The organism is Campylobacter sp. CNRCH_2014_0184h (genome assembly GCF_025772985.1).
GTDB lineage: Bacteria > Campylobacterota > Campylobacteria > Campylobacterales > Campylobacteraceae > Campylobacter_D.
In genome coordinates this window covers 1-115,343 of record NZ_JAKMTB010000002.1, presented here as the reverse complement: position 1 = coordinate 115,343, position 115,343 = coordinate 1, and the positions used below count along the sequence as shown (strand labels likewise).

107 protein-coding genes, 2 tRNA genes, 1 other RNA gene and 2 pseudogenes (1 of these 112 running past the window's edge) are annotated in these 115,343 nt (G+C 29.7%); 55 read left to right on the top strand and 57 right to left on the bottom strand.

Features of this window, described 5'->3' with window-relative positions:
* Positions 1-2,016, top strand: partial view of an efflux RND transporter permease subunit gene (locus L8X36_RS02600; protein ID WP_263682390.1) — the 3' portion only. The gene continues 450 nt to the left of window position 1, outside the view; the window shows 2,016 of its 2,466 coding nt (coding positions 451-2,466); the start codon falls outside the window, past its left edge; it ends in the stop codon at positions 2,014-2,016.
* A gap of 24 nt (positions 2,017-2,040) precedes the next feature.
* On the opposite strand, the gene L8X36_RS02595 is transcribed toward L8X36_RS02600, so the two are convergent.
* Positions 2,041-2,658 (bottom strand): non-canonical purine NTP pyrophosphatase, encoded by a 618-nt coding sequence (locus L8X36_RS02595; RefSeq protein ID WP_263682389.1) that lies wholly within the window; start codon positions 2,656-2,658, stop codon positions 2,041-2,043.
* A gap of 76 nt (positions 2,659-2,734) precedes the next feature.
* On the opposite strand from L8X36_RS02595, the gene L8X36_RS02590 reads away from it, so the two are divergent.
* A complete protein-coding gene (locus tag L8X36_RS02590) occupies positions 2,735-4,036 on the top strand; it encodes an MFS transporter (RefSeq protein ID WP_263675125.1) in 1,302 nt (433 codons plus the stop codon).
* Positions 4,037-4,042: 6 nt separating this feature from the next.
* Here L8X36_RS02590 and L8X36_RS02585 read toward each other — a convergent pair whose 3' ends face one another.
* Positions 4,043-5,086 carry an AI-2E family transporter gene (locus L8X36_RS02585; protein WP_263682388.1) on the bottom strand — a complete coding sequence of 348 codons (1,044 nt, stop codon included), beginning with the start codon at positions 5,084-5,086 and terminating at the stop codon, positions 4,043-4,045.
* Positions 5,076-6,086 (bottom strand): Holliday junction branch migration DNA helicase RuvB, encoded by a 1,011-nt coding sequence (gene ruvB, locus L8X36_RS02580; protein ID WP_263682387.1) that lies wholly within the window; start codon positions 6,084-6,086, stop codon positions 5,076-5,078. Before ruvB ends, L8X36_RS02585 begins: the two co-directional genes overlap by 11 nt.
* Positions 6,087-6,173: 87 nt before the next feature.
* Here ruvB and L8X36_RS02575 point away from each other — a divergent pair, with 87 nt between their 5' ends.
* Together L8X36_RS02575 and ssrA are read left to right on the top strand one after the other, a co-directional pair.
* A complete protein-coding gene (locus tag L8X36_RS02575) occupies positions 6,174-6,584 on the top strand; it encodes a hypothetical protein (protein ID WP_039619086.1) in 411 nt (136 codons plus the stop codon).
* A 1-nt stretch (position 6,585) separates the two neighbouring features.
* Positions 6,586-6,944, top strand: a transfer-messenger RNA (tmRNA) gene (ssrA, locus tag L8X36_RS02570).
* A 5-nt stretch (positions 6,945-6,949) separates the two neighbouring features.
* Here ssrA and L8X36_RS02565 read toward each other — a convergent pair.
* The 3 genes from L8X36_RS02565 to L8X36_RS02555 all read right to left on the bottom strand — a co-directional run bounded on the left by L8X36_RS02565 (position 6,950) and on the right by L8X36_RS02555 (position 8,690).
* Positions 6,950-7,171 (bottom strand): hypothetical protein, encoded by a 222-nt coding sequence (locus L8X36_RS02565; protein WP_263682386.1) that lies wholly within the window; start codon positions 7,169-7,171, stop codon positions 6,950-6,952.
* Between the two features lie 120 nt (positions 7,172-7,291).
* A complete protein-coding gene (locus L8X36_RS02560; protein ID WP_039619082.1) occupies positions 7,292-8,221 on the bottom strand; it encodes a ribose-phosphate pyrophosphokinase in 930 nt (309 codons plus the stop codon).
* A 64-nt stretch (positions 8,222-8,285) separates the two neighbouring features.
* Entirely contained in the window at positions 8,286-8,690 is a 405-nt protein-coding gene (locus L8X36_RS02555) for an acyl-CoA thioesterase (RefSeq protein WP_012661971.1), read from the bottom strand.
* 64 nt (positions 8,691-8,754) lie between these two features.
* Between L8X36_RS02555 and ciaB the strand changes: the two genes are divergently transcribed.
* A complete protein-coding gene (gene ciaB, locus L8X36_RS02550; RefSeq protein ID WP_263682385.1) occupies positions 8,755-10,590 on the top strand; it encodes an invasion protein CiaB in 1,836 nt (611 codons plus the stop codon).
* Positions 10,591-10,608: 18 nt separating this feature from the next.
* Here ciaB and L8X36_RS02545 read toward each other — a convergent pair whose 3' ends face one another.
* The 20 genes from L8X36_RS02545 to L8X36_RS02450 all read right to left on the bottom strand — a co-directional run bounded on the left by L8X36_RS02545 (position 10,609) and on the right by L8X36_RS02450 (position 30,745).
* The gene (locus L8X36_RS02545) at positions 10,609-10,803 is read right to left on the bottom strand and encodes a hypothetical protein (RefSeq protein ID WP_263682384.1); all 195 of its coding nucleotides are present in this window, start codon (positions 10,801-10,803) and stop codon (positions 10,609-10,611) included.
* Positions 10,796-12,265: a DNA methylase gene (locus tag L8X36_RS02540; protein WP_263682383.1), complete on the bottom strand. Its 1,470-nt coding sequence runs from the start codon at positions 12,263-12,265 to the stop codon at positions 10,796-10,798. Before L8X36_RS02540 ends, L8X36_RS02545 begins: the two co-directional genes overlap by 8 nt.
* A gap of 97 nt (positions 12,266-12,362) precedes the next feature.
* Positions 12,363-12,452, bottom strand: a tRNA-Ser gene (locus tag L8X36_RS02535).
* Between the two features lie 49 nt (positions 12,453-12,501).
* Positions 12,502-13,056, bottom strand: a complete 555-nt coding sequence (locus tag L8X36_RS02530) for a PepSY-associated TM helix domain-containing protein (protein WP_263682382.1) — start codon at positions 13,054-13,056, stop codon at positions 12,502-12,504.
* A 63-nt stretch (positions 13,057-13,119) separates the two neighbouring features.
* Positions 13,120-13,830 (bottom strand): CDP-diacylglycerol--serine O-phosphatidyltransferase, encoded by a 711-nt coding sequence (gene pssA / locus L8X36_RS02525; protein ID WP_257399294.1) that lies wholly within the window; start codon positions 13,828-13,830, stop codon positions 13,120-13,122.
* Positions 13,827-14,444, bottom strand: coding sequence for a phosphatidylserine decarboxylase (locus tag L8X36_RS02520; RefSeq protein ID WP_263682381.1), 618 nt, complete (start codon positions 14,442-14,444; stop codon positions 13,827-13,829). Before L8X36_RS02520 ends, pssA begins: the two co-directional genes overlap by 4 nt.
* The gene (ftsH, locus tag L8X36_RS02515; protein ID WP_263682380.1) at positions 14,444-16,366 is read right to left on the bottom strand and encodes an ATP-dependent zinc metalloprotease FtsH; all 1,923 of its coding nucleotides are present in this window, start codon (positions 16,364-16,366) and stop codon (positions 14,444-14,446) included. The genes L8X36_RS02520 and ftsH overlap by 1 nt, the downstream gene beginning before the upstream one ends.
* A complete protein-coding gene (locus L8X36_RS02510) occupies positions 16,366-17,202 on the bottom strand; it encodes a 50S ribosomal protein L11 methyltransferase (RefSeq protein ID WP_263682379.1) in 837 nt (278 codons plus the stop codon). The genes ftsH and L8X36_RS02510 overlap by 1 nt, the downstream gene beginning before the upstream one ends.
* A 12-nt stretch (positions 17,203-17,214) precedes the next feature.
* Positions 17,215-17,592 carry a chemotaxis response regulator CheY gene (locus L8X36_RS02505; RefSeq protein WP_039619063.1) on the bottom strand — a complete coding sequence of 126 codons (378 nt, stop codon included), beginning with the start codon at positions 17,590-17,592 and terminating at the stop codon, positions 17,215-17,217.
* Between the two features lie 113 nt (positions 17,593-17,705).
* A complete protein-coding gene (gene pglF / locus L8X36_RS02500) occupies positions 17,706-19,469 on the bottom strand; it encodes a UDP-N-acetylglucosamine 4,6-dehydratase (configuration-retaining) (RefSeq protein ID WP_214125766.1) in 1,764 nt (587 codons plus the stop codon).
* A gap of 1 nt (position 19,470) precedes the next feature.
* On the bottom strand, positions 19,471-20,631 hold the full coding sequence (gene pglE / locus L8X36_RS02495) for a UDP-N-acetylbacillosamine transaminase (RefSeq protein ID WP_087699233.1): 1,161 nt from the start codon (positions 20,629-20,631) through the stop codon (positions 19,471-19,473).
* Positions 20,628-21,224 carry a UDP-N-acetylbacillosamine N-acetyltransferase gene (pglD, locus tag L8X36_RS02490; protein WP_263682378.1) on the bottom strand — a complete coding sequence of 199 codons (597 nt, stop codon included), beginning with the start codon at positions 21,222-21,224 and terminating at the stop codon, positions 20,628-20,630. The genes pglE and pglD overlap by 4 nt, the downstream gene beginning before the upstream one ends.
* Complete coding sequence (gene pglC / locus L8X36_RS02485) at positions 21,211-21,813, bottom strand: undecaprenyl phosphate N,N'-diacetylbacillosamine 1-phosphate transferase (RefSeq protein WP_263682377.1); 603 nt, start codon at positions 21,811-21,813, stop codon at positions 21,211-21,213. Before pglC ends, pglD begins: the two co-directional genes overlap by 14 nt.
* Positions 21,806-22,933, bottom strand: a complete 1,128-nt coding sequence (pglA, locus tag L8X36_RS02480; protein WP_263682376.1) for a N,N'-diacetylbacillosaminyl-diphospho-undecaprenol alpha-1,3-N-acetylgalactosaminyltransferase — start codon at positions 22,931-22,933, stop codon at positions 21,806-21,808. Before pglA ends, pglC begins: the two co-directional genes overlap by 8 nt.
* Entirely contained in the window at positions 22,930-25,068 is a 2,139-nt protein-coding gene (locus tag L8X36_RS02475; protein ID WP_263682375.1) for an STT3 domain-containing protein, read from the bottom strand. The genes pglA and L8X36_RS02475 overlap by 4 nt, the downstream gene beginning before the upstream one ends.
* Before the next feature lies 1 nt (position 25,069).
* A complete protein-coding gene (locus L8X36_RS02470; protein ID WP_263682374.1) occupies positions 25,070-26,170 on the bottom strand; it encodes a glycosyltransferase in 1,101 nt (366 codons plus the stop codon).
* 1 nt (position 26,171) lies between these two features.
* Positions 26,172-27,236 (bottom strand): glycosyltransferase, encoded by a 1,065-nt coding sequence (locus L8X36_RS02465; protein WP_263682373.1) that lies wholly within the window; start codon positions 27,234-27,236, stop codon positions 26,172-26,174.
* Complete coding sequence (locus L8X36_RS02460) at positions 27,233-28,927, bottom strand: ABC transporter ATP-binding protein (protein WP_263682372.1); 1,695 nt, start codon at positions 28,925-28,927, stop codon at positions 27,233-27,235. The genes L8X36_RS02465 and L8X36_RS02460 overlap by 4 nt, the downstream gene beginning before the upstream one ends.
* Positions 28,921-29,907 (bottom strand): UDP-glucose 4-epimerase GalE, encoded by a 987-nt coding sequence (gene galE, locus L8X36_RS02455; protein ID WP_039626879.1) that lies wholly within the window; start codon positions 29,905-29,907, stop codon positions 28,921-28,923. The genes L8X36_RS02460 and galE overlap by 7 nt, the downstream gene beginning before the upstream one ends.
* A gap of 58 nt (positions 29,908-29,965) precedes the next feature.
* A complete protein-coding gene (locus tag L8X36_RS02450) occupies positions 29,966-30,745 on the bottom strand; it encodes a 3'-5' exonuclease (protein ID WP_263682371.1) in 780 nt (259 codons plus the stop codon).
* A gap of 66 nt (positions 30,746-30,811) precedes the next feature.
* Here L8X36_RS02450 and waaC point away from each other — a divergent pair, with 66 nt between their 5' ends.
* From waaC to L8X36_RS02430, 4 genes are read left to right on the top strand one after another with little or no spacing between them, the layout of a single operon-like run.
* Complete coding sequence (gene waaC / locus L8X36_RS02445) at positions 30,812-31,831, top strand: lipopolysaccharide heptosyltransferase I (protein WP_263682370.1); 1,020 nt, start codon at positions 30,812-30,814, stop codon at positions 31,829-31,831.
* On the top strand, positions 31,828-32,700 hold the full coding sequence (locus tag L8X36_RS02440; protein WP_263682369.1) for a lipid A biosynthesis lauroyl acyltransferase: 873 nt from the start codon (positions 31,828-31,830) through the stop codon (positions 32,698-32,700). Before waaC ends, L8X36_RS02440 begins: the two co-directional genes overlap by 4 nt.
* Before the next feature lie 8 nt (positions 32,701-32,708).
* Complete coding sequence (locus L8X36_RS02435; protein WP_263682368.1) at positions 32,709-34,256, top strand: glycosyltransferase family 2 protein; 1,548 nt, start codon at positions 32,709-32,711, stop codon at positions 34,254-34,256.
* Positions 34,253-35,308 carry a glycosyltransferase family 4 protein gene (locus L8X36_RS02430; protein ID WP_263682367.1) on the top strand — a complete coding sequence of 352 codons (1,056 nt, stop codon included), beginning with the start codon at positions 34,253-34,255 and terminating at the stop codon, positions 35,306-35,308. The genes L8X36_RS02435 and L8X36_RS02430 overlap by 4 nt, the downstream gene beginning before the upstream one ends.
* On the opposite strand, the gene L8X36_RS02425 is transcribed toward L8X36_RS02430, so the two are convergent.
* From L8X36_RS02425 to L8X36_RS02405, 5 genes are all read right to left on the bottom strand, one after another.
* A complete protein-coding gene (locus L8X36_RS02425; RefSeq protein WP_263682366.1) occupies positions 35,297-36,502 on the bottom strand; it encodes a glycosyltransferase family 8 protein in 1,206 nt (401 codons plus the stop codon). The genes L8X36_RS02430 and L8X36_RS02425 overlap by 12 nt on opposite strands.
* Before the next feature lie 565 nt (positions 36,503-37,067).
* Positions 37,068-37,697, bottom strand: a complete 630-nt coding sequence (locus L8X36_RS02420; protein WP_263682365.1) for a hypothetical protein — start codon at positions 37,695-37,697, stop codon at positions 37,068-37,070.
* A 5-nt stretch (positions 37,698-37,702) separates the two neighbouring features.
* Positions 37,703-38,011: a glycosyltransferase family 2 protein gene (locus L8X36_RS02415; protein ID WP_263682364.1), complete on the bottom strand. Its 309-nt coding sequence runs from the start codon at positions 38,009-38,011 to the stop codon at positions 37,703-37,705.
* Entirely contained in the window at positions 38,008-39,126 is a 1,119-nt protein-coding gene (gene wecB, locus L8X36_RS02410) for a non-hydrolyzing UDP-N-acetylglucosamine 2-epimerase (RefSeq protein WP_263682363.1), read from the bottom strand. The genes L8X36_RS02415 and wecB overlap by 4 nt, the downstream gene beginning before the upstream one ends.
* A 189-nt stretch (positions 39,127-39,315) precedes the next feature.
* Entirely contained in the window at positions 39,316-40,131 is an 816-nt protein-coding gene (locus L8X36_RS02405) for a glycosyltransferase family 2 protein (protein ID WP_263682362.1), read from the bottom strand.
* A gap of 52 nt (positions 40,132-40,183) precedes the next feature.
* Between L8X36_RS02405 and waaF the strand changes: the two genes are divergently transcribed.
* The 4 genes from waaF (at position 40,184) to L8X36_RS02385 (ending at position 43,890) form a co-directional block, all read left to right on the top strand.
* The gene (waaF, locus tag L8X36_RS02400) at positions 40,184-41,098 is read left to right on the top strand and encodes a lipopolysaccharide heptosyltransferase II (RefSeq protein ID WP_263682361.1); all 915 of its coding nucleotides are present in this window, start codon (positions 40,184-40,186) and stop codon (positions 41,096-41,098) included.
* Between the two features lie 92 nt (positions 41,099-41,190).
* A complete protein-coding gene (locus L8X36_RS02395; protein ID WP_039619003.1) occupies positions 41,191-41,493 on the top strand; it encodes an HU family DNA-binding protein in 303 nt (100 codons plus the stop codon).
* A 96-nt stretch (positions 41,494-41,589) separates the two neighbouring features.
* Positions 41,590-42,492, top strand: a complete 903-nt coding sequence (gene cysK / locus L8X36_RS02390) for a cysteine synthase A (RefSeq protein WP_263663448.1) — start codon at positions 41,590-41,592, stop codon at positions 42,490-42,492.
* A 12-nt stretch (positions 42,493-42,504) separates the two neighbouring features.
* Entirely contained in the window at positions 42,505-43,890 is a 1,386-nt protein-coding gene (locus L8X36_RS02385) for a replicative DNA helicase (protein ID WP_039618998.1), read from the top strand.
* Here L8X36_RS02385 and tpx read toward each other — a convergent pair.
* The 3 genes from tpx to L8X36_RS02370 are packed head-to-tail and all read right to left on the bottom strand — an operon-like array spanning position 43,887 to position 46,920.
* Positions 43,887-44,405, bottom strand: a complete 519-nt coding sequence (gene tpx, locus L8X36_RS02380) for a thiol peroxidase (RefSeq protein WP_263663449.1) — start codon at positions 44,403-44,405, stop codon at positions 43,887-43,889. The two genes, L8X36_RS02385 and tpx, sit on opposite strands and share 4 nt — an antisense overlap.
* A 12-nt stretch (positions 44,406-44,417) precedes the next feature.
* Positions 44,418-45,761 carry a magnesium transporter gene (gene mgtE / locus L8X36_RS02375; protein WP_263663450.1) on the bottom strand — a complete coding sequence of 448 codons (1,344 nt, stop codon included), beginning with the start codon at positions 45,759-45,761 and terminating at the stop codon, positions 44,418-44,420.
* A 1-nt stretch (position 45,762) separates the two neighbouring features.
* The gene (locus tag L8X36_RS02370) at positions 45,763-46,920 is read right to left on the bottom strand and encodes a peptidoglycan DD-metalloendopeptidase family protein (RefSeq protein ID WP_263663451.1); all 1,158 of its coding nucleotides are present in this window, start codon (positions 46,918-46,920) and stop codon (positions 45,763-45,765) included.
* 126 nt (positions 46,921-47,046) lie between these two features.
* Here L8X36_RS02370 and L8X36_RS02365 point away from each other — a divergent pair, with 126 nt between their 5' ends.
* From L8X36_RS02365 to L8X36_RS02355, 3 genes are read left to right on the top strand one after another with little or no spacing between them, the layout of a single operon-like run.
* Positions 47,047-47,757, top strand: a complete 711-nt coding sequence (locus L8X36_RS02365; protein ID WP_412175325.1) for a plasminogen-binding N-terminal domain-containing protein — start codon at positions 47,047-47,049, stop codon at positions 47,755-47,757.
* Positions 47,757-49,139: an FAD-linked oxidase C-terminal domain-containing protein gene (locus L8X36_RS02360; RefSeq protein WP_263682360.1), complete on the top strand. Its 1,383-nt coding sequence runs from the start codon at positions 47,757-47,759 to the stop codon at positions 49,137-49,139. The genes L8X36_RS02365 and L8X36_RS02360 overlap by 1 nt, the downstream gene beginning before the upstream one ends.
* Complete coding sequence (locus tag L8X36_RS02355; protein ID WP_263663453.1) at positions 49,139-49,951, top strand: YihY/virulence factor BrkB family protein; 813 nt, start codon at positions 49,139-49,141, stop codon at positions 49,949-49,951. Before L8X36_RS02360 ends, L8X36_RS02355 begins: the two co-directional genes overlap by 1 nt.
* On the opposite strand, the gene L8X36_RS02350 is transcribed toward L8X36_RS02355, so the two are convergent.
* The 4 genes from L8X36_RS02350 to L8X36_RS02335 are packed head-to-tail and all read right to left on the bottom strand — an operon-like array spanning position 49,898 to position 53,829.
* Positions 49,898-51,154: a ComEC/Rec2 family competence protein gene (locus L8X36_RS02350; RefSeq protein WP_263682359.1), complete on the bottom strand. Its 1,257-nt coding sequence runs from the start codon at positions 51,152-51,154 to the stop codon at positions 49,898-49,900. The genes L8X36_RS02355 and L8X36_RS02350 overlap by 54 nt on opposite strands.
* Positions 51,151-51,714, bottom strand: a complete 564-nt coding sequence (locus L8X36_RS02345) for a DedA family protein (RefSeq protein WP_263682358.1) — start codon at positions 51,712-51,714, stop codon at positions 51,151-51,153. Before L8X36_RS02345 ends, L8X36_RS02350 begins: the two co-directional genes overlap by 4 nt.
* An 8-nt stretch (positions 51,715-51,722) precedes the next feature.
* The gene (gene rny / locus L8X36_RS02340) at positions 51,723-53,276 is read right to left on the bottom strand and encodes a ribonuclease Y (RefSeq protein ID WP_039628788.1); all 1,554 of its coding nucleotides are present in this window, start codon (positions 53,274-53,276) and stop codon (positions 51,723-51,725) included.
* A complete protein-coding gene (locus L8X36_RS02335; RefSeq protein WP_214124961.1) occupies positions 53,200-53,829 on the bottom strand; it encodes a 5-formyltetrahydrofolate cyclo-ligase in 630 nt (209 codons plus the stop codon). Before L8X36_RS02335 ends, rny begins: the two co-directional genes overlap by 77 nt.
* 67 nt (positions 53,830-53,896) lie before the next feature.
* Between L8X36_RS02335 and L8X36_RS02330 the strand changes: the two genes are divergently transcribed.
* The 8 genes from L8X36_RS02330 to L8X36_RS02295 all read left to right on the top strand — a co-directional run bounded on the left by L8X36_RS02330 (position 53,897) and on the right by L8X36_RS02295 (position 62,501).
* A complete protein-coding gene (locus tag L8X36_RS02330; RefSeq protein ID WP_263682357.1) occupies positions 53,897-54,442 on the top strand; it encodes a TlpA family protein disulfide reductase in 546 nt (181 codons plus the stop codon).
* On the top strand, positions 54,442-55,308 hold the full coding sequence (ftsY, locus tag L8X36_RS02325) for a signal recognition particle-docking protein FtsY (RefSeq protein WP_220517071.1): 867 nt from the start codon (positions 54,442-54,444) through the stop codon (positions 55,306-55,308). Before L8X36_RS02330 ends, ftsY begins: the two co-directional genes overlap by 1 nt.
* Positions 55,309-55,311: 3 nt before the next feature.
* The gene (gene radA, locus L8X36_RS02320) at positions 55,312-56,652 is read left to right on the top strand and encodes a DNA repair protein RadA (RefSeq protein ID WP_263682356.1); all 1,341 of its coding nucleotides are present in this window, start codon (positions 55,312-55,314) and stop codon (positions 56,650-56,652) included.
* The gene (locus L8X36_RS02315; protein ID WP_263682355.1) at positions 56,643-58,151 is read left to right on the top strand and encodes a phytoene desaturase family protein; all 1,509 of its coding nucleotides are present in this window, start codon (positions 56,643-56,645) and stop codon (positions 58,149-58,151) included. The genes radA and L8X36_RS02315 overlap by 10 nt, the downstream gene beginning before the upstream one ends.
* Before the next feature lie 62 nt (positions 58,152-58,213).
* On the top strand, positions 58,214-58,894 hold the full coding sequence (locus L8X36_RS02310; protein WP_039668715.1) for a F0F1 ATP synthase subunit A: 681 nt from the start codon (positions 58,214-58,216) through the stop codon (positions 58,892-58,894).
* Between the two features lie 123 nt (positions 58,895-59,017).
* Positions 59,018-60,436, top strand: coding sequence for an Asp-tRNA(Asn)/Glu-tRNA(Gln) amidotransferase subunit GatB (gene gatB, locus L8X36_RS02305; protein WP_263682354.1), 1,419 nt, complete (start codon positions 59,018-59,020; stop codon positions 60,434-60,436).
* 2 nt (positions 60,437-60,438) lie between these two features.
* Positions 60,439-61,341 (top strand): NAD(P)H-dependent glycerol-3-phosphate dehydrogenase, encoded by a 903-nt coding sequence (locus tag L8X36_RS02300; RefSeq protein ID WP_263682353.1) that lies wholly within the window; start codon positions 60,439-60,441, stop codon positions 61,339-61,341.
* The gene (locus L8X36_RS02295; RefSeq protein ID WP_263682352.1) at positions 61,338-62,501 is read left to right on the top strand and encodes a metal-dependent hydrolase; all 1,164 of its coding nucleotides are present in this window, start codon (positions 61,338-61,340) and stop codon (positions 62,499-62,501) included. The genes L8X36_RS02300 and L8X36_RS02295 overlap by 4 nt, the downstream gene beginning before the upstream one ends.
* Before the next feature lie 11 nt (positions 62,502-62,512).
* Here the strand turns inward: L8X36_RS02295 and L8X36_RS08110 are convergent.
* The 5 genes and pseudogenes from L8X36_RS08110 to L8X36_RS02275 all read right to left on the bottom strand — a co-directional run.
* Positions 62,513-62,938 (bottom strand): annotated as a pseudogene (locus L8X36_RS08110) (methyl-accepting chemotaxis protein); the annotation flags it as partial.
* A 102-nt stretch (positions 62,939-63,040) separates the two neighbouring features.
* A pseudogene (locus L8X36_RS08105) lies at positions 63,041-63,706 on the bottom strand (PAS domain-containing protein); the annotation flags it as partial.
* Between the two features lie 167 nt (positions 63,707-63,873).
* Positions 63,874-64,308, bottom strand: coding sequence for a hypothetical protein (locus L8X36_RS02285; protein ID WP_263663465.1), 435 nt, complete (start codon positions 64,306-64,308; stop codon positions 63,874-63,876).
* Between the two features lie 18 nt (positions 64,309-64,326).
* Positions 64,327-64,412, bottom strand: a tRNA-Leu gene (locus L8X36_RS02280).
* 27 nt (positions 64,413-64,439) lie between these two features.
* Positions 64,440-64,763 carry a F0F1 ATP synthase subunit C gene (locus tag L8X36_RS02275; protein WP_012661906.1) on the bottom strand — a complete coding sequence of 108 codons (324 nt, stop codon included), beginning with the start codon at positions 64,761-64,763 and terminating at the stop codon, positions 64,440-64,442.
* Between the two features lie 196 nt (positions 64,764-64,959).
* Between L8X36_RS02275 and L8X36_RS02270 the strand changes: the two genes are divergently transcribed.
* The 5 genes from L8X36_RS02270 to pckA are packed head-to-tail and all read left to right on the top strand — an operon-like array spanning position 64,960 to position 72,431.
* Positions 64,960-66,312, top strand: coding sequence for a sodium-dependent transporter (locus tag L8X36_RS02270; RefSeq protein WP_263682350.1), 1,353 nt, complete (start codon positions 64,960-64,962; stop codon positions 66,310-66,312).
* A gap of 9 nt (positions 66,313-66,321) precedes the next feature.
* Positions 66,322-67,659, top strand: a complete 1,338-nt coding sequence (locus L8X36_RS02265) for a sodium-dependent transporter (RefSeq protein WP_263682349.1) — start codon at positions 66,322-66,324, stop codon at positions 67,657-67,659.
* Positions 67,660-67,668: 9 nt separating this feature from the next.
* Complete coding sequence (locus tag L8X36_RS02260) at positions 67,669-69,003, top strand: sodium-dependent transporter (protein WP_263682348.1); 1,335 nt, start codon at positions 67,669-67,671, stop codon at positions 69,001-69,003.
* A gap of 58 nt (positions 69,004-69,061) precedes the next feature.
* Positions 69,062-70,846 carry a biotin/lipoyl-containing protein gene (locus L8X36_RS02255; protein ID WP_263682347.1) on the top strand — a complete coding sequence of 595 codons (1,785 nt, stop codon included), beginning with the start codon at positions 69,062-69,064 and terminating at the stop codon, positions 70,844-70,846.
* Positions 70,847-70,856: 10 nt separating this feature from the next.
* On the top strand, positions 70,857-72,431 hold the full coding sequence (gene pckA / locus L8X36_RS02250; RefSeq protein ID WP_263682346.1) for a phosphoenolpyruvate carboxykinase (ATP): 1,575 nt from the start codon (positions 70,857-70,859) through the stop codon (positions 72,429-72,431).
* Between the two features lie 17 nt (positions 72,432-72,448).
* On the opposite strand, the gene L8X36_RS02245 is transcribed toward pckA, so the two are convergent.
* On the bottom strand, positions 72,449-72,814 hold the full coding sequence (locus L8X36_RS02245; protein WP_263682345.1) for a histidine triad nucleotide-binding protein: 366 nt from the start codon (positions 72,812-72,814) through the stop codon (positions 72,449-72,451).
* An 84-nt stretch (positions 72,815-72,898) separates the two neighbouring features.
* On the opposite strand from L8X36_RS02245, the gene pheS reads away from it, so the two are divergent.
* From pheS to efp, 8 genes are read left to right on the top strand one after another with little or no spacing between them, the layout of a single operon-like run.
* Positions 72,899-73,891: a phenylalanine--tRNA ligase subunit alpha gene (pheS, locus tag L8X36_RS02240; RefSeq protein ID WP_220555325.1), complete on the top strand. Its 993-nt coding sequence runs from the start codon at positions 72,899-72,901 to the stop codon at positions 73,889-73,891.
* Complete coding sequence (pheT, locus tag L8X36_RS02235; RefSeq protein WP_263682344.1) at positions 73,888-76,218, top strand: phenylalanine--tRNA ligase subunit beta; 2,331 nt, start codon at positions 73,888-73,890, stop codon at positions 76,216-76,218. Before pheS ends, pheT begins: the two co-directional genes overlap by 4 nt.
* The gene (gene aroA, locus L8X36_RS02230; protein ID WP_263682343.1) at positions 76,215-77,501 is read left to right on the top strand and encodes a 3-phosphoshikimate 1-carboxyvinyltransferase; all 1,287 of its coding nucleotides are present in this window, start codon (positions 76,215-76,217) and stop codon (positions 77,499-77,501) included. The genes pheT and aroA overlap by 4 nt, the downstream gene beginning before the upstream one ends.
* Positions 77,491-78,327 (top strand): 4-hydroxy-3-methylbut-2-enyl diphosphate reductase, encoded by an 837-nt coding sequence (locus tag L8X36_RS02225; protein WP_263682342.1) that lies wholly within the window; start codon positions 77,491-77,493, stop codon positions 78,325-78,327. The genes aroA and L8X36_RS02225 overlap by 11 nt, the downstream gene beginning before the upstream one ends.
* A gap of 55 nt (positions 78,328-78,382) precedes the next feature.
* Positions 78,383-80,050 carry a 30S ribosomal protein S1 gene (locus L8X36_RS02220; RefSeq protein ID WP_263682341.1) on the top strand — a complete coding sequence of 556 codons (1,668 nt, stop codon included), beginning with the start codon at positions 78,383-78,385 and terminating at the stop codon, positions 80,048-80,050.
* Between the two features lie 6 nt (positions 80,051-80,056).
* Positions 80,057-80,536, top strand: a complete 480-nt coding sequence (locus L8X36_RS02215) for a hypothetical protein (protein ID WP_263682340.1) — start codon at positions 80,057-80,059, stop codon at positions 80,534-80,536.
* On the top strand, positions 80,533-82,113 hold the full coding sequence (locus tag L8X36_RS02210; RefSeq protein WP_039618935.1) for an alpha-ketoglutarate reductase / D-3-phosphoglycerate dehydrogenase: 1,581 nt from the start codon (positions 80,533-80,535) through the stop codon (positions 82,111-82,113). Before L8X36_RS02215 ends, L8X36_RS02210 begins: the two co-directional genes overlap by 4 nt.
* A 60-nt stretch (positions 82,114-82,173) precedes the next feature.
* Entirely contained in the window at positions 82,174-82,743 is a 570-nt protein-coding gene (efp, locus tag L8X36_RS02205; RefSeq protein ID WP_039618934.1) for an elongation factor P, read from the top strand.
* Between the two features lie 17 nt (positions 82,744-82,760).
* Here efp and L8X36_RS02200 read toward each other — a convergent pair whose 3' ends face one another.
* The 6 genes from L8X36_RS02200 to uvrB all read right to left on the bottom strand — a co-directional run bounded on the left by L8X36_RS02200 (position 82,761) and on the right by uvrB (position 89,442).
* Positions 82,761-83,840, bottom strand: a complete 1,080-nt coding sequence (locus L8X36_RS02200) for an ABC transporter permease (RefSeq protein ID WP_263682339.1) — start codon at positions 83,838-83,840, stop codon at positions 82,761-82,763.
* Positions 83,840-84,898, bottom strand: coding sequence for an ABC transporter permease (locus L8X36_RS02195; RefSeq protein WP_263682338.1), 1,059 nt, complete (start codon positions 84,896-84,898; stop codon positions 83,840-83,842). The genes L8X36_RS02200 and L8X36_RS02195 overlap by 1 nt, the downstream gene beginning before the upstream one ends.
* Position 84,899: 1 nt before the next feature.
* Positions 84,900-85,634, bottom strand: a complete 735-nt coding sequence (locus tag L8X36_RS02190; protein WP_263682337.1) for an ABC transporter ATP-binding protein — start codon at positions 85,632-85,634, stop codon at positions 84,900-84,902.
* A complete protein-coding gene (locus L8X36_RS02185) occupies positions 85,627-86,517 on the bottom strand; it encodes an ABC transporter ATP-binding protein (RefSeq protein WP_263682336.1) in 891 nt (296 codons plus the stop codon). Before L8X36_RS02185 ends, L8X36_RS02190 begins: the two co-directional genes overlap by 8 nt.
* Positions 86,510-87,394, bottom strand: a complete 885-nt coding sequence (locus L8X36_RS02180) for an HlyD family secretion protein (protein WP_263682335.1) — start codon at positions 87,392-87,394, stop codon at positions 86,510-86,512. Before L8X36_RS02180 ends, L8X36_RS02185 begins: the two co-directional genes overlap by 8 nt.
* 74 nt (positions 87,395-87,468) lie before the next feature.
* Complete coding sequence (gene uvrB / locus L8X36_RS02175; protein WP_263682334.1) at positions 87,469-89,442, bottom strand: excinuclease ABC subunit UvrB; 1,974 nt, start codon at positions 89,440-89,442, stop codon at positions 87,469-87,471.
* A gap of 154 nt (positions 89,443-89,596) precedes the next feature.
* Between uvrB and L8X36_RS02170 the strand changes: the two genes are divergently transcribed.
* From L8X36_RS02170 to ispG, 6 genes are all read left to right on the top strand, one after another.
* Positions 89,597-89,830 carry a hypothetical protein gene (locus L8X36_RS02170; RefSeq protein WP_012661890.1) on the top strand — a complete coding sequence of 78 codons (234 nt, stop codon included), beginning with the start codon at positions 89,597-89,599 and terminating at the stop codon, positions 89,828-89,830.
* Positions 89,817-90,056: a hypothetical protein gene (locus tag L8X36_RS02165; RefSeq protein WP_012661889.1), complete on the top strand. Its 240-nt coding sequence runs from the start codon at positions 89,817-89,819 to the stop codon at positions 90,054-90,056. Before L8X36_RS02170 ends, L8X36_RS02165 begins: the two co-directional genes overlap by 14 nt.
* Complete coding sequence (locus tag L8X36_RS02160; RefSeq protein ID WP_263682333.1) at positions 90,057-90,527, top strand: type II secretion system protein; 471 nt, start codon at positions 90,057-90,059, stop codon at positions 90,525-90,527.
* Positions 90,524-92,368 (top strand): primosomal protein N', encoded by a 1,845-nt coding sequence (locus L8X36_RS02155; protein ID WP_263682332.1) that lies wholly within the window; start codon positions 90,524-90,526, stop codon positions 92,366-92,368. The genes L8X36_RS02160 and L8X36_RS02155 overlap by 4 nt, the downstream gene beginning before the upstream one ends.
* Before the next feature lie 120 nt (positions 92,369-92,488).
* Complete coding sequence (locus L8X36_RS02150; RefSeq protein ID WP_263682331.1) at positions 92,489-93,982, top strand: C69 family dipeptidase; 1,494 nt, start codon at positions 92,489-92,491, stop codon at positions 93,980-93,982.
* A 56-nt stretch (positions 93,983-94,038) separates the two neighbouring features.
* Positions 94,039-95,103, top strand: a complete 1,065-nt coding sequence (gene ispG / locus L8X36_RS02145; RefSeq protein WP_412175670.1) for a flavodoxin-dependent (E)-4-hydroxy-3-methylbut-2-enyl-diphosphate synthase — start codon at positions 94,039-94,041, stop codon at positions 95,101-95,103.
* On the opposite strand, the gene L8X36_RS02140 is transcribed toward ispG, so the two are convergent.
* The 5 genes from L8X36_RS02140 to L8X36_RS02120 all read right to left on the bottom strand — a co-directional run bounded on the left by L8X36_RS02140 (position 95,100) and on the right by L8X36_RS02120 (position 101,116).
* Complete coding sequence (locus L8X36_RS02140; protein WP_263682330.1) at positions 95,100-96,464, bottom strand: nicotinate phosphoribosyltransferase; 1,365 nt, start codon at positions 96,462-96,464, stop codon at positions 95,100-95,102. The two genes, ispG and L8X36_RS02140, sit on opposite strands and share 4 nt — an antisense overlap.
* Before the next feature lie 21 nt (positions 96,465-96,485).
* A complete protein-coding gene (ftsZ, locus tag L8X36_RS02135) occupies positions 96,486-97,592 on the bottom strand; it encodes a cell division protein FtsZ (protein WP_039626779.1) in 1,107 nt (368 codons plus the stop codon).
* Between the two features lie 11 nt (positions 97,593-97,603).
* Complete coding sequence (gene ftsA, locus L8X36_RS02130) at positions 97,604-98,983, bottom strand: cell division protein FtsA (protein ID WP_263663486.1); 1,380 nt, start codon at positions 98,981-98,983, stop codon at positions 97,604-97,606.
* A complete protein-coding gene (locus L8X36_RS02125) occupies positions 98,980-100,458 on the bottom strand; it encodes a peptidylprolyl isomerase (protein ID WP_263682329.1) in 1,479 nt (492 codons plus the stop codon). The genes ftsA and L8X36_RS02125 overlap by 4 nt, the downstream gene beginning before the upstream one ends.
* A gap of 79 nt (positions 100,459-100,537) precedes the next feature.
* Complete coding sequence (locus L8X36_RS02120) at positions 100,538-101,116, bottom strand: class II aldolase and adducin N-terminal domain-containing protein (protein ID WP_263682328.1); 579 nt, start codon at positions 101,114-101,116, stop codon at positions 100,538-100,540.
* A 61-nt stretch (positions 101,117-101,177) separates the two neighbouring features.
* Between L8X36_RS02120 and rsmH the strand changes: the two genes are divergently transcribed.
* A complete protein-coding gene (gene rsmH, locus L8X36_RS02115; protein ID WP_263682327.1) occupies positions 101,178-102,095 on the top strand; it encodes a 16S rRNA (cytosine(1402)-N(4))-methyltransferase RsmH in 918 nt (305 codons plus the stop codon).
* Between the two features lie 3 nt (positions 102,096-102,098).
* Positions 102,099-103,019, top strand: coding sequence for a hypothetical protein (locus L8X36_RS02110; protein WP_263682326.1), 921 nt, complete (start codon positions 102,099-102,101; stop codon positions 103,017-103,019).
* Here L8X36_RS02110 and L8X36_RS02105 read toward each other — a convergent pair.
* On the bottom strand, positions 103,016-103,507 hold the full coding sequence (locus L8X36_RS02105; protein WP_220517091.1) for a hypothetical protein: 492 nt from the start codon (positions 103,505-103,507) through the stop codon (positions 103,016-103,018). The two genes, L8X36_RS02110 and L8X36_RS02105, sit on opposite strands and share 4 nt — an antisense overlap.
* Positions 103,508-103,637: 130 nt before the next feature.
* Here L8X36_RS02105 and L8X36_RS02100 point away from each other — a divergent pair, with 130 nt between their 5' ends.
* A complete protein-coding gene (locus L8X36_RS02100) occupies positions 103,638-104,615 on the top strand; it encodes a glycosyl transferase family 90 (RefSeq protein WP_263682325.1) in 978 nt (325 codons plus the stop codon).
* An 11-nt stretch (positions 104,616-104,626) separates the two neighbouring features.
* Positions 104,627-105,484: a D-amino acid aminotransferase gene (locus L8X36_RS02095; RefSeq protein ID WP_263682324.1), complete on the top strand. Its 858-nt coding sequence runs from the start codon at positions 104,627-104,629 to the stop codon at positions 105,482-105,484.
* On the opposite strand, the gene L8X36_RS02090 is transcribed toward L8X36_RS02095, so the two are convergent.
* Positions 105,481-106,815 (bottom strand): cation:dicarboxylate symporter family transporter, encoded by a 1,335-nt coding sequence (locus L8X36_RS02090; RefSeq protein ID WP_263682509.1) that lies wholly within the window; start codon positions 106,813-106,815, stop codon positions 105,481-105,483. The genes L8X36_RS02095 and L8X36_RS02090 overlap by 4 nt on opposite strands.
* A 299-nt stretch (positions 106,816-107,114) precedes the next feature.
* On the opposite strand from L8X36_RS02090, the gene L8X36_RS02085 reads away from it, so the two are divergent.
* The 8 genes from L8X36_RS02085 (at position 107,115) to L8X36_RS02050 (ending at position 115,190) form a co-directional block, all read left to right on the top strand.
* A complete protein-coding gene (locus tag L8X36_RS02085; protein WP_263682507.1) occupies positions 107,115-109,193 on the top strand; it encodes an FTR1 family iron permease in 2,079 nt (692 codons plus the stop codon).
* Complete coding sequence (locus tag L8X36_RS02080) at positions 109,190-109,711, top strand: ferrirhodotorulic acid transporter, periplasmic binding protein (protein WP_012661874.1); 522 nt, start codon at positions 109,190-109,192, stop codon at positions 109,709-109,711. The genes L8X36_RS02085 and L8X36_RS02080 overlap by 4 nt, the downstream gene beginning before the upstream one ends.
* Before the next feature lie 75 nt (positions 109,712-109,786).
* On the top strand, positions 109,787-111,208 hold the full coding sequence (locus L8X36_RS02075) for a Fe-S-containing protein (RefSeq protein ID WP_263682323.1): 1,422 nt from the start codon (positions 109,787-109,789) through the stop codon (positions 111,206-111,208).
* Entirely contained in the window at positions 111,198-112,490 is a 1,293-nt protein-coding gene (locus L8X36_RS02070) for an ABC transporter permease (RefSeq protein WP_263682322.1), read from the top strand. The genes L8X36_RS02075 and L8X36_RS02070 overlap by 11 nt, the downstream gene beginning before the upstream one ends.
* Entirely contained in the window at positions 112,480-113,595 is a 1,116-nt protein-coding gene (locus tag L8X36_RS02065; protein ID WP_263682321.1) for an ABC transporter permease, read from the top strand. Before L8X36_RS02070 ends, L8X36_RS02065 begins: the two co-directional genes overlap by 11 nt.
* Positions 113,595-114,251, top strand: coding sequence for an ABC transporter ATP-binding protein (locus tag L8X36_RS02060; protein ID WP_263682320.1), 657 nt, complete (start codon positions 113,595-113,597; stop codon positions 114,249-114,251). Before L8X36_RS02065 ends, L8X36_RS02060 begins: the two co-directional genes overlap by 1 nt.
* Positions 114,241-114,732, top strand: coding sequence for a TlpA family protein disulfide reductase (locus L8X36_RS02055; protein WP_263682319.1), 492 nt, complete (start codon positions 114,241-114,243; stop codon positions 114,730-114,732). The genes L8X36_RS02060 and L8X36_RS02055 overlap by 11 nt, the downstream gene beginning before the upstream one ends.
* Positions 114,693-115,190, top strand: coding sequence for a TlpA disulfide reductase family protein (locus tag L8X36_RS02050; protein WP_318530085.1), 498 nt, complete (start codon positions 114,693-114,695; stop codon positions 115,188-115,190). The genes L8X36_RS02055 and L8X36_RS02050 overlap by 40 nt, the downstream gene beginning before the upstream one ends.
* Positions 115,191-115,343: the final 153 nt, after the last annotated feature.

The following is a 115,343-nucleotide window of genomic DNA, read 5'->3' as shown; positions in this document are numbered from 1 at the left end:
AAAAATAATATCATCTCAAAAGATGGAAAAACAACAGGAATTTTGATTTATCTAGCGCCTGATCTTGTTTATAATGACTTGATTAATTCAAGGGATAATGCAAAAAGTGAAAATGAAAAAGAGCATTTTAGAGCCTTGATTAAAAAACACCAAGAAAACTCAAGAGAATTTAGTGCAAAAAGATTAGAAGAAATTACTAAAATAGTATCTAAGTATAGTCAAAATGGAGACTTTTTGCACCTTGGCGGTGTAGAAATGATCGCTAATGATATGATTAATTATGTAAAAAGTGATTTAAAAATTTATGGTTTTAGTTTAATAGGACTTTTATTTATAGCACTTTGGTGGTTTTTTGGCTCTTTGCGTTTGGTGTTTTTGGCTTTGGGAATTTGTGTGGTTTCGCTTTTTACTTCAAGTGGGATTTTCGCACTTTTGGGCTTTGATATTACCGTAGTGTCTTCAAACTATGTAGCTTTAGTGCTTATTATCACTGTTTCTGTTGTGATACACTTAATCGTACATTTTATAGAAAATTTACACAAACACCCAAAAGCTAGTGTTTATAAGCTTTTGCTCTCAACCTTACTTGATAAAGCAAGTCCTAGTTTTTATGCTATTTTAACCACAGTTGTTGGATTTTTAAGTTTTGTTTTTTCAGATATTGAGCCTATTATCAAACTTGGTATTATGATGAGTCTTGGTATTAGCGTGAGTTTGGTTTTAGCTTATATTTATTTTGCAAGTATTTTGGTACTAATGCCACGTTTAAATTTTAAAGAGCTTAATCAAAATTCATTGAAATTTTTAAGTTTTTGTGCAAATGTAAGTTTAAAACATAGAAAAATTATCTATGGCATAAGTTTATTTTGTGTGGCTTTTGCTTTGTATGGAATTTTACAAATTAAAGTAGAAAATAGCTTTGTGAGTTATTTTAAAGATAGTTCTAGGATTAAACAAGGTTTGTTGATTATAGATAAAGAGCTAGGCGGAACTATGCCTTTAGATGTGATTGTTAAGTTTAAGCAAGATCCAAAACAAAATGAAAGCTTAGATGAGTTTGAGCAAGAATTTGATGATTTAGCTAAAGATGATAGATATTTTTTTAGTAGTGAAAAAACAAGAATAGCTGCTAAGGTTCATGAGTTTTTAAGTGAGCAAAAATATGTAGGTTCTGTGCTTAGCTTACAAAGTTTGCTAGAGCTTGGAAAAAGCATTAATGATGGTAAGGCTTTAGATGATTTTGCCTTGGCGTTTTTATATGAAAATTTAGATGAGAATTTTAAAAAGCAAGTTTTAACCCCTTTTGTAAGTGTGGAAAATAATGAGTTGCGATTTAGCGTGCGTATGCTAGATAGTGATCCAAATTTAAGACGTGATGCTTTTTTAAAACAGCTTGAAAAAGACTTAAAAGAACTTTTACAAAAAGATAATGTAGAGGTTAAAATCAGTGGTATTATGCCTTTGTATAATAATATGCTTCAAAGTCTTTTTTCATCACAATTTGACACTTTAGCCTTTGTGGTGCTTGTGATTTTTGCTTTATTTGTGGTGATTTTTAGAAGTTTTGTTTATGCTTTTGTGGCGATTTTGGCCAATCTCATACCTTTGGCTTTGGTGTTTGGTTTAATGGGTGTTTTCAATATACCACTTGATATTATGAGCATTACCATAGCTGCTATTTGTATAGGAATAGGGGTTGATGATATGATTCATTATATTCATCGTTTTAAAGAAGAATTAAAACATAAAAGCTTAGAAGAGGCTATAAAAGCTTCACATATAGGTATAGGAAGTGCGATTTATTATACTAGTGTTACGATTATTCTAGGCTTTTTGGTAATGATTAGTAGTAATTTTATCCCGACGATTTATTTTGGCTTGCTTACGGTTTTGGCTATGAGTTTACTTTTATTTGGTTCGCTTTTTTTATTACCAAGTTTTATTTTAAGCTATCATTATCTTAAGCAAAATTATAATAAAGCAACATCCAAATCACATAAAGCCCAAAGGCAATAAGCATATATTTTATAAATTGTTTCATTAATACTCCATTTTTTCTAATGCTCTTAAGATGTAAGTAGCAAACATTAGTGCTTGCGAGCGGTGTGAAATTTTTAATTTTACTTGCTCATCTAATTCACCTAAGGTTTTATCAAAACCTTTTGGGATAAATAAAGGATCATATCCAAAGCCATTATTACCCCTTGGAGTATCAATAGCAAGGCCATGCATATATCCATGCGTACTAAAATGTCCATATTTTGAACTTATAGCTATGGCTGCAGTGTAAAAAGCTTTGCTTTGATGTAGATTTTTTTCATGTAAGGCTTGGATGAGCTTATTTCTATTGGCATCATCAGTGCCTTCTTGAGAGTATCTTGCAGAAAAAATCCCCGGTGCATTGTCTAAAGCCTCTACGCTTATACCACTATCATCACTTAAGGTGATAAATTCATCTTGCTTTTTGCCTAAAGCATTAAAAATAGCTTTAGATTTTATCAAAGCATTTTCTTTAAAACTCGTGCCATCTTCGATGATTTCAAAAGGGGTGATGATTTCATTTAAGGCATAAATTTCATAAGTAGTTAAAAATTTTTTGATTTCTTCTACTTTGTGTGCGTTAGAAGTTGCTAGAATGATTTTTAATTTTTTCTTCATAAATTACTCTTTTTGTTTTGACTTTAAAAAAAGTTTATCAAAATCATAGTAAAATTATCCTTTATAAGGAGAAAAGATGTTAAAAACTGTTTTACCTTTGTCTTTTATTGTAGGAACTAGATTTTTTGGATTATTTATAGTTTTGCCGGTTTTAAGTTTATATGCTTTAAATTTAAAAGGAGCCAATGAGTTTTTAGTAGGGCTTTTAGTAGGTGTGTATGCTCTAACTCAAATGGCATTGCAAGTTCCTTTTGGAATCATTTCAGATAAAATAGGGCGTAAAAAAACTATGCTAATAGGACTTGTGGTGTTTATCATAGGTTCTTTGGTATGTTCATATGCTGATGATATTTATACGATGATGTTTGGAAGGCTTTTACAAGGAGCAGGAGCCATAGGAGCAGTAGCTACTGCTATGATAAGTGATTTTATCAATGAAGAAAATCGCGGTAAGGCTATGGCTATCATGGGTTCATTTATAGGACTTTCTTTTGCAGCTTCTTTGGTGCTTTCTCCTTTAATGAGTGCTAAATTTGGACTTTCAAGTTTGTTTGATTTAAGTGCGATTTTGAGTTTAATTTGTATCGTGCTTTTATTTAGCGTTGTACCAAAAGAGCATACAATAGTACATGAAAATACTAAAACTCCATTGAAAAAACTTTTAAAAGAAAAAAACTTAGCTTTGATGAATCTTACTAATTGTATGCAAAAAATGCTTATGAGTATTGCGTTTTTAAGTATTCCTTTGGTTTTGGTGCATGAGTTTAATTATCCAAGTGAGAATTTATGGCATGTTTATGTTAGCTCTATGGTGCTTGGGTTTTTGGCTATGGGTTTATCAGGATCTTTGGGAGAAAAAAGAGGCTTAAGTAAAGAGATATTGCTTTTAGGTGTGGCATTTTTTATCATCGCTTATATTATATTTGCTTTTTCGCATAATGCTTTAGTGTTTATGGTGGGTGTTGTAGTATTTTTTATAGGATTTAATTTGCATGAGCCTATTATGCAAAGTTGTGCGAGTAAATTTGCCAAAGTAAATGAAAAAGGCGCAGCTTTGGGTGTGTTTAATGCTTTTGGCTATTTTGGAAGCTTTTTAGGTGGTGTTGTAGGGGGGTATTTTTTACACCATTTTAGTTTAGTTTCTCTTGCTTTTATTTTGATAACTTTGTCTGTAATTTGGTTTGTGTTGCTTTTGTTTTTACAAAGTCCAGCAGATTTTAAAAATGTCTATTTATCTTTAGAAACAAAGCATGATTTAAATAATATTAAAGGTATAAATGGAGTTTTAGATGTGTATAAAAACTCTAAATTTTTAGTGATTAAATACAATAAAAAACTTACAAGCGAAGAAGAAATTTTAGCGATTATTGAAAAATAATCGCTTTTATACAAAATGCTTTTCTTTTAAAATCACATATAATTTTAAAGTAGAAATAAAGAAAGTTAAAATAGCAGGTCCAAGGATAATACCCCAAAAACCAAAACTTGAAATTCCTGCTATCATCGCAAAGAAAATTAAAAGTTCGTTAATTTGCGTTGGAATTTGAACAAGTTTTTCATTGATCCATTTAATGATATAAGGTTTTACTAAAGTATCTGCGATAAAAGATATCATTACCACGCTATAAATGAAAATCACTAAAGCACCGCTTAGATTGTTATTGGCAAATTCATATAAAGAAACAGGCACATAAACTAATGCCCCGCCTACAACAGGGATTAAAGAGCTAAAGCAAAATAATATTCCCATTAAAATCGCATCATAACCATAAAATTTAGTAATGATAGCAAAAAGCACTCCTTGCAAAATGGCATTTAGCACCATAGAATAAAACACAACAGACATTACATTACTCACTTCACTTAAAATGCCTTGAGTTTCTTCTTTTTTCATAGGTACTATGGTTTTGATATAGCCAATGAGTTGGGCTCCATAAAGATTAGCAAAGAAATAAAACACACAAATTAACACCATATCAGTTAGAAATTTAGTCCCAAATTTAGTTGCGCTTGAAAGATAGGTTAAAACATCTTTAGAGATGGAATTTAAATCAATACTTGCTAGCGCTTCTTTGATTTTTGGTTCTATAAAGCTTAGAGATTCAGGTAGGTGCAAAGAATAATTTTTAAAATATTCTATGGTATTATGAATATAACTTATATTAAAACCGCTAGCTGCTTTTGCAAGTTCTATAATAGCATATACAAAAGGTATAAAAAATAAAGCTAACATAAAAGCAGTGGTAGCTGCTGCTGCTATGACTTTTTTACCTTTGAATATATTTAAGAATTTAACATTAACATTAGAAGTAGAAACAGCCATTAAACTTGCTATGGCTATATTCATCAAAAAAGGTTTAAATAAAAAAAGCACCCAAAATAAAATAAATAAAATAAAGCTAATTAAGAAAAAATTACTACTTTTCATCAAATAAACCCTTGTTGTATTTTAATTTTAAAACATCAAAACTTTTTAAGCTTGCAATACGACCTTTGGCTGTTCTTTCTATATAACCATTTGCTAGTAAATATGGCTCTATCACATCTTCTATGGTGTTTTCATCCTCACTTAATGCTGCAGCTATACTAGAAAGTCCTATAGGTTTTCTTTTAGCTTCAGTTAAAAGCTCTAAATACCTTAAATCCATCGCGTCAAAACCAAGCTCATTTACCCCTAAAGAATCAAGCGCTTCTTTAGCTCTTTTTTCGCTAATGATTTCCTCATCATTTACATCAGCAAAGTCCCTTACACGCTTAAGCAATCTTAAAGCAATCCTTGGGGTTGAGCGACTGCGTTTGGCTATTTCTAAAGAAGCTTTTTTTTCACAAGTTTTATTAAGCTTTAGAGCTGCTTTTTCTAAAATGATAGCAAGCTCTTCATCTTTATAAAATTCCAAGCGAAATTGCATACCAAAGCGATCGCGTAAAGGATTGCTTAGCATACCTGCTCTTGTAGTAGCACCTATTAAAGTAAATTTGGGCAAATCGATTTTGATTGTTTGTGCAGCAGGTCCACTGCCGATGATGATATCAAGACGAAAATCTTCCATAGCAGGGTAAAGCACTTCTTCTATGGCAGGGCTTAAGCGATGAATTTCATCGATAAATAAAATATCTCCCTCGCTAAGGTTAGTTAAAATCGCAGCTAAATCCCCGCTTTTTTCTATCATGGGTGCAGCGGTAGTTTTGATATTTGCATTCATTTCATATGAGATAATGTTTGCTAAAGTTGTTTTGCCAAGTCCTGCAGGCCCACTAAAAAGGATATGATCTAGACATTCATTTCTTTTTTTAGCAGCTTTGATGAAAATTTCTAAATTTTTTTTAATGTTTTCTTGTCCTATGTAGCCGTCAAAATTTGAAGGTCTAAGGCTTGTTTCATAAGTTTCATCAGGGGAGAATTTTTCAATCTCTACGATTCTATCCATATTTTTTCCATTTTATTTTGTAAGAAATTTTAATTTTATCTAAAATTTGCTAAAATAAACATTTAAACTTAGATTATAGAAGTTTTTATGGGAATTTTAGAGCAATTAGAGTTAGATTACGAGCTTGAAGAAATCGAGCGTTTTTTGTATTTTTTTAGAAGTCTTTGCGATGTTTTAGAGCCTTTGATAGTAAAGCTAAGCAGCGATAGCTCAAAATACAAAGAAGCTTTAAAAGACTTAGAACAAAATATCCACAATGTAGTTTGGGCTGCTAAAAGATTAAATTTAGATGAGATTGCAAATTTTTGCACATTCTGTGAGGAAATTATGCAAGAAGCAGCTAAATTTGATGGGCCTGCTAGCGATGAATTTGTGGATTGGATGTTTTTAGTGGGTGAGCAGCTTGATAGATATTGCAGTGATTATGAAAAAAATGCTTCTTTTTTAAGCGTATTTAACCCTCAAATTGCAAATGTTCCAGATAAAATTTCTAAATAATGGGGACGACTTGGCTTCGACAGGAGTAGAGTGGCCTTGGTGGCATGTCGCTTTGAGCAAAGCGTATAAAGCTCAAATTAAAATTAAACGCAAACAACGTTAAATTTGCTCCTGCTTACGCTAAAGCTGCGTAAGTTCAGTTGAGCCTGAATTTTAAGTGATACTATCTAGCTTAGAATTTGGTCATTTTTGATAGTGTAGATTGAAATTTGACAAGTTTTAATTGAAGTTAAAGTCTTAGTCTAGCTTGAAATTTTGGAAGGTGAGTTTGGCTAGATGAAATTTTCACCTTTGCTAAGCATGTAGATGCCGTGGTTGTTTTATTTTTGGACAGGGGTTCAATTCCCCTCGTCTCCACCAGTAATTTAGTTTTTATTAACTAGTGCATCTCTTATATCTATGACAAGATAAATTACAAAAAAGCTTAAAAATATTGCAACTAAAGATCCAATAAGTGTTACTAGACCTACTATAAATCCTAGAGTAAACATCAGCGCAATAGAATAAATAATCGCTATAATAAAGCTTAATGCAGCCACTATATCAAGTATAGTTCTACCAAAATTTAAGATTAAATTTTTAATCATAATAGCTCCTTAATTAATAATAATTTATTAATTATAGCAAAATATAATTTTAATTAATATAAAATTGTAGAATTATTTGAAGTTTAGATTTTCTTTGCAAGGATGGTCCTTGCAAAGAATTTATACAAATAAAGAATTCACACTTTCATTGTGATAAACTCTGCGTATTACCTCACCAAAAATAGGTGCTACGCTTAGGACTTTGATTTTATCCATTTGTTGTTTTAAAGGTATAGTGTCAGTTACTACTAGCTCATCAAGCGCATCTTTAGCTATTCTTTCATAAGCTACACCACTAAGTACAGGGTGAGTACAGCAAGCTATAACTGACTTTGCACCTTTGCTTTTAAATACTTCGGCAGCTTTTACTATGGTTCCTGCTGTATCAATGATATCATCTACCAAAATCACTTCTTTATCTTTTACATCGCCGATGACATTCATCACTTCGCTTTCATTAGCTTTTTCGCGTCTTTTATCTACTATAACTATATCAAGTCCTAAAGCTTTTGCTACGCTTCTAGCTCTTGCTATACCGCCTATATCAGGACTTGCAATGATAGGGTTTTTATAGTTTTTATTTTTAATATAATCATTAAAAATAATACTTCCATAAAGATTATCCACAGGTATATCAAAAAAGCCTTGAATTTGTCCAGCATGTAAATCTATGGTAGCTACTCTATCTACTCCTGCTGATTCTATAAGATTTGCTACTAATTTTGCAGTAATAGGCACCCTAGGGCTTGCTTTTCTATCTTGTCTAGCGTAACCAAAATAAGGGATGATAGCTGTGATAGAGCTTGCACTTGAGCGACGCAATGCATCTGTCATGATTAAAAGTTCCATTAGATTATCATTTGTTGGAGCACAAGTGCTTTGAATGATAAATACATCTTTACCACGCACGCTTTCATCTATTTGAATGCTAATTTCACCATCGCTAAAACGCTTCACACCTGCATTGCTTAGAGGCAATGAAAGGTATTTTGAGATTTTTTTAGCAAATTCTTCATTTGCTGAACCAGAAAATATTTTATATCCACGCATATATAAGCCTTAGAAAATTTTTTGTGATGATATAAAAAGTTTTTTAAAAATACAATAAAACATATTAAAAGCCGTGTAATCTTTTTAAATCAGCATCAATAGGAAATTTATTTCCATCTTTATCTACGCTCACATAAGTTACTACAGCTGAAGTTACATGCATACAATACACACGGCCATATTCATTAGCTCTTTGAGTAACTACTTCTACTGCTACGGTGATGGATGTATTACCTGCTTTGATGATTTTTGCATAGCAAGATACCAAATCACCTACGAAAATTGGCTCTTTAAAAATGATTTTATCTACCGCAACTGTGACAACTCTTTGTGGGGAAAGTTCTCTTGCAGCAATGGCTCCGGCTAGATCAATTTGTGACATGATCCAACCACCAAAGATATTGCCAGCGGGGTTTGTATTGCTTGGCATAGCTATAACTCTTAGCTTAGGTTCTCCCATATCTTTCATACATTCTCCTTGTGTTTTAAAAAAAACATTATAATTAAGTTTTAAAAATAAAGAAAGGTAAAAAATGAATGATTTTAAGCAAATAGCAAAAATTGTGAAAAATAGGAAACAAAATATCAATAGTCTTTATAATATACTTCAAACGAATCAAAGTCATCCTTTGATAGATAGAGCCTTAGAACTAGCTAATCTTGAAAACGAAAAAAGCAATGTTTTGGCAATGTTGCGTCGTTTGGTGGATTTAAAAGAGGAAAATTTAGTCCAAGAACTTGAAAAAAAAGGTTTAAATGAAGAAGAAATTTCTCAAATAAAATATAAAGTTTTTTCTTTGGTAAGAGCCTTTTATGAAGTAGAACATCAAGATTTAATCGATGAGATTAAGAGTAAAAATTTACTTGATGAGTTTTATTTGGCTTTAGTTCAAGGTGTGCATAATATAGGTGTAGTTATGAATTCTTTTGAGCTTGTTTGGAGCAAGCAAATTTTAGATACAAATAATAAAATCTTAAAAGAACAATTTCCAAATTTAAGTGATGCTTTGGAGTTTTTAAAACAAAATGAGCTTTATCAGCTTAATCAAGATGGTGAAATTTGTGAAAGAAGTTATGGGGCTTTAGTTAAAATAGGAACACTTTGGAGATTTTTACCTTATGCAAAGGCTTTTGAAAATGAGGTTTTAAAGCTTGAATATGAGTTTGATAAACTTTTAGAAAAACTAAGAAATTGTGCGTTAGATGATGAAAAAAATGCTTATATTGATTATATAGAAAAATTAAAATTTGCATTTTGTGAAAAAGATAATAATGAAGTGGTTAAAAAATGGCAAGAAGCAGAGCTTGCGTGGATGGAAGTAAAATGCCCATTGCAAATTGGCCATCCTTTAGAATACTATGAAGACTCTTACACACATGCAGTAGCACTTGAGTGGGATATACGCTTAGAAGATGTGAGTGATTTTAATGGGAGTGAGTTTAAAGATAAAATCAAAGAAAGTTTTGCAATGGTGTATGCAAATTTAGATGAAGAAGATGAAGCTTTGTTTGATGAAGTGAATTTTAATCTTGAAAAAACTCAGCTTTATATTTGTATGCCTATGATTTTTTATGGGGCAGAGCTTAAGGGACTTTTTTCTGCTCAAGTAGTGCCAAATGATGAGTATGTAAGCAATATAGCAGGCAAAAAGATTTTTGCTTTTTTAAATTATGTTTATGAAAATGCTAAAACCAAGCCTTTTATGAAGCTTTCATCTATGGTATTTGAAAAAGAATTTTTAGATTATGGGAGAGAAATTTTATTTTATAATGAAAAATTATGGAAAAGAATTTATGAAGTTTCTACCATAGGTCATGAGTTTGGACATATTTTCTTTGTGGCAAATGATAGCGAAAAGAAAATGAATGAAAGTGGTGTATTTAAAAATATAGAAGAGTTTAAAGCTACTGCGGGCGGGCTTGTGAATTTCTTTTTACATGAAGAATATGATTTAAAGCTTCCAGTGTTTTATGAGCTTATTAAAAGGGCTATAGGATTGATCGCTTGGCAAAGAGTAGAGGAGGTTAAGCCTTATTATACAGAAGGTTTGATTCATTTATCATTGTTGTTTAAATCAGGGGTGTTATCTTTTGCAAATGAGAAATTAAACATTAAATTTGATGAAGAAGCTTATGAAGCCTTTAAAGCTGTGTTTATGCAAAATTACTATAAGTTAGCAAGACATTATATGCTAAAAGAAGATGCTAAAAATTATTTAGATGAGTTTTGTATTTTAGAAGATGAGGTGTTTTTACCGCTTGATGAAGAATGCAAGGAATTTGTAAAATATTACTATGAATTACACAAACTTTATGGCAATGAAATCGATGAAAGTGGAGAGTTTGAAAAATACTCTAATGCAAAATAAAATTTTATCAAGAAGAACTTAGCTTTCTTCTTGATATTTGCTATTTTCTAATGCTTTTTCCATATCTTTTTGCGTTTTTAAAATAGCTTTGTTAAAACCATTTAGCACTGAAAATGGAGCAAATTGCGCCGCTCTTTTTTCTCTTGGTATTGGTGGGAATTGTTTTGATTTTTGATATTTTATATTTATTATATCTTTATAATCATCATGCATTATGTCCTCCTATTAAAGAAGTAATTTCTTTGGTTTCATTATCTAAGCTTGAAGCTTTTAAAATAGCTTTTTTACCAAATTTTTGCATGATTTGAAGTCTTGCTTTTTGGAGCTTTTCTTCTTTTTCAAGTTGATTTTTTTCTTGTGAAATTGCGTTAAAATCACTAAATAAATTTAATTCTTGGAAATTTTCTTGAGCTTTATCTGTGATATTATTTAAACTTAGGCTGATTTTTCTAATACTTAAGTTTTTATCATTGATTTTATAAAAAAGTTCTAAGGTTTTTTTGTTGATGATTTTTAAAGAATGGGTAAAATTTTCTAAATTCATACTTCCGTGAGCATTTTTAGGTATAGCTCTTCCATAATTATCTTTAGCAATAGCTCCTTTATAAGAAGCTAAAAGGTTTGAATTTTCTAAATTGCTTTTATCATATTGTATATCTAGCGTGATATGGTTTGTTTTAAGGTTATTTTGTATAAGTTCAAGCACTAAATGATCGACAAGTTCTTTTAAAACCTTTATTGTTTGATTATTATCATATGCAAAAGGTAAAACCTTAGCCATGACTTTAGAGTGATTTTGTGATTTGTAATTTTTAATATCTTTCATCGTGCAAGTTTCAATACCCCATGCATGATCGATTAATAATTCAGCATTAACACCAAAGTGTTTATAAAGCAAAGCTTCGTGTTTTAAAGAAAATCTTGCAAGATCTCCCATAGTATGAATGTTTAAATTTGCAAGTTTTAAGGCAATGCCTTTACCTATACGCCAAAAATCTTTTAAAGGTTTATGCTGCCATAATTTATATCTGTATAATTTTTCATCTAAAAAGGCTATAAGCAAGCCATTTTCATCTACTTGTTGTCTTTTAGCAAGTATATCCATAGCAATTTTAGCTAAGTATAAATTTGTGCCTATACCTGCTGTTGCAGTGATTTTACTTGTGTGTAAAATATCAAGTAAAACCTTAGTAAGTAACTCATAAGCTGAAAGTTTGTATTTTTCAAGATAAGAACTAAGATCAATAAAAACTTCATCAATAGAGTATATATGGATATCTTTTGCATCAAAATACTTCAAATAAATACTGTATATTTTTGTGCTAAATTCTATATAAGTAGCCATTCTGGGCTTGGCGATGATGTAATCTAGTTCTAAATTTAAATCATTTTTAAGTTCTAATGTATCAAAACTTTTAGCTTTAAAGCAGTGTTTTTGAGTTTGTTTTAATCTTTCTTGGTTGATTGAGTGGATTTTTTGTTTAAACTCAAAAAGTCTTAATCTACCAGGTATATTGTAAGTTTTTAGTGCAGGTGAAACTGCTAGTATGATGGTTTTATCTGTTCTTGATTCATCTGCTACAATGAGATTAGTTGTTAAAGGATCTAAATTTCTTAAAACACATTCAGCTGAAGCGTAAAAAGATTTCAAATCAATAGAAGCATAGATTTGCATAGTATGTGGGCTTGCCTTTAGATTTATTCAGTTTGATAGTATTAATTATAGCAATAAAAACTATTAAAATAGATGAAAGGAAATGGATTTTATAATGTGGCGGACAGAGAGGGATTTGAACCCTCGAGACCCGTTAAGATCTGCACCCTTAGCAGGGGTGTGGTTTCAGCCACTCACCCATCTGTCCGTATTAAAAGGAAAAGTATATCTTATTGATTATAAGATATACCTTAAATTTATACACTAAGATAAGCTATAATTAAAGTTATAACAAAACCGGCACCTAAAACCGCGATTTGTTTGCCCCTGTCTTTGCGTATAGCTATGATAGTGATTAAAAGTCCTGAAATATAAAGGATTATCATAGCAAGTGCAAAAGCTAGTCCAAGAACAGAAAAATACCACATACCTTTATCTTTGTGAAGTAAAATCATATTTCCAAGTAAACTTCTTTCTTTTGTGATAATTTCATAATTATTTTCATCTATTTTGACAATACTTGCAGTATAGTTTATAGTGCCAAGCTCTATTCCATCGCCTTTTTTGTTAAGTTTTGGTTCTAAAGATGAAGGAAGTTTTAAGTTATTTTTCTTTAAAAAATCAATTAAAAATTCAGCTTCAGCGCCTTCTTGGATAATAGCTTGAACTTTTTGAGTTTGAATTTTAGCTCCACTTTCCCCATCAAAACCAGCTATATAAGCAAAACCAGTAACAGCATATAAAAATGCTAGTGGTAAGAAAAATAAGCTAATGTAAATGTGAATTTGTCTGAATAATTTGTTTTTATTCATTTTTACTCCTTTTTGAAAAATAATGAAAAGTATATTATTAAAAAGTGAAGTGAAAATAAAATTTTAATCTTTTTTAAATTTACGAGCTAGAGTAAAAAAGCTTCGAATGATTCCATAAAGTACATATAAGCTTGCGACGATTAACGCACTTTCTAAAAAATACAAATAAAGCATGGAAAATAAGATTACTAAAAGGATTAATACTTTTAAAACATTTGCCCGTTTTAAATCAATTTTTTTAAAACTTGGATATCTTATATTGCTTACCATTAAAAAAGCTAAAAGCATTTGAATACATACTATCATCAAAGAAAAATCACGTAAAAAATCATAATATAAATAAGCACTTACCCATAAAGCACTTACAACTGCAGCTGTTGGTATAGGAAGTCCTATAAAAACTGAAGGTTCATAAGTACCTGTGGTGACATTAAATCTTGCTAAGCGTATAGCGCCAAAAACTACAAATAAACCAGCTATTAAGGAACCAAAACGATCATATTCATAACCTATACTCATATAAAAAAGCATAGCAGGTGCAACACCAAAGGCTATTAAATCTGCTAGTGAGTCAAACTCAACTCCAAATTTAGAAGTAGAATTAGTAGCTCTTGCAACGCGTCCATCCAAGCCATCACAAATTAATGATAAAATGATATAAATTAATGCTTTATCAAAATTTTGATTAATAGAAGCAATCACTGAAATAATGCCTAAAAATATGGAAGCAGCTGTAAAAAGATTAGGTAAAATATAAATTAGTTTAAAATTCATGGATTTAAATACCCTATCAATGCACCAATGCGTACTTTATCGTTTTCATTTACGCAAATTCTAGTATCTTTTGGAAGCAATAAACTCACACTGCCATCAAACATAAAACCTATATTTTGTCCATGGTTTAAATGATGACCAAAATCATCAATATGAACTTTTCTATTTAAGGCGCCAAAAATAACGCGTAATGCCAATTGTTTGCCTTTAGAGCGTGCTAAAAATAGCATTCTTTCGCCCATTAAATTTGTATTTTTCATAAATGGACATAAAAAAAGTCCGTGTCTTGGTCTAGTTTCTTCTATATCCATATTAAGTGGAGCTATGATGCTGCCTTGATGAACGATATTATTTATAATTTGCACTTCTATGCATTCGCCAAGCTCTTTATATGAGCTTGTTTTAATGCATTTTATTTTTCCTTCTATGGGAGCTATGATAGTATTTGGATCTGCTATATAATCGATTTTACTAGCTCTAAAAAGGCAAGCAAAAAGTATAAAAATACACCATAAAAGCCAAGAAAATCCCCATATAAATTGAGCTATTGCAAAAACTATAGCTAGAATTATAAGTAAATTCCAGCCAGCCTTTGCAATAAAATTTGTTTTCATTAGTTATCCTTAGTAACTTCTTGCTCTTTTTCTTCTAAGCGCGTTGGAAGATTGTTTTCTTCTTCATAGTTTTTAATAATCTCTCTTACTTTAGCACCATCAATAGTTTCTTCTTCATAAAGTGCTTGTACCATTACTTCTATAGCACCGCTATAAGTTTTTAAAATTTCTTTTACACCCGCATAGCGTTCATCTAAGGTTTTCTTCACATACTCATCTAAATCTTGAGCCATTTTATCAGAATAATCTTTGATGGTTTGTCCGCCACTTAAGAAAGTATTTCTTTGTTTTTCAAGCACCATTAAACCTGCAATTTCACTCATACCATACATAGAAATCATAGCTTTTATGATATCAGTTGCACGCTCAAGGTCATTGCTTGCACCAGTTGAAATTTCTTTAATGAAAATTTCTTCAGCTGCACGCCCACCTAAAAGCACATCAACTTCAGCCAAAAGTTCATGTTTTTGCATTAAAAATTTATTTTCTTCAGGAGTATTGAGTGTATATCCTAAAGCTGCTAAACCACGCGGTATAACAGAAACTTTACTTACTTTTTTAGCACCTTTTGTGGTTTCAGCGATTAAAGCATGGCCACATTCATGATAAGTTACGATTTTTTTCTCTTTATCATTAATTCTACGTGATTTTTTCTCAAGTCCTGCTATAGCTCTTTCTACTGCTTCAACTAAGTCTTTTTGTTCTACATGTTTTTTAGAATCCCTACCTGCAAGCAAAGCTGCTTCGTTAATGATATTTGCTAAATCAGCACCCGCAAGACCTGCTGTTAATCTTGCGATATCTTCTACTTTTACTTCAGGTGAAATTTTAACATCTTTCATATGAACTTTTAAAATATCACATCTGCCTTTAAAATCAGGCTTATCTACTAAAACTTGTCTATCAAAACGTCCTGGTCTAAGTAATGCTGCATCAAGCACTTCAGGACGGTTTGTCGCTGCTAATACGATTACTGGCGAGCTTTCAGTACCAAAGCCATCCATTTCTGCTAGAAGTTGATTTAAAGTTTGCTCTCTTTCATCGTTTCCACCCATCATGCCACTTGCTGCACGTGATTTGCCTATAGCATCAATTTCATCTATAAATACAATAGCTGGAGCTTCTTTTTTAGCATTTTCAAATAAATCTCTAACCCTACTAGCTCCAACACCTACAAACATTTCTATGAAAGATGAACCTGAGACGCTAAAAAATGGTACATCAGCTTCGCCTGCCACTGCTTTTGCGAGCAAAGTTTTACCTGTACCTGGAGGGCCTACAAGCAAAAGTCCTTTTGGAATTTTTGCGCCAAGATTGATATATCTTTCAGGATATTTTAGAAAATCAACTATTTCTTTAACTTCTTCTTTTGCTTCCTCAACACCTGCAACATCATTGAATTTAACTTTTGGTTTTTCTGAATTTACAAGCTTTTTAGAGCTTCCTATACCAAGTATGGATCCGCCCATATTTTTTTGCATACGAGAAGCTAAAAACATCCATATACCAAAGAAAATAAATACCGGTAAAACCCAAGAAAGTAAGATATCTATAAACCAATTACTCTCGTTAAAAGCTCCATAAGAAACGCCTTTTGAATCAAGCAAAGGCACAAAAGTAGCATCATTTGGAACTTTTTTGGTAATATATGCCATATTTCCTGCTTTAGATACTGCTTTTATGGTAGTTTGACCTATGTTAACTTGGGCAATTTGATTGTTTTCAATTAAAGTTTTTAATTCAGAATAAGTAACTTTTTTGGTATTTTCTCCGCCCATAATACCCATGCTACCATCATCTGAAAATCCTTTAAATAAAAGAATCATCACAATGGCAAAAATAGCGAAAATAAAAATAGGGTTTTTATTGAAAAAGCTATTATTGTTTGGATTATCTTTTGGTTCATTTGGTTTTTTATTCATTATTTTGTTTCCTTTTTGTAAGCTAAACTCAACCACTCTCCTTTGTGTTTACATTCTAACAAAGTCAAATCTTTGAATTTATCTTTAATTCTTTCTTCATATTTGTTTAAAATACCAGATAAGATTAAAATTCCACCTTCTTTGGTTTTTTCTTTAAGATCTTTTTCTAGTATGATTAAAATATCAGCAATGATATTTGCCACAACTATATCATATTTATGTAAGCTTTTATTAATAGAACCTACCCAAATATCATCAAAGCTAACTTGATTTAATTTTACATTTTCCTTGCTTGCAACTACGGCTAGCTCGTCTGTATCACAAGCTTGCACTTTAGCTCCAAGCTTTGCCATGATGATACTTAAAATCCCACTTCCACAGCCTACATCTAAGCAAAATTTAGAATCATCTGTGTATTTTTGTAAAAATTCTATACAAGTGTAAGTGCTTTCATGATGTCCTGAGCCAAAAGCTAGGGCAGGGTCTATAATAATATTGATTTTATCTTGTATAGCTTCTTGCCAAGTGGTATGAATGTGGATATTGTCAATGGTTAAAGCTTGTACGCCTTTTTTATACTCTTCTATCCAGTTTTTATTTTCTTTTTTTTCTAAAGTAGAATGAAAATAAATCTTAGTGTTAAATTTTTCACATAATTTTTGATGAAAGCTTTGCAAGGCTATTTGAATGAGTTTTATATCTTCTTCTGATCGTATATAAACGCCATCATCCTTTTCTTCTATGGCATCTATATCTAGAGAAAAAACAAGATCAAGGAATAAATCTAAATATTCCTTATCTGTTTGAAAAAAAAGTTCGTAATAATGTGTTTGCATAAAAACTTATAATCAGCCTTCGTTTGTTCCTAAAACATCTTCAAGTTTTTCTTTTAATACTTGAGGTGTAAAAGGTTTTACAATATAGTTATTTACACCTGCTTTTAAAGCTGTGATAACTTCTGCCTTACCACCTTCTGTAGTTACCATGATAATAGGCATATCAGCATATTTTTCTTCCGCTCTTACTTTTTTTACTAATTCTAAGCCATTCATTTCAGGCATATTCCAGTCAGTAATTAAAATTTTTATGTCATCATTTTGTGAAAGCAAATCCCAAGCTTCAACTCCATGTTCAGCTTCTAAAACATCTTTGTGGCCTAATCTTACAAGAGTGTTTTTGATTATTCTTCTCATGGTAGAACTATCATCAACTACTAATAACTTCACTTTTTTTCCTTTGTCTTGATGTAATTACATAAAAGTGTAATTGTATCGTTTTTATTTTTATTAATCAATTAAAAGTTTATATTATACCATTTAAAAATAAAATTAGAATTTAATCACTCTCCATTTTTATTGTGATTAAACTCAGGCACAATTTCCTTTAAAACTTTTGCAGGATCTGTGCTTTGGAGTAATCTTTCTATTTCTTGATTTAAAATTTTTAAATCTTTAATTTCACTAGTGGTAACAAATATACTTTCATATTGAGTTTTCAAATCATCTTCATGGATTAAAAGCTCTTCGTAAAGTTTTTCACCTTTTCTTAGTCCAGTGATTTTAATTTCTAACTTTTTATTAGAAAGTAAAAGCATTTTTTTAGCTAAATCCATGATTTTAACAGGTTCACCCATATCAAGTACAAATAATTCTCCACCTTTAGCAATAGCAGCAGCTTGTAAAACAAGTTGCACAGCTTCATCCACAAGCATAAAATAACGCACTATATCAGGATGAGTAAGAGTAAGTGGTTCATTAGCTGCAATTTGAGCTTTAAATTTAGGTATGACACTTCCACTTGAGCCTAAAACATTACCAAAACGCACACAAGCTACTTCAAAATTTTCACAACTTGAACTTAGCGCATAAAGCTCACAAATTCTTTTTGTACAACCCATGATATTAGTTGGTCTTACAGCTTTATCAGTGCTTATCATAACAAATTTAGCAACCTTGTAAGTTTTTGCAAGATCGATTAAATTTTTAGTACCTATGATATTATTTAAAATAGCTGAATGTGGATTTTGCTCACACAAAGGCACGTGCTTGTAGGCTGCTGCGTGTAAAATCAAATCTATGTTTTTTTCTTGTAAAAGTTTTTCTAAAGCTTCTTTGTCTAATATACTCATCATAATAGGCTCGATTTTTTCTTTATGTAAGCTTAATTCTTCATTGATTTTATATAAATTATACTCGCTATGATCAAGCATGATTAAGTGTTTTGCACCAAATTTAATACATTGTTTACAAAGCTCACTTCCTATAGTTCCACCAGCTCCACTAACTAAAACTATTTTATCTTTGATAAAATCAATCACACAAGCATTATCTAAATCTTTTGGCTTACGCGCTAATAAATCTTCAATGCTTATATCTCTTGCTTCATTTTGCGTAAAAGAAAAAAGTTTTATATCATTAATCCCATAAGCAATAAGCTCATCAAAAAGCTTTTTAAGTTCTTCTTGCTCAAGTTTTAAAGCAATAATAGCAGTATGAATACCTTCAGCGGTATATTTTCTAATTGCTTCTTTTTCTTCAACTATAAATTTATCACAATAAGTACCTATTAAATTTTTACGCTCATCTACCACAGCTACAGGAAAAAGTCCTAAGCTCCCTTCTTTAGCTCCTTTTAATAAATGCAAAGCCTTTGAAGTAGCACCAACTACTATACAAGGATGTTCTTCATTATATTTTGGCTTTCTAAAATCAACTATCATTCTTTTGCTTATACGCAAACTTCCAATTAACATACAAGATAAAACGAAGTCTATTCCTATAACGCTTCTTGGAAAAGGATTAAAAAAATCATCATAAAAATAATAAATTGCTAAAAATACAAGTTCAGCTAAAGCTAAAGCGATGACTAATTTACGCGCTTCATTAAGTGAAAAAAATCTCCAAGCAACCTGATAAATTCTAAAAAAAGCTAGAAAAATGATTTTAAGCAAAATTAAAATCACAGCACTTTTAAACATACCTTCATAAAATTCACTCGGGATGTCTGCACTAAAGCGTAAAGAAAAAGACAAATAAATACTTATAACAAAAAGTAAAATATCAGCGCCTAAAAAAAATCCTAAGCGTTTGCTTTTATAATCCATCTTAGTCCTTTAAGGTATTTAAGATTAAAGTAGAAACTTCCTCTACATCAGCTTTACTCATAGTAGTTGCGCTTGGAAGACAAATTCCATTGCTAAAGAAAAACTCACTATTACCATTTAAGTAAGCATCGCAACCTTTGTAAAGTTCTTGTAAATGCATAGGTTTCCAAAGCGGACGACTTTCGATTTTATTATCTTTTAAAACTTGTATGATTTTTAAAATTTTATCTTGAATTTGAACATTTTTATTTTCACATATACAATGTTTTTCATAAGTATTAAGTTTATTTAAATCAAAATCAAGTAAAGCAGTACTTAGCCAGCGATTTGACTTGGTATTTTCAAGCTCATCTAAAAAAGTAAAGGTGCCACTTAAAAATTCTTTATACCAGCTATAAATTTCACGCTTTTTACTCACTCTTTCTTCTAAAACTTCCATTTGAGCAGTGCCGATTGCACCTAAGATATTACTCATTCTATAATTATAGCCATATTCTTTATGCTCATAATGAAGGCAATTTTCTCTAGCTTGGGTACTATAAAATCTTGCTTTTTCAAGATTAGCATGATTTTCACTCACAAGCATGCCACCACCACCTGTTGTGATGATTTTATTACCATTGAAAGAATATATTCCAAAATCCCCAAAAGTACCTAAAGCTTTATTTTTGTAAAAACTTCCCAAAGCTTCAGCAGCATCTTCGATTAAAAAAATCTCATTTTCTTTACAAATTTGGATAATCTCATCCATTTTAGAAGCATTACCATAAAGGTGTGTTAAAATGAGAGCTTTTGGCTTTTTAGGACTTTCTTTGATAGCTTTTTTTAATAAATTGACATCTAAATTATAAGTTTCATCACAATCAATAAACACAGGCGTAGCATTCATGTAAGAAATAGGCGCTACTGAAGCAATAAAAGTAAAACTTGAAGCTAAAACCACATCGCCTTCTTTGATGCCCAAAACTCTTAAAGCTAGATGAATGGCTGCAGTGGCTGCATTTAGAGCAAGTGCATTAGAGCTTTTTGTATAATCTTTAATACTTTGTTCTAAGGCATTAACAAACTCACCCAAAGGTGCTATATAATTACTTTCAAAAGCTTTATGTATGTATTCTAATTCTTTTCCGCTCATATGTGGCGCTGATAGAAAAAATCTCATTTTACCTCCTTTATTTTCTTAGCAGGAACTCCAGCATAAATGCCTTTAGAAGTTAAGTTTTTAACCACAACCGCTCCCGCACCTAAAGTTATATCATCATTTAAACTTATACAAGGAATAACACTTGAATTAACTCCTAAAAAACAACGTTTTCCTATTTTTACATTTCCTGTTAGTTTAGCTCCAACGCTAATATGGCTAAACTCATCTACAAAACACTCATGCTCAATCACACAAGCAGTATTTAAAATCACACCTTTTGCTATACTAGCTTTAGCATTAACTACGACATTTGGCATGATCAAAATACCCTCATCATCTAAAAAAGCACTTGGGCTAATAATAGCACTTTTGTGTATCAAATTAACTAATCTAAATCCATCATCTTTTGCTTTTTTGAAAAGTTTTTCTCTAATAGAGTTTGCACCAATAGCAATAAACATATCGTGTTTTTCTAAGTCGGAGTGATATTTTAAGCCTTTATTATCATCCAAAAAGACGATTTTTTCATATCCTAAATTTCTAGCTACATCGGCACAGACTAAACCATGCCCACTAGAACCATATATATAAATACTTTTAGTTGTGCCCATTGAATTTATCCGTTGTAGCTACTCCTTCTTTATTAACCCCACTTCTTTTTAAAACTTTAATAATGGTCATAAAAAAGATTTTAAGATCAAATAAAAAAGAGCAATTTTGTACATATTCTACATCATATTTAAATTTTTGCTCCCAAGAAATAGCATTGCGTCCATTGATTTGCGCCCAACCTGTAATGCCTGGTCTTACATCGTGGCGTTTTTTTTGTTCTTGATTGTATAAAGGCAAGTATTCTACAAGTAAAGGTCTTGGGCCTATGAAGCTCATATCGCCTTTTAATACATTAAAAAGCTGTGGTAATTCATCTAAGCTCAAGCTTCTAACTAGCTTACCAAAAGGCTTTAGGCGTAATTCATCAGGAAGTAATTCTCCATTTTCATTGGTTTCATCACTCATGGTTTTAAATTTATAAATATAAAAAATTTTTTCATTTAATCCTGGTCTTGCTTGTTTAAAAAGCACACTTCCTTGAACGATTTTTAAAACAATACCTATAAGCACTATAAAGGGTAAAAAAATAATCAATAAAATCAAAGCCAAAAAAAAGTCAAAAACACGTTTTAAACCATTTTTATACATTTATAAAACCCCTATAAAAGTCAAGATATTTCAAAGCTATGATATTTTCATCATAATTTTGTGCTCTAAGAAAAGCATTTTGTGCTAAAGTATTTTTTAGTTTTTCATCTTCTAATAAAACTGCGATTTTTTCGGCTAAATCTTTACTATCTTTGCATTTACAAATTAAACCATCTATGGCATTATCCACTGCCTCAATGCAACCCTCAGCATCACTTACCACGCATGCTTTTTTACAAGCTTGTGCTTCTAAAACCGTTCTTGGATAGCCTTCTTTATAGCTTGGTAAAACAAAAATATCGCATAAATTTAATAAATGTGCAATATCACTTCTTGCGCCAAGATAAAAAACATCATTTGAGTTTAAAAATTCTAATGGTGCACAAGATTTATTATCATCCCTTCCACCTACCAAAACAAAATTTGCCTTATCTTTTAAAATTTGACTTGCTTCATAAAATTCTTTAATACCTTTATGCCAAAGCGCTCTTGAAATCATTAAAACGATAGGCTTATTGGGCATATTGTGTTCTTTTAAAAAAGCTTGTTTTTCTTCTGTGCTAATTTTTAAAGGTAAAAATTGTTTTAAATTTAGCCCTACGGATTTGATGATTTTGATTTTTTCTTCTTTTAAGCCTAAATTTTTCATAAATAAAGCATTGCTTTCATTGACAAAAATAAAACCATTAGCAAGTTTAAAAGAAATTTTATAAAGTAAATTAATACTCATTCTTACTAATTTGCTTTTAAAATCATCATCTATATAAAAACTTCCTAAGCCTTCAACCAAACCAAAAGTGTATTTAATGCCTGCCATTTTAGCTGCTATGATACCTGTTGTATTGCTTTTGTGAGCACTTGTTTGTAAAAGATCTAAATTTAAACTTTTGAGTGTATTTTTTAAACTAAGTAGATTTTTAAAAACGACTAAAGGATTAACGCTTGATCTAGCTAAATCATAAAAACAAACCTTATAGCCTAATTCTTGTAATTTAATAGCAAAATCATCTTTTGGAGTGATGATTATAACTTCATGATCATTTTTTTCTAAAGCCCTAATGAGTGCAAGACGAAAATAATACACACTCATTGCGCTATGGGTTAAAATTCCTATTTTCATCTTTTTAGCCTATAAATTTTTGCTCTTGCATCATTAGTGACTTGCTCAAATAAATCTTGATCATATTGATTTAATAAAAACATTTGTATATAAGCACTATTATAAAGACTTTCATCTAAAATCACAAAGCTTTTATATTCTCTTAAAAAGAGCAAATAAATTTGAGCTTTTGAATCAATTTCATTGTAATAAAATTTGCCATTAGTGATGGATTCTATATCCACAAAAGCTTTTAAAGATATGCTTGCACCTTCTACTTTTAAGGCTCTAAAATCATTAATAATTTCTACTCCATTATCAAGCATAACAGAACCTGTAGTTTTATCTTGAGCTATAGCATTAGCTTGGGAGAAAAATAAACTTTTTTCTTGCTCTCCATTGTCAGGATTTGTATTTGCAAATTGTGCCACCACAGGCATGATACGCAACATTCTATAAGGCATATAAATATATACATCTCTAGTTTTATTGGTATCAAATTTAAAATTTTTATCATTTAAACTTTCTAAAAAATCTTTAGCACTTGTTTGGTTATAATCTTTAACCATAGCTTTTAAAACATCAGGATAGTTTTCTTTGAAAGATTTTTCAGTGTATTCTACGCTAAGTCTTGCCATGTTAGCTGCTGGAATTTGCTCTTTGCTTAAGACAAAAGATGAGAAAAAATTATCTTTTCCTAGGTGTTTTCCACCATCGATTAAGGTTTTTACATCGCTATAATAGCGTATTGGATAACCATAATCCCACCAAGCAACGACATAATCTTCTCTTTGAGCTTTATTTTTTAAATCATTTAAAATACTAGCTTCATAGGAAGTAAAAACAGTAGAGGATTTATAATAATAAATATGCATCAAAGCAGGGCTTATACTAAAAAATGTAATGAGTATGAGTAAGATATTTTTATTTCTTAGACTCAGTTTGATTTGTTTTTTTTCTAAAAAATTAAAAAATGCATATAAAAAATACCCAAAACCCAAAGCCATCACAGGAACTGCATAAATAGTAAATCTAAGTCCAGCTCTTAAAGCCATAAAACCTAGTGCAAGCATAGGTAGAGCTAAAAGCATGCTTTTATGATCTTTGCAAAGCAAGATAAAACCTATAAAAGAAAGGATAAATACTAAAACACTAGAGCTAATCCTTTGCATAAACACTTCAGGATCGATAGTATTTACTTCCATAATGGTTTCATTGACATTAAAATACACAAAGGCAGCATCTTTTAAATTTTGCACATCAGAAGCTTTAAAAACATAAAATTTAATTTGATATAAAACAGGATCTAAGCCACCACTTAAATGTAAAATCAAAATGCTAATAAAAATCAAAGCCCAAATCATATAAAAATTAATTTTTTCTTCTTTAAAAGCAAAAATAGCAAATAATAATACAATCAAAGCAAGTTTATATTGCCATGCTAGCATACTTAAAGCTATGATCATCAAAGCAATAGCTAGATAAAAAATCTTTTCTTTTCTATGAAATACTAAAATATAAAGTCCAAAAAGTCCTATCATAGCAAAATTTAAAGAATAACTTGACGGATACCACCACAAATAAATCATGATGAAAATTGGACTTAAAAGTAGGGTGAAAATGTCTTTATTGATAGTTAATCTTATAAAAGTAAGTAAAATAAGCATTGGTAAAACTAATACTAGCATATCAGTATCATAATACCCACTCATAGTGCGGTTGTAATAACTATTTGCAATGCTTCCAAGTAAGGCTGCTATAAAGCCATAGGTAGTGAGTTTATATTCTCTTGCGATTAATATAATAGGCACAACAATCAAAGAAGCAAAAAAAGTACTCATATATAAAATAATACTTTCAAAGCTAAAAGGCAAAATACTATAAAGCCAGTAAGTCAAAGTAGAAAGTGAGCTTCCAAAATAAGATAAGTCATTAGGTTGATGAAAACCTGCTATCATATCTCTTGCGCCTTCTGCAAAAGCATAGCCATCATTAGTAGTAATCATAAGTTGATCGTTAAAGAAAAACTCATAAAACTCACTTGCCCAAGCTACCCAGTATAATCTACACAAAACACTAAAAGCAAAGGCTATAAGGATTAAAATACAGGTATATTTTATAGAATTATTATCAGTGAAATTTTGTTGCAGTTTCATTTTATGCCTTGTTGAAAAATTCAAATAATTGCTTTGCTATGCTAATTTTATCAAATTCTTTTGCACGCAAAAAAGCCTTTTGTCTATATGAAGCTTTTAATGCTTCATCATTGCACATTTTTTCTAAGCCTTCTTGCATGGCTTTTTCATCATCTACTTTTACTAAAAGTCCAAACTCATCATCTAAAAATAACTCCCTTGCGCCACTTTTATGATCAGTGCAAAGCACGGCAGTATTACAAGCTAGACATTCGATTAAAACATTGGAAAAGCCTTCAAAACTTGAGGCAAAAGCAAAAAAGTCACATTTGCTCATGTATTTATAAGGATTTTTATCAAAACCTAGTAAAAAGACCTTGTCTTTTAAATTTAAAGTTTCTATTAAAGCTAAAAGCTCATCTTTTAAAATACCCTCGCCTAAAATGACTAATTTTAAATCAGTTTTAACTTTTGCATAAGCTCTTATAAGCATAGCATGATTTTTACCATGATCAAGTCTACCAACGCTTAATATAAAAGGATTTTTAAAGTCTATTTCTTCTTTAGATTTTTCTATAATGCTTTCTAAGTCTATGGCATTGTATAAAATATCGCATTTTTTAGCTTCTATGTTGAAATTTTGTATTAAATCTTCTTTGTTTCCTATAGAATTTGCTAAGATTAAATCTGCTTTATTGTAAAGTTTTTTAATAAGAAATTTATTGATAAAAGAATTTAGATTATTATGTTTATAAATCACACTTGGAGTGGTGCATTCATTGATAATAAGGGTTGATTTAAGTCCTAGAGATTTTGCCATTAACGCAATATAATTAGGTCTATTTAATAATACAAATTGTAAATTGATTTTTAAATCTTCACAAAGCTTTTTGTATTTCATAGCTAGCAAGGGTAGTTTTAAAAATTTAGCTAAATTACTTTCGCTTGGATTTGATTTTTCAAGGTAGTGGATATTAACTTCAGGAATATCATAGGATATTTTATCATTCATTAAAATCAAATGTACTTCATATTTTAAATTTAATACAGGTAATAGCGTAGATACAACCCTTTCAGCACCACCGCTTCCTAAAGAATAAATAAAAATTGCTAGTTTTTTCATGTTAAACCCTTACTTCTTTGATTAAATCAAGCCATTTTTGCGCTACATTGGCTACTTCATAATCTTTACATCGCTGCTGTGCATTAAGCGCTAGTGTTTTTCTTAAATTTTCATCTTGCATTAAAAGGGCGAGTTTTTCGCTTAAAGCTTTTTCATCATCTAAATCTACCAAAAATCCATCTTTTCCATCATCAATTAAATCTTTATGGCCGCTTGTGTATTTAGTGCTAATACGCGCTACTTGATAATATAAACTTTCAAGCAAAACTGTTGGCAAGCCTTCTATGAAAGAGCAAAGGCAGATTATTTTTGCTTTTTTATAAAGCTCTTGCATATTTTCAACTTTACCTAAAAAATTAACCTTGATATTTAAATTCTTAGCTTCTTGTTCTAAATCTTGTCTTAATTCTCCATCGCCTGCTATGAAAAAATTGTATTGTTTTTGTAAATTTATATCTAGCCTTGCTATGGCTTTTAAAAACATAGAAGCATTTTTATTATGATCAAGTCTGCCTACGAAAATGACATTATTTTCTTTTTCTAAATTTTCTTTAATAGGGCTAAAATGACAAGGATTTGGCATATTGATAACTTTTTTAACAAAGTTTTCATAATAATTTTTATCATCATTACTTAGCACAGTTAGAGCATTTGCATGAGGAAAACTTATACGGCGTAAAAACTTCCAAATTTTAGATTTTAAATAAGTATAAGAGCTATGTTCGCTAATAATTAAAGGTGTATTGGAGCCTTTATTTGCCCAAATGCAAGCGATGTTAGTGGTATCTAAAAATGAGATAAAAACATCGCTTTTATGGTCTTTAAGTGCTTGTTTTAAGGCTTTGAATTTTTTAATGCGTGAGGCTATTTTATTATAAAGAGTGGAAAAGTCAAACTGCTCTAGGGTAAAAAGTTTGATTTTTGGATCAAGCTTGTAAAAAGAGTCTTCTTTGTGAAATTTAATAATATTTATTTCATGCTTTTTGCAAAGCTCATTAGCTAAAGTGACCAATACTCTTTCAGCACCACCTGAATTTAAAGTAGCTATGATGAAAGTGATTTTCATACTTGTTCCTTTAAATGCCCATGTTTTACTTCAAATACTCTATCACAACCTTGTATGGTTGAGAGCCTATGGGCTATGATGATGAGGGTTTTATCTTTTGAAATTTTATAGATTTCTTCCATGATTTTTGCTTCACTTTCTTGATCAAGAGCGCTAGTTGCTTCATCTAAAACTAAAATTTCAGGTTGTTGATAAAGCGCTCTTGCTATGGCTATTCTTTGTCTTTGGCCCCCACTTAAAAACGAACCTGAGTCACCCACCTTAGTATGCACTCCATCTTCAAGTGAATTTACAAAGCTTTCAAGATTAGCCTGCTTGATTACCTTATGTAAAAGTGCTTCATCTACTTCTTCTCCAAAGCTAATATTTTTAGCAATAGAATCATTGAAAAGATAAATTTGTTGAGGTATGTAGCCAATTTTACTTCTAAAACTTTTTATATTGCTCTCATCAAGTTTAATTCCATCTACAAAAATAGCTCCATCGCTTGGTTTTAAAAGCCCTATGATAAGATCAACTAAAGTACTTTTACCACTTCCACTTTTACCTATAAAAGCGATTTTTTCATTTTTTTTAAGCTCAAAATTTAAATTTTTAAATAAATTTTTCTTACCCTTATAAGCAAAGAAAAGATTTTTCAAAACGATTTTTTCTTTAAATTCAATACTTTCATCGCCTAGTTTTTCTTCTTTTTCATTGAGCATGTTATAAATAATATCTAAAGAGTTTTTATAATATGTGATTTCATTATAACTTGTGATGATACGATTAGCACTTGGCATAAGCCTATAAAGAGCTACTACGAAAATAGTAATAGTTGCTAAGATAGATGAAATATCACTTTCATATCTTAAAACTAAATACACCACGATAAAACAAAGCATACAAAAACCTATACCTTCAAGGTAAATTCTAGGAATGCTTGACATGCTTTCATTGCTAATGTTTGCTTTGGCAAAAAGCCCACTTTGAATTTCATAAAGCTTTTGTGTGCTTTGTTCTTTGGTTTTGAGTTTGATGATTTTAAGGTTGTTTAAATTTGCATTTAAAATTTCAAAATAATTTTTCATCGCCTCTTCTCTAGCTATGGAAGCTTTTTTTACCAAGGGTGAGAGAATTTTAATCAAAATAAAAGCATTTAAAAGTAAAAAAGCACTTAAAGCTAGGGTGATTTTATAGTTGATAATTAGCAATAAAGTATAAAGTAAAAACACCACAAAGCTTTCACTTAGCATAAGTAAAAAAGCACTAATTAAAGTGCTTAAATGAAATACTTCTTGTGTGATGGTTTTTAAAAGTTCTGATTGATTTTTATTAGTAAAATTTTCATATTCAAGATGTAAGTATTTATCAAAAATTCGACAAGCAAGGCTGTGGTAACGCCCTTTAGAAAAACGTGCAAGCAAATGAAAATAAAAGGCATTTAAAAAGGCTCTAAAAATATAAAAGGCGATTAATATACAGCCAAAATAAGCAATAATCTTATAACTTGGTAAATTTAAATACTCATATATAGGTTGAAAATAAGAGCTTTTTTCTAAAAGCTCAAAATTACTCGCTACCGATACAAAGGGCATGATCAAAGAAATAGCAAAGCTTTCTATAAATCCTATAAAAATAGAAAAAATTAGCAAAGCAAATAAAAATTTCTTATCATGAGCATTGAGTATAAAAAAAAGTTTTTTTAACACTGTTTTTCCCACTCATAAGCACTTTTGCAGATTAATTCTAAATCATCATATTTTGGTTTCCAGTTGGTTAGGGTTTTGATTTTATCCGCATTTGAAATAAGCACAGAAGGATCCCCAGCTCTTTTTGGTGCTAGTTCTACTGTGAAATCTACTCCACTTACTTTTTTCATGGTTTCAATAACTTCTTTTACGCTAAAGCCATGTCCATAGCCTACATTGAAAATATTACTTTCATTGTTTTCTAAGTATTCTAAAGCAGCTAAATGCGCACTTGAAATATCATCAACATGGATAAAATCTCTAATGCAAGTGCCATCTTTAGTATTATAATCATCGCCAAAAATATAAAGCTTTTCTCTTTTTCCTGTGGCTACTTCAGCAGCAACCTTGATAAGCAAAGTAGCTTTTGGATAGCGTTGACCTATAGGATAACTCATGCAAGCACCTGCTACATTGAAGTATCTTAAAATGCAATATTTAAATTCAGGATTAGCCATATTAGCATCTTGTAAGACTTTTTCGCTCATTAGTTTGCTTTGTCCATAAGGATTAATCGGTGCCAATGGACTTTGCTCATCCACAATAGGAGTTTGTGGCTCTCCATAAGTTGCTGCGGTTGAAGAAAAAATGAATTTTTTCACACCTGTTTCTAAACAAGTTTGGATTAAGTTGCTTGTATTTGCGGTATTGTTCATATAGTATTTTAAAGGATTTTCCATACTTTCAGGAACTTCAATACTAGCTGCAAAATGCACAATTGCATCAAATTTTTCCTCTTTGAAAAGTTTTTTAATCCCAGCATAATCGCTTAAATCTTGCTCAAAAAACTTAAAAGGTCTGATTTTAGAAAGTTCATCTAAGCTTTTTTTGCTACCTTTTGAAAGATTATCTAATACACAAATTTCATGATTTGTTTCTAAAAATTGTTTTAAAGTATGAGAGCCTATGTATCCTGCACCACCGGTGATTAAAATTTTCATTTTTATCCTTTTTGTGATATTTAATAATAGTTATTTTAATATACTTTTCTTAATTAATTTAAAACTTGCTCTTTTCTTTTTCTATGGCTTCTAAAAATGGCTTTTGATAGCTTTTATCACTATGTTTTTGCAAAAGCTCTTCTTTGAAATTTTCTAAAATATTAAGATAATCTTCTTGGGTTAAGTTGCCCTTGATGAGTTCGTATTTTAAAAATAGCATATAAGTGTTTAACACGTCACTTTCGCAGTATTCGTGAATTTTTTCTAATTTGTTTTGATAAAAGAGTTCTAATACCTCATTTCCATGCACATCATACTTTCCAGGAAGTCCTGCCATAGCACAAAGTGTGTCAAGTCTTAAGCCTTTTTGACCAAAACTCCCTAAAGATTCTAATAAATCACAGTGTTTATTTTCTATAAATTTGCTTTTGTAGTTATTCCATTTATCACTTGCATCTAAATAAGCACTTGCGTTGATGTTGTATTTTAACGCTCTTATAACAAGTAAAGGCATATCATAGCTTTTGCCATTAAAACTTACAAGGCGGGGTTGGTGTTTATCTATGAAGTTAAAAAATTCCTCTAGCATTTGTTTTTCGCTTTCGCCTTTGATTTTATTAACTTTGATGAAATTTCCAAATTTATCTGCAATCACTGCGCAAATACTTACAACTTTATGAAAAGGCAGGGGTAAAAACTCGCTTCCGCTTTCTTCTTTTTGTTTTTCTAAAGCTTGCTTGCTAATGCTTAAATCATCACCATTAAAACCATAAAGATGTTTTATTAATTCTACATCAGGAATGCTCTCACAATCAAAAACGCAAATATATTCTTGCATGATAAACCTTTTTTTAAAAAAATCTTTGTTAAAATCATAACAGAAAATTTAAAAATAAAGTAGCACATGAAAATAGGTTTGGTTAAATTATCTGCACTTGGTGATATCATCCATGCGGTGATTGTTTTGCAATTTATTAAAAAGCATTATCCTAAGGCGAGTATTGATTGGTTTGTAGATGCAAGATTTGCAGGATTATTGCAAGATCATCCAATGATTAATGAAGTGTATGCCCTGCCTTTAAAAGATAGAAAATTCAAAGAAGTTTTTGCTATGCTTTTTGAAGCAAGACAAAACAAATATGATGTTGCGATTGACTTGCAAGGTTTGATTAAATCTGCTTTAGTGAGTAAATTTTTATGTGCCAATACTTTTGGTTTTGATCAAGAAAGTATCAAAGAGGGTTTTGCGAGCAATTTTTATACGCATAAATTTGCGTGTAATTATGAAGAAAATATTATCGTGCGTAATCTTTCTTTGGTAGCTTATGTGTTAAATGAACATTTTGATCATAGTGACATAGAGTTAAAACAAAGTTGTTTTAGCGTAGATGATGAGTTAAAAGAAAGCTTAGAACAAAGGCTTTCTTTAAGTGAAAGTACGCCAAATATACTCATACATGTAGGCTCATCTATGCCTAATAAAATTTACCCAAAAGAGCGTTTGATACTACTTTGTAGAATGCTTTTAGAGTATTTTACTAGTGCAAAAATCATGCTTGGTTGGGGTAATGTTAATGAGTTTAATTTTGCTAAAGATATAGTTTTAAATTTAAAGCATTTGAAAATAGAACTTGCGCCAAAATTAAGCTTAAGTGAGCTTTGTGCTTTAACTAAGGCAAGCGATTTGATTATCGGAAATGATAGCGGGCCTACTCATTTAGCTTTTGCACTAAACAAGCCCTCTATAACGATTTTTGGTGCTACTCCTAGTCAAAGAAATGCTTATGAAACAAATATCAACAAAACAATCAATGCAGGTAAAAAAATACTGCATTCAAAGCATATAGATAAGAGTGATTTTTGCATACAAAATATCGATGAAAAAGATATTTTTAAACTAGCTTGTGAGCTTTTAGAAAAATGATAAATTATATATATTTAAGCCTTTTTTACATGTTAAAAGTTCTTGTGAAGATTTTACCTTCAAAGCTTTTAAACTCTTTTGCAAATTTGGTTGCTTTGATCACTTATAGGCTTAATCATAAACACCGTAAAATCATTGACACAAACTTAAAAATTTGCTTTCCTGAAAAAGATCAAAAATGGCGTGATGAAACTAGCCTTAATATCTATAAAAATTTTGCTAAATTTGGGATTGATTTTATCAAAAATCAAAATGCAAGCAAAGAAGAAATCATCAATAAAATTTGCTTTGATGATGAGGAGCAAATTTTAAATATAATGCAAAGTAAAAGACCCTTGATCGTAACTACGGCTCATTATGGTAACTGGGAACTTTTGGCTTTATCTTTTGGAGCTAAATTTCAAGGAATCTCTATAGTTGGAAGAGCGCTTGATAGTGTGATAATGGATAAAATTTTAAGTAAAAATCGCACGCAATTTAATATAGAGCTTATAGAGAAAAAAGGCGGGCTTAGAAAAATGCTAAAAGCCTTAAAAGAAGGTAGATCGCTTGGAATTTTAACCGATCAAGATGCAGTGGATAGTGAAAGTATAAAAATACAGTATTTTAATCAAGAAGTAAATTTTATAGCAGGTGCAAGTGTGCTTGCAAAAAAAACAAATGCTATGATTTTGCCTTGTTTTGTGTATCAAAAAGATGAGAAATTTTTTGTAAAAACTTTTAAGGCTTTAGACGCAAGCAAGGCAAGTATAGAAGAGCTTACTAAGTATCAAGCAAAGTGTTGTGAAGAGGTGATTAAATTTAAACCTGATGAGTATTTTTTCTTTCATAAGAGATTTAAAAGATACAATCATGAGTTGTATTTATAGGATATAAAATGGAATTAAAGCAAATTAGTGTGATAATGATTGTTAAAAATGCTCAAAAAACCTTAAAGGCTTGCTTGGAATCTTTGCAAGAATTTGGCGAGATCGTTTTGATAGAAAATGATAGCAATGATGATACTTTGAAAATCGCTTATGAATTTAGTAAAAACTATAAAAATATCAAGATTTATCAACATAATTTCATAGGCTTTGGGCCTTTGAAAAATTTAGCCATAAGTTATGCTAGTAATGATTGGATTTTTAATATTGACGCAGATGAACTTGCTAAGAAAGAATTTTTACAAGAGCTAAGGAAAATCGAGCCTAATAAAGAAGATATTATAGCTTTGCCAAGAGAAAATTTATACAATGGAGAGTGGATTAAAGCTTGTGGGTGGTGGCCTGATTATGTAATGCGAGTGTTTAATAAAACCCATACTAGTTTTAATGAAAATTTAGTACATGAGAGTTTGATTTTACATGAAGATAGCAAAAAGATTAAGTTGCAAAATGGTTTGAGGCATTTTGCTTTTGAAGATATCGATAGTTTGTTAGATAAACTTCAAAAATACTCTAAACTTTGGGCTTTGCAAAATTTACACAAAGAAAGTAGCATTTGCAAGGCATTGCTAAGAGGAATTTGGACTTTTTTTAGAAATTATGTTTTGAAAAAAGGGATTTTTTATGGTTATAAAGGCTTTATTATAAGTACTTGTAATGGTCTTGGAGCTTTTTTTAAATATATGAAATTATATGAGTTAAAAAAACAAAAGCCAAAAACTTGTGCTTTAATCATCACAACCTATAATCAAAAAGAAAGGCTTGCTTTGGTGCTTGATAGCGTTAAAAATTTAGAGCCTTTACCAGATGAGGTTTTAATAGCTGATGATGGAAGCAGGGAAGATACGGCTAAACTTATACAAGCTTATCAAAAAGATTTTCCTTGCAAGTTAGAGCATATTTGGCAAGAAGATGAGGGGTTTCGTGCTGCGGCAAGTCGCAATAAGGCAATTAATGCTTCTAATAGTGAATATATTGTTTTAATTGATGGGGATATGATTTTAGAAAAAAACTTCATTAGTGATCATTTAAAATTTGCTAGTTTAAAGACTATTTTGCAAGGATCAAGAACTATTTTAAATGAAAATGAAAGCAAAGAACTTTTAAGAAAAAATGATTTTAGTTTGGCATTTGACAAAAAAGGTTTTAAAAATCAAAGAAATATTTTTTTAGCTAAATGTATATATAAATTTTCAAAACTAACTAAGAAATTTTTTAAAAAATCACAACTTGTTAAAGGTAGTAAAACTTGCAATATGAGTTTTTATAAAAGTGATTTTGAAGCCATTGAGGGATTTAATGAAAAATTTATAGGTTGGGGCAGGGAAGATAGTGAGTTTGTAGCTAGATTTTTATTTAATGATGGAGTGTTTAAAAGACTTAAATTTAATGCTTTAGCTTATCATATCTATCATGAAGAAAATAGCAAAAATATGCTTGAAATTAATCATCAAATTTATCTTGAAACTATAAAAAATAAAAAAGTGACTTGGAAATGAAAATTTTATTACTTATTGGGGATATTACTATAGGAGGTGGTGCTGAAAGAGTTGTTGTAAATTTAGCAAATGCACTTTTTGAGCTTGGGTATGATGTAAAAATTTTTAGTTTTTATAAACAAGGAGTTGATGTAGCTTATAAATTAAATGACAATATTAAAATAGATTACTTGCATAGTAAATCAAAAGCTGATGTAAAAAAAGAAAGATTATTTTATAAGTTATATTACAAGCATTATGAAAGTTTTTTGCTAAAACAAAGATATAAAGATATTGATGTGATGATTTTTAATAATTGTCCTCATTTTCCTTTCTTTAAAAATAAAAATACAAAATATATTAATTTTATTCATAATCATTTTAAAAAATATCTATTTAAAAATAATTATTTTGATACTTTAGTGGTATTATCAGCCAAGCAAATTGATCAGTGGAGAAAATATCATAAGAATGTTTGGGTTATACCAAATTTTTTACCTTGTTTATCCGATATAAATTCCATTTTAACTCAAAAAAATATTTTAAGTATAGGCCGTATGACAGTAAATGATGAAAAGGGTTTTTTAAGGCTTATTGAAATTTGGAAGCTTGTACAAAAAAATGAAAAATACAAAGAATGGACTTTAACTATAGTTGGAGAAGGTGAATTTAAAGATATTATAAAAAATAAAATAAAAGAATATAAACTTGAAAACTCAGTCATATTGAAGCCTTTTATAAAAGATATAGAAAAAGAATATTTGCAATCTAGTGTTTATGTAATGTGTAGTTATTGGGAAGGTTTTGGTATGGTTTTGGTTGAGAGTGCAAATTATGCTATTCCAAGTATCGCCTTTAATGTTGATACAGGTCCAAGTGATATTATAGAAAATGGTAAAAGTGGATATTTAATCGAGGATGGTAATTTGCAAGAATTTGCAAATAAGCTTTGTTTGCTTATGGATGATGAAAATTTAAGAAAACAAATGGGACAAAGTGCAAAAGAAAATATTTCTCATAGCTTCTCTAAAGAAAAAGTTATACAAAAATGGCAAGAGTTATTAAACTCTTGATTTGTTTGCGTATTTTTTAAAATTTTTGAGCATTTTGATAGCTTTTAAAAAAACACTGAAGGTATTTTTTTGATTTTTTCTTGCATATAAAATACTTTCTCCAAGCATGCAACAAAGTCCAAAAATATCATCATTAATCTTTTGTGGTTTTTTTAAAATATACTCATCTTTTTTAGTATTATGAATCAAAGATGATATTTTTGCAAAATTAAAACTTTTTATAGCTTTTAAAAGCTCAAATCCCAAAGCACTATAAAGCAAATGATCTTTAATGTTTGCTTTTTGTTCGAGCAATTCTTCATTAAAAATAGGTGTTTTTTCTGCTATTTGCCACCAATAATCATTTATATTTTTACCTTGCAAATCTGTGTATGATTTTAAAAATTTCCAAGGTTTTTCTCCATAATGTAAAATTTTAGGTGTTTTTGCACTTTTGGTAAATTCATCTCTTGTGTAGTTAAGTCTATTTGCTTGCTCATCTTTACATATAGCATAAAAGAGAGTAATGATATTGAAATTATATGAAAAATCAAGCTTTAACTGATATTGCGGTTTTATGGTGGCATTAAGCAAATCTTGATCAGCAGCTTTTATGTAGTAGCATTTGCTAGCTAATTCCTCGCATTTTTGTTCTATATTATGTTTTTTCCACTCTTTTAGATTGATAAGTAAAAAACCTGAATTAAAATAATTTTCATCAAAATGCAAAATGTGTTTTTGATTATTTTCTTTAAATTTTATTTTTACATGTTTGGAGCCAGGATCGCCTACAACACCGGCTATTTTTCCTTCTAAGTTGATAGTAAAAATTTCTCTTATATCACACAAACATAACATATCAGAATCTAAATATAAACAAGTATTTATTTCATCATCTAATATAGAATTTAATTTTAATCTATAATAAGGAAGTTTTGAGCTATGAGCAGCTCCGCTGATGGGATAATGTTTAAAATTTTCATCGTTTTGAATGTGAATTTGTATTTTGCATGGGAAAGTTAAATTAAGTTCTTGTTCTAATTTCTGAAGTTTATTTTTAGTATGATTGCCAATAGCATTACTTAAAATATGAAAATAATATATTTCATTTTCTTGATAAAATTTATTTTTATCTGTATTTTTAATAATACTTGTAATCAAAACAGCCGTGTATTTGATATAGTTTTCATCTGCGCTAAAAACAATGTGATACATTAAACCCTCCAATCATTCATCATATCAACAACTTATTTAATTTTTATCTTGTGTCATCATAGAAAAAAGGCAATGATAATACTTCAATGGAATTAGTTCAACATATGTTGAATTATTAAAATTAATATATGTTTTTTAACTTATAACCACATTTTCCATCACCTATTTATATGAAAATAAATTTCAATTTTTTTCAATAATATCTTTCTAAATTATATAAAATATTTATTAAAAATTGTATCTGAGATTTAAGTTAAATTTAATTGTGTTTTAAAAATAGTTTTTCAAGTGTATTATTGAGCTTGCGGAATTGATTGGTATATTTTGCATGTCAATATTTAGGTATTTAAAAAAAGGAGAAAAAAAGGGAGGAGGGGGGGGTAATAATTGTTCTAAGTTATGTTGCTTGATATAGTGAAATTACTACAAATTAAATAAAAAAACAAAGTATATATTTTTAAACTTATAGTAAGCTAATATAATTAAGAGCTTAGGTAATTTTATTCTAGAAAATAATTCAATGCTAATAATATAACCTAGGTAATATAAAGTAAATATTTTTTATTTATATTTTATATTTTTTTCTAAATAAGTAAAATTTTATTCTATATCTTAATCCAATGTATTTTATTATTTTAGAATAAATTTCTTTGTTAGAATTTTTAAACCTATCTCTTAGAAAAACATAAATTTTTCTTCGTTCGGCTTTATTACTTTTTTCCCATATTATTTTAATTTGTTCTTTAATGTTATCATTATTTAGAATGATTAGTTGTATTTTTGATATAGTTGTTAAATTAATATTAGGAAATTTTTTTAAATATAGTGGTAGAAATTTTGTTACAAGATCGTGACTCTTATTTGCAATTTCTCCGTCTTTTGCTGTCATTGTTAGACTTTGAGGTTGGAACCTATATGTGTAAAGATTTTCGTGTATAGCTCCAAAATCTCCATATAAACCCATTCTTAACCAATATTCATAATCTTCTACCTTAAATTCTTTTGGATTGTAATTGCCAACTACTTTTGCTATATTTGATTTATATAAAAAACACGCACCTATACAATCATATTCAATTAGATCTCTTTTTTTATCACTTACTATAAAATGATTTTTTTTACCTTTTAATCCGATTATTTCAAAATCACAACATACTAAAATTTTATTAATATTATATTCTAAATAATGAACCATTTTTTCTATAGCATTAAAATGAAAATAGTTATCATCTGAAGTCCAAGTAAAATATTCACCTTTAGCATTGTAAAACCTATATTCAAAGATTGTGGAAGTTTTTGATTTTTTTGGTTATTTATGATTTGTATTCTATGATCCTTTTTTGCATACTCTTGTAAAATTTCTAAGGTATTATCCGTGGAGCAATCATTTACTATAATAAATTCTAAATTTTTGTAAGTTTGATTTAAGACGCTTTCTATCGATTGTGCAAGAAAACCACTAGAGGCGCCATTAAATGTTGGCATTATAACACTTACTAGTTTGTTCATTTAAAAAACCTTCTGATTATTTTTTCAATTTTTCTACTTGCTTTTCCATCGCCATATGGATTTTTTTTATTGATACGAGTTGCCTCTTTGTTTAGTATTAAAATTTTGGCAGCTTCGTTATAAATTGCTTCAGAATTAGTACCTACTAATCTTGAAAATCCCGCCACAATACCTTCTTTGCGCTCTGTTTGCTCTCTTAAAATTAAAATGGGACATTTAAATGATGGACCTTCTTCTTGTAATCCGCCACTATCTGTTAATATTAGTTTTGCACATTTTAATATATAAACCATATGAGGATAATTTAAAGATTCCACTAGCAAAATATTAGCATATTGTTGCAGTTCTTGATAAATGTAATTTTTAACATTAGGGTTAGGATGAACTGGAATGATAAATTTATGTGTTATAAAATTTTGAGCTATTTTTTTAATAGCACTTATAATACTAAATAATCTAGCGCCATGATTTTCTCTTCTATGTATGGTTATTAATACGATGTTTTCGCTGGTTAAATCGATATTTAGTTGCTTAAAAAAAATCTGAGAAACTTCTGATGTATTTTTATCTAAAAGATATAGAGCATCTATTCCAGTGTTACCGCATACATATATATTATTTTTATTTATTTTTTCTGACAAGAGGACATTTGCTGCTTCTTGTGTGGGGGCAAAATGTAATAGTGCTATTTTACTAACCATTGTTCTAATGGCTTCTTCAGGAAAAGGTTCTTGTAAATTATATGATCTTAAACCTGCTTCTATATGAAAAACAGGAACTTTATTATAAAAGCTACTCAAGGCTCCCGCAAAAACACTCATGGTATCGCCTTGTACTATTGTGGCATCAATTGTATTTTTTTGAAATATAACTTGTAATTTTTCTAAAATTTTTGCTTGCAAAAAACATAAATTTTGATTTTCAGTCATAATATCAAGTGATATGTCGGTTTGGATATTAAAAAAAGATAAAGCTTGATTTGATAATTCTTTTTGTTGTTCTGTATTGCAAACTAAAACATTGTAGTATTCAGGCTTTTTTTTAAATTCCAATATTAAAGGAGCTAGCTTAATTGCTTCTGGTCGAGTTCCTATTATAAATAAAATTGTTTTCATGTTTTTCCTTGAACTATCTTTTGCTGTATGCAATTTTCAAAATATTAAAACAAAATCCTATACTTGTTTCTCAAATCACAAGGGATTTAAAAATTCAAATTTCAAAATTGGTTTTTTATTTAGATTGATTGAGAAAAGTTTTCAATTTGTTTTTGCCATCTGAATGCTTTAAATTTATAATAAAAACTTTTACTTTTTCCAAACTCTACCCTCTAACCCTAAAATTTCTTTCTCTAAAACCTCTAATATTTTTTCATTAAAATGTTTATGTGAAAAAATATTAGCTAATTTTTTAATGCATTTTAAACTTTGCTTTTTATGCTCGTAATTTTGCCATAAAATTTCTTTATTTTTGTTTTCATATCTACCATTTTCATTAAATTCATAGCGGTATATACATTCTTGCGACACCAAAAAACTTTCACTTAGTATAAAATTTATATAATTAAAAAGTACATCCTCCCCATAGCAAAGTCTTTCTTTGAAATCAACATGCTCAAAACTTTTTAAAATCAATTTTTTTCTATATACTTTTGCCCAAACACTCCAGCAAAAATGCTTTTGATTGAGTAAGAAATTTAAAAAATCATCTTTATTAAAATATTCATCTTGTTTAAATCTATAAAATTTCTTAAATTTCACCCTATGTACATACGCATCAAACACTACCATATCTACATTTTTAATTTTTTCAAGCCCAAGCTCACAAGCATTAAGCTCTAAATAATCATCAGGATCTAAAAACATTATAAAATCTGATTTTGCATTTAATACACCTATATTTCTACTAGCAAAGGTTCCTAAATTTTCTTCATTATGTATGATTTTTATTCTATCATCTTTACTAGCATATTCTTTAGCTGTATCTATACTTTTATCATTGCCAAGGTCATCTACCACAATGATTTCTATATCTTTAAAAGTTTGGTTAATACAACTTTCTAATGCTCTAGCTATATATTTTTCCACATTATAGGTTGGCAGTATGATGGAAATTTGACCCATTTTAGCTCTTTATTTTTTGGTATAATTATAGCTTTTATTTTTAAGGAAAATCATGAATATTTTTATCAATCTTCCTACTTGGCTTGGCGATGCAGTAATGGCTAGCGCGGCTATTTATGCTATAAAAGAAAAATACCCCCAAGCTAAATTTACTTTTTATGGTTCTTTTGTAAGTACAGAGCTTTTTAAACGCTTTGAAAATGCTCAAGTCTTAGTAGAAAATAAAAAGCAAAGATATAAACAAATTTTAAAAGCTAGAAAAAATCTTGGTAAATTTGATCTAGCTTTTTCATTTCGCTCGGCATTTTCAAGCAAGATCATTTTAAATCTAATCAAAACAAAGAAAAGATTTTATTTTGATAAAAATATTCTAAAAGAAGAACATCAAGTTTTAAAATACTTAAATTTCATAGAAAAAGCTTTAAATTTTAAAGCCACTTCAAATGCTTTAAAACTCCCTATAAAAGCAAAATCAACTCAAAAAATTTTAGGTATAAACCCAGGTGCGCATTTTGGAAGTGCCAAAAGATGGGAAGCAATCTATTTTGCAAGGGTAGCAAAAGAATTTAGCTCCACGCATCAAATTTTAATCTTTGGGGTAGAAAGTGAGAAAGAAATTTGTGATGAAATTGAGCGTTTTCTTTTAAAAGAAGGCATAAAAGCAAAAAATCTTTGTGGTAAAACTAGTATTTATACTTTATGTAAAAATATTTCTATGCTTGACTTGCTCATCACAAACGATAGTGGTCCTATGCATATAGGCGCAACTTATGGGGTAAAAACGGTGGCTGTTTTTGGCTCGACTAAATTTAGTCAAACCTCGCCTTGGCAAGAAAATGCTAAAATAGCACATTTAAATTTAGCTTGTATGCCTTGTATGCAAAAGGTTTGCCCTTTAAAACATCATAAATGTATGAAAGACTTAAAGCCTGAAGTAGTAATAAATTTAGCAAAAACATTTTTTTAACATATTTTTCTTTGTGATTTGGGTTTAAACCTCTTGCAAAAGCTTGATAAATGTGTTAAACTTAACAATCATTTTTAATCAAGGAGCTTTTTATGACTAAAGCAGATTTTATTTCTCAAGTTGCTCAAACTGCTGGGCTAACTAAAAAAGATGCAACTGCAGCTACTGATGCAGTAATCGCTACTATTACTGATGTATTAGCTAAAGGTGATAGCATTAGCTTTATCGGTTTTGGTACATTTTCTGTAGCTGAAAGAGCTGCTAGAGAAGCTAGAGTACCAAGCACTGGTGCTACTATCAAAGTACCTGCTACTAAAGTTGCTAAATTTAAAGTAGGTAAAAACCTTAAAGACGCAGTTGCTGCTGCTAAAACTGCTAAAAAAGCTAAAAAATAATTCTTTGCGCAAAAGTTTCTAACTTTTGCGTTTTTTCTTCATAGATTAAGTATTAATTTTCTTTTGATATTGTTTTAAAAAATTAGAAGGAAAACAATGTCAATTTATAAGAATATCTTAGATTGTATAGGTAATACCCCGATTGTTTCTTTAAAAGAATTTGCTCCAAATCTTTATGCTAAATGTGAGTATTTTAATCCAAGTCATTCTATAAAAGATAGAGCGGCTGTAGAGATGATAAAACAAGCTTTAAGTGAAGGTAAGATCAATCAAGAAACAACCATTATAGAAGCTACAAGTGGAAATACCGGCATAGCTTTAGCAATGATTTGTGCAAGCTTAAAGCTTAAACTTATTATAGCTATGCCTGAGTCTATGAGTATTGAGCGTAGAAAAATGATGAGTTTTTTTGGTGCAAAGTTAGAGCTTACTCAGGCAAGCAAAGGTATGCAAGGAGCGCTTGATAGAGCTAATGAGCTTTTGAGTGAAATTCCAAATTCGTTTATGGTAAGTCAATTTGAAAATATCAACAACAAAAACGCACATAGAAAAAATACCGCTTTAGAAATTTTAAAAGTTTTACCTGATCTTGGTATTTTTTTAGCAGGTTTTGGCACAGGCGGAACTATTAGTGGGGTAGGAGAAATTTTAAAAGAACACAATCCTAATATCAAAATCATAGCTTTAGAACCTGCATCTTCACCACTTTTGAGCCAAAATACCGCTGCAAGCCATAAAATTCAAGGTATAGGTGCAAATTTTATCCCTAAAATTTTAAATCAAAAAATCATAGATGAGATAGTTTGTGTAAGCAATGAAGATGCTATAAATACAGCCTTAGAGCTTGGTAAAAACGGCATAATGGCAGGAATTTCAAGCGGGGCAAATGTATATATGGCTAGAAAAATTGCTTTAGAAAATCCAAATAAAAAAGTCTTGACTATGTTAAATGATACAGCCGAGCGGTATTTATCAACTGATTTATTTGCAAATTTATAATTTGGAGTGAATATGAGTCAAAATAATGAGCATTTTGATTTAGATCTTGAAAGGGCGATTTTAAGTTCTTGTATATATAGTGAAGATTCTTTTTTTAGTATTTCTTCAGATATTGAGATTAATGATTTTTCACTCAAAGCTCATCAAGATATTTATAAAGCTATTTTAGCTTGTGTGAATGCAGGCGAGCCTATAAGTGCAAGTTTTATAAGAAAACATAAAAAAATAGATGAGCAAATTTTAGCTGAAGTTTTAGCCACTACTTCTATAGCAGATGTGAGTAAATATGCTTATGAGCTAAGAGAAAAGTCTATTAGACGCCAACTTTTAAATTTTGCTTATACTATACCTACAAGGGTAAATGAAGATAAAAGCATTTCTCAAATTTCAGATGAAATAGGCAAAGAGATTTTTAATCTCACCAACCGTGTAAATAGTAATAGTATTAAAGATATGACTATGGTTATGTCTGAGCTTATGGATGAGTTTAAAAAGCAAAAAGAAGCTGAAAACAAAGATATTTTGGGACTTGATACAGGCTTTAGTGAGCTTAATAAAATGACAAAAGGCTTTAAACCTGGCGATCTTGTAATCATCGCTGCACGCCCTGGTATGGGAAAAACTACAATTTGTTTAAATTTTATAGAAAAAACACTAAGACAAAATAAAGGCGTTGTAATGTTTTCACTAGAAATGCCTGCTACACAAATCATGCAAAGATTAATCAGTGCAAAAACTTCCATTCCTTTGCAAAAAATTCTAATCGCAGATTTAAATGATGATGAGTGGAGTAGGGTGGGTGATGCTTGTAATGAATATGCACAAAAAAATCTTTATATTTATGATAGCGGTTATGCTAGTATAGCTGATATTCGTTCGATTTTACGCAAAATTAAAGCTCAAGATGAGAGTATCGAGCTTTGCGTAGTTGATTACATCGGTCTTATGATGAGTAATTCAGCTTTTAATGATAGGCATTTGCAAGTGAGTGAAATTTCAAGAGGTTTAAAGCTTTTAGCAAGAGAATTAAATATGCCAGTAGTGGCACTTTCGCAATTAAATCGTTCATTAGAAAGTAGAGCAAACAAGCGTCCTATGCTTAGTGATTTAAGAGAAAGTGGTGCTATAGAACAAGATGCAGATACGATTTTATTTGTATATAGAGATGAAGTTTATAGAGAGCAAGAAGAAAAAGAAAGAGAAAATAAAGCCAAAAATGAAGGCAAGACTTATGAGAGAAAATTTATGCCAAATCCTGTGCAAGAAAAGGCTGAGCTCATTATAGGTAAAAATAGAAATGGCCCTGTAGGGCATGTGGATTTGCTTTTTTTGAAAGAAAAATCGTGCTTTATTGAAGCTCCAAAAGAAGATTTTGTGGTTACAAACTTTGAAGGTTAATTCAAAGGGTAACCATAATTTCTATGCATAAAAAGTTCTAAATCTTTAAAATCGATTTTTCCCATCAGCTCTTTTACAAGCTGTTTGTATACTATTTTTCCATCTTTAATTACAAAAGCTGCTCTTGCTAGCAATCCTGCAAATATACTATCATTTATTAATACCCCATAGTTTATGCCAAAATCTTTAAAGGCAAAATCACTTGCGGTTATAATATTATCAATTCCTTCGGTAGCACAAAAACGATCCATAGCAAAAGGTAAATCCATACTAACAATAATAACTTCAATATTTTTCATAGAAGCTAGTCTTTTATTGGTTTCTTTGGCTTGTTTTGAACATACTGGTGTATCTAAGCTGGGTAGAGTTAATAAAATTTGAGTTTTCCCAGGTGGTGCTATTTCTACTGGGGCAAGATTTTTGGTTCTTAGAACTACCCTTGGAGCATTATCTCCAACTTCTAATTCAATTCCTGCAAGTTCTATAATTTGACCTTTATATGTAATGCTTGACATAATTTCCCTTTTTTATAATAAAATCATTTTTGCTAAAAGTAAGAAGCTAAAAAATCCCAAACCATCAGTAATCGCAGTAATCACTACACTTGATCCTACCGCAGGATCGATTTTAAATTTTTTCAAAGTTAGAGGTACAAAAGAACCTACAAAACCGGCTAAGGCTAGATTAATTAGCATTGATAAGGCTATAACAAGTCCCAAAAGAGCTGTTTTAAACCATATGAAAGCTATAATGCTCATAATACTAGCAAATATAAATCCATTGAGTAAAGAAATTCCACTCTCTCTTAATATAACTTTTTTAGCATCTTTAAATTCTACTTCATTGAGTGAGAGCTTTCTAACTGTTACTGCTAAAGCTTGTGAGCCTGTATTGCCTCCCATGGAAGCTACGATAGGCATAAGTACTGCTAGGGCTACAAGTTGTTCTATTTCACCTGAAAAAAGGCTAATGATATTAGCTGAGATTAATGAAGTAGTAAGATTAATCATAAGCCAAAAAGCTCTAGCTTTAGCCGCTTTAAAAGCACTTTCTTCCTCAACATCTGCATCAACTCCGGCTAAGTTATAAATTTGTTCTGTTGCATTTTCTTGGATTAAATCATGGATATCATCATAGGTAATTCTACCTAAAAGCACTCCATCATCATTTACAACTGCTAAAACACTCAAATCATAATCTTCCACTATATCAATAGCCTTTTGTATGTCTTCATGATCTTTTATGCTATAGCTTTTATATCTTTCATTATTGTTTTTAATAATATCTGCAAAACTTAGTTTAAAATCCCAAAGCAAAAGATCGCTTAGGTTGATAGCATTGCAAAGCTTTCCTTGATTATCTATGATATAAACTTGAAAAATTTGATCTACTTGTCCTGAATGTTTTAAAATTCTATATCTTTTAATAGCTTTTTCTATACTCTCATCAATAGAAGCTGTGAAAATTTCTGTTTGCATATAAGCACCAGCAGTATTTTCATCATAATTTTTAAGGCGTAAAATTTCTTCTTTATCTTCTGAGCTTAAGCGGTTTAAAATGGCTAAAGTTTTTTGTGGATTTAGCTCTTCAAAACGCTTAATTAAGTCTGTTGCATCATCACTTTCAAGCTCTTCTACCGCTTTTGCAATCTTTATAATACTTAAGTGTTCTAAAATATCTTCTAAGATATGTTCAGGTGTTATAGTAGCTACATTTGCAAGTGTGTAAGTATCAAAAGATTTAAGAGTTTGCAAATAAAGCTCTTCGTTATATCTTTTGATAGTCTTTAGGGCTTCATTGGTTTCATAGGTGCTTTGATCTTTGGAAATATTTTTTAAAAGTTCTTGTGCTTCTAAAAAATCATTCATCATCTCAAAGCTCCATAGAATTTTCTATATTTTGTTCTTTTGGTGGATTTTTATAGTTTTCATCAATGCTTTGCAAGCGATTTTCATACTCTTTTGCCATTTTTAAAAATTCTTCTTTATTTTTACCGCTTAGGCTTGATTTTGGAATTTTCACTATGGTTTCAGGATTAATTGCTTTGTTATTTAGATAAAGTCCAAAATGCAAATGTGGCCCAGTACTCATACCAGTAGAGCCTACATAGGCAATTACTTGTCCTTGTTTGACTTTTTGGCCACGTTTGATTTTTGCAAAGCGGCTAAGGTGAGCATATAAAGTCATATAGCCTGACATGTGTTTTACTTGAACAACTTTACCATAGCCACCTTTTGTCCCAACAAAACTAATCGTTCCATCTCCTGCGCTCTTAACTGGAGTACCCGTTGGAGCTGCATAGTCAATACCTAAATGCGCTCTATAGCGTTTTAAGATAGGATGATATCTTGCCCTAGTAAAGCGATCTGAAATTCTTGTGTATTTAACAGGTTTGGTTAAAAAGAAATTTTCAAGTTCTTTTCCTTGAGCATTATAATAAGAATCTTTATATAAAAATACAGAATATTCTTTGCCTCTAATGTTAGCTAAAGCTGCTTGGATATTAATATCGCCAAAAAGTCTTCCTAGTCTTCTTTTTTGCTCATAAATTAATACTACGCTATCGCCTTTTCTGACATTTTTAAAGTTAACACTATTTTTAAAAGCTCTCACCATAGCTCTTGCTAAGGTTACACTGCCACTTTCATCATAAACATCTTGATAAGCTGAGTTGTTAATAGCTACGCGAATAGTTCGTTTTTCTTTAGTGTAAGAAATAGGAGTAAAACTCAATACGAATTTATTTTCTATATTTTTGTAAATATGAATTTGTAAATCATCGCTAATTGGGATTAAAACTTGCTCAAGTTCACCTTGTTCATCTTTTAGCATTTGGTATTTAACACCACTTGTGATTTCTGCACTTAGTTCTTTATCTTCTCCATCAAGATTATAATATAAATTAAGCGGTATAGAATGATCTTGTAAAAAATCAAGTAAAGTTTTGCCATTTTCCCAAGAAAGTTCTTCAACACTTGAAATAGCAAAAAGTTTTATGGATATAAGTAAAGATATGAAAATTTTTTTCATGATAATCTAAAGCCTTCTAAAATTTAAACATAAATTTGTATTTTACTTAATTTTTCTTACAATTTTGTAAGGAAAAAACAATATAATTTATTTTTTACACTTTTTAAGGAGTATAAATTGTCAAGAATTATCTTAATGCTTTGCTGTTTTTTAGCATTTTTACAAGCTAAAAATTTTGATTTAATACAAACAAAACTTGAAAAAGTAGATGATATTTATGGTTATATAAAAGATGATCCTAGAATTTTATTGCACTCAAGTGGTATAGTTGTGCATGAAATTGATACACAAAAATCTATCATTGCAAGAGCTAGTGTAATAGGGCGTGAAAATGGCTTGGTTAAATTACAATTTAAAGTTTTTGATATGCTAGCTCAAGATGCTATGCCTTTGCCAAATGTATTGCCACAAGTAGGGGATAAAATAGTTTTAAATTATTTATACGATAGAGCTTTGATTGTAGCTCCTGATAAAAGTGTGTATGATTTTATAGCTCAAAAATTAAATGGAATTTATTTTTTACATCCTGATTTATTTGGTGCGCATATGATACAAGAATACCGCCAAACTCCAAGAAGATCAGATTTTAGATCTTTTTGTTCAAAAAATGCTGTAGGGCTTTTAGTAGTAGCTTTAGAAAATAAAGCTGAGATAGTTGATTGTCAAGATTTTGGCAAGGTAGAAGAATTTGCCATACCGCAAGCTCAAAGTTTGCAAATTCCATTTTATTCAAGAATTACAGGTTATAAAAGTGATATTTTTAGCTTAAATGATGAGGCTATTGGAAATTATTATGTATATTATGAAAAATTAATTAGCTTAACTAGAGAAAAATAATGCAAGAAATTCATCAAAAATTCTTTCAAGATCTTTTAGGGGTTGAAAATGCACATTTTGATCCTATCCATAAAAGAGCGTATAGTTATGATGCTACTAAAAAGCATTATTTGCCTGATGGAGTGCTTTTCCCAAGAGATGAAAATGATATTAGTCAAATTCTAAAATATTGTAATGAAAATAAAATCATCGTCATTCCTAGGGGCTCAGGCAGCGGATTTACCGGTGGAAGCTTGGCTGTTAATGGCGGAGTGGTGCTAAGCTTTGAAAAGCATATGAATAAGATTTTAGAAATTGATCTTGAAAATTTAGTCGCAGTGGTACAACCTGGTGTGATAAATGTGGCTTTACAAGAAAAAGTAAAAGAATATGGCTTATTTTATCCACCTGATCCTGCTAGTATGGAGTATTCTTCTTTAGGGGGCAATGTAAGCGAAAATGCAGGGGGTATGAGGGCTGCTAAGTATGGTATAACTAAAGATTATGTAATGGCTTTAAGAGCAGTTTTACCTAATGGAGAAATCATTAGAGCAGGTAAAAAAACCATAAAAGATGTGGCAGGTTATAATCTAGCTGGAATTTTAATAGCAAGTGAGGGATCTTTGGCTGTGCTTAGCGAGATTACTTTAAAACTAGTTGCTTTGCCAAAGTTTAAAAAGACAGCTATGGGGATTTTTAACAGCATTGATGAAGCGATGAATGCAGTTTATAAAACTTTAGCTAAAGGTGTAACTCCTGTATCTATGGAATTTTTAGATCAATTAAGCATACAAGCATTGGAACAAAAATTCCAAAAAGGTTTACCTATGGATGCGGGTGCGATTTTAATCGCCGATGTAGATGGTAATGTAGAAGAGGCTATTGAAGCAGATTTAAAAATCTTGCAAGAGAGTTTTTATGAATCTGGCGTAAGAGAGTTTAAAATAGCAAAAGATGAACAAGAAGCAGCTGATATTTGGTTTGCTAGAAGAAATTGCTCTCAAAGCATAGCAATGTATGGAAATTTAAAGCTTAATGAAGATATCACAGTACCGCGTTCAAAACTACCTAAACTTTTAAAAGGTATTGCTGAAATTTCTAAAAAATATGGTTTTAAAATCCCTTGTTTTGGTCATACTGGTGATGGGAATGTGCATACTAATGTAATGGTAAGTGATAAAAATAATCCTGAGTTAGTTAAAAAAGGTTATGAAGCTGTAGAAGAGGTGTTTAAGCTTACAGTTTCTTTGGGTGGGACTTTAAGTGGAGAACATGGTATAGGCATTTCAAAAGCTCCTTTTATGAAGCTTGCTTTTAGCGAAGCTGAAATGGACTTAATGAGAAATATCAAAAAAGCATTTGATCCAAATAATATACTCAATCCTTTCAAAATGGGACTTTGATGAATTTTAAAAACTTTTTTAAAATTCTTTTGGCTTTAAGAGATAAAGAAATTTTAAATTATGCTGCGGCCTTGAGTTTTTATACTATCTTATCTTTAATACCACTTTTGTTTTTGTGTTTTTGGGTTTTTACTCAAATTCCAAGTTTTGAAATGTATCAAGAAAAAATTAAAAATTTAATTTTTACTTTTTTAATCCCAACTCAACAAGAATTAATCATACAATATATCAATACATTTTTAAAAAACAGCGTAAATTTAGGACTTATAGGGCTTTTTGCTATGACTTTGACTTCTTTGGCGTTTTTTTCAGGTTATGATTATGTGATTAATAAGCTTTTAGAAGAAGATTCTAAAAGTCTTTGGCACAGTATAAGTTCTTATTGGACTTTGGCAACTTTAACTCCACTTGGACTTGGGGTGAGTTTTTATATTTCAGGTTTTATACAAAAAACCTTAGATGATTTTAATATTGCTTTAAATTTTTTTGAGATTTTACCCTATGTGATTGTATGGGCTTTGTTTTTTGTATCTTATTCAAGTTCAGTAAGCAAAAAAGGTGATTTAAAAACTTTGCTTATTAGTTCTTTTGGTGCTTCTGTGATTTGGTATATTTCTAAGATGATTTTTGTGTATTATGCTGTATATAATAAAACTTATTTAAATGTATATGGTTCTTTTTCTGTAATATTATTTTTCTTTTTGTGGATTTATATATCTTGGATTATTTATCTTTTGGGATTAAAGGCTTATTTACTTTTAAATCAAGAAAATAAAGGGAATAAACCCAAGAGAAACTACAAAAAGAGCTAAGTATTTATTAAATATAGCGATTAAAGATAAAATTAAATAAATACAATAAAACATAAAAGATATTGATAGATTAATCGCATGCATTTTAAACTCAAAAAAATGCATTAAATATAAATCTAATAAATTTCCATAAGAAAAAATATGCAAGATTAAAACCAAAGGATAAAATATTATAAAGGCTAAACTTAAAGGTATGGCTAAAAATTGCTGAAAGCTAAGTAGAGGAAAAAAGTATAAGACAGGGATAATCATTGCTAAAAAGGTCCAAATATTTAGCAAAAAAACATGAGTAAAATTTGAAAATTGATCTTTAAAATGATGAAGATATAAATAAATATAAAAAACTCCCAAAATAGAAAATAAAAATCCAACACTAAAAAGAAGTTTTGGAAAAATGCTAATACAAAATGCTATACTTAAAAATAAAAATTTAAAACTGAGTATTTTAATATTTTTACTAAATAAATAAAAAGCAAAAAGACTCATCAGTAAAGCTCTTGTATAAGAAGGGCTAAAGTCTATTAAAAATATATAAAAAATTAAAAGTGAGAAAGCAAAAATACTAATATCAAGTTTTAAACTTCTATAAGGGAAGTATCGTTTATGAAAAAAAGCATATAAAGGAGCAAAAATCAAAAAGCAAAAACTAAATAACAAGCCCAAATGATATCCACTAATAGCAATTAAATGTGCGATATTGTAAAAATTTACATCATTTCTAAGCTCACTTGATACATTTTTGGCAAAAAATAAAGCACCGTAAAATTCTTTGATTTTTTCATTTTGATGTTGATTTAAAAAATATCTTATTAGTGTATTTTCTTTTTGTGTTTTAGTTTTGTTAAAATCATAACTTGGTGCATAAAAACTTTTACTAAGATAATCTTTAAAGTTAATATTTTTAGTGATAATTCTAAGATTTATCATGTCATTTTTACTTAAATTGAGATCTTTAAAGCTAGTGGTGTAAAAAATAAAATCAGAATTTTTGAGTTTTAAAACTTGATATTTTTTACCTTTTTTATTAGTTTTTTCATAAGAAGATAAAACAATGTTATCTTTAAGTAATAAATGCTTAGTAAGTTTAAAATTTTGATATTTTTTATACTCATAGATGAGATTTAAACTAAAAATTACTAAAAAACATAATAATAAAATAAAAAATTCTCTATAAGTTTCTTTTATAGAGAATTTTAAACTCATTTTTTCTTAGAAAAGCGTGATAAATATAACCATATAATAAAAATTAAAGTGATTATAAAAACAGGAGCTATGTAAGGATAGTTGGCAAATGTTTCAAAAGCTTCTTTTAGGGTATTTCCAAAAATAAAACCAGCATAACCTAAAATAACAGCCCAAATTAAACTAGCTAAGGTATTGATGATAAAAAATCTTACAAAGCTAAATTTACAAAGACCTGCTGCTATAGGAATGATGGTTTTTACTCCATAGATAAATTTTTGCACCACTAAAAGCAAGTCGCCGTATTTTTTGATTTTCATCATAGCAAGAGCGATTTTTCTTCTATGATTTTTAAAATAAGGCATTATGTCTTTTTTGTAGTATTTTCCCAAGATAAACAACAAGGTTGAGCCTATGGTATTAGCTAAAAAGGCTAAAAATATACATAAATGCAAATCAAGTTTAGTAGAACTTGCACAAAGCACTCCTGCAGCAAGTATAGCAACCATACCTCCACCAAAAGAATAAAAAAATAAAATCAAATAGCCATAAGTACTTAGATTATCTATCATTTCTTGCATGAAAAACCTTATCTTGCAAAATCAATCGCTCTAAGCTCTCTGATGACATTGACTTTTATTTCGCCAGGGTATTGAACTTTTTCTTGAATCTCTTCAGCTATTTCTTTAGCTAAAAGCACAGATTCATCATCATTGACTAATTTTGCATTAACAATAACTCTAATTTCCCTGCCAGCATTAATAGCATAAGCTTTTTTAACCCCTTCTTTACTTTTTGCTATATCTTCAAGTTCGCTCACTCTTTTTAAGAAGGCTTCTAAAACTTCACGTCTTGCACCAGGGCGTGCAGCGCTTAGTGTATCTGCTGTACAAACTGCAGCTGATTCTATGCTAATAGCTTCTTCATGCCCATGATGAGCATAAATTGCATTAATTACAACAGGATGTTCTTTATATCTTTTACAAAGTTCAGCTCCTAAATCCACATGAGAACCTTCAAATTCATGTGTTAAAGCCTTGCCTATATCGTGTAAAATCCCAGCTCTTCTTGCTAATTTTTCATCCCCACCACACTCAGCTGCTATGATTCCAGCTAAATGTGCCACTTCTAAAGAATGTGCTAGAGCATTTTGGCCATAACTTGCTCTATATCTTAATTTTCCTATTAATTTAACAATTTCAGGATGTATATTATTAAGTCCTAGATCCATTACTATAGTTTGACCTTCTTCTAAGATATTATCTTCAAATTCTTTGCAAACTTTTTCATGAATTTCTTCTATTTTTGCAGGTTGAATTCTGCCATCTTCAACTAAAAGTTCAATCACTTTTGTAGCAATGGCGCGTCTATATAGATTAAAACAACTTACTATAATCGCTCCAGGTGTATCATCAATGATAATATCAACACCCAAAACCATTTCTAAGGTTTTAACATTTCTTCCTTCTTTACCTATAATACGACCTTTTAGCTCATCATTTTTGATATTTACTACATTGATTAATCTTTCAGCAGCAAATTCTCCTGCAAATCTTGAAGTAGCTTGCGCTAAGATAAAATTAGCTTTTCTTTTGGCTTCATTTCTAGCTTCTTCTTCGTATTTTCTAACAATATGAGCAATTTCAGCTCTTGAGTTTTCTTCTACTTTTTGTAAAACTATATTTTTTGCTTCTTCTTGTGTAAGACCAGCTGAATGCTCAAGAATTTTTAATACTTCACTAAGCTTTGTTTCATAATTTTGTTTTAAATTTTCATTTTCCTCGTGTAAAGCTTTTATAGCTTGCTGTTCTTTTGCTAACTTGTTTTTATTTTCCTCATGAAGTTTTTCTTGATAATGAAGATTTTGTTCTTTTTTATTAAGCTCTTCTAGCTTAATAGAATGTTCTTTTTGAAGTTTTTGAATTTTTTCATCAAATTTTTTCTTTGCCGCAAATTCAGCTTCAGCAACCGAATTTTTAGCATCTTTAAGTGTTAGTTCAGCTTCATATTCAATGGCTTTTGCTTTTGCTTTTGCTTGCTCTAAAAAGATATTGAAATTTGCATCATTAATCTTTTTGGCGACTATATACCCAATCCCTCCGCCTATAAAAACGGCTATTAATGCGACTAATATTTCTATCATTGTTTTTAACTTTCCTAAAATATTTTTTATAAGGGTTTATATAAAAATTTCCTTTTATATCATGATCTTGGCTAAAAAATTGATCAGATTTTGCATCGATCATTTGCGTGAAAATAACTAAAGGCTTTTTATAAGAAATGCTTTCAAAAAACCTATCGTAAAAACCTTGACCATGACCGATTCTTCCTAACTTTGCATCTACGCCTATTACAGGGATAATCGCAACATCAATGCGAGTTTGCAAAAAAGAATCTTTTGGCTCATACACCCCAAAGCTCTTTTTTTCAAGAGCTAATCTTAATTTTACTACCTTTAAACTTTTATCTTGCATAAATGGGACGAAAATTTGATATTTTTTTGTTAGAAAATGTCTAAATTTATAAAGATTAATTTCATATTTTAAAGGGATATATATAAGAATATTTTTACAATTTTTGTATAAATTTAGAATTTTCATTATTTCTTGAAAAACCAAAAAATCCCTTTTGTATTGATACTTTAATTTTAAATGCATTTTGGATTTTTGTTTTATTCTAAAATTGTTTTTTATCAAGGCTTTCCTTAAAGTTTTTAACTTTTTATGTTATACTTTTAAGCTTAAAAAATCATAAGGATAAGATTTGAAATTTAAAATTTTTTTAGTAATTTTTATTATGATATTTTTTACTTCATGTTCGAGTGATAAAGAAAATTCTAGCATTGAAAATACAGACAATGCAAGTTTAACTCAAAGTGAAAATACTGATTTTACTTTAAAATTTTTAGATGGTAGAAAAATGTATGTGAAATATCATGAGCAAGCATTTAATTTTGATGATACAGCTAAAGCTAAGTTGTTTGTTTTTTTTACGACTTGGTGTGCACCTTGTAAGGCTCAAATTCCACATTTAAATAATCTAAATAAAAAATATCAAGATAGATTTGAAGTAATAGCGCTTTTTTTAGAAGAGAATAAGGAGCAAGAAATATTAACTTTTATAGAAGATGAAAAAATTAAATTTCCAGTAGCTATAGGAGAGAATAATTTTGTTTTTTCTAAAGTTTTAAATGTCAGTTCTGTACCAACAATGGTGTTATTTAATACAAAAGGTGAAAAAATTAAAGAGTATTTAGGGATAATCCCTGAAGAAATGTTAGATATAGATATACAAAAAGCGATAATGTGATGTTTGGATTTTTAAAAAATGGTTTGAAAAAAACCTTAGAAAGTATTCATTTAGTTAAGGCTTCAAATAAAATCATTACTAAAGATTTGCTTGAAGAAATGCTTTTAGAAGCTGATGTGGCGTATGAAATAGTTGAAGAGATTATTTACTATCTTCCTCCAAATGATGAGGTTAAAAAGGCTGATTTAGAACGTGTTATGGGAACTTATTTTATTTATGATAAGCCAGAACTTGCTAATGCCAAACCTTTTGTGGATTTGATTTTAGGTGTAAATGGAGTGGGTAAGACCACAAGCATTGCTAAAATGGCACATTTGCATAAAGAAAATGGTGAAAAGGTTATACTTGGAGCTTGTGATACTTTTAGGGCAGGAGCTATAGAGCAGTTAAAATTATGGGCGCAAAAATTAGATATAGATATCATAGCTACTTCACAAGGACACGATCCTTCAGCAGTTGCTTATGATGCTATTTCTAAAGCTTTGGCAAAAAACTATGATAGGGTTATTTTAGATACAGCAGGACGCTTGCAAAATCAAAAAAATCTTGCTAATGAGCTTGAAAAAATTGTTCGTATAAGTGATAAAGCTATGCAGGGAGCTCCTCATAGAAAAATCCTTGTACTTGATGGCACTCAAGGTGTGGCAGGAATTTTGCAAGCAAAAGCTTTTAATGATTTAGTAAAACTTGATGGAGTGATTATTACAAAACTTGATGGAACCGCTAAAGGTGGAGCTTTATTTAGCATAGCAAGAGAACTTGAGCTTCCTATTTTATATGTAGGAGTAGGGGAGCAGCTAGGACAAATTCATGAGTTTAATCCTAATGAATACGTTAAAACTTTAGTTGAAGAGATTTTTGCATAATTTATGGCTAAAAAACATATTTTATTTGAATGTCAAGCTTGTGGAAATCAGCAAAGTAAATGGCTAGGTAAATGTCCTGAATGTGGTTCTTGGGATAGTTTTATTGAGTTAAAGCAAGAACAAATTAAGGTTTTAAAAGAGTTAAATTCACTCTCAAACACTCCAAGTTCTGCAGTATGTATAAATGATGTTATAGCAGAAAATTTTACACGTATTAGCACTGATGATAATGAACTTGATTTAGTTTTAGGTGGTGGGCTTGTTGTGGGTTCTTTGGTGTTAATTGGGGGTTCACCTGGGGTTGGAAAATCCACACTTTTATTAAAAATTGCTTCTAATTTGGCAAAAAGTGGTAAAAAAGTACTTTATGTAAGTGGAGAGGAGAGTAAATCTCAAATCAAACTGCGCGCAGATCGTTTGAATGCAAATTGTGAGAATTTATTTTTACTTACTGAACTTTGCTTGGAAGATATTTTAAGCGAGCTTTCTAAAAAAGATTATGAAATTTTAATTATTGATTCTATTCAAACTTTATATTCTAATAAAATTACTTCAGCAGCAGGTAGTATCACTCAAGTTAGAGAAATTACTTTTGAGTTAATGCGCTATTCTAAGGCTAATAATATTAGCACTTTTATCATAGGACATATCACTAAAGATGGAGCTATAGCTGGACCTAGAATTTTAGAGCATATGGTAGATGTAGTGCTTTATTTTGAAGGCGATGCTAATAAAGAAATAAGGATTTTAAGAGGTTTTAAAAATCGTTTTGGAAATATTTCCGAAGTTGGTATTTTTGAAATGACTTCTAAGGGTTTAATTAGTGCTAAAGACATAGCTAATAGATTTTTTACGCGTGGTAAGGCAGTAAGTGGTAGCGCTTTGAGTGTAGTGATGGAAGGAAGCAGAGCCTTAGTGCTAGAAATTCAAGCCTTAGTTTGTGAGAGTGCTTACCCAAAGCGTAGTGCAACAGGCTATGAAAAAAATCGTTTAGATATGCTCATAGCTTTACTTGAGAGAAAGCTTGAAATTCCTTTGGGGCATTATGATGTATTTATTAATGTAAGTGGTGGGGTGAAAATTAGCGAAACTGCGGCAGATTTAGCGGTGGTTGCAGCGATTATTTCAAGTTTTAAAAACCGCCCTTTAAGCAAAGATAGTGTTTTTGTGGGTGAGCTTAGTTTAAATGGTGAGATTAAAGAAGTATTTTCACTTGATGTGCGTTTAAAAGAAGCTAAAATGCAAAAATTTAAAAATGCCATAGTGCCGGTTAAACCTATGGAAGAACTTGGTTTAAAATGTTTTGTAGCTAAAGAATTACGTGAGGTTTTAGAATGGATGTAAAATTTGATGTAATCATTATAGGTTCAGGACTTGGAGGCTTAAGCGCGGGTGCTTTTTTAGCTAGAAATGGTAAAAAAGTTTTAGTTTTAGAACAGCATTCTTTAATTGGTGGTTGTGCTACTTGTTTTAAAAGAAAAGGTGCTTTGATTGATGCGGGGCTTCATGAAATGGACCTAGGTGAAGCAAAAACTGATATGAAGCATTTGATTTTTGAAAAACTTGGTATAAAGAATAAAATTGAAATTTTACTTTTACCAAGTGCATGGAGTATTAAAAGTAAAAATTATAATCTAACTTTGCCTCATGGTATAGAAAACGTAAAAGAGGTTTTGAAAAAAGAATTTCCACAAGAATGCAAAGGCATTGATAAATATTTTAAAGCTATAAAAACGCAAGCTTATGCTATTCGAAGGTTTCCTTGGGATTTAAAATTAAGTGAATTATTGTTATTTCCATTTAGCACTTCTTGGATATTTATCAAAAATAGATTGTTTAATAAAAAAGTTTATGATGTTTTAAATGCTTATATTAAAAATGATAAGTTAAAAAAGATTTTAAATGCAAATATGAGTTATTATCATCATGATAGTAAGGAATTTATTTTTAGTTTTCATGGCATTGCTCAAAAGCATTATTATGATGGTGGGGTATATATTAAAGGTGGCTCACAAGCTTTAAGTGATGCTTTGGCTGAGGTTATAAAAGAAAATCAAGGACAGGTTTTAGTTAAGGCTGAAGTTGTTAAAATACTCACAAAAGATCAAAAAGCTTATGGAGTAGAATACATTCAAAATAATCAAAAACACACCATCTATGCGCAAAATATCATTGCAAATTGTGATCCTTTAATCGTATATAAAGACTTGCTTAAAGATTTAAACTTAACCCAAGAAATCAAAGCAATAGAGTCTAAAAAGCGTGCTTGTTCTTTGGTAAGTGCTTATTTTATTTATGATAAAGATATTTCTAAAATTTATGAAAATATGGATTATTGCAATTTTATATTTGAAGATGATTTTTTAAATAGTTCATATGAAAATACTAATATTTTAAAATTAGATATCAAAAAAAGACCTATGGCTTTTGTGAATTATTCTAAAATTGATAGTGGTTTAGCTAGCGATAAATACATAGGTGTTGTAGCTTTTAGTTCAAATTATAGTGAATGGGATTTAAATAAACAAGATTATAAAGCTAAAAAAGAAGAAGTATTAAAAGCTATAGTGCAAAGACTAGATGAGATATTTCCAAATTTAAGTTCACACTTAATCCATCAAGAATTAGCTACGCCAAAAACTATACAAAGATATACCAAAGCTTATGAGGGTACAATTTATGGATTTTCTCAAGATCAAGAAGGGGTTAAATATAGATTGCATTATAAAAGTAAAAGTATAGAAAATTTGTATTTTGCTAATGCTTTTATATTTCCTGGCGGTGGTTTTACAGGTGCGATTTTAGGAGGATATTTTTGCGCTAATAAAATGAATTTTCATTAAAATATAAGCAATTTTTTTTTATAATATTAGCTTTAAAATATTTATTTTGCTAAGGATTTTTAATGAAAGATTTATTTTTATTTAGTTCTTTTATAGATTCTAGTCACACTTTTGCATACTTTTTTCATTTGGGTATAGTGGTTGTGATTTCTTTAATTTTAGCAAAACTTGCTACAAGATCCATGCAAATTGTCCCAAGAGGTAGTCAGAATTTAGCTGAGGCTTATATGGAAGGCATTTTAAGCATGGGTAGAGATACCATGGGTAGTGATGAAGCTGCTAGAAAATATTTACCTTTGGTTGCAACTATAGGTTTTATGGTGTTTTTTAGTAATATCATAGGAATTATCCCAGGTTTTGAAGCTCCAAGTGCTAGTTTAAATTTTAGTGCTTCTTTGGCTATTATAGTATTTGTGTATTATCATTTTGAAGGCATTAGAACTCAAGGATTTTTTAAGTATTTTGCACATTTTATGGGACCTGTTAAAATTCTAGCACCTTTAATGTTTCCTATAGAAGTGGTTTCTCATTTTTCAAGAGTTATTTCTTTATCTTTCCGTTTATTTGGTAATATCAAAGGAGATGATTTATTCTTAGCAGTTATTTTAGCTCTTGTGCCTTGGGTTGCACCACTACCTGCTTATATGCTTCTAACTTTTATGGCATTTTTACAATCTTTTATTTTTATGATTTTAACTTATGTTTATTTAGCAGGTGCAACTGTAGTTGATGAACATCATTAATTTTTAAAAAGCAAAAAATATTTTTTGCTTTTTTCTTTTTTAATATTCCTCTTTTATTCTTTTTTAAACTCTTTTTGAAATAAAAAACGCTAGAATAAACAAAAAATTCTAAGGAAAATTTTAATGTTTGAAGTTGTTATAGGACTTGAAGTTCATGCACAATTAAATACCAAAACAAAAATCTTTTGTTCATGTGCAACTTCTTTTGGAGAAAAATCAAATACTAATGTATGCCCAACATGTTTAGCTTTACCAGGTGCTTTGCCTGTATTAAATCAAGAAGCAGTGAAAAAAGCTATAGCATTTGGAAAAGCAGTTAATGCAACTATAAATAAAAAAAGTATTTTTAATAGAAAAAATTATTTTTATCCCGATTTACCAAAGGCTTATCAAATTTCGCAATTTGACATTCCTATAGTAGAAAATGGTGAGCTGTTTATTAATGTAAATGGAGAAAATAAACGCATAGGTATTACTAGAGCTCATTTAGAAGAAGATGCGGGGAAAAATATACATGAAAGTAATTTTTCAAAAGTAGATTTAAATAGAGCAGGTACACCTTTGCTTGAAATCGTTAGCGAGCCTGAACTTAGAAGTTCTGATGAAGCAGTGGCTTATTTGAAAAAGCTTCATTCTATTATAAGATTTTTAGATATTTCAGATGCAAATATGCAAGAAGGTAGTTTTAGATGTGATGCTAATGTTAGTATTCGTCCAAAGGGTGATGATAAGCTTTATACTAGAGTGGAGATTAAAAATTTAAATTCATTCCGTTTTATCCAAAAGGCGATTGAGTATGAAGTAAAACGCCAAAGTGAAGCTTGGGAAGATGGAAAATACGATCAAGAAGTTGTGCAAGAAACAAGATTATTTGATACGGTTAATTTGGTTACTAGAAGTATGAGAGGTAAGGAAGATTCTGCTGAATATAGATACTTTCCTGATCCTGATCTTTTACCAGTAATTTTAGATGATGAAATGCTAAATCAAGATATACCTGAACTTCCTGATGAGAAAAAAGCTAGATTTGTTAGTGAGTTAGGTATTAAAGAAAGCGATAGTGAAGTGATTGTTTCTTCATTAGAGCTTTGTAGATATTTTGAGTATTTAATTGATCAAAAATTAAATCCAAAACTTTGTGTTACTTGGCTTACAACTGAGTTAATGGGACTTTTAAAAGGTGAGTTAACTATAGAAAACTCACCTATAAAACAAGAAAAATTAGCTGTTTTAATCAAGCGTATAGAAGAAGGTGTTATTAGCGCTAAAGCAGGTAAGGATATTTTAGCTTATGTGTTTGAAAATACAGAAGTTGAAATTGATAATGCTATTGAAAAACTTGGTTTAAAACAAGTAAGCGATGATGGTGCTATTGAAAAGATTGTTGATGAAATTTTAGCAAACAACGAAGATAAAGTAGCTGAATATAAAAGTGGCAAAGATAAGCTTTTTGGTTTCTTTGTCGGTCAGGCAATGAAAGCAGGCAAGGGTGCATTTAATCCTGCTAAGGTAAATGAAATTTTAAAAGCAAAACTTGGTTAAATATGAAAATAGCAGTTATTGGTGCAGGAAAATGGGGAAGTGCTTTATATGATGCATTGAGTGTTAAAAATGAATGCGTGATAACTTCTTTTCACGAAAAAGATCTTTCTTATTTTGTTAGCACCAAAGAAGCTTTAGAATATGAATATTTGGTTTTTGTTTTATATGCTCAAGGAATACATGAATGGCTTGTAAATAATTTTAAAGATTTAAATCAAAAAATTCTTGTAGCTTCTAAGGGCATTGATTGCAAAAGTTTAAAATTTATGGATGAGGTTTTTGGTGAGTTCATAAGTAGTGATAGACTTTGTTTTTTAAGTGGACCTTCTTTTGCAAGCGAAGTGCTAGAGAAAAAACCTTGTGCTTTGGTTATTAGTGGTAAAAATCAAGAACTTTGTAATCAATTTGCGAGTTTTTTTCCAAACTATATTAAAACCTATACAAGTTCTGATGTTAAAGGTGCTGAAATTTGTGGTGCTTATAAGAATGTTTTAGCAATTGCAAGCGGAGTTTGTGATGGCTTAAATTTAGGCAATAATGCAAGAGCTTCTTTAGTCTCAAGAGGTTTAGTAGAAATGCACCGTTTTGGGCAGTTTTTTAGTGCTAAAGAAGAAACATTTTTAGGACTTAGTGGGGCTGGAGATTTATTTTTAACAGCTTCAAGCAATCTATCAAGAAATTATAGAGTAGGTTTGAGTTTGGCTAGTGGCAAAAATATAAAAGATATTTTAATGGAGCTTGGAGAGGTAGCCGAAGGAGTGCAAACTGCTTATGCCATACATGCCTTATCAAAGCAATTTCAAATTTATACCCCGATTGTCAATGAAGTGGTTTTAATGCTAGAGGGTAAAAATGCTTGGGAATCTTTGAAAGATTTGATGTCATCAAAGGAGGAAATATCATGATTATCAAAAATGCAAAAATTTATGGTGAACAAGTACTTGATCTTAAAATAGAAGATGGAAAAATCACTCAAATTGCCAATGATTTAAATAATGATGAGTGTATTGTTGATATAAAAGGCAAAACTTTGCTTCCTTCGTTTATTGATTTAAATGTTAGTTTACTTGATAATGAATTTAGTATAGATAAATTATATGATCTTGAAAAAGCATGCTTAAAAGGCGGGGTAGGGACTATTGTTTTAAAAGATAGTTTAGAAGCTAACACTCAAGGCTATGCACTTTATTTTGATAAATTAAAATCTTTAGATATTAATGTTTTACCTACTATTAATGTATTAGATAAAACAGAAAAATTAAAAAATATCGCCACCTTAATTGATATGGGTGTAAAAGGCTTGGAACTTTCAAGTACTTTAGGTGCAAATTATTTAAGACAATGTATGCAATATGCTAATATGAAATCAACTCCTGTGTTTTTAAAGTGTTTTGATGAGAGTTTTGATGATCATGGGGTGATGAATGATGGGCAAACAAGTTTTGAATTAGGACTTATAGGAATTAGTGATATAGCTGAGACTAGTGAAGTAGCAAAAATGAAAGAATTGGTGGAGTTTTATAAAAACAAAGCTTGTTTTAGCTCTTTAGCAATTGCAAGATCATTTGAATTATTGCATGATCAATATAGTGAAATTTCAATTCATCATTTAATCAAAGATGAAAGTATATGTGAAAATTTCAACACTCAAGCAAAAATCTTACCTCCTTTAAGAGCAAAAGATGAATTAATAAGCCTTAAAAAATTACTTCAAAATAAAAAAATTACTTTCTTAAGTTCTTTACATACTCCTAGCACTAAAAAAGATTTAGCTTTTGATGAAGCAGATTTTGGAGTTAATGCCATAGCTATGTATATGAGTTTATGTTTTACATATTTAGTAAAAGAAGGTATTTTAACTTGGAAAGAATTATGTGATTTTACAAGCTATAATCAAGCGCAATTTTTAGGATTAAACAAAGGTAAAATAGAACTTGGTTTTGATGCTGATTTAGTTGTATTTGAAGAAAATCTTTCTTTTAAAGGGGAAGGTTTATATGCAAATGATACCTTGCAAGGTAAGGTAGAAAAAAGCTTTATAGCAGGAAAAGTTTTTAGCTTTTGAGCTAAAAACTCTTATTTATTTTGCATAGCTTGTGCTACTTGAGCTGAGCTATTTCTAATTTTTTCCATACATTCTCTAGCTTCTTTGGCTAAATCCACACTTTGATTTACACCACTTAAACCATCTTTAATACTTTGTACCACTTCAGCTGTTACATTTCTAATAGAATTAATGGTAGTAGTAATTTCATTTACTGAATGTCCAGTTCTTTCAGCTAGATTTCTAACTTCATCAGCAACCACGGCAAAACCACGTCCATGTTCTCCAGCACGCGCTGCTTCTATGGCAGCATTTAGCGCTAAAAGATTGGTTTGATCTGCTATATCACTAATAGTTTGAATGATATTTTTGATTTCTTCTGATTGTTCATTTAATGATGAAACTAAATTACTACTATTATTCATCATCTCGGCAATATTTTGAATATTTTGAACCGTATTTTCTATAACACTATCGCCTTCTTGTGTTAAATTATCATTTTGTTCTGCTAGTTCGCTAATGAGCTTTAGTTTTTCCTCATCTCTTACAACTTGCTCGGTAATATCTGTTGCAAATTTAATAACTTTATAAATTTCTCCATCATCATTTTTGATAGGATTATAGCTTGCTTCTAGGTGGATTAGTTTATTGTTTTTACCAAAGCGTATAAATTTTCCTGATTGGAATTTACCACTTCTTAATTCTTCCCAAAAAATTGTATATTCTTTTGAGTTTCTAAACTTTTCTTCGCAAAACATACTATGGTGTTTTCCTTTGATTTCATTTAGTGAATAACCCATAGTTTGAGTGAAGTTTTCATTAGCATTTAAAATCTCTCCATAAGGATTAAATTCAATAATAGCCATAGAACGATTAGCTGCATCTATGGTGTTTTTTAAATCAAGCATTTCATAGTGCCTTTGAGTAATGTCATTGGCGAATTTAATAACCTTATATACTTTGTTATTTTGATCTAAAATAGGAAGATAATTAGCTTCAAGATAAATGTCTTTTCCACCTTTTGCGATGCGTCTAAAAAGACCATTTCTTGATTTGCCACCTTTTAAATCTCTCCAAAAATCAACATAGCGTTGAGACTTTACTACTTCAGGTAAGCAAAACATACTATGGTGTTTTCCTTTAATTTCATCTAGAGAGTAATTCATAGTTTTTAGAAAATTTTCATTAGCGCTAATGATGGTCCCATCTGTTTGAAATTCTATCATCGCCATGGTTTTGCTAATAGCATTAAGTATATCTTGAAAAGCTTGATTAGAGTGTTCTAATTGAATAATTTGCTCATTGATTTTTTTCTTATTGACAAACATGAATTTCCTTTATAAAAATAGCTTAAAATTATAAAGTGTTTTTTGAAATAAATAATTTGTTTGTGTTAGTTTTTTGTTAAATTAGAAAATTTTTCTTGCAAAGAAGTTCTGATTGAATCATTAATCTCATCACTATTCTTTAAGTATTGTTCATTAAGCTTTTCGAGCTCTTTTAAAAAGTCAAAAAGAGCTTCTTCCCACAAAGCATTGCTTTTTTTACTTAAATTCATAGTTTGAATATGGTTAAGCTTTCTGCTCATATCGCTTAAATTTTCCAAAAATTCATCTTTATTATTTTCATTTTGAAGTGTAAAAGTGTTTTGTAAAAGATTGTTTTTGATATTTCTTATTTCTTCGTTAATAAGATCACAAAACTCAGGATAAATATCATTTTTAATGGGTTCAAGTAAGGCTTGCTCATCTAATTTTAGTGTATATTTTTTAATAGCAAAAAAAAGAATTAAAAAAGCTATTGCACTAATTAAGAGATAAAAAACCATTTTTTAAAATTCCTTAAATGGTGCGGTTAGCGAGATTTGAACTCGCACACGCTGAGCGCACCACCCCCTCAAGATGGCGTGTCTACCAGTTTCACCATAACCGCATAAAGCCCTAAAAAGGGCTTTTATAATTAAGCTGCTACTAATGCTTGGAATGGATTAGCATAAAGAGCGATAAGAGCAATAACAAGTGCATAGATAACTTGAGCTTCAATCATCGCTAAAGCAATAAACATAGTAGTCATTAATTTACCACCAAGACCAGGGTTTCTAGCAGTACCTGCTATAGTTGCTGCCGCAGTATTACCCATACCAATAGCACCACCTAAAGCTGCAACGCCAAGTCCTAAACCTGCTGCTAAGATAGAAAAAGAAGCTAACCATTGATTCATAGAGCCTTCAGCAGCGAATGCAAAACCACTTAAAGCTAGCATTAAAAATACGATTTTTTTCATAGTATTCCCTCAATATAAAATTAAATCCTTTCGGCTTGCGTATCCCTACTCGTGATTTATAAAAGCGAAATTATATATTAATATAGCTTTAAAATTATTGAAATTTAAATTAATAAGCATATTTTAAAATAAATTAAAGTTTTTTTTAGCTACATTAAATGTTTTTTATGTGTTTATAAAATTTAAGGTTATTTTTATGAATGATAAATTTTCTAAAATAGGCTTTGTATTAGCAGTGGCAGGTTCAGCCGTTGGGCTTGGAAATGCTTGGAAATTTCCAACTTTAGTAGGGCAAAATGGAGGCTCAGCCTTTGTACTTTTGTATTTATTTTTGACTTTGGGTGTAGGTTTTGTGATATTTTTAGCAGAACTTAGCATAGGAAAACTTAGTGAAAAAGATCCTGTAAATGCTTATTATACTTTAGCACCAAAACACAAAAGAGCTTGGTCTATAGTCGGTTTTTCTTTAATAGGCGCTATTTTGATTGTTTCTTTTTATAGTGTGATTATAGGATGGATTGTGAAGTATGCTTATTTTGGATTTTTTCCTTTACCAAAAAGCATAGAAGAAAGTGGCGCTATTTTTGGAAATTTACTTTCTAATGATGTTTTATCTCAATTTATATGTTTTACTTTTGTATTTATAGTTATTTTTTATGTAGTATCAAAAGGTGTTAAAAGTGGTATAGAAAAACTCAATGTTTGGATGATGCCAAGCTTATTTATACTGCTTATTTTAATGCTTGGGTATTCTTTTAGTATGGATGGTTTTTCTAAAGCAAGTGAGTTTTTGTTTTCTCCTGATTTTTCTAAGCTTGGGGTAGGGGCGTTTTTGAGTGCTTTAGGACTTGCTTGCTTTTCTTTATCTATTGGAGTGGGTTCGATTATAACTTATTCTGCAAGTTTACCTGATAAAACAAATTTTATTACAAGTACTATTAATATTATTATTATTAATATTATCATTGGTATTATGATGGGACTTATTGTATTTACTTTTATATTTGAATTTAATGGCAATCCAGCTCAGCAAGGTCCAGGTTTGATTTTTGTATCTTTAATGAGTTTGTTTTCAAATATTGATCCAATTGGCTTTTTACCTTTGGGAAATATTTTAGCCATAGCTTTTTTTATAGCTTTGTTTTTTGCAGGGATTACTTCAGCAGTTTCCATGATAGAACCTTTAACTTTTTACTTAATTAATTCTTATAATTTTACAAGAAAAAAAGCTTTGATTTTTATAGCTTTCATTGTGTATTTTTTAGGAAGTTTATGTATTTTATCAGGAATTGAGTGGAGTAAAGATTCTTTGGAATTTTTTGGAAAAAGTTTTTTTGATATATTAGATTTTATAGCTTCAAATTTAATGATGCCTTTGGGTGGGTTATTTGGTGCAATCTTTGTAGGATTTGTACTTAAAAAAGAGGCTTTGCAAACTTTATTTTATCCTTATATGAGGGGTAAATACTTTGAGTGCTGGTATTTTTTTGTAAGATATATTTCACCTTTGGCGGTGATTTTAATCATGATAAAACAATTATTTTTTTAAGGTTAAAAGATGAATGAAAAATTTTCTAAGATAGGTTTTGTATTAGCAGTGGCAGGTTCAGCCGTTGGGCTTGGAAATGCTTGGAAATTTCCAACTTTAGTGGGTAACAATGGCGGTTCAGCTTTTGTAGTAGTGTATTTACTTTTAACCTTGGGTGTGGCTTTTGTAATATTTTTAGCAGAACTTAGCATAGGAAAACTTAGCGAAAAAGATCCTGTAAATGCTTATCATACTTTAGCACCAAAAAATAAAAAGGCATGGTCATTTGCGGGATTTTTTATGCTTGGTGCTATTATTTTAGTGTCTTTTTATAGTGTTGTGATAGGTTGGATAGCAAAATATGCTTATTTTGGGTTTTTTGAACTACCTAAAGATACAAATGAAGCAGGCGCTATTTTTGGAAATTTACTTTCTAATGATGTTTTATCTCAATTTATATGTTTTACTTTTGTATTTATAGTTATTTTTTATGTAGTATCAAAAGGTGTTAAAAGTGGTATAGAAAAACTCAATGTTTGGATGATGCCAAGCTTATTTATACTGCTTATTTTAATGCTTGGGTATTCTTTTAGTATGGATGGTTTTTCTAAAGCAAGTGAGTTTTTGTTTGTACCTGATTTTTCAAAATTAAGTGTTAATTCTATATTAGATGCACTAGGGCTTGCGTTTTTTAGTATGTCTTTGGGTGTTTGTGTGATTTTAACTTACGCAGCAAACTTGCCTGATAAAACAAATTTTATAAGTAGTGCTTTAAATATTATCATCATTAATACTATCATTGGCTTAATGATGGGGCTTATTGTATTTACTTTTATATTTGAATTCGGAGCTGATCCTACCCAACAAGGTCCAGGGCTTATATTTATATCATTAACAACACTTTTTGCAAAATTAGGATTTTTAGGAAATGTTTTAGCTATAGCCTTTTTTATAGCTTTATTTTTTGCAGGAATTACTTCAGCTATTTCCATGATAGAACCTTTTACTTTTTATCTTATAAATCGTTATCAAATTTCAAGAAAGAAAGCTTTGGTTTTTGTAGGTGTGATTGTTTATTTTCTTGGAAGTTTATCTATACTTTCTTTTTATCATGTAAGCGCACCAAGTTTAAATTTCTTTGGAAAAAGTTTTTTTGATATTTTAGACTTTTTCATACAAAATTTATTAATGCCAATTTCTGCTTTAATTACAGCGTTTTTTGTGGGTTTTGTGCTTAAAAAAGAAGCTTTGCAAATTTTATTTCATCCCTTTATGCGTGGGGTGTATTTTGAAATTTGGTATATCTTTTTAAGATATATTTCTCCATTAGCAGTGATTTTAATCATGGCCAGACAGCTTTTTTTCTAAGGCATTAAAATGAATGATAAATTTTCTAAAATAGGCTTTGTATTAGCTGTTGCAGGTGGTGCTATAGGGCTTGGAAATGCTTGGAAATTTCCAACCTTAGTAGGGCAAAATGGTGGTTTTGCTTTTGTGCTTTTGTATTTGCTTTTGACTATTAGCGTGGGATTTTGTGTATTTTTAGCTGAAATTGCTATGGGAAGATTAAGTCAAAGTGATCCTGTAAATGCTTATAAAAGTTTAGCAACCAAGTATGCTCAAAAATGGAAATTTGCGGGATTTTTTATGCTTGGTGGAATTTTTGTATTATCTTTTTATCTTGTTATTATGGGTTGGGTTTTAAAATACATGATAACTTCGATTTATTATTTGCCTAGTAATACCCAAGAGGCAGGAGCTTTGTTTGGAAATTTAATACAAAATAGTATTTTAGAAAGTAGTTTGTATTTTTTAATTGCTTTTTTTCTTACCTTGTTTGTTGTCTCAAGAGGGGTTAAAAGTGGTATAGAAAAACTGAATGTTTGGATCATGCCAAGTTTATTTATCATGCTTGTATTAATGCTAGTGTATTGCTTTTTTCAAGATGGTTTTAAAGAAGCTTTTGTTTATTTGTTTTATCCTGATTTTACTAAACTTAGTTTAAACTCAGTTTTAACAGCTTTAGGCCTTGCTTTTTTTACCTTATGTTTAGGTATAGGTTGTATTACTACTTACGCAGCTTCATTAAAAGATGATACAAATTTAATCACAAGTTCAGCCATAATTGTGCTTTTAAATATCAGCATAGGCTTAATGATGGGACTTATTGTATTTACTTTTATATTTAAATTTAATGCCAATCCCGCAGAAGGCGCTGGACTTGTATTTATATCTTTAACGACTTTATTTTCCAACTTAGGTGCTATCTTTGGGCATTTTTTAGCCTTTTATTTTTTCTTGGCCTTATTTTTTGCAGGGATTACTTCAGCAGTTTCTATGATAGAACCTTTTACTTTTTATCTTGTGAATGAATATAAAATTTCAAGAAAAAAGGCTTTGGTTTTTATAGGGTTTGTGGTTTTTCTTTTGGGGATGAGTTGTATTTTATCTTTTAGTGCTAGTTATGGGGCTAGTTTTAGTTTTTTTGGTCTAAGTTTTTTTGATATTTTGGATAAATTAACTTCTAATTTTATGCTCCCACTTGGAGCTATTGCTAGTGCTATTTTTGTAGGATTTTTTGTAGATAAAATGAAAATCTATAATTTGTTTTCTAAATTTATGAGTAAAAGTATTTTTGAAATATGGTATTTTTTACTCAGATTTGTTGCGCCTGTTGCGATTATTATCATTATGTTAAACCAAATTTTATAAATTTATTTTTTAAGAAAGTAAGGTTATAATTGCAAAGATGCAAAAATAAGGAAAAATTATGGCTAAAAAATTAATTGATGTGATGGATACCACATTTAGAGATGGTTTTCAATCTGTTTATGGTGCTAGAGTTTTGATGAATGACTTTTTTCCTGCCCTAGAAGCAGCTAAAGAAGCAGATATTAAGCATTTTGAATTTGGCGGTGGAGCTAGGTTTCAAAGCTTATTTTTTTATTTAAATGAAAATGCCTTTGAAATGATGGATAAATTTAGAGCCATCGTTGGAAAAGAAGCAAATTTACAAACCCTTGCAAGAGGGGTTAATACTGTAGCACTTGATACAGGTAGTAAAGAAATTATTGATTTACATGCAAAAATGTTTGCAAAACATGGTACAACTACCATAAGAAATTTTGATGCATTAAATGATGTAAATAATTTGAAATTTAGTGGAGAATGCATAGTTAAACATGGTTTAAAACATGAAATCACTATTACTTTAATGGATTTACCTCCAAAATGTAAAGGCGCGCATGATGTACCTTTTTATGAAAGAATTTTAAAAGAAATCCTACAAGCACAAATTCCTTTTGATAGTATTTGTTTTAAAGACGCAAGTGGAACTTCAAATCCAAATAAAATTTATGAAGTTATTAAAATGGCTAGAAAAAACTTACCTGAAAATATGCATATAAGGTTACATACGCATGAAACTGCAGGGGTAAGCATAGCATGCTATTTAGCGGCTTTAGAAGCAGGTGTTGATGGTATAGATTTGGCTGCTGCTCCTGTTAGTGGTGGTACAAGCCAACCTGATATTTTAACCATGCTTCATGCTTTAAAGGGAAGCAATTTTGATCTTGGTTTGGATGAAGAAAAAATTTTAAAATATGAAGAAGTGTTAAAAGATTGTTTAAAAGATTATTTTCTACCACCTGAAGCAACAGCGGTAAATCCTTTAATACCTTTTTCACCTATGCCAGGTGGAGCATTAACTGCTAATACACAAATGATGAGAGATAATAATATTTTAGATAAATTTCCTCAAGTTATAAAAGCCATGCAAGAAGTGGTAGAAAAAGGTGGTTATGGTACTTCGGTTACTCCTGTATCGCAATTTTATTTTCAACAAGCTTTTAATAATGTAATGTTTGGACCTTGGAAAAAAATAGCAGATGGATATGGAAAAATGGTTTTAGGATATTTTGGAAAAACTCCCGTTGCTCCAGATCCTGAAGTAATTAAGCTTGCAAGCGAGCAATTAAAATTAGAACCAACTACAAAATTAGCTACAGATATCGCTGATGCAGATGAGAGTAAAAGTATAGCTTATATTAAAAACTTATTGGAAAAAGAAAATTTAGAAACAAGTGAAGAAAATATTTTTATCGTTGCAGCTTGTAAAGAAAAAGGTATAGCTTTCTTAAAAGGTGAAGCTAAGGTTAATGTTAGAAAAAATAGCAAATTAAAACCAAGTCTTATCAATGAAAATCAATTTACCGTTTCAGTTAATGGTAATAAATATCATGTGGAAGTAAGTGCAGGTTTTGATAGAGATGTTAATGTTAAAAGTGCTGTCAAGGTAAATTCAGACAAAACAGAAGTGAAAAAGGCACAAGTAGATGATAGTGCTAATGCCATCGTTGCGAGTATGAATGCAAATGTATTTAAAATTTTAGTAAAAGAAAATGACAGTGTTAAAGCAGGTCAAGTTGTAGCTGTGCTTGAAGCTATGAAAATGGAGATTGAAGTTAGTGCAAGTAAAGATGGAGAAATTGCAGAACTTTTAATAAATGCTGGTGAGAGTGTAAGTGAAGGCCAGGTTTTAATGACTTATAAATAAGGAGGCAAAAATGATAGGTTTAGAAAATTTAGGTTTAGAAAATATCGGGCAAGTTTTTCATAATCTTAGTTATGATGAGCTTTTAAAACATGAAAAAAATAACAATGAAGGTGTATGTACTAAAAATGGTACCTTTAGTGTGGATACGGGAATTTTTACCGGAAGAAGCCCTAAGGATAAATATTTTGTAAAACAAGATCCTTCACAAAAATATATTGCTTGGGGTAAGATTAACCAACCTATTAGTGAGGAATTATTTGAAAAACTTTTAGCAAAAGCTAAAAAGCAGCTTAGTAATAGTGACATTTATATCCAAGATGCATATTGTGGTGCTTCGTTAAAAAGTCGCAAAGCTGTGCGTTTTGTAACACAAATTGCTTGGCAAGCGCATTTTGTAAAAAATATGTTTATTCGTCCAAAAGAAGAAGAGCTTGGTGAGTTTAAACCTGATTTTGTGGTGTATAATGCTTGCAAATGTGTGAATGAAGACTATGAAAAAGATGGTTTAAATTCAGAAGTTTTTGTCATTTTTAACATAGAAAAAAATATAGCAGTAATTGGTGGGACTTGGTATGGCGGAGAGATGAAAAAAGGAATTTTTTCTATGATGAATTACTGGCTTCCGCTAGAAAATAAACTTCCTATGCATTGTAGTGCTAATGTTGGAGAAAAAGGTGATGTGGCGCTTTTCTTTGGACTTAGCGGTACAGGTAAAACTACTCTTTCAACCGATCCAAAAAGAAAATTAATAGGCGATGATGAGCATGGTTGGGATGATGAGGGTGTGTTTAATTTTGAAGGAGGTTGTTATGCAAAATGTATTAACCTTGACCCTCAAAGTGAGCCAGAAATTTATGGAGCTATAAAGCAAAATGCACTTTTAGAAAATGTAGTTTTAAAAGATGATTTAAGTGTTGATTTCAATGATGGTTCTAAAACTGAAAATACTAGAGTTTCTTATCCGATAGAACATATTTTAAATCACGAGCCAAGTCTTAGCGCAGGTCATCCTAGTAATATCATTTTCCTTTCAGCGGATGCTTTTGGCGTTTTACCTCCGGTTAGTAAACTTAGTAAAGAACAAGCAATGTATTATTTTCTAAGTGGTTATACTGCTAAAGTAGCAGGAACTGAAAGAGGTATTACTGAGCCCGTTGCGACTTTTTCGGCTTGTTTTGGGGAAGTATTTTTACCATTACATCCAACTGTTTATGCAAAACTTTTGGGCGAAAAAATCAGCAAGCATAATGTGAATGTTTATTTGGTAAATACCGGTTGGAGCGGTGGAGCTTATGGTGTAGGTAAAAGAATGAGTATTAAAGCTACTAGAGCTTGCATTAATGCGATTTTAGATGGTAGCATACAAAATTGTGAGTTTGAAAACTATGATTTATTTAATCTTGCAGTTCCAAAAGAATTAGCAGGTGTAGAAAGTAAGTTATTAAACCCTGTTAATACTTGGGAAGATAAAAAAGCTTATGAAGAAACTAAATTAAAGCTTGCGAAAATGTTTATAGAAAATTTCAAACGCTATGAAGATGTAAAAGAAGGAGCAGAATTTAAATTAGCTGGTCCTGCTATCTAAAAAGAGTTAAGCCCTTTTTAGAATAGTGATTCAGGATTGATTTGGGTTTCTTTATTTTTTGGAAGCTCAAATCCACCTAACATATGAAAATGCAAATGAAAAACTTCTTGTCCGCTATTTTTTCCACAATTTGTGATTAATCTATACCCACTTTTATCAAGTCCTAAAAGAGTAGCTAATTCTTGGATAAATTGTGTCATTTCTCCCATTAATTCAGGTCTTAATTCTTGAAAGTTTTCAAAATGCTCTTTTGGAATGATTAAAATATGAATAGGTGCTTTAGGATTAATATCATGAAAAGCTAAAAATTTTTCACTTTCTAAAACTTTATTAGCAGGGATTTTTCCTTCTATGATTAGTTCAAATACGGTTTTTTCTCTCATTTAATAGTCCTTTTTTTGTTATTTTTGCTAATTTTAAATAATTTTACATTAGAATGTTTAAAAAAAATTTAGTTGGAGCTAAAATTGCAAGATATGATAGAAAAAATTGCTTCTGCAAGTACTTTAGCAGAACTTGAAAATATAAAAGTAAGTGTTTTAGGAAAAAAAGGTATTTTGACTTTGGAATTTGCAAAGTTAAAAGATTTGCAAGGTGAAGAAAAAAAAGAATTTGCTAATGGTTTAAATAAAGCAAGAGATGAATTTAATGAAGCTTATCAAGTAAAATTAAAAGAATTGGAAGAAAAAGCTTTAAATGAAAAAATGAAACAAGATGTGCAAGATTTTAGCTTTTTTGATGAAACTTCAAATGCAGGTGCTTTGCACCCAATCATGCAAACTATGGATAAAATCATAGAATATTTTACAGCTTTAAATTTCAGCATAGAAAAAGGGCCTTTGATTGAGGATGATTTTCATAATTTTGAAGCATTAAATTTACCACAAAATCATCCCGCAAGAGATATGCAAGATACTTTTTATTTTGAAGATAAAACCTTGCTTAGATCCCAAACTTCTCCAGTTCAAATTAGAACTATGCTATCTCAAAAACCACCTATTAGAATGATAGCACCAGGTGCAGTTTTTAGAAGAGACTTTGATATTACCCATACACCTATGTTTCATCAAGTGGAAGGACTTGTGGTAGAAGAGGGCGATAAGGTAAATTTTGCAAATTTAAAAGATATGCTAGAACATTTTTTAAAACATATGTTTGGTGATGTAAAAGTGCGTTTTAGACCTAGCTTTTTTCCTTTTACAGAGCCATCTGCTGAAGTAGATATTTCTTGTGTGTTTTGTAAAGGTTGTGGATGTAGGGTTTGTAAGCAAACAGGATGGCTTGAAGTTTTAGGATGCGGTGTTGTTGATCCTAATGTTTATAAATTTGTTGGTTATAAAAATGTAAGTGGCTATGCTTTTGGTTTGGGTGTGGAGCGTTTTGCTATGCTTTTACATAAAATTCCTGATTTGCGTTCTATGTTTGAAGGTGATTTAAGATTATTGGAGCAATTTAGATGATTATTAGTAGAAATTGGTTAAATGAATGGATTGATTTAAGTGAAATATCAACGCAAACTATAGTAAATACTTTAAATTCTATAGGATTAGAAGTTGATAGTTTCAAAAGTGTTAAAGCTCCCAAAAAAGTTGTAATAGGTAAGGTTTTAGAAAAAGTTAAACATGAAAATTCAGATAAATTGAATATTTGCAAAGTAGATGTTGGGAATGAAATTTTACAAATTGTTTGTGGTGCAAAAAATGTTAATAAAGATCAATTTGTAGCCGTATCTTTAGTGGGTGCAGTGCTTCCAAATGGACTTGAGATAAAACCTGCAAAACTTAGAGGGGTTGAATCTATGGGTATGATTTGCTCTTCTAGTGAGCTTGGTTTTGGAAAAAGCAATGAAGGCATTATGGTTTTAGATGAAAGCATGGGAGAATTAGTTCTAGGAAAAGCTTTAAATGATTATGAACTTTTTAATGATGAATTAATTGAAATAGAACTTACTCCAAATCGCGGAGATTGCTTGAGCTTATATGGTGTTGCTAGAGATTTAAGCGCAGCACTTGACTTAAATTTAAAAGAATTAAATCCTTTAAAAGAAAGCGAAAATAGCGTAGGTATAGGAAGAATACTAAGTGTTAAAAATCAGAGTGATGTTGAAGGCTTTTTTGCTTATAAAGCATTAGAGATTAAAGAAGAATTTAAGCTAAATATTACGATACAAATTCGCCTTGCCTTGATTGAAGCATATAAAAATAATAACATAGAAAATCTTTTAACTTATGCAACTCATGCAAGCGGGGTGATTTTTTGTGCTTATGATTTTCATAAGCTTTGCAAAGAATGTCAAATCGATGAAAAGATTGTTTTAGAAATTAAAACTCAAGAACATGGAGAATATGGAGTTTATTATAAAGATGAGTTGATTGCTTTAGCGGGTATAGAGCAAGAAGATAAATTTAAAATCAATGATGAAAGTAAAATCATCATTATAGAAGCAAGCTATACTCATCCTCAAACTATAGCAAATGCAATAGCCTTTTGTAAAAAGAAAAATGATACTATATATCGTTCTTTAAGAGGTAGTGAGCCTAAGCTTTCTTTGGGAATGGAGTATTTATTTAATGAGTGCTTAAAAATCAACGCAATGAGTGTTTTTTCAGGAAGTCAACAAGTTTTTAAAGAAAATGAAGCAAATATTATTGGTATTTTTGGTGCAGAGATTGATAAAATCATTGGTATGCCTATAGATAAAAATAATTTAGTAAAAATTCTTAAAAAACTAGGCTTTGAAATAAGTGTGGTAAATGATGAGCAATTTAATATCAAAATCCCACTTCATCGCAGTGATATAGCAAATATAGCTGATATTAGTGAAGAAATAGTAAGAATTATTGGCATTGATAATATCCCATCAAAAGCTTTAGAATTTAAAGAAAAAAATCGCCTAAATCAAGTATATTTTGATTATCAAGAGCTTAAAAATTTAAGATTAAAAGCAAGTAGTAATGGGTATTTTGAAAGTGTGCATTATGTTTTAGATAATGAAGAAGAATTAAGTCAATTAGGATTTAAATGTATTAAAAACAAACTCATTAATCCTATCACCAATGAGCTTAATACTTTAAGAAGCACTTTGATAAATCATCTTTTAAATGCAGCAAGTTTTAATCTAAGAAATTCAAAAAAGAAAATCAAACTTTTTGAATGTGGTAGTGTTTTTGATGAGTTTTCAAACGAGCATGCTAAATTTGCAATGATCTTTAGTGGCTACAAAGAAGAAGCTAAAATCACAAATAAGGCTAAGCCTGTTTTGGTAGATTTTTATACTTTTTTAGCAGAATTAAAAAGCATTATAGGTGATTTTAGTTTGCAAAAATCAGAATATGCATTTTTAAGCCCATATGAGCAAGCAAATGTATATAAAAACGGTAAACGTATAGGTTTTGTAGGTAGAGTGCATTTAAGTATAGAAAATAAAAGAGATCTGGTTAAAACTTATATTTGTGAGCTTGATTTAGAGGGCTTAAAACAAGACTTTAAAACCGCTAAAGCTTATTCTAAATTTCCATCTATGAGCAGGGATTTAAGTATAGTTATACCTAAGGGTTTTGAATATGAAAAAATCAAACACACTATTGCTAAATTAGATATTGAAAGATTAGAAAGTTTTAGAGTGGTAGATTTATATACAGATGAGAATTTAGGCGATTTTTATAGCTTGACTATTAATTTAGTATTTAGAGATTTTGAAAAAACCTTAGAAGATAATATTATCCTTGAATATATTGATAAAATCATCAAAGCTTTAGATGATGAGTATGGTTTAAAACTTCGATGAAAATCAGTCCTATTAGTTCTTTTACAGCAGAGCTTGAAGATATAGCTTCTGATAAGTCTATATCTCATCGCTTTGCTATCTTTTCTTTGCTTACCCAAGGAACTTGCAAAATTAAAAATTATTTAAAAGCCCAAGATACTTTACATACTTTAGCAATCATTCAAGCCTTGGGAGCTGAGGTTGAAGAAAATGATGAATTAATTTGCATAAAAGCTCCAAAATATATAAAATCTCCAAATTGTGTTTTAGATTGTGGCAATTCAGGTACAGCTATGAGACTTTTAATAGGTCTTTTAAGCGCTATTGAAGATGAATTTTTTGCACTCAGCGGGGATTGTTATTTAAATGCTAGGCCGATGAGACGTGTAAGTGAGCCTTTGATGAGTTTAGGAGCTAAAATTTATGGAAGAGCTAATGCAAATTTAGCGCCTATTTGTATACAAGGAGCTAAGTTGGATGGTTTTGATTTTAGTAGTAATATTGCTTCAGCTCAGGTAAAATCAGCTTTAATCTTAGCAGCTTTATTTGCCAAAAAAGAAAGTTATTTTAAAGAAATTGAGCTTTCAAGAGATCATAGTGAGATTATACTTAATAAAATGGGAGCTTGTATTGAATATTTAAATGAGGAAAAAACTTTTATCAAAATCAATCCTTTAAAAGAAAAATTAAAAGCATTTGAAGTATGTGTACCAAATGATCCATCATCGGCCTTTTACTTTGCCTTAGCTGCTTGTATTTTACCTCATTCAAAAGTAGTTTTAAAAAATGTTTTGTTAAATAAAACACGTATTGAAGCCTTTAAAATTTTAGAAAAAATGGGTGCAAAGATCACCTATAATATTACCAATGAAGATTTTGAAAGTATTGGAGAAATTTATGTTGAAAGTGCGCCTTTAAAGGCAGTAAGTGTGAGTGAAAATATCGCATGGCTGATTGATGAAATTCCAGCTTTGGCCATAGCTTTTGCTTGTGCAAAAGGAAAAAGCATTATAAAAAATGCTAAAGAATTACGCGTAAAAGAAAGTGATAGAATCAAATCAATTGTATTAAATTTGCAAAAATGTGGCATAAAAGTAAAAGAATTAGAAGATGGTTTTGAAGTAGAAGGTGGCGAAGTTAAAAGTGCTAAAATAGAAAGCTTTGGAGATCATAGAATTGCGATGAGTTTTTTAATTTTAGGTTTAAGATGTGGAATGGAAGTAGATGATAGTGAATGCATTAAAACTTCTTTTCCAAATTTTATTGAGATTTTAAAGCAAATAGGAGCTAAATTTGGAGATTGAACTAGCAAAAAGCTATGGATTTTGTTTTGGGGTAAAAAGAGCTATTAAGAAGGCTGAACAGATTAAAGATGCAGCCACCATAGGCCCTTTAATCCATAATAATGAAGAAATCACAAGACTTTGGAAAAATTATAATGTTAAAACATTAAATGATATTAATGAATTAAGCACAGAAAAAAAAGCTATCATTAGAACCCATGGTATTACAAAGCAAGATTTAGAAAAATTAAAGCAAAAAGATATAGAAATTTTTGATGCAACTTGTCCTTTTGTAACTAAACCTCAAAAAATTTGTGAGCAAATGAGCAATGAAGGTTATGAAGTTGTGATTTTTGGAGATGAAAATCATCCTGAAGTAAAAGGGGTTAGAAGTTATGTAAGCACTAAAGCTTATGTGGTTCTTGATGAAAAAGAATTATTTGATATTAAATTACCTTCTAAAATCGCAGTAGTATCACAAACTACAAAAAAGATAGAAAAATTTATGGAAATTGTGAATTTTTTAATGCTTAGGGTTAAGGAAGTGCGCGTTTTTAATACCATATGTGATGCGACTTTTAAAAATCAAGAAGCAATCAATGAACTTGCTAAAAAAAGTGATGTAATGATAATAGTTGGAGGAAAAAATTCAGCTAATACTAAGCAACTTTTTTTAATAGCAAAAAATTACTGCGAGGATAGCTATTTAATCGAAAATGAAAAGGAAATTCAAAAAGAATGGTTTAGTGGCAAAGAAAAATGCGGTATTAGCGCAGGTGCTTCTACACCGGATTGGGTAATTGACTTGGTTTTGGAAAAAATCAAAGAATACACCAAAATTAACTAAGTTTAAAGAAAACAATACTATAATCAAGAATTAAAATTTAAAACAAAGGACCACGATGAGCGAGGTGAACAAAAAAGTTCAAAACAGACTAGAGGATATTATTATAGAAGAAGATTTTGAGCAAATGCTCGAGGAATCTTTCAAGTCTGATGAGGAGGCAACTACACAGGGTATAATTGTCGCGATTAAAGGCGATGAAGTATTTGTAAATGTAGGGCAAAAATCAGAAGGTATTTTGGCAATAGAAGAAATTCAAAACGACAAAGGCGAATTTATCTTCAAAGAAGGCGATACATTAGAAGTTGCTATAGTGGGTTCTCGCGGTGGCAGATCTTTACTTTCTCATAAAAAAGCTTTAAGAAAGCAAAAAGTTAAAGAATTTATTGATAATTATAAAGATGATGAAAGTATGATTGATGTAAAAATCATTGGTAAAAATAGAGGCGGTTTTGTAGCTGTGGATGAAAATGGAGTAGAATTTTTCTTGCCAAAATCACAAAGTAGCTTTAAAGATTCAAATAACATCATCAATAAAACTTTCAAAGTTAAAATCATCAAAATTGATAAAGAAGCTCAAAGTATAGTAGTTTCTAGAAAAAAAATAGTAGATGAAGAAAGAAAAAAACGCAAAGAGATTATCTCAAATGTGTTAAATCAAGAAGAAATCATAGAAGGTATTGTTAAAAAAATCACCACCTATGGTATGTTTGTTGATGTAGGCGGTGTTGATGGTTTGGTTCACTATAGTGAAATTTCTTATAAAGGACCGGTAAATCCTAGTTCATTATATAATGAGGGTGATAAGGTTCCTGTAAAAGTGATTAAATATGATAAAGATAAAAAACATCTTTCTTTATCTATCAAACTTGCTATGCCTGATCCTTGGGATGAAATTAAAGATGGTTTAGAGGTTGGTGACACTATTAAGGTTACAGTTTCAAATATAGAGCCATATGGTGCTTTTGTTGATTTGGGAAATGATATAGAAGGATTTTTACATATAAGTGAAATTTCTTGGGATAAAAATGCTAAAAATCCAAAAGATTATATTAGTGAAGGCCAAGAGCTTGATGTGGAAGTAATTGAGATTAATGCTAAAGAAAGAAGACTTAGAGTTTCTTTAAAAAATTTATTAGCAAAACCTTTTGATGAGTTTTTAAAATCACATAAAGTAGGTGATGTGGTAAAAGGTAGTGTTACTTCTGTGACTAATTTTGGTGCCTTTGTAAAAATTGCAAACTTAGAAGGTTTATTGCATAATGAAGACGCTTCATGGAATAGAAACGATAAATGCAAAGATATGTATAAAGTTGGTGATGTTATAGAAGTTAAAATCATCAAGCTTGACAAAGAAAATCAAAAAATTTCTTTAAGCACTAAAGAATTGCAAAAAAGTCCTGTGCAGGTTTATGCACAAAAACACCAAGTAAATGATATTATCTCAGGAAAAATTAGAGATATTAAGGATTTTGGAGTTTTTGTTGAGCTTGAAGAGGGCGTTGATGCACTAATTCACAAAGAAGATTTGGGTAATATTGATTTTTCAAGTTTAAAAGTAGGCGATACAATAGAAGCTTTAATTGTTTTCATTGATGAAAAGAAAAATAGAATTCGTTTAAGCGTAAAAAGTCTTGCAAGAATGAAAGAAAGAGAAGCGTTAAATGAAATCAATGATAATGATAAAGTAACTTTAGGTGATATTATCAAAGATCAACTTTCATAATAACAAATGAAAAAATATACCCTTTATGGTATTTTAGGCTTTTTAAGCCTAGTTTTGATTGTTGCTTTTGTTTTTATGGTGAGATATGTAAGTGTTGGAAATTTACCTATCTCACAAAATGTTAAATATTCTTTTGATGAAATAAAAAAAGAATTGCCACAAACTTGGCAAGATAAACTTTCAAATCTTAAAGTTAATGATTTTTCTCCAGCAGCGAATGAATTTTATATGAGTTTTAATATGGATGATTCTGTAGTAAAACCAAAACAAAAATTCTATATGCTCGATGTAAATAAAAACGATGTTTATTCTATGTTTTGTTTAAAGCAAACTTTGCATTCTTTTTTTATCAAATACACTTTAACACAAAGCAAAGATGAAGTGGCAATTTATTTAGATATAAATAATGAAAAAGTTTTAAACGCACTGATCGACAAATTAAAAATTTACAACATAAATGCAAAATTAAAGGAGGTTTGGTTATGAAAAAAATTATTGTATGTGATGCAATATTAGACAAGGGTGTGGAGCTTTTAAGAAAAGCTGATGATGTAGAACTTATTGAAGCAGCGCATTTACCTAAAGATGAGCTTTTAACAAAATTAAGTGATGTGGATGTAGCTATTACTAGAAGTTCAACAGATGTGGATTTGAAATTTATCAATGCATGTTCTAATTTAAAAGCCTTAGTTAGAGCAGGCGTTGGAGTTGATAATGTTGATATAGATGAATGCTCTAAAAAAGGCATTATAGTTATGAATGTGCCAACGGCTAATACCATAGCAGCAGTTGAACTTACTATGAATCACCTATTATGCTCTGCAAGATCTTTTGTAAATGCTCATAATTTTTTAAAAATACAAAGAAGATGGGAAAGAGAAAAATGGTATGGTGTTGAACTTATGAACAAAACTTTAGGGGTTATAGGTTTTGGTAATATAGGTTCAAGAGTAGCTGTACGCGCAAAAGCTTTTGGTATGAAAGTTATAGCTTATGATCCTTATGTGGTAGCTTCTAAAATGACTGATTTGGGTATTGAGTGCGTGAATTCTTTAGATACAATTTTAACTCAAAGTGATTTTATTACTATACATACACCAAAAACAAAAGAAACAACAGATATGATTTCTTTTGAAGAAATTTCTAAAATGAAAGATGGCGTAAGATTGATAAATTGTGCTAGAGGTGGTCTTTATAATGAAGATGCTTTGTGTGAGGGATTAAAAAGTGGTAAAATAGCTTGGCTTGGTATCGATGTGTTTAACAAAGAACCTGCAACTAATCATCCATTTTTAGATTTCGAAAATGTTTCTGTTACTTCTCATCTTGGTGCAAATACTTTAGAAAGTCAAGAAAATATAGCTATCCAAGCATGCGAGCAAGCTTTAAATGCTGCAAGAGGAATTTCTTATCCTAATGCTTTAAATTTACCAATTAAAACTGAAGATTTGCCAAGTTTTGTAGCACCTTATATTGAGCTTATTTCTAAAATGGGCTTTTTGGCTGCTCAGCTTGATAAAACTCCTATTAAAGCTATTAAACTTGAAAGTGAAGGACAAATTAGTGAGTATAATGAGTCTTTGCTAACTTTTGCAACAGTGAGTGTTTTAAGAGGAATTTTAGGTGAAAATATTAATTATATCAACGCACATTTTGTAGCTAAAGACAAGGGTGTGGAACTTTCATCTTGTATTTTACCAAGTAGTGGTTATAGTAACAAAATCACCATAAAGGTAATTACAGATAATTCTAACCTTTCTATCTCAGGGACTATTTTTGGTGAAAATGAACAAAGGATAGTAGAGTTAAATGGTTTTGATGTAGATTTTAAACCAAAAGGGAAAATGATAATTTTAAATAACAATGATATACCAGGAGTTATTGCTAATGTTAGCGGAATTTTAGCTAAAAATAATGTTAATATAGCTGATTTTAGACTTGGTAGAAATGGCTTTGGAAAAGCTTTAGCTGTGATTTTACTTGATGCAAAAATTTCAAAAGCTTTGCTTGAAGAATTAAGAGCTGTTGATGCTTGTATTTTTGCAGAATATGCAGAAATTTAAGGCTTTTTATAAGCCTTAATTGTTACAATTATTTTTTAATTTTAAAATTAAGGAAAATATATGGCTTCTTATGGAATGGGAGATTTAAAAAAAGGTTTAAAAATAGAAATTGATGGTATTCCTTTTAAAATCGTAGAATATCAACACGTAAAACCAGGAAAAGGTCCTGCTTTTGTACGTATTAAAATTAAATCTTTTATCGATGGTAAGGTTTTAGAAAAAACTTTCCATGCAGGAGATAAATGTGAATCTCCAAATTTAGAAGAAAAACAAATGCAATATCTATACGATGATGGTGAAAATTGTCAATTTATGGATACTCAAACTTATGAGCAAGTTGCAATTAGCGATGAAGATGTGGGTGAAGCTAAAAAATGGATGCTTGATGGAACTATGGTGGATGTTTTATTCCACAATGGAAAAGCAATCGGTGTGGAAGTGCCTCAAGTAATGGAGCTTAAAATTATCGAAACAGCACCAAATTTCAAAGGTGACACTCAAGGCTCAAACAAAAAACCAGCTACTTTAGAAACAGGTGCAGTAGTACAAATTCCTTTTCATGTGCTAGAAGGGGAAGTGATTCGCGTTGATACTGTGCGTGGAGAATATATAGAAAGAGCAAATAAATAAAAGCCTTTTTAAGGCTTTTAGCTTCTTTTTTTGTAACTTATTATAGCAAAACAGTTAAATATAATCGCAAATATACCAAGTATTATAAAATTAGAATATAAATTTGTTATATCAACTTCTTTTAGAAAAATCATTCTTAAAGATTCTATAAAGTATTTTAATGGATTTAGATGGCTTAAAGCATAAGCCCACTTTGGCATAGAAAGTATAGAAGTAAAAAGTCCACTCATTAATATAAAAATCATCATGAAGAAAAAAATTACAAACATAGCTTGTGCTATGGTATTGGAATAGTTAGAAATGATAATCCCAAATCCAGAAATAGCCAAAATATAAATAAACACCACAGCGCATAGTAGCAATACATTGCTTTTAGGATACAAATCATAAATAAAAAATGAAACCAAAAGACATATACTAAAGGCAACTATACCAATTATCCAGTACATAATGAGCTTGGCTAGTATAAAATTAAATTTAGAAATAGGACTAACATTTATTTGTTCAATATTTCCCTTTTCTTTTTCACTTACAATGTTAATTGCGGGTAAAAAACCACAAAGTAAAGTGAGTACTATAGTGCTTAAAGCAGGAATCATATAATGTTGGTAATTAAGATTTGGATTAAATTTGAAATTGCTTAAGATATTAATTTTGTCTTGTTTTAAATTTAAGCTTGAAGTGATGATTTTATTTATATAGATTAAGCTTATATTGGCTTTTACTCCATTTATAGCATTAATATAAAGAGATAAATTTAATTTGTTTTCTTTGAAAAAATCGTGCTCAAAATTTGAGTTAAATTCTAATATTGCATCACAAATGTTATTTTCTATACATTTTTTAGCATCTTGGTACGTGGAAAATGTGTATATTTTGTCAAAATATTTGTTATTAGCAATAGTATTTATTATATTTTTAGTACTCTGACTTTTATCCCAGTCAATTACTGCTATATTGATATTTTTAACTTCAAGATTTGTTGCCCATGGCATAATAAGTATTAGAACTAAAGGATAAATCAAAACCAATCGTGGTAAAAATTTATTACGTTTAAATTGTAAAAATTCCTTTTTTAATAAAGCTTTTAACAGCATTATTCAATCCTATCTTTAAATTTTTTAATGCTTGCAAATAGGAAAATAAAACTCATCGACAATAAAATAATAAGTTCTTTTAATAAAAAGCTTAAACTAACATCCATAAACATAATTTTTTTAATGCCTATGATAAACCATTTTGCAGGGATCAAATGGGTGAAAAATTCTAGAATTTTTGGCATGCTTTCAGTGGGAAATATCATACCTGAAAGTAAAATTATAGGGATTAAAAATACCATTCCACATATTAACATAGCGCTTGCTTGTGTTTTTGTTATACATGATACAAAAAGCCCTATGCTTAAAGCTAGAAAAATGTATAACATACAAAAACAAAGCAAGATAAAAAGATTTCCTTGAATATGTATATTTAAAACAAAAACCGATAACAACAAAATAATAAATAAGCTAATATTAGAAATAAAAAAATACGGCAACATTTTTGCAAATATAATTATAAAAGGTCTTATTGGGGCACTAAGTAGCATTTGCATGGTTTGATTTTCTTTTTCGCGCACTATGGATATGCTAGTCATCATCGCGCAAATTAACATTAAAATCATACCCATTAGTCCAGGTATAAATACATATTGACTTTTAGAACTAGGATTATATAAAAAACGTATATTGAAATTTTGTACATCAAGTTGTTCTAATAAAATATTTTCAATATAAGCATTGATAATGCTAGCCCTATTAGGATCACTTGCATCAATTGCAATTTGAATTATTTGATTTTTTGCAAAATTATGATCAAATATAAGAGTCATATCTATTTTAGAGTTTTTAAAATCATCTTGCATTTGTTTAATGTCGTGGTAAGTTTGTATAAATTCAAAATAAGGATTATTTATTAGTGTTTGAGATATTTGTTTACTAGTATTATCTTTTGATAAATTTAAAATGCTAAATTTTATATGGTTTACTTCCATGCTAAGTGCAAAACCAAAGAGTAAAATTTGCACTATAGGCATGAAAAATACTATCAACATAGTCCTTTTATCTCTTATAATATGCAAACTCTCTTTTTTAACAATAGCTAGAAAAATATTCATATTAAGATCTTTTTGCTTCTTTTGCTAATTGAAAAAATACTTCTTGTATATCTTTAGCATTATATGTTCTTTTTAAATTTTTGGGAGTATCTAAAATTTTGATTTTGCCATCTATCATAATACTTACTCTATCGCAATATTCTGCTTCATCCATATAGTGTGTTGTGATAAAAATAGAAATATTTTCATTGCTTGCTTTGTAAATAAGTTCCCAAAAATCCCTTCTTGTTTTTGGATCTACACCACTTGTGGGTTCATCTAAAAAAATAATCTTTGGCTTGTGTAAAGTTGCTACGCAAAAGGCTAGCTTTTGTTTAAAACCTAAAGATAGATCTTTTACAATCTTGTTTTTATAAGCATATATATTTAAAAAATTTAATAATGAGTCTCCGTTTTCTCTTATTGTTTTAGTGCTTAAACCATATATTGTGCCAAATAATTCTATATTTTCAAAAACACTTAGATCCTCATAAAGCGAAAATTTTTGACTCATATAACCTATATTTTGTTTGATTTTTTCACTATCTTTATATACATCATATCCGCCAATAAAAGCATTTCCACTTGTTGGTAAACTCAAACCACAAAGCATTTTTATAGCAGCGGTTTTTCCTGCTCCATTGGCTCCTAAAAAGGCAAATATTTCTCCTTTGTGAACTTCAAAATTTAGATCATCTACTGCTTTAAAGGTTCCAAAATATTTACAAAGATTAGAAGTTTTTATAACACTATCCATGGTTTAATTCCATAAAACAATCTTCAAGATTTGCATTGGTTTTATATAAGGAAAGTTTTTGATTGCATTTTTTTTCTATTATAGATAACCATTTAGAAGTATTAGTATGTTCTTTAAAAACAATATGAATATTTTCTTTAAAAGCATAAAAATTTTTTACATTATCATCATTTTTTAAAATTGTCATAATATTTTTGATTTTTATTCCTTCTAGAGCATAAATTCCTGATTGAATATTTTCACATAGTGTTTTTGGCTTGTCTAATCTTATAAATTTACCATTTTGTATAAAAGCGATTTTATCTGATCTTGCAATTTCATCCATATAAGAACTTGTTATGATAATACTTTTGTTTAAAGACAATAATATATCCCAAAAATCTTTTCTTGAACAAGGATCCACTCCAGTTGTAGGTTCATCTAGTATTAAAAGTTTTGGTTTGTGAATGAGAGCACAGCATAGAGCTAGCTTTTGCTTCATTCCTCCAGAAAGAGCGCTTGCTTTTCTATTTTTTACTTGTTGCAATTGCTGATATATAGGTAATATTTCTTGTAAATTTTCTTTCCAATTACAAGAGTGAATTTTGGCAAAAAAATCTATATTTTCATCTATACTAAGATCGCCATAGAGGCTAAAACAAGGACTCATATAGGCTATTATTTTTCGAATTTGTTGATAGTCTTTTACTAGATTATATTCATAAATTTTAGTTTTTGTTGTATCGGGCAATACAAGAGTGCTTAAAATTTTTAACAAAGTACTTTTGCCAGATCCATCTGCTCCAATAATGCCTAAAATTTCACCATCATTTAGATTAAAATTAATATCACTTAGAACTTTCTTATTATTGTAACTTTTGTAAAGATTTTTAACTTCAATCATGGTAAAAATGTACTTCGGCATAGGTTCCGATTTTTAAATAACCATCATTTTTGACATTTATTTTTATCATATAAACAAGATTTTCTCTCTCGTCTTTACTCATGATGGTCTTTGGTGTAAATTCAGCTTTTTGTGAAATATAAGATACAACGCCTTGGTAATTTTTACCCGTGTCAGAAATTATTTTAACTTTATCTTTGAGCTTTATTTTGTTGTAATCTTGATTGATAATATAAGCTTTAAGATATAGGTTTGATAAATCTGCTATTTTAAATAATGCTTGATTTTTACTTAATTCTCCAGCAAAAGCATACTTTTCTAAAACAGTGCCATAAATAGGAGATCTTATAAAGCTTTTGGCAATACTATCTTCTAAGATAGCAATTTGGGTCAATGCAGTTTGAATTTGTTCATCTATAGAAGCATTTTTAAGAGTTAGATTTTCTTTTTTGGCATTGATTTCTTTTTCTAATAATGAATATTTTGCATTAATATCATCATATTCCTTTTGAGAAATTGCCTCATTTTTCAAAAGTGTATAATAGCGTTTTTTATCTACTAAGGTATCTTTGAGTTGCTGAAATAAAGGTGAGAGTTGGTTTTTTATATCTAGTTTTTGTAGTTTTAACGCTTCAATAATATGATAAAGTTCTTTCTTTTTTAACTCCAAAGAAACACTATCTACTTTTCCTATTATCTGGTCTTTTTGTAGTTTTTGTCCTTCTTGGATATTAAATTCTAAAATTTTTCCCTGTATTTCACTAGAGACAATTATCTCATCACTTTCAAAAATTCCCATTGCATCAAATTTGTCATTTGGATTAGAGCATGCATAGAAAGAAAATATTGACATGGCAAGCAAAAGAAATTTGAGCATAGTTTCACTTTAAATTTATTATTTATTTTTAGTTTATTAAAAATATTATGAAAATAATCTTAAATAATAAGAGTTTATAAAGTTCTTAATTTATTAATCTCATCTCTAAGCATTGCCGCTTTTTCAAATTCAAGATTTTTAGCTGCTTCTAACATTTGTTTTCTTAATTCTTTTACTATTTTGGCGCGTTCTTTTGCAGGCATTTTTTCAAGTTCTTTGCCTTTACGATAAATTTCTCCTTGCTCAAGTTCATGTTTTAAACTTTCTTCTATGTTTCTTTTTACTGAGGTTGGTGTGATGTTGTGTTTTTTATTATAAGCTTCTTGTAAAGCCCTTCTTTTATTAGTAGTATCGATAGCTTCTTGCATAGATTTTGTGATTTTTTTGGCAAAAAGTAAAACTTTTCCATTGACATTTCTAGCAGCACGTCCCATCGTTTGAATGAGTGCAGTGGTACTTCTTAAAAAGCCTTCTTTATCTGCATCCATAATCGCTATAAGAGAAACTTCAGGCAAGTCAAGTCCTTCTCTTAAAAGATTAATCCCGATTAAAATATCAAAAGCACCACTTCTTAAACCACGGATGATTTCATTACGCTCTATTGCGTCAATTTCTGAATGCATGTATTTTACTTTTAAGCCAAGTTCTAAGTAGTATTTACTAAGCTCTTCGGCCATTTTTTTAGTTAAAACGGTTATTAAAACTCTTTCATTATGCTCTATAACTTTTTTAGCTTCATCGTATAAAATTTCTACTTGATTTTCACTATCTTTGATTTCTATTTTAGGATCTAAAAGCCCTGTTGGACGCATGATTTGATAAAAAATATTTTCTTTGCTTAATTCTAACTCTAAAGGCGCAGGTGTGGCTGAAACAAATAAAAATTTACAATTTTTATTAATAAATTCATCAAACATCAAAGGTCTATTATCTAAGGCACTTGGCAAACGAAAACCATAATCAACCAAAGTTTGCTTTCTGCTTCTATCCCCTGCAAACATCCCACGAAATTGTGGTAAAGATACATGAGATTCATCTACAATGACTAAAAAGTCTTGGTTTTTAATAGCAAAATAATCAAAAAGCGTATAAGGTGTATCGCCGCTCTTAAGCCCTGTTAAATGCAAAGCATAATTTTCAACTCCTTTACACATTCCAGTGCTTTGAAGCATTTCAAGGTCAAATTCTACTCTTTGTTTTAACCTTTGTGCTTCTACGAGTTTATTTTCATTTTCAAAATAAGCAAGGCGTTCATTTAATTCAGCTTTTATACCTTTTATAGCCTCTTTAAGCCTAGCCTCACCTACGCTAAATTGACTGGTTGGGTAAAGTATGAATTTTTTTAAATCTTTACCTTTTTTATTTTCTAAGACATTATAATGATACATCGCCTCAAGCTCATCGCCAAAAAACTCAAGCCTAATAGCTTCATCCTCATAATAAGCTGGATATATATCTACTATATCTCCATTAACTCTAAAATCAGCCCTATCAAAGAAATTATCATTGCGTTTATAACCCATGTCTACAAGTTTTTTTAAAAGTTCTTTTTGATTTATTTGCATATTAAGCTCTAAAATCAAAACCATACCTACATACTCACTTGGATTTCCCAAACCATAATTTGCCGAAACACTAGCTATACAAATAACATCATCATAACTTAAAAGCGAAGCACTTGCACTAAGTCTTAATCTTTCTAAATCTTCATTAGTAGAACTATCTTTTTCTATAAAAACATCTGTTCTTGGTATATAAGCTTCTGGTTGATAATAATCATAATAGCTTATAAAATACTCCACATGATTATTTGCAAAAAAACCTTTAAATTCACTATAAAGTTGCGCGCATAAGCTTTTATTGTGACTCATGATAAGAGTAGGCATGTTTAAGTTTTTAATGATATTTGCCATAGTGAAAGTTTTTCCACTACCTGTAACACCTAGCAAGGTTTGGTATTTATTACCCGCTTTAATGCTTTTTACTATACCATCAATGGCTTGTTTTTGATCAGGACTTGGCTTAAAATCACTAGTAAGTTCAAACATAAATTTTCCTAACTTGTATTTTTGCTAATTTTACACAAAATTTTTTGTAAAAATTTAAATTTTAAAACAAAAAGCTATGCAAAATTAAATTTTTTTTTGTTACAATTATGTGTTTAAAATACTCTAAATATAAAATCAATAAAGGCAAGAAAATATGTATGATGAAAGAATAATCAACACAATGACAGATAAAGTAAATGAGCTTTTGGCTAAATATAATGAAGTATGTGAAATAAATGAAAATTTAAGAAATGAATTGGTAAGTGTAAAAGCACAAAATGAAGCTAAAAATAATCAAATCGCACGTTTAGAAGAAGAGCTTAAAAATAAAAATATTGAAAGCGAAGATGTGATCAAAAAAATAGAGGCAGTTCTTGGCAAACAATAACCAAAGAAAAGTTACAATTAATGTCTATGCAAAAGACTTTGTTGTAACATGCAGTAATGAATTTGCAAATCATCTTGAAGATGAAATTGCTTTAATTTCTGGAGGCACAGGCAAGATAGAGCTTGCAAATTTCATTAATGCTTTTGTAAAACTTAGCTACGAAAACTATATCTTAAAAAAAGAACTCAATAAACTTATCAATACTATCGATGAAGAAATAAAATAAATGCAAACAAAAAAAGCTTTTACTTTGATAGAGCTTGTTTTTTGTATGATGATTATTGCTATTCTTAGCGTAATTGCTTATCCGTATTTTTCTTTTGGAAAAAATGATGCTAAACTCATTCAAGTAAAAAGTGAGGTGGAGCTTATCAATGCTTCTTTGTCTTTACTTAGAAATCAGTTTTTATTTAAAGAAAGTAAGGATTTTCCAGCAATTTTAGATGAAGCTTTGATAAATAGTGAAAATCAAAAATTATTTGTATGTTATCATTCTCAAAATTATAAAAATACAAAACAATGCACTTACAGCGTTTTAGAAAAACCAATCATTTCATCTAAAAAATCGTGGATGAAAATAGCAAATACTCAATATAGATTTTTTATAAATTCTAAAAATTACATAGATTTTTCTTATAATAGTGAAAAAGTTTTTTTAGAATGTGTGAGTTTAAATTGTAAGGATTATGGGTTTTGAATTTTTATCAACTTGCTATTAAAGGATATTATTTAGACACCTTAACTTATGAAAGTGAAGAAGAATTTGAAATTTTAGATGAGGTAATAGTTGATCTTGCAAGGAAAAAAAATCTCAAAGCTATAATTTTGCAAAAATGTTCAAAGCCTGATTTTAAAACCCAAGCTATAAAGGAAAAAACAGGTTTTAAACTAACGCAATATCAATACGAACTTGCTCAATTTATTGCTTATTATTATGCTAGTAAAATAGCTTTTGTTTTAGGTATGTTTGAAAGCATTAAAGAGTATAAAAATGAAAAAATTCATATAGAAAAAGTACCTAGTTTAAGTAAAAACCAGCAAGAGGCTTTGGAATTTATAAAAACTAAACAAACTAGTTTGCTATTTGGTGATACAGGAAGTGGTAAAACTGAAATTTATATTAGCTTGATAAAAGAATATTTAGAGCAAGGAAAGCAAGTTTTGCTTTTAATGCCAGAAATCGCTCTAACTCCACAAATGCAAAAAAGATTAAAAGTGTATTTTGGCGAGCATTTTTTCTTGTGGCATTCTAAAATTACTAAGAAAAAAAAGCAAGAATGTTTGCAAGATTTAGCAAATTCAAAAGCTCTTTTAGTAGTGGGAGCTAGGTCGGCTTTGTTTTTACCTTTTAAGAATTTGGGTTTGATTATTATTGATGAAGAGCATGATAATTCTTATAAAGCTTCTAATAATCCAAAAATCAATGCAAGAGATTTAGCTTTATTTGTAGCAAAAAAAATGCATATAAAAGTTCTTTTGGGTTCGGCTACTCCAAGTGTTGTAAGTTTTTATAAACATCCTTGTTTTAGGCTTAAAGGAACTTTCTTTGAAAGTAAAAAGCAGTTTTTATATGATGAGAGTGAGCTTAGTGTTTCATCAAAATTGCTTTTAGAATTAAAAATTAGCTTAAGAAATAAAAAGCAAGCCGTGGTATTTTTACCTACAAGGGCAAATTTTAGACAAATTTTATGCAAAGAATGTGCTAATACTATTAAATGCCCTTTTTGTTCTATTGCTTTGAGTTTGCATAAAAATAAAAATGCATTAAAATGCCATTATTGTAATTTCACTAAAGAAATCGATCAAACCTGCCCAACTTGCAATGGAGTTATGCTTGAAGCTAAAAAAATGGGCACAGCAGAGCTTTGTGAGCTTTTAGAAAAAGAATTAGCTGAGTTTAATCCTATCATAAAAAGATTTGATAGTGATGAGATTAGCAGTGTAAAAAAGCTTGATATGATTTTAAAAGATTTTAACCAAGAAAAAATTGATATTTTAGTAGGTACTTCCATGCTTGCTAAAGGACATGATTATCACAACGTGGATTTGAGTGTGATTTTGGGTCTTGATGAGTACTTATTTAGACCTAATTTTAAAGCCTTAGAAGAGACTTTGGCTCTTGCTATGCAAGTAGCAGGTCGTGCAGGTCGAAAGGGTGAGGGTAGGGTGCTTTTACAAACTAAAAATAGATCTTTTTTTGAAAAATATATACAAGATTATGATAGTTTTTTAAAAGATGAATTAAATGCTAGGAGCGGGCTTTACCCTCCATTTAAAAGACTTTTAAGGCTAATTATTGAAGATGAGAATAAAAACAAAGCTTTAAATTTGTGTGAATTTATAGCTAATAAAGTTCAAGAATTAAAACAAGTGCAATTAGTAGGCCATGGTGCTTGTGGTATTGAAATGCTAAATAAAAAATGGCGTTTTTATGTATTATTGCGTGCTAATACCCATCAAGAGCTTGTAAAATTTGAGCATTTTGCTTTAAATTTTAAAAATATTACTTGCGATATAGATCCAGTTGATTTTTCTTGAAAAATGTATTTATTTATAAATAATTATTATTTTATAATAAAAACAATATTTTATTTTTAATTTTAAATTTATTTTGATAAGAATATACTTTTTTAATTTCTTAAATTTAAAGGAGAGAAAATGAAAAAGTTTAGTTTTCTTACAAACTGTGTACTTTTTGGTGCTTTGTTTAATAATGCTTTAGCTTGCACTACTATTTTAGTACCAAATGAAGCAAGTAAAGATGGCTCTATGTTGGTTGCAAGAAGTGCTGATAGTAAAGCAGATAAGGCACAGGTTTTTCTAATCCACCCAAGAGTTGAAAATCAAAAAGGCATTTATAGCACTAAAGCACATCAAGGAATGAATGATTTTACTTACCCTTTACCTACTAAATCTTTTCAATATAGCACTATAGCTAATTGGCAAAGTAAATTACACGGTGCTACTGGTTTTAATGAAATGGATGTTGGGATAAGTGCTACTGAATCAATTTATGCAAAAGATGAACTTTTAAAATTTGATCCTTATAATGAGAAAAATGGCATTAGCGAAGATGATATTTTGGATGTTTTGCTTCCAAGAATTAAAAGCGCAAAAGAAGGTGTTTTATTATTGGGTGATATTATAGAAAAACAAGGAGCTGCTGAGGGTTTTGGAGTAGCTTTTGTGGATTCTAAAGAAATTTGGTATTTAGAAAGTGCCACAGCACATCAGTGGATGGCTGTAAAAATTCCTAATAATTCGTATTTTGTTAGCGCAAACCAGGGTAGATTGAAGCAATTAAAATTCAACGATGAAAATACCTTGCATTCTAAAAATTTAATAAATTTTGCCGTCATTCATAAAGCGTATAATCCTAAAGTAGATAAGGATTTTGATTTTTTTAAAGTTTATACAAGAAATGATGATAGAGATTTAACTTATAATTATCCTAGAGTTTGGTGGATACAAAAAATGTTTAATCCATCTTTAAATCAAGATGTAAAAAATGGTGCTAATTTTAATGTGTTTTTACAACCTGAGCAAAAACTTAGTGTGGGTGATTTAAAAAAAGCTTTAAGATCGCACTATGATGGAACAAAATATGATCCATATGCAAATTTCAATGAAAATGAAAACATTTACCGTGTTGTGAGTGTGTTTAGAACTTATGAATCTCACATTATGCAAGTTAGGCCGTGGCTTCCTAAAGAAATAGGTAGGTTAAATTATGTCGCAATAGGAATGGCTGATTTGAGTGTGTATTTGCCTTATTATTTTGGTAATGATGAATTTATTGCAGGCTATCAACAAGGAACAAATGAAGCTGATGATAAATCAATTTATTGGATTTATCGCAAGTTGCAAACTCTTGTAATGAGTGATTATAATAAATATGCTCCTATCGTAAAAAATGCTTATGCTAAATTTGAAAAAGACACATCTTTAAAACAAGAAGCTATGGAAAAAGAATATTTAAGTCTTTATAAAAAAGATAAGAACAAAGCAAAGCAAATTTTAGTTGATTTTTCATTGCAAAATCAAATGGAAGCTAAAAAACTTACTCAAGATTTAACAAATCAAATTTTTACCCTTTTAACAAGAGATACAGATATAAAATATAAATCTCTTAATAAAAATAAAAAAGATTAATGATATAGCCCATTTTTGGGCTATAATACTCTAAAAATATTTTTAGAGTGATTTTAATGACAAGATACAAAACAAGACAAATAAAAGTAGGTGATGTTTTAATAGGCGGAGATGCTCCTATTTCTGTGCAATCTATGCTTTTTACTAAAACAAGAGATACTGAGGGTTGTTTGGAGCAACTTAATAGGCTTTATTTTGCTGGTGCAAATATAGTGCGTTTGGCTTGTTTAGATATGGCAGATGCAAGAGCTTTAAAAGAAATCAAAGCAAAAAGCCCCTTGCCTTTAATAGTGGATATACATTTTAATCACAAGCTAGCAGTCTTTTGTGCTGAATTTATCGATGGGGTGAGAATTAACCCAGGAAATATAGGCTCAAAAGAAAATATCAAAGAAGTGGTGCAAGCTTGTAAGCAAAGAAAAATTCCTATTAGAATAGGAGTAAATCATGGCTCTATAGAAAAGCAATTTAGCGATAAATATGGTTATAATATAGAGGCTATGCTTGAGAGTGCTTTGTATAATATAAAATTACTAGAAGATTTAGACTTTTTTGACATTAAAATTTCTATGAAAACTTCAGATGTGCAAAATACCATAAAAGCTTACGAAGCTCTAAGACCGCTTTGTGATTATCCATTTCATTTAGGAGTTACTGAGGCAGGGACTAAATTTCATAGCACGGTTAAAAGCTCGATTGCCTTAGGAAATTTGCTTTTAAAAGGTATAGGCGATACAATGAGAGTTTCTATGACAGGGGAGCTTGAAGAAGAGATTAAAGTAGCAAGGGCTATTTTGCAAGATAGTGGAGTACAAAAGAGTGGAGTAAATATCATCTCATGCCCAACTTGTGGAAGAATTCAAAGCGATTTGATTAAAGCGATTAAGATAGTAGAAGAAAAAACTAAACATATAAAAGAACCATTAAATATAAGTGTTATGGGTTGTGTTGTAAATGCCTTGGGTGAGGCTAAGGGTGCTGATGTGGCTATTGCTTTTGGAAAAAATCAAGGTTTAGTTATAAGACATGGTGAAGTAGTGGCCAAATTAAAAGAAGATGAGCTTGTGGATAGATTTTTACTTGAAGTAGAAGATGAGGTAAAACTTAGAAAAAAAGATTAATTTTTTTCTAAGTAAGTTTTTTGCATATTTTGTAATTTTTTAGAAATTTTTACTTTATAAATACTTGGATTTTGAAGTTTTTTTAGTTTAAAATCCAAACTATCAATACTTTTTTTATGATACTCTTGAATATTTTTCAAGTTAGGAAGCTCATAAACTAATTTTCCATCTTTAAAAATAAGCTCATGTAAATTTTTATATGTATAACCTTGGTAATTTTTGATACTTTCATCATGTGTATATAAAATATCAAAACTTGCTTTATTGTTTTTATAATACCTTATGAGTTTTTTAAAATGTGGCAAGGTTGTTTTGCTTGAGCTTGCACTGATTTTTATTTTAGGGATGATTTGATTGTTTTTTTCTAATGCAACAAGCTTATAAACAGCTCCAAAAATAGGCGAACTTGCCGAAGTAATAAGCTTTTCTCCAATGCCAAAAGCATCGATTGGAGCTTTGTTTTTTAGTAATTTTTCTATGATAAACTCATCTAAAGTATTACTAGCTATGATTTTGCATTTTGTTAATCCAGCAAGATCTAGTTTTTTTCTAATATATTTAGAGATTTTCAGCAAATCTCCTGAATCAATACGGATGGAATAATTTTGCATAGAATCTTGTGCATTTAACTCATTAAAAACTAAAATAGCATTTTCAATACCTTTTTTATAATCATAAGTATCAATCAAAAGACTTATATTGTCTTTATAAATTTGACAATATGCTCTAAAAGCACTTAACTCATCATCAAACATTTGCACCCAAGCATGAGACATGGTTCCACTAATAGGAATATTAAATTTTTTCCCAGCTAAAGTACAAGCACTTGCATGAAAACCACCTATAAAAGCAGCTCTAGCTCCATTTAAAGCTGCACTTTCTCCATGAGCTCTACGAGAACCAAATTCTAAAAGCAATTTTTCTTTTGCAATTTGAGTAATTCTACTGGCTTTAGTGGCAATCAGACATTGATGATTTAGGGTTAAAAGTATGAAAGTTTCTAACAATAAAGCCTCTATTATAGGCGCTTTGATGATCATTAGTGGTGTGTTGGCAAAAACACATTCACCTTCTTTAACGCTTAGTATACCTCCACTAAATTTTAAAGTTGAAAGGTAGTTTAAAAAATCATCATCAAATTTTTTAGTATTTTTCAAAAAATCTATGTCATCTTTAGAGAAAGAAAAATGATTAATATGATTTATGATTTGTTCTAATCCACAAAAAACAGCATAAGAAGCATTATCAGGAGCTTTTCTAAAAAAAACTTCAAAATAAACAATTTGCTTATGCATATTTTGTTTAAAATAAGCATAAGCCATACTTAGTTCGTAAAAATCACATAATAATGAAGAATTCATATAAGGATTTTTACTAAAAAATTAATCCATTTGGCGACGCAAGAAAGCAGGAACATCAAGCTGAGAAATCACTTCTTCATCAAATCCACCGCTAGCTTTACGTAAATTCATATAGCTATTTTTTTTACTTTCTTCTTGTTCTTTAGCGCTTTCTATTTCAGCTTTATCTTCAAAACCTGTAGCAATGATAGTAACTTCAACGCGATCACCCATACTCTCATCAGTCGTTGCACCAAAGATTACTTTTGCGTTTTCATCTGCTATATCGCTAATGCTTTGAGTAGCTTGTGAAATTTCTATCAATGAGCATTCAGGACCAATTTTATAATGGATGATTACGCCTTTAACGCCTTTCATGGTCATGCCGTCTAATAATGGAGATTCTATAGCACTTGATAATGCATCCATGATAGCATTTTCACCTTCTCCATGACCCACGCCCATTAGTGCTAAACCTCTGTGGCTCATAACAGTTCTAACATCAGCAAAGTCAACATTAATATCGCCATCTTCTAAAAGGATAGACACCATACCCCTAACAGCTCTAGCTAAAATATCATCAACTAGTTTAAATGCTTCTTTTATACCTGCTTTTTTTGGGAGTATACTAAGAAGTTTTTCGTTTTGGATTACAATGATAGAATCACTTTCTTTTTTTAATTCAGCTAAACCAGCTTCTGCTAATTTTTTTCTTTGTTTTCCTTCAAATGCAAAAGGCATAGTTACAACTGAAACAGTTAGCGCACCTACTTCTTTAGCAGCTTGTGCTACAACAGGAGCTGCACCTGTACCAGTTCCACCACCAAGTCCTGCTGAAATAAATACTATGTCGCTTTGACTTAAAGCAGCTTTTACTTCTTCAAAACTTTCTCTTGCGCTTTCTGCTCCAATTTCTGGTTGCATTCCAGCACCCAAACCCTTGGTTTTTTTCTCACCTAGTTGAATTCTAGTTTTTGCTAAAGATTTAGCTATAGCTTGTGCATCAGTATTAGCTGAAATAAGATCAAGATCATGTAAACCCATATTTACCATATGATCTATCATGTTACCGCCACCGCCACCGCAGCCTATGACTTTTATTTTTGCACCTTTTGCGTGTTGCATTTCTTCCACTAGATATTCGCTCATTGTGTCTCCTATTAGAACTGGTTTATTAATTTATTCCAAAATTTATGCATTAAATTCGTTTTTTTATCTTTCTTTGTTTCTATTTTTGCTAATTCTGTTTTTTCATCTTCAAATTCTTTTTGATCTTGAAAAATTTCTTCAAAATCTTTATTTTCTTCTTCATTTTCATCTATGGTAAGATTTTGTTTGATTTGTTTATTGATAAATTCAGGCTCTCCTTTGTATCTTAGTTTCTCATTAGAATCTAATTCATAAGGAGTAAAATGCCCACCACCATATAAACAAAGACCTATAGCACAGCTATTTTCTGCATCTTCAAAAATTTCTTTAAAACCATCCATAGTATCTTTTTTTGCAGTCGCTATTCTAACAGCTTTATTATCAAAATAAGCTGAAGCAAGCTTGTCAAGTCCTGCAAATTTTGTCATTCCACCTGTTAATACTATACCTGCTCCTGCTTGATTTGCACAAGCATTATCGCTTAGCATTTTAGCTAAAATAATAATAGTTTCTTCAATTCTTGCATAAATTACATTGGATATGACTTCTACTGAAACTTCATTTTTTCTTTTTTCATCACCCATGTATGGAATTTGTATAATTGAGTTTTCATTTTGCGCTAAAGATGCATAATTTAATTTTAGTTTTTCTGCTTCTTTTGGTGGGGTATGTAAAGCTATGGATAAATCATTGGTGATATTTACTGAGCCAATTTGCAAGCATTCATTGTAGCGTATAGAATTACCCGCATGAATGACCATATCGCAAACTGCTCCACCCATATCGATTAAAATAGCACCTAATTCTTTTTCACTATCATCAAAGCAAGCAATAGAAGAAGCATAGCCTGAAAGAACGATATTATCTACTCTAAGATCAGCAAGCTCCACGGCTTTTTTTAGATTTTTAATATGCACTTCTTGCGAGATTACAATATGCGTAGAAACTTCAAGGCGATTTCCACTCATTCCCAAAGGATCTTCTACATGTTCAAGATCATTTACTTTAAAATTATAAGGTAATACATGAATGATTTCATATCCACTAGGTATATTTGCAGTATGCTTTGCTGTGCTTACTGCTCTGTGAATTTCTTTAATTCCTATTTCATGATTTGGTATATTAACTACACCTATACTATCTACACTTTTTGCATAAGCACCTGAAATAGATACAATTACTTTATCATAATGCACGCCTGACATCATTTGTGCATCAGCTACTGCTTCTTCTATAGATTTCGAAGCAAGTTCTATATTAGTAATTGCTCCTTTTTTTATACCATTTGATTTTGATTTTCCAAAACCAATGACTTTTAGTCCTTCTTCGCTTTTTTGTGCTAATATGGCGCAAGTTTGTATTGAGCCTAAATCAATTCCTAAAATATTCAATTTGTATTTCCTTTATAATAGCGTTGAATTGGATATAATTCTATAAGTTTTTTTAATAATTCTTCCTTAAGTAAAGCTTGTTTAGTTTGTTTAGCGCTTTGCTCTATGATAAATTTGTAAATTTCTTCTTTGTTTTTATTTTCTAAAGTTTGTTTTGTGATCTCATAAACTATTGCTTTATCATCAAATAATACATAAGATTTAGCTTTGTTTGAGTCAAATACATGCATTAAAAACTCACTAAATTCAGTATCATCCATCATATTACCCACTTTTGCATTTTTGCTTGAGTCACGGCTATAAGTACCTATGTCTATACCTTGGAAATTATCTAGGGCGAGTTTTGCTTTTTCTTTTAATAAGGCTTTAGTTTTTTCTTTAATGTAAAGTTTACTTACTTCGTTTTTAGCTTGCTCAAAAGTCATAGTTTGTATAGGATTTATTTTTATAATTTTTGCAATCATATAGCCGTTTTCAAATTTAAAAGGCTTAATAAAATCATTTTCTTTAGCTTTTTGTATATTTTCTAAAGGATAATAAATATCAGCATCGCTGATTGTGATATTTTTATCAAAACTAAGCTCGTTCTTTCTCAAAGCCACATAGCTTTCATTGGCTTTAAGTTTAAGTTTAGAAAGTTTTAAATCTTTTATAACTTTATCTTTGCTTTGTTCTAGACCTAGAATTTTTCCTGCAAAATCTTTATAATCATTTTTATTTTCTTCATAGTAAGCTTGGATTTCTTTGTCATCAATTTTGATTATATCAGGGTTTAAAAAATAAGTTGCAAGCTCGTAACTTTTTTGCGTCTTATAAAGCTCTTTATTTTTCCCCCAAGTTTGTTTTAACTCTTTTTCATCCATTGTTATGTTTTTATTATCAAGTTTTATGGCTTGAACTTTTAAACTATCTTGCATTAAAAAACTTGCGCCAAACATATCAAGTTCATTTGGTTTGATTTGTAAATTTAAAATAGCATTGATTTTTTTAAGTAATAACTCATCGTGAATGATTTTTTCATAAGTTTTTGGTGTATAGTTGTTTCTTGCAAGCAGATTATAGTATAAATTTTTGTCAAAAACACCTGAAGCATTATGAAAGATTTTTTGATGTGCTAAATCATAAGCAATTTCTTCCTCGCTCACATTTAAACCCAAGGTTTTAGCATAAGAAAGTAGTAGTTTTTCTTGTATAAGTTCATTAATAGCTTGGGTATCTAAGCCATCTTTTTGTGCTTGTTCTTGTGTGTAATTGTCATTGTTTAGCTGAGAATAATAGCCAAATAATTGAGAATATTTAAGATTAAACTCATCATAACTTATTTTTTCATCGCCTACCTTTGCAACAGAACTAGATCTATCGGTGTTAAAATCATAACTCCCCCAACCAACAAAACCTGCTCCAACAAAAGCAATAACGCTAATCCAAATAGTTACAACTAAGTATTTTTTATGATGCTGCATCCAAGTGAGCATTTTTACCCCAATCTGATTAAATAAATTAAACTATAAATTATAAATAATTTGTGATTAATAAAAGATTAATTTTAAATTATTATGATAAATTTGTTTCCGCTAAATGGATAATTTTGCAAGAATTTTCAATTAAATCTATAATTTTACCTAATTCATAACTTGTTCTACCATAGGCAAATATACCATAGCCCTTTACAACAACAAAATTTTGTTTTTGTTCTAACATATAACGATAAATTTCAGTTTGTGATCTATCCTCCCAATCTTCATAATTTTTAGGATTATAAACTCGAATTTCTTCTAGAAAAATTTCACCAAAATAATCTTGAGGTGTTATAAAATCATGATTTAAACTCATAGATAAGGTATAGGTTGGGCAGGCAAAACATATAAATTTGGCTTCAGGTATGTTCTCATATATACTTTTATGGATTTCACTATCGCTACTTGCCTCATCCCAGCTATAATCTTTTGCAAATTTTAAAATACTTAAACTTTTTTCATCTAGTTGATTTAAAAAAGTGTCATTTTTATTTATAATAAAAGAACTTTGAGATAGTTTTGCTGAAACTGATCCGTGGCAAATTCCAAAAAAATTTTTTTTAAACATTGAAGTAGAAAGTATTCTGATTTGAGAAATGATATTTTCTTTATTCATTAAAAACCTTGTTTTAAACTTAACTAAGATATTATACTAAAAAATATTTTAAAGGTTTATTTTGCAAAGTCCACATATTCCTGTTTTACTGCAAGAAGTTTTAGACGCTTTTGATGATTTTGATAGTGGAGATTTTTTAGATTGCACTTTGGGTTATGGAGGGCATTCTAAGGCGTTATTGCAAGCTCATGAGAAACTAAGATTAATTGCTTGTGATAAAGATTTAGAAGCTTTAAATTTTTCTAAAGATTTTTTAAAAAAATTTCAAGATAGGATAAGTTTTAATCATATAGGTTTTAAAGACATTTTAACTCAAATTCCAACGCAAAACCTAAGAGGAATTTTAGCTGATATCGGTGTATCTTCTTTGCAGCTTGACAAAAATGATAGAGGTTTTTCACTAAATTCTGATTTTTTAGATATGAGAATGGATCAAAATAATCCTTTAAGCGCTAAAGAAGTGGTAAATTCTTACAGCAAGGAAGCCTTGGAGCAAATTTTTAAAGACTATGGAGATTTAACACCGGTTGCTTCAATGCTTGCTCAAAAAATCATCAATGCAAGAAGTCAAAAAGAGATTACAAGCGCAAAAGAATTAAGTCAAATCATAGGAAATGCTAAGCTAAAAGGACGCAATGTGTCTTTAGCTTTACTTGTATTTCAAGCTTTACGCATAGAAGTAAATAATGAGCTTGGCGAATTAAAATCCTTGCTTAAAAACATAGAAAAAGCAAAATTAAAAGATTGTAAATTAGCTATTATTAGCTTTCATTCTTTAGAAGATAGGATAGTAAAAAATACTTTTAAAAGATGGGAAAAAGACTGCATTTGTGATGAAAGAGCCATAAAATGTGAATGTGGCAAAAATCATAGTCTTGGGAAAATTTTAAGTAAAAAAGCCATAAGTGCCTCCAAAGAAGAAATAAGCTATAATAGCAGATCAAGTTGTGCAAAAATGAGAATTTTTTATTTTAGGTAAATAATGGTTGAAGATGATTTTTTAAAAGAAAAGCAAAATATACGTGAAAAAATGTTGAAATATTCCAGGGCTATTAAAGAAGGTAGGCCTTATGAAGAATATGAGCAAAATTTTAATGAGAGTGATCGTATACTAAAAAATAGAATACAACGTAAAAAAAGACCTAAATTTACAGATTTTGATGAAGAATATGAAGAAAAACCTAAGAAGCAATCTGCCATTTATTTAAAAGAAGATTTGATTAATGTTAAATTAGAAGAAAAAAAGCCTTTTAAATTACAACTTAATTTTTTCAAAAAGCAAAAAGAAAAATTCGATAAAAAAAATATTGCAAATTCTAAAACGCTTAAAAGTAGCAAATCAACTCAAGAAGTAAGAAAAATAGAAAAAAAACAAGAAAATAAAGATTCTCTTCAAATATCTAAAATTCTTACTCAAAGCAATGTTTTTGTCACTTCAAAATTTCAAGATTTAAAAGAAAAAAGAAAAGAAAAAGCTAAACTCAAACAAGAACTAAAAGAGCAAAAAAAAATCGAACAAGAAAAACTAAGAAAAGCTCAAGAGGAATTAAAAGAAAAAGAAAAACTAGCCAAACAAGAACAAAAAATTTTAGAAGAAAAAGTAAGACTTGAAGAAAACCAAGAGTATAATCAAGAAGATAAATATGAGCTTTTAGATAGTATAGTAAGTGAGGAGAATAAAAATTTAAGTCCTAAAAATTTAATATATGCAGGTTTGATGATAGCATTTGCTTTATTGATATTTTTCCCACAAATTTATATTAGAAATCAAATTTATTATGTAAGTAGAGATATAGCGGATTTAAGATCGCAAGAACTTGTTTTAGATGAGGAAAACAAAGAGCTTCAAAGACAGCTTGAGGCGCTATATTTTCAAAATCAAGTTTTAGACTTTTTAGATTAATCTTGTGTTTGAATGATTTTTTCTAAAACATATTGCTCGAGTTGGTTTTTTGGGATTTCTTCTTTAATGGCTTGGTTATAAATATTTTCTGCTATTTTTGAATATTTTTCATAAGCAAAATATGGAAAATGCAAAGCCCAAGCTTTTTTTAATAATCTTTTGCTTATTACTTTTCTAGTGTAAATTTTAAAAATATCATAGCCAATAAAAACACAAGCGGTTACAAAAACAGCGCTTAAAATACTAATATGAAAATCAATAATTGTTAAAAAATAATGACTAATGATAAGCATAGGAACTAAAATAGCTATGCAAAAAAATGCATAAATAAGATAAGAATTAAACACCTTAAATTTAAAATTTAATTTTGCGGGATCTACCATCATGCCTTCATTAAGTAAGGCGTTTGCTTCTAATAAATCTTTTAAATTAACAGGTTGATTTGAAACTTTAAAAATAAAGTTTAAAATAAATTCTTGTATTTTCATTTTTTACCCAATTAGTATGTGATTTTTGTGATTTTAACATTTTTGTTTTTAATTAAACTAAATTTTTAAGTCTTGTAAATGAATTCTTGTGTTAAAATTTATATTATTTTAATATCAAAATGGAAGAAAAATGGCAGATTCTAGATTTATGATGAATGTAAAAGGCATAGCTAAAAGTTTTATACCTAGAAAAATTTATCAAAATCAATTGCAAAATATTTTAAAAGAAATTTTAAAATCAAAAAATATAGATAATATTATTACTCGTTTAAATTATTATAATCTGCAAAATGATTTTTTTGATATAAAAAAATTTGAAAATTATGAAAAAATAGGAAAATTTCCTTTTAAAAAAACTTCTTATGCTTACGATGCTTATGCAATCAGTAAGTATTTTGATGATGATTTTTTATGGGTTAAAGGTTTTGGGGATATTAGTTATAATCTTAAATATCCAAGTATAGCTAAATCAAGACCGGTTGAAAATGGTTTTAATAATATCATTTTAAAATTAGACAAAAACAGACATTTTGATTTTATACAAGATAAAAACCAATTTGAAGATAAAGAAGATTTGCTTTTTTTTAGAGGCGCAATTTATCAACCTCATCGTATTAAATTTTTTGAAAAGTATTTTGATAATCCTCGTTGTGATATTGCTCATGTTGGTGGTAGAAAAATTCAAGCCGAAAAATGGATTAAAAATTTAAATTTTAAAATCAGTAGAGCCTATCAAACTCAGTTTAAATTTTTACTTTCTTTAGAAGGCAATGATGTAGCAAGCAACTTAAAGTGGGCGATGAGAACAAATTCTTTAGTTTTGGCACCAAAAATGCGCTATGAAACTTGGTTTATGGAAGGAAAGCTAGTTCCAAATGAGCACTTTGCTTTGATTGATGATGATTATGAAAATGTAGAAGCTTTGCTTGATTATTATTTAATTAATCCGCATAGAGCAAAAGAAATCATTCAAAATGCCCATGCTTACATAGAGCAATTTTTGGATGAAAAGATAGAATTTTATATAGGAATTTTAGTTTTAGCTAAGTATTTTTATTATTCTAATCAGCTTGATTTGCCAAAAGATATTGTTGATTTATTTGATTAAAAGGAGGACTTATGCAAGAAATGGAAGTGGTGTTTTTAAATGATGAGTTTGTAAAAGCTAGTGAAGCTAAAGTGAGTGTTTTTGATAGAGGTTTTATCTTTGGAGATGGAATTTATGAAGTAGTTCCTGTGGTAAATGCAAAAATAGCTGACAAAGAAGAATTTTGGGAGCGTTTTGAGCGTAGTTTGGCTCAAATTGAACTACAAATTCCTTATACAAAAGAAGAATTTGAAAATATTTTAGAGCAATTAATCATTAAAAACTCTCTTAAAGAAGGCGGGCTTTATATGCAAGTTACTAGAGGGGTTGCTAGTAGAAATTTTGCTCTTTTAAAGGGACTAAAACCTACTATTATGGCTTTTGCTTTTGAATGTAAGGTGATTGAGCATGAGTGTGCTAAAAACGGGGTGAGTGTTATTTCAACAGCTGATTTAAGATGGAAAAGAAGGGATATAAAATCTATTTCTTTATTAGCTCAATGTCTTGCAAAAGAAGAAGCTATAAAAGCTAAGGTTTTTGAAGCATTTATGGTAGAAAATGCTTTAGTAACAGAAGCTTCTAGTAGTTCAGCTTTTATTATAAAAGATAAAACTTTAATTACTAAGCCATTTTCTAATGAAATCTTACCAGGAATTCGCCGTAAAAATATCTTGAAATTTGCCAAAGAACTTGATCTTAAAGTAGATCAAAGAGCTTTTAGTATGAAAGAAGTATATGAGGCTGATGAGGTATTTATTTCTGCGGCTACTTTTTTGATTTTAGGTGTTATAAAAGCAGATAGTAAGGTGATTAATGATGGTAAAGTAGGCTTTTATACCCAAAAGCTAAGAGAAAAATATGTAGAAAAAATACAAAAAGAGGTTTTTTAATCAAAACCTGCGTTTGTAAATTCTTTAGGATTATCAAGAGCGTAGCGAAACTTTTCCCAGTCTATCTGTTTATCCCAAATAGCTACGATTAAAGCTGCTACGCTATTACCGCATAAATTTCCTACTGCACGAATTTCAGACATAAACTTATCCACACCCAAAAGTATAGAAATAGCAGCTACGGGTAAAACCTCGCCTAAACTTGCTCCTAAGCCATTGTTAGCTTCTACTATATGCATATTAGATAAAGCTGCAAGTGTGCTTCCTAGTATGATAAAACCTGAACCAGTTACACCAACAGCACCTTTTGAAGCTATCATTAGTACGATTAAAATGCTAATTTCATGCGTTAAAGAAAGTTCTACATTAAAAGCTTGTGCAAGGAAAATCAAACTCATAGCCAAATAAATATTAGTACAATCAAGATTAAAACTATATCCAGTTGGCAATACTAAACCCACGGTGGCTTTTGAAATTCCTGCTTTTTCAAGCTTTCTCATAAGTGGAGCTAATGCTGATTCGCTAGAGCTTGTAGCAAAAACTATCAAAACTTCTCTTGAAATAAAACGCATAAATTTAAAAATATTAACTTTAGCAATAAAACAAATAATTCCTAAAACTCCAAAGATAAAGAGCAAAGAAGCAAGTAGCATAACAATAAGCAAATATCCTAAATTTAATAAAGAATCAAGCCCATATTTTGCTACTAAAAATGCCATCGCAGAAAAAGCAGCAATAGGAGAAAAATACATAATGATTTCTAGGATTTTAAAAACAAAACTTTGCATTATTTCTAAGGTTTTTTGTATAGCTTTTCTCTCATCAATTCTCATAAGCGAAATAATAAAAGCACAAGCTAGGGCTATAACTAAGATTTGCAAGGTTTTTCCCTCGCTAAAAGCAGCGATGATATCAGTAGGTATGGCGTCTTTTAAAATATGTAAAATTTCATTTTGTGCGCTTATTTCTATATTGTTATTGACAAATTGAGCTACACTATCTTTATCTAAGGTGCTTGGATCAAGATTCATTCCTTTCCCAGGCCCCATAATATTTGCCATAAAAATACCAATAGCTAAAGCAAAAGTACTCACTACTTCAAAGTAAAGCAAGGCTTTAGCACCTATACTTCCAACTTGCTTTAGACTTTCAAGGCTAACAACTCCTAAAACAATGGTTAAAAATATAATAGGTCCTATTAAAAATTTTAAAGCTTGTATAAAATAATCTACCCCGATTTTACTAGCTAGTGCAAGTTCTTTATCTAATAAACCAAGGCTAATACCAGCTATTATTCCTATAATCACCCAAAAACCTAAATTTTTTAACATTTTTTTGAGCTTGCTTGGTTTTTCATGGGCAATTACTAGCACAAAAACTCCTTGAATTTTTTAAAACCACCATATATTAGCAAAGAAAAACTTATTTTTATGATTAAAACAAATAAAAAATAAACAATACTCTTAAAAATAATAATTTTTTAGCTTATTTTGTAGCTAAAAGTAGCATTTTGTAGTATTTTTATCTGATTTATTATGAAATAAATAATGATAATGTTTATCTAAATTTAAGAAAGCTAGTACTATACTTGCGACTATGATTTTAAAAATGAATATCATTTCGGAGTAAAATAGTGTTTAAAAAAATAAGCTTGTTGATAATTTTTTTATTTTGTACTATTGTTTATGCTAGAGAGATTGATTATCAAAAAGAAGCCCAAGCAATCAAACAAATTTTAAATGAAAGTATGATTTTATACAAAGAAAATAAAAATTTAGAAGCAAAGAAAAAAGCAGAAGATGCATACTTTCAGCATTTTGAAACCATGGAAGGCTCTATTGGACGTAATGTTGGTAGAAAAGCCATTGTTATGGAGCGTAAATTTGTTAATTTAAGAAAGTTATATAAAGATAAAGAAGATTTTTCTAAAATAGAAGCTTTGATTAGTAGTTTGTATTTTGATTTAGATGAAATAGTTCCTATTTTAGAAAAAGGCTTCCAGCTTAAAGCTGAAGCTAGTGATGTAAATTATGATAAAAAAGCAGCTGAAAACTCATCTTTAAAAGCAGAAAAAGAACGCCAAGCACAAGCTGAAGCGATGTTTGCTGCTTTGCTTGGAGAGAATGTTAAAGAACAAACTTCACAAAACTCAACTCAAAGTTTGATTGCTCAAGAGCAAGACGCTCAAAAAGATGAAGCATTGCTAGCTTTACAAGAAGCTTCGGCTTTGGATGCAAGGTTGCAATTTTTAATGGATTCTATGATTTCAAAGCTTGATCAGGCTGCATTAGCTTTTGTAAATAAAGACTATCAAAAAGCTAAAGATTTGATTCAATCAGCATTGTTTGAAGACTATAGAAACTCAAAAGTAGAAGTTTTAGTGGCAAGATATACTAAGGCAGGAGTGGATAAAAAAATTCAAACTAAACTTAGAACTATTATAAGAAAAATCAATGCTAATACTTTAGATGAAAAAACTATTAGGGATGAAATTTCAAACATATCAGATTTATTATATGAAGCGTTTTTAGCTTTACCTAAAGAAGAATTGGCTTTGCTTCAAGTTAAAGGCTTTGATGAAAGTGCTATGAGTACTAAAAACTATACTAAAGTGTATGATGATATGAAAATTGCTCTTAATGATATTTTACAAAATTATGAGGGATTTAGTTTAAATAGTATAGATGCTTTGCAAAATGTGTATTTAGATATTTTTGAAGCAAGTGGTATGGAAAGTAAAATTGGCGCTATTGATAGTGCTTTAAAATTAAAAATAGAAAGTTATTTTTCAAAAGGCGTTGCGCTTATTAAAGCAAGTGCTTCTAAAGAAGAATTAAAACAAAATTTTGACGAGCTTAGTGCCTTAGTGGAAGGCTCTTTAGATAAAATTCAAGAATCCTCACCTATGTCTTTATTTATATGGGCTTTGGGTATTATCTTAAGAGAGGGCTTGGAGGCTTTAATTATTATTGTAGCTATAGTTTCATACCTAGTTCAAAGTGGTAATAAAAAGCGTTTAAATATAGTATATTCAGCACTTTGGAGTGGGGTATTTTTAAGTTTTGTAACAGCATTTTTTATTTCATGGATTTTTAAAGAACAAGCAGGGCAAAGCAGAGAGTTGCTAGAAGGCATTACTATGCTTGTGGCTGTCGCATTATTGTTTTATGTGGGTTTTTGGCTTTTATCAAATGCACAAAATAAAAAATGGGCAAATCATATAAAAACTCAAGCAGTTGAAGCTATATCAAATAATTCAGCAAAAACCTTATGGTTTAGTGTATTTTTAGCTGTATATAGAGAAGGTGCTGAAACTATTCTTTTTTATCAGGCTTTATTATTTGATGCAAAAACAAGCACAGATTATAGTTTTATATTTATAGGATTAGCTAGTGGATTAATTATACTTGTCATACTTTATTATTTATTAAAAGCTGGTGCTTTAAAAATACCAGTAAAACAATTTTTTTATATAACTTCATACATTATTTTTTATATGGTCTTTGTCTTTACGGGCAAAGGTGTTGGTGAGCTCATAGAAGCTAAGGTTATCACCCCAAGCTTACTTCCTTTTGATTTTGAAGGAATTTTATGGCTTGGAATTTATCCTTATTATGAGAGCATCATACCTCAGTTTATGGTTTTAATCTTACTCATTATGGGTATTTTTATAACAAAACAAATTTCAAATAAAAGGGAAAAAATATGAAAAAAACTTTATTAAGTTTAGGCGCAGCAGCTAGTATTTTAGCTAGTTCAGTTTTTGCAGCAGAGGTGCCAATTGGCGATCCTTATGAGTTAAATGGTATGGAAATAGCAGCGGTTTATTTACAGCCAATCGAAATGGAGCCAAGAGGCATTGATCTTGCAGCAAGTTTAGCAGATATTCACCTTGAAGCAGATATCCATGCATTAAAGGGCAATAAAAACGGCTTTCCAGAAGGCTTTTGGATCCCTTATTTAACTATAGCTTATAAGCTTACAAATTTAGATAATGGTAAAGTAAAAACAGGAACCCTTATGCCTATGGTAGCAGATGATGGCCCTCACTATGGTGCGAATTTAAAAATGGATACAGGCATAGGAAATTACGAGTTAGTATTTTTAATAGAAAGTCCAGAAAAACAAGGTTTTGGACGCCATGTTGATAAAGAAACAGGTGTTGGCAAGTGGTTTGAGCCATTTTCAGTTAAATATAACTTCAAATACACAGGAAAACCTAAGTGATTTTTCCCTAGCTTTTGCTAGGGTTTATTTATGAAATTATTGATTTTATAAATAAATTCTATCAAAGAAGAGCCTATGTCGATTTATTTTATACATTTTTTTGGAGTATTTTTTTCTTATGCGCTTTTGAGTGCTTTATTTTTTTATAATTTAAAAAATTCTTTAGTGTTTAAACTTGCTTTTGTAGGTTTTGTTTTTTCTTATTTTGCTTTTTTTATTAGCGCTAAAACACTAAATTATGATTTGTTGTATTTTTCTAATGATATTTTATTTGTTTTATTGTTTTTGGGTGTTATCATTTTTTCTTTTATGAAAAATAATTTTTTAAAAGAAAAAATTCAAGCAATATTGCTTTTTTTATTATCTTTTGCTTTTGGTATAAAATACTTACATATTTCTATTGATTTTCCTATATTAAGCACTAATTTTTTAGATTCTTTAGCGATTAGCTCTTTTGGACTTATTTTGCTTGCTTTTATTATGTGTTTTGGGGTTTATCTTTTTACAAGATGGCTAAGAGAATTTAAATTCAAGTTTTTAAATTTATTTTTATTTATTATCGCGATTTTTTATCTAAATGAAGCTTTAGCTCAAATTTTATTGTACCTTATGAGAGAAGGCGTGGTAGAAACAGAAAGCTTGTATTTAAGCTATGTGGCAAAAAGTGTGTATTATGCTAAATTTTATACTTATGTATGGTTTGTGTTGTTAGGACTTTGTGTTGTTTTAGCTCTAAAGCAAAGAGTGAGTGAAAACACCAAGAAAAAAGATTTTGATATAGAATTTAGAAAAAATCAAGCAAAAAATTCAACTATAACTAGCTTTAGCGCAAGTATTTTTAGTGCTATGATTTTAAGTCTTTGTATTTTTCTCTTTTATGACTTGCATGCTTCAAGACCGGTAACCATAGACGAGCCAACCTATGTAGAGCCAAATGAAAATAATGAATTTGTTTTTGATGTAGCGATTTTAAGAGATAATAACTTACATCGCTTTGCTTATATTAGCGATGAGGGTAAAGTGGTAAGATTTTTTTTAATTAACAAAAGAGAAGATAAAGACTCACCGGTAGCTGTTTTTGATGCTTGTAGTATATGTGGGGATATGGGGTATGTTAAAAAAGGTGGAGAATTAATTTGTATCTCATGTAACGTTAGAATTTTCTTACCAAGTGTAGGTAAAGCAGGTGGGTGTAATCCTATCCCTATGAAGTATAAATTTGAAAATGGTAAGGTTATTATACCTTTTTCAGAAATTTTAGATGGGGTTAATTTTTTCACTCAAGTAGTAGAAAAGAAAGTTTATGATCCTATTGATCATACTGAATTAATTAATTTAAAAGCACCAAGATCTTATGTTTATAAAGGTAGAACATATTTTTTTGCTAATGAAAAAAACTATGAAGAGTTTAAAAACGATCCTTTAAAATACATCGATATGAATAAGACTTCAAAATATAGAATTCATAATTTACTAGGAAATGACTATGCAAGTTAAGATTGTAAAAAATTCCATTTTTCAAAATAAAATTCAAAAATCTCTAGCTTTGTTAACGATTTTTTTAGCTACTTTACTTATGGCTACTATGTTAAATCTTACTTTGGGTATAGGTAATGAAATCACAAAAGAATTAAGAAGTTATGGGTCAAACATTTTGGTTTTACCTAAAGGTGCAAGTTTAAGTGTAGAAGTGGGTAATAAAATCTATGAGCCTTTGAAAAATCAAAATTTTTTAGAAGAAAACAAGCTTCATACTATAAAAGAAATTTTTTGGAGAAATAATATTAATGCCTTTGCACCATTTTTAGATACCCAAGTAAAAATTCAAACTCTAAATGCAAATTATGAAAATATCTCTTTAGTAGGAACTTATTTTGATAAGGCTATAAAGATTCAAGATGATGATGATTTTTATGCGGGTATTAAAGAATTATACAAATATAGTCAAATCAAAGGAAGCTACCCAAAAGATGATAGTTTAGATGAAATAATGCTAGGAATAGATTTAGCACAAAAGTATGATTTAAAAATAGATGATGAAATCACCCTTGTGCAAAATGAACAATTTTTTAAAGTGAAAATTGTTGGTATTATAGACTTAACTCAAGCCTTTTCAAATAAAATCATTACTTCTTTACTTTTAGCACAAAAGCTTTCTAAAAAGGAAGGTTTATTTGCTAAAGCAGAAGTTTCAGCTTTGACTATACCTGAAAATGATTTAGCACAAAAAGCAAGACGCGATGTAGATAGTCTTGATCAGCTTGAGTATGATCAGTGGTATTGTACTGCTTATGTAAGTTCTATTGCTTATCAAATCGCAGAAGATTTTAAAGGTGCTAGCACAAAAGTAGTGAGTGCGATTTCAGATGCAGAAAGTTTAATAGTGTCTAAAATTCAATCTTTAATGGCAGTAGTTAGTATTATATGTTTAATCGTAGCTTCTATAGCTATATCGTCTTTAATGAGTGCAGATATTTTTAGAAGAAAAAGCGAAATAGGACTTTTAAAAGCTTTGGGTGCTAGCACTTTGCAAATTTATATGATTTTTGCACTAGAAGGGGTTGTGGTAGCTTTAGTTGGAGCAGTTTTTGGTTTTGCTTTTGGCGTGGGAGTTTCAGAAGTTATTGCTCTAAGTATATTTGATCATGCTATTGCTATATCTTGGATTATTTTACCAATTTGTTTATTTTTTGCAGTGTTTATAGTATTTTTAGGATGTTTGTTTTCTATCAAAGGAATTTCTAAACTTTCTACTTCAGAGGTTTTATATGGGAAATAATTTTTTTATGCAAGAGGTTTTTAAATCTCTTATTTTTTCTTATAAAAGAGTTTGTATTATTTTTATAGCTGTGTTTATGGGTGCTATGGTTAGTGCTTCATTTTTTAATATTTATTTTGATATTGACACAAAATTATCTAAAGAATTAAAAGCTTATGGAGCTAATTTTATCATCACGCCAAAAGATGATGAGTTTTTAAGCATGGATGAATTTAATCAAGTTAAAGAAAGCTTGAAGGCAAAAGCTTTAACCCCATTTTTATATGGTTTTTATAATCTTGAAAGCTCAAGTGCGGTAGTTGTTGGGGTTGATTTTGCAAATTTAAAGCTTACCAAACCTTTTATGGAAGTTTTAAAAGGAAGTTTTTCTTTGAGCGATTTTAGCGAAGATAGTGCCTTTGTGGGAGCTGATTTAGCTAAACAATTAGAGCTTAAAATAGGACAAGAATTACAAATTTATAATCCAAATATATCTAAAATAGTCAAAGTAAAAATCAAAGCTATTTTAAGAAGCAATGATGAGCAAGATGGGGTTTTAATCATTTCTTTAAAAAAAGCTCAAGAGTTAGCAGCTAAAGAAGTGATAAATTATGCTCAAGCTATTTTGCTAGGTGATTATGAAAGTTTAGATCAAAAAGCAAAAGAGCTTAGCAAGGGCAATGTAGAAGCTAAAGTCATAGCTTCAGTGTCCATTAGCGAAGGAGTGATTTTAGAAAAGATCAAAGCTTTAATGGCTTTGATTAGCTTAACGATTTTACTCATTAGTTCTTTGAGTGTAAATACCACTCTTAGTGCGGTGATTTTTTCAAGAAAAAAAGAAATAGCCTTGCACCTTGCACTAGGAGCTAAGCATAAAGAAATCATCAAGCTCTTTGGAGCTGAAGTATTTATTTTAAGTTTAAGTGCGAGTTTGCTTGGTGCTTTTTGTGGATATTTTTTGGCAAATATTTTTGGGTATTTGATTTTTAATGCAAGTATAGATTTTAGGTTGCTTTCGGTATTTTTTGCGGTGCTTGTTTCTTTGGTATTTGCATTTTTTGCAAGTATTTTGCCGCTAAAAAAAGCTTTAAAAATCAATGTTTGTGAAAATTTAAAGGGTGAGTGATGAAAAATATTATAAAAATTTCAAATTTAAATCGTAATTTTAATGAAGTTAAAGCTTTGCAAAATATCAACCTAGAAGTAAAGCAAGGTGAATGGCTAGCTATCATGGGTCCATCAGGTTCAGGTAAATCAACGCTTTTAAATATACTTTCTTTGATGGATACTCAAAGTAGTGGGGGGTATTTTTTAGATGATAAAGAAGTTGGAAATTTAAGTGAAGAAGAAAAAAGCGTGATTAGAAGAGAAAAAATAGGCTTAATTTTTCAACAATTTCATTTAATACCTTATTTAAATGCTTTAGAAAATGTCATGCTAGCTCAGTTTTATCACTCAAGTATAGAGCAAAAAGACGCTATAATGGCGCTAGAAAAAGTAGGGCTTTCACACAGACTTACGCATTTACCAAGCCAACTAAGTGGCGGGGAACAACAAAGACTATGTATAGCAAGAGCTTTAGTGAATGATCCTGAAATTTTATTAGCAGATGAGCCAACTGGAAATTTAGATGAGGCAAATGAAAAAAACATTCTAGAACTTTTTTGTAAATTAAAACAAGATGGTAAAACCATAGTTTTAATCACTCACAATCCAGACTTAGCAACCTTTGCTGATAGAACTATCATTTTAAGCCATGGAGTGATGAAAAGTGAAAATTAAAAGTATAATTTTAGCTTGTTTATGTTTAGTTTTTTTAAGTGCTTGTTTTGAAAACAACAATAAAAATGGTGGTAAAATAGGTCTAAAAGCACCAGAAATCGCAGCTAAAAATTTAGAAGGTGGGAAAATCAAACTAGCTGATTTTGATAATCTTATCGTTTTAACTTTTGTGGAGCAAGGTTGTGCATCTTGTTTAAAAGACTTACCACTTTTGGAAAAACTAGCTAACGAATACCCTAAAAAAATGACTATTCTAGCGCTTGATTCTATAGATAAAGGTAAGGATTTTGAAGAATTTGCTACAAGATATGATTACAAAAATATTATATTTTTGCAAGATGATTTAGATATCTCATGGCAAAGATTTAGCGTTTTTGCAGTGCCAACTACTTTTGTCATTAAAGATGGAGTTGTGCAAGATAAAATTATAGGAGAAAAACCATGGTCGCAACTAAAAGCTTCTATTGCTTCTTGGCTTTAATAAGTGTTTTTTTCTTTAGTGCATGCTCAAATAATGAATTTCAAACCCTAAATTCAAATCAAAACTATACTTTTAAATATGATGGTTTTGAACAAACCTTAAAAACACAAAATGCAAATCAAGCGTATGCTTTATTTTTTTTCACGCAAGATTGTGGTGCATGTAATGCACAAATTCCTATGTTAAACGAGCTTTATAAAGAAAGAAATTTTCCTATTTTAGCGGTGCTAAATGGAGCTAATTCAAAAGAAGAAGCTCAAAAAATTCTTTTGGAAAAAAAGCTAGATTTGCCACTTTTATATGAAGCCAAAGCAAGCTCATTTTTATCTAAAGCTGTGGGTGGAATTTATGGTGTGCCTGTGATAGTTTTTTATGATGAAAAAGGCAAAATAAATGAAAAATTCATCGGACTTACCCCAAAAAGTATTTTAGAAAATAAGATTAAATTTTTGCAATAATTTTTATTGAAAGTATTAATATTGTTATGTTTAAAGTATTTAAGATAACTTTTATCTTAAATTATTTTTAAGGAAAAATTTATAAATAAAATATTAATATTCTGTCCATATTATTAAAATATTAGTAACAAATGTTACAAATATATACAAATA

Coding starts and splice junctions, on each gene's coding strand:
- L8X36_RS02595 (WP_263682389.1), bottom strand. CDS start 2,658: ATGAAGAAAAAATTAAAAATCATTCTAGCAACTTCTAACGCACACAAA.
- L8X36_RS02590 (WP_263675125.1), top strand. CDS start 2,735: ATGTTAAAAACTGTTTTACCTTTGTCTTTTATTGTAGGAACTAGATTT.
- L8X36_RS02585 (WP_263682388.1), bottom strand. CDS start 5,086: ATGAAAAGTAGTAATTTTTTCTTAATTAGCTTTATTTTATTTATTTTA.
- ruvB (WP_263682387.1), bottom strand. CDS start 6,086: ATGGATAGAATCGTAGAGATTGAAAAATTCTCCCCTGATGAAACTTAT.
- L8X36_RS02575 (WP_039619086.1), top strand. CDS start 6,174: ATGGGAATTTTAGAGCAATTAGAGTTAGATTACGAGCTTGAAGAAATC.
- L8X36_RS02565 (WP_263682386.1), bottom strand. CDS start 7,171: ATGATTAAAAATTTAATCTTAAATTTTGGTAGAACTATACTTGATATA.
- L8X36_RS02560 (WP_039619082.1), bottom strand. CDS start 8,221: ATGCGTGGATATAAAATATTTTCTGGTTCAGCAAATGAAGAATTTGCT.
- L8X36_RS02555 (WP_012661971.1), bottom strand. CDS start 8,690: ATGAAAGATATGGGAGAACCTAAGCTAAGAGTTATAGCTATGCCAAGC.
- ciaB (WP_263682385.1), top strand. CDS start 8,755: ATGAATGATTTTAAGCAAATAGCAAAAATTGTGAAAAATAGGAAACAA.
- L8X36_RS02545 (WP_263682384.1), bottom strand. CDS start 10,803: ATGCATGATGATTATAAAGATATAATAAATATAAAATATCAAAAATCA.
- L8X36_RS02540 (WP_263682383.1), bottom strand. CDS start 12,265: ATGCAAATCTATGCTTCTATTGATTTGAAATCTTTTTACGCTTCAGCT.
- L8X36_RS02530 (WP_263682382.1), bottom strand. CDS start 13,056: ATGAATAAAAACAAATTATTCAGACAAATTCACATTTACATTAGCTTA.
- pssA (WP_257399294.1), bottom strand. CDS start 13,830: ATGAATTTTAAACTAATTTATATTTTACCTAATCTTTTTACAGCTGCT.
- L8X36_RS02520 (WP_263682381.1), bottom strand. CDS start 14,444: ATGAAAACAAATTTTATTGCAAAGGCTGGCTGGAATTTACTTATAATT.
- ftsH (WP_263682380.1), bottom strand. CDS start 16,366: ATGAATAAAAAACCAAATGAACCAAAAGATAATCCAAACAATAATAGC.
- L8X36_RS02510 (WP_263682379.1), bottom strand. CDS start 17,202: ATGCAAACACATTATTACGAACTTTTTTTTCAAACAGATAAGGAATAT.
- pglF (WP_214125766.1), bottom strand. CDS start 19,469: ATGGATTATAAAAGCAAACGCTTAGGATTTTTTTTAGGCGCTGATATT.
- pglE (WP_087699233.1), bottom strand. CDS start 20,631: ATGAGATTTTTTCTATCAGCGCCACATATGAGCGGAAAAGAATTAGAA.
- pglD (WP_263682378.1), bottom strand. CDS start 21,224: ATGGGCACAACTAAAAGTATTTATATATATGGTTCTAGTGGGCATGGT.
- pglC (WP_263682377.1), bottom strand. CDS start 21,813: ATGTATAAAAATGGTTTAAAACGTGTTTTTGACTTTTTTTTGGCTTTG.
- pglA (WP_263682376.1), bottom strand. CDS start 22,933: ATGAAAATAGGAATTTTAACCCATAGCGCAATGAGTGTGTATTATTTT.
- L8X36_RS02475 (WP_263682375.1), bottom strand. CDS start 25,068: ATGAAACTGCAACAAAATTTCACTGATAATAATTCTATAAAATATACC.
- L8X36_RS02470 (WP_263682374.1), bottom strand. CDS start 26,170: ATGAAAAAACTAGCAATTTTTATTTATTCTTTAGGAAGCGGTGGTGCT.
- L8X36_RS02465 (WP_263682373.1), bottom strand. CDS start 27,236: ATGAAAATCACTTTCATCATAGCTACTTTAAATTCAGGTGGTGCTGAA.
- galE (WP_039626879.1), bottom strand. CDS start 29,907: ATGAAAATTTTAATCACCGGTGGTGCAGGATACATAGGCTCTCATACT.
- L8X36_RS02450 (WP_263682371.1), bottom strand. CDS start 30,745: ATGCAAGAATATATTTGCGTTTTTGATTGTGAGAGCATTCCTGATGTA.
- waaC (WP_263682370.1), top strand. CDS start 30,812: ATGAAAATAGGTTTGGTTAAATTATCTGCACTTGGTGATATCATCCAT.
- L8X36_RS02440 (WP_263682369.1), top strand. CDS start 31,828: ATGATAAATTATATATATTTAAGCCTTTTTTACATGTTAAAAGTTCTT.
- L8X36_RS02435 (WP_263682368.1), top strand. CDS start 32,709: ATGGAATTAAAGCAAATTAGTGTGATAATGATTGTTAAAAATGCTCAA.
- L8X36_RS02430 (WP_263682367.1), top strand. CDS start 34,253: ATGAAAATTTTATTACTTATTGGGGATATTACTATAGGAGGTGGTGCT.
- L8X36_RS02425 (WP_263682366.1), bottom strand. CDS start 36,502: ATGTATCACATTGTTTTTAGCGCAGATGAAAACTATATCAAATACACG.
- L8X36_RS02420 (WP_263682365.1), bottom strand. CDS start 37,697: ATGGTTCATTATTTAGAATATAATATTAATAAAATTTTAGTATGTTGT.
- L8X36_RS02415 (WP_263682364.1), bottom strand. CDS start 38,011: ATGAACAAACTAGTAAGTGTTATAATGCCAACATTTAATGGCGCCTCT.
- wecB (WP_263682363.1), bottom strand. CDS start 39,126: ATGAAAACAATTTTATTTATAATAGGAACTCGACCAGAAGCAATTAAG.
- L8X36_RS02405 (WP_263682362.1), bottom strand. CDS start 40,131: ATGGGTCAAATTTCCATCATACTGCCAACCTATAATGTGGAAAAATAT.
- waaF (WP_263682361.1), top strand. CDS start 40,184: ATGAATATTTTTATCAATCTTCCTACTTGGCTTGGCGATGCAGTAATG.
- L8X36_RS02395 (WP_039619003.1), top strand. CDS start 41,191: ATGACTAAAGCAGATTTTATTTCTCAAGTTGCTCAAACTGCTGGGCTA.
- cysK (WP_263663448.1), top strand. CDS start 41,590: ATGTCAATTTATAAGAATATCTTAGATTGTATAGGTAATACCCCGATT.
- L8X36_RS02385 (WP_039618998.1), top strand. CDS start 42,505: ATGAGTCAAAATAATGAGCATTTTGATTTAGATCTTGAAAGGGCGATT.
- tpx (WP_263663449.1), bottom strand. CDS start 44,405: ATGTCAAGCATTACATATAAAGGTCAAATTATAGAACTTGCAGGAATT.
- mgtE (WP_263663450.1), bottom strand. CDS start 45,761: ATGATGAATGATTTTTTAGAAGCACAAGAACTTTTAAAAAATATTTCC.
- L8X36_RS02370 (WP_263663451.1), bottom strand. CDS start 46,920: ATGAAAAAAATTTTCATATCTTTACTTATATCCATAAAACTTTTTGCT.
- L8X36_RS02360 (WP_263682360.1), top strand. CDS start 47,757: ATGCAAGAAATTCATCAAAAATTCTTTCAAGATCTTTTAGGGGTTGAA.
- L8X36_RS02355 (WP_263663453.1), top strand. CDS start 49,139: ATGAATTTTAAAAACTTTTTTAAAATTCTTTTGGCTTTAAGAGATAAA.
- L8X36_RS02350 (WP_263682359.1), bottom strand. CDS start 51,154: ATGAGTTTAAAATTCTCTATAAAAGAAACTTATAGAGAATTTTTTATT.
- L8X36_RS02345 (WP_263682358.1), bottom strand. CDS start 51,714: ATGCAAGAAATGATAGATAATCTAAGTACTTATGGCTATTTGATTTTA.
- rny (WP_039628788.1), bottom strand. CDS start 53,276: ATGATAGAAATATTAGTCGCATTAATAGCCGTTTTTATAGGCGGAGGG.
- ftsY (WP_220517071.1), top strand. CDS start 54,442: ATGTTTGGATTTTTAAAAAATGGTTTGAAAAAAACCTTAGAAAGTATT.
- radA (WP_263682356.1), top strand. CDS start 55,312: ATGGCTAAAAAACATATTTTATTTGAATGTCAAGCTTGTGGAAATCAG.
- L8X36_RS02315 (WP_263682355.1), top strand. CDS start 56,643: ATGGATGTAAAATTTGATGTAATCATTATAGGTTCAGGACTTGGAGGC.
- L8X36_RS02310 (WP_039668715.1), top strand. CDS start 58,214: ATGAAAGATTTATTTTTATTTAGTTCTTTTATAGATTCTAGTCACACT.
- gatB (WP_263682354.1), top strand. CDS start 59,018: ATGTTTGAAGTTGTTATAGGACTTGAAGTTCATGCACAATTAAATACC.
- L8X36_RS02300 (WP_263682353.1), top strand. CDS start 60,439: ATGAAAATAGCAGTTATTGGTGCAGGAAAATGGGGAAGTGCTTTATAT.
- L8X36_RS02295 (WP_263682352.1), top strand. CDS start 61,338: ATGATTATCAAAAATGCAAAAATTTATGGTGAACAAGTACTTGATCTT.
- L8X36_RS02285 (WP_263663465.1), bottom strand. CDS start 64,308: ATGGTTTTTTATCTCTTAATTAGTGCAATAGCTTTTTTAATTCTTTTT.
- L8X36_RS02275 (WP_012661906.1), bottom strand. CDS start 64,763: ATGAAAAAAATCGTATTTTTAATGCTAGCTTTAAGTGGTTTTGCATTC.
- L8X36_RS02270 (WP_263682350.1), top strand. CDS start 64,960: ATGAATGATAAATTTTCTAAAATAGGCTTTGTATTAGCAGTGGCAGGT.
- L8X36_RS02265 (WP_263682349.1), top strand. CDS start 66,322: ATGAATGAAAAATTTTCTAAGATAGGTTTTGTATTAGCAGTGGCAGGT.
- L8X36_RS02260 (WP_263682348.1), top strand. CDS start 67,669: ATGAATGATAAATTTTCTAAAATAGGCTTTGTATTAGCTGTTGCAGGT.
- L8X36_RS02255 (WP_263682347.1), top strand. CDS start 69,062: ATGGCTAAAAAATTAATTGATGTGATGGATACCACATTTAGAGATGGT.
- pckA (WP_263682346.1), top strand. CDS start 70,857: ATGATAGGTTTAGAAAATTTAGGTTTAGAAAATATCGGGCAAGTTTTT.
- L8X36_RS02245 (WP_263682345.1), bottom strand. CDS start 72,814: ATGAGAGAAAAAACCGTATTTGAACTAATCATAGAAGGAAAAATCCCT.
- pheT (WP_263682344.1), top strand. CDS start 73,888: ATGATTATTAGTAGAAATTGGTTAAATGAATGGATTGATTTAAGTGAA.
- aroA (WP_263682343.1), top strand. CDS start 76,215: ATGAAAATCAGTCCTATTAGTTCTTTTACAGCAGAGCTTGAAGATATA.
- L8X36_RS02220 (WP_263682341.1), top strand. CDS start 78,383: ATGAGCGAGGTGAACAAAAAAGTTCAAAACAGACTAGAGGATATTATT.
- L8X36_RS02215 (WP_263682340.1), top strand. CDS start 80,057: ATGAAAAAATATACCCTTTATGGTATTTTAGGCTTTTTAAGCCTAGTT.
- L8X36_RS02210 (WP_039618935.1), top strand. CDS start 80,533: ATGAAAAAAATTATTGTATGTGATGCAATATTAGACAAGGGTGTGGAG.
- efp (WP_039618934.1), top strand. CDS start 82,174: ATGGCTTCTTATGGAATGGGAGATTTAAAAAAAGGTTTAAAAATAGAA.
- L8X36_RS02200 (WP_263682339.1), bottom strand. CDS start 83,840: ATGCTGTTAAAAGCTTTATTAAAAAAGGAATTTTTACAATTTAAACGT.
- L8X36_RS02195 (WP_263682338.1), bottom strand. CDS start 84,898: ATGAATATTTTTCTAGCTATTGTTAAAAAAGAGAGTTTGCATATTATA.
- L8X36_RS02190 (WP_263682337.1), bottom strand. CDS start 85,634: ATGGATAGTGTTATAAAAACTTCTAATCTTTGTAAATATTTTGGAACC.
- L8X36_RS02185 (WP_263682336.1), bottom strand. CDS start 86,517: ATGATTGAAGTTAAAAATCTTTACAAAAGTTACAATAATAAGAAAGTT.
- L8X36_RS02180 (WP_263682335.1), bottom strand. CDS start 87,394: ATGCTCAAATTTCTTTTGCTTGCCATGTCAATATTTTCTTTCTATGCA.
- uvrB (WP_263682334.1), bottom strand. CDS start 89,442: ATGTTTGAACTTACTAGTGATTTTAAGCCAAGTCCTGATCAAAAACAA.
- L8X36_RS02170 (WP_012661890.1), top strand. CDS start 89,597: ATGTATGATGAAAGAATAATCAACACAATGACAGATAAAGTAAATGAG.
- L8X36_RS02160 (WP_263682333.1), top strand. CDS start 90,057: ATGCAAACAAAAAAAGCTTTTACTTTGATAGAGCTTGTTTTTTGTATG.
- L8X36_RS02150 (WP_263682331.1), top strand. CDS start 92,489: ATGAAAAAGTTTAGTTTTCTTACAAACTGTGTACTTTTTGGTGCTTTG.
- ispG (WP_412175670.1), top strand. CDS start 94,039: ATGACAAGATACAAAACAAGACAAATAAAAGTAGGTGATGTTTTAATA.
- L8X36_RS02140 (WP_263682330.1), bottom strand. CDS start 96,464: ATGAATTCTTCATTATTATGTGATTTTTACGAACTAAGTATGGCTTAT.
- ftsZ (WP_039626779.1), bottom strand. CDS start 97,592: ATGAGCGAATATCTAGTGGAAGAAATGCAACACGCAAAAGGTGCAAAA.
- L8X36_RS02125 (WP_263682329.1), bottom strand. CDS start 100,458: ATGCTCACTTGGATGCAGCATCATAAAAAATACTTAGTTGTAACTATT.
- L8X36_RS02120 (WP_263682328.1), bottom strand. CDS start 101,116: ATGAATAAAGAAAATATCATTTCTCAAATCAGAATACTTTCTACTTCA.
- L8X36_RS02110 (WP_263682326.1), top strand. CDS start 102,099: ATGGTTGAAGATGATTTTTTAAAAGAAAAGCAAAATATACGTGAAAAA.
- L8X36_RS02105 (WP_220517091.1), bottom strand. CDS start 103,507: ATGAAAATACAAGAATTTATTTTAAACTTTATTTTTAAAGTTTCAAAT.
- L8X36_RS02100 (WP_263682325.1), top strand. CDS start 103,638: ATGGCAGATTCTAGATTTATGATGAATGTAAAAGGCATAGCTAAAAGT.
- L8X36_RS02095 (WP_263682324.1), top strand. CDS start 104,627: ATGCAAGAAATGGAAGTGGTGTTTTTAAATGATGAGTTTGTAAAAGCT.
- L8X36_RS02090 (WP_263682509.1), bottom strand. CDS start 106,815: ATGTTAAAAAATTTAGGTTTTTGGGTGATTATAGGAATAATAGCTGGT.
- L8X36_RS02080 (WP_012661874.1), top strand. CDS start 109,190: ATGAAAAAAACTTTATTAAGTTTAGGCGCAGCAGCTAGTATTTTAGCT.
- L8X36_RS02075 (WP_263682323.1), top strand. CDS start 109,787: ATGTCGATTTATTTTATACATTTTTTTGGAGTATTTTTTTCTTATGCG.
- L8X36_RS02070 (WP_263682322.1), top strand. CDS start 111,198: ATGCAAGTTAAGATTGTAAAAAATTCCATTTTTCAAAATAAAATTCAA.
- L8X36_RS02065 (WP_263682321.1), top strand. CDS start 112,480: ATGGGAAATAATTTTTTTATGCAAGAGGTTTTTAAATCTCTTATTTTT.
- L8X36_RS02060 (WP_263682320.1), top strand. CDS start 113,595: ATGAAAAATATTATAAAAATTTCAAATTTAAATCGTAATTTTAATGAA.
- L8X36_RS02050 (WP_318530085.1), top strand. CDS start 114,693: ATGGTCGCAACTAAAAGCTTCTATTGCTTCTTGGCTTTAATAAGTGTT.